This window comes from Microbacterium sp. 10L49 (assembly GCF_056395125.1).
Genome location: NZ_JBFTIW010000001.1, coordinates 617,507 through 732,051 on the forward strand (window position 1 = coordinate 617,507; position 114,545 = coordinate 732,051).

Annotated in this window: 100 protein-coding genes, 5 tRNA genes, 1 other RNA gene and 1 pseudogene (2 of these 107 running past the window's edge); 49 read left to right on the top strand and 58 right to left on the bottom strand. The window is 69.9% G+C overall.

Annotation, left to right across the window (positions count from 1 at the left end):
• On the top strand, positions 1-32 hold the end of the coding sequence (locus tag AC1DCT_RS02985; protein ID WP_441977826.1) for a hypothetical protein. It extends 364 nt beyond the left edge of the window; only the last 32 of its 396 coding nucleotides appear in the window; its start codon lies off the left edge, out of view; the stop codon is at positions 30-32.
• Between the two features lie 49 nt (positions 33-81).
• Here AC1DCT_RS02985 and AC1DCT_RS02990 read toward each other — a convergent pair whose 3' ends face one another.
• The 4 genes from AC1DCT_RS02990 to AC1DCT_RS03005 are packed head-to-tail and all read right to left on the bottom strand — an operon-like array spanning position 82 to position 5,600.
• Complete coding sequence (locus AC1DCT_RS02990; protein WP_441977827.1) at positions 82-1,005, bottom strand: diacylglycerol/lipid kinase family protein; 924 nt, start codon at positions 1,003-1,005, stop codon at positions 82-84.
• Positions 1,006-1,053: 48 nt separating this feature from the next.
• Positions 1,054-4,035 (bottom strand): bifunctional [glutamine synthetase] adenylyltransferase/[glutamine synthetase]-adenylyl-L-tyrosine phosphorylase, encoded by a 2,982-nt coding sequence (locus AC1DCT_RS02995; RefSeq protein ID WP_477427388.1) that lies wholly within the window; start codon positions 4,033-4,035, stop codon positions 1,054-1,056.
• Between the two features lie 12 nt (positions 4,036-4,047).
• Complete coding sequence (gene glnA / locus AC1DCT_RS03000; protein ID WP_440731905.1) at positions 4,048-5,385, bottom strand: type I glutamate--ammonia ligase; 1,338 nt, start codon at positions 5,383-5,385, stop codon at positions 4,048-4,050.
• Positions 5,386-5,390: 5 nt separating this feature from the next.
• Complete coding sequence (locus AC1DCT_RS03005; RefSeq protein WP_440731906.1) at positions 5,391-5,600, bottom strand: SPOR domain-containing protein; 210 nt, start codon at positions 5,598-5,600, stop codon at positions 5,391-5,393.
• Positions 5,601-5,665: 65 nt separating this feature from the next.
• Between AC1DCT_RS03005 and ppgK the strand changes: the two genes are divergently transcribed.
• Positions 5,666-6,412, top strand: coding sequence for a polyphosphate--glucose phosphotransferase (gene ppgK, locus AC1DCT_RS03010; protein WP_441977829.1), 747 nt, complete (start codon positions 5,666-5,668; stop codon positions 6,410-6,412).
• A 63-nt stretch (positions 6,413-6,475) separates the two neighbouring features.
• Here ppgK and rnpB read toward each other — a convergent pair.
• Both rnpB and AC1DCT_RS03020 read right to left on the bottom strand, forming a co-directional pair.
• Positions 6,476-6,849: RNase P RNA component class A (gene rnpB, locus AC1DCT_RS03015), an RNA gene on the bottom strand.
• A 12-nt stretch (positions 6,850-6,861) separates the two neighbouring features.
• On the bottom strand, positions 6,862-8,589 hold the full coding sequence (locus AC1DCT_RS03020; protein WP_477427390.1) for a bifunctional 3'-5' exonuclease/DNA polymerase: 1,728 nt from the start codon (positions 8,587-8,589) through the stop codon (positions 6,862-6,864).
• 143 nt (positions 8,590-8,732) lie between these two features.
• Here AC1DCT_RS03020 and AC1DCT_RS03025 point away from each other — a divergent pair, with 143 nt between their 5' ends.
• Positions 8,733-9,572: an aldo/keto reductase gene (locus AC1DCT_RS03025; RefSeq protein ID WP_477427392.1), complete on the top strand. Its 840-nt coding sequence runs from the start codon at positions 8,733-8,735 to the stop codon at positions 9,570-9,572.
• 34 nt (positions 9,573-9,606) lie between these two features.
• Here the strand turns inward: AC1DCT_RS03025 and AC1DCT_RS03030 are convergent, their stop codons facing one another.
• Together AC1DCT_RS03030 and AC1DCT_RS03035 are read right to left on the bottom strand one after the other, a co-directional pair.
• Positions 9,607-10,359 carry a zinc ribbon domain-containing protein gene (locus AC1DCT_RS03030; RefSeq protein ID WP_477427394.1) on the bottom strand — a complete coding sequence of 251 codons (753 nt, stop codon included), beginning with the start codon at positions 10,357-10,359 and terminating at the stop codon, positions 9,607-9,609.
• A gap of 49 nt (positions 10,360-10,408) precedes the next feature.
• The gene (locus AC1DCT_RS03035; protein WP_477427396.1) at positions 10,409-10,813 is read right to left on the bottom strand and encodes a YchJ family protein; all 405 of its coding nucleotides are present in this window, start codon (positions 10,811-10,813) and stop codon (positions 10,409-10,411) included.
• A 70-nt stretch (positions 10,814-10,883) separates the two neighbouring features.
• On the opposite strand from AC1DCT_RS03035, the gene AC1DCT_RS03040 reads away from it, so the two are divergent.
• Complete coding sequence (locus AC1DCT_RS03040) at positions 10,884-13,100, top strand: heavy metal translocating P-type ATPase (RefSeq protein ID WP_477427398.1); 2,217 nt, start codon at positions 10,884-10,886, stop codon at positions 13,098-13,100.
• Between the two features lie 27 nt (positions 13,101-13,127).
• Here AC1DCT_RS03040 and AC1DCT_RS03045 read toward each other — a convergent pair whose 3' ends face one another.
• A complete protein-coding gene (locus tag AC1DCT_RS03045; RefSeq protein ID WP_477427400.1) occupies positions 13,128-14,258 on the bottom strand; it encodes an aminotransferase class V-fold PLP-dependent enzyme in 1,131 nt (376 codons plus the stop codon).
• A 42-nt stretch (positions 14,259-14,300) separates the two neighbouring features.
• Here AC1DCT_RS03045 and AC1DCT_RS03050 point away from each other — a divergent pair.
• The 7 genes from AC1DCT_RS03050 (at position 14,301) to AC1DCT_RS03080 (ending at position 22,670) form a co-directional block, all read left to right on the top strand.
• Positions 14,301-14,373 (top strand) — tRNA-Val (locus AC1DCT_RS03050).
• 659 nt (positions 14,374-15,032) lie between these two features.
• On the top strand, positions 15,033-17,756 hold the full coding sequence (aceE, locus tag AC1DCT_RS03055; RefSeq protein ID WP_440731917.1) for a pyruvate dehydrogenase (acetyl-transferring), homodimeric type: 2,724 nt from the start codon (positions 15,033-15,035) through the stop codon (positions 17,754-17,756).
• A 13-nt stretch (positions 17,757-17,769) separates the two neighbouring features.
• Positions 17,770-18,996, top strand: coding sequence for a PucR family transcriptional regulator (locus AC1DCT_RS03060; RefSeq protein ID WP_477427402.1), 1,227 nt, complete (start codon positions 17,770-17,772; stop codon positions 18,994-18,996).
• Between the two features lie 109 nt (positions 18,997-19,105).
• Positions 19,106-20,041: an ACP S-malonyltransferase gene (locus tag AC1DCT_RS03065; protein ID WP_477427404.1), complete on the top strand. Its 936-nt coding sequence runs from the start codon at positions 19,106-19,108 to the stop codon at positions 20,039-20,041.
• Positions 20,038-21,036: a beta-ketoacyl-ACP synthase III gene (locus AC1DCT_RS03070; protein ID WP_477427406.1), complete on the top strand. Its 999-nt coding sequence runs from the start codon at positions 20,038-20,040 to the stop codon at positions 21,034-21,036. Before AC1DCT_RS03065 ends, AC1DCT_RS03070 begins: the two co-directional genes overlap by 4 nt.
• Before the next feature lie 62 nt (positions 21,037-21,098).
• Positions 21,099-21,347 (top strand): acyl carrier protein, encoded by a 249-nt coding sequence (locus AC1DCT_RS03075; RefSeq protein ID WP_045270633.1) that lies wholly within the window; start codon positions 21,099-21,101, stop codon positions 21,345-21,347.
• Between the two features lie 81 nt (positions 21,348-21,428).
• Entirely contained in the window at positions 21,429-22,670 is a 1,242-nt protein-coding gene (locus AC1DCT_RS03080; RefSeq protein WP_441977837.1) for a beta-ketoacyl-[acyl-carrier-protein] synthase family protein, read from the top strand.
• A 286-nt stretch (positions 22,671-22,956) separates the two neighbouring features.
• Here the strand turns inward: AC1DCT_RS03080 and AC1DCT_RS03085 are convergent, their stop codons facing one another.
• Positions 22,957-23,457: a DUF3145 domain-containing protein gene (locus tag AC1DCT_RS03085; RefSeq protein ID WP_477427408.1), complete on the bottom strand. Its 501-nt coding sequence runs from the start codon at positions 23,455-23,457 to the stop codon at positions 22,957-22,959.
• Positions 23,458-23,637: 180 nt separating this feature from the next.
• On the bottom strand, positions 23,638-24,411 hold the full coding sequence (locus AC1DCT_RS03090; RefSeq protein ID WP_440731923.1) for a hypothetical protein: 774 nt from the start codon (positions 24,409-24,411) through the stop codon (positions 23,638-23,640).
• Between the two features lie 174 nt (positions 24,412-24,585).
• Here AC1DCT_RS03090 and AC1DCT_RS03095 point away from each other — a divergent pair, with 174 nt between their 5' ends.
• Together AC1DCT_RS03095 and AC1DCT_RS03100 are read left to right on the top strand one after the other, a co-directional pair.
• A complete protein-coding gene (locus AC1DCT_RS03095; RefSeq protein ID WP_477427410.1) occupies positions 24,586-26,586 on the top strand; it encodes a DUF262 domain-containing protein in 2,001 nt (666 codons plus the stop codon).
• Positions 26,586-27,863 (top strand): alpha/beta fold hydrolase, encoded by a 1,278-nt coding sequence (locus AC1DCT_RS03100; RefSeq protein WP_441977839.1) that lies wholly within the window; start codon positions 26,586-26,588, stop codon positions 27,861-27,863. Before AC1DCT_RS03095 ends, AC1DCT_RS03100 begins: the two co-directional genes overlap by 1 nt.
• A gap of 51 nt (positions 27,864-27,914) precedes the next feature.
• On the opposite strand, the gene AC1DCT_RS03105 is transcribed toward AC1DCT_RS03100, so the two are convergent.
• Entirely contained in the window at positions 27,915-28,439 is a 525-nt protein-coding gene (locus AC1DCT_RS03105; RefSeq protein WP_477427412.1) for an SRPBCC domain-containing protein, read from the bottom strand.
• On the bottom strand, positions 28,436-28,753 hold the full coding sequence (locus AC1DCT_RS03110; protein ID WP_441977841.1) for an ArsR/SmtB family transcription factor: 318 nt from the start codon (positions 28,751-28,753) through the stop codon (positions 28,436-28,438). Before AC1DCT_RS03110 ends, AC1DCT_RS03105 begins: the two co-directional genes overlap by 4 nt.
• A gap of 147 nt (positions 28,754-28,900) precedes the next feature.
• Here AC1DCT_RS03110 and AC1DCT_RS03115 point away from each other — a divergent pair, with 147 nt between their 5' ends.
• Positions 28,901-29,107, top strand: coding sequence for a CsbD family protein (locus AC1DCT_RS03115; protein WP_440731928.1), 207 nt, complete (start codon positions 28,901-28,903; stop codon positions 29,105-29,107).
• 84 nt (positions 29,108-29,191) lie between these two features.
• Here AC1DCT_RS03115 and AC1DCT_RS03120 read toward each other — a convergent pair whose 3' ends face one another.
• From AC1DCT_RS03120 to AC1DCT_RS03140, 5 genes are all read right to left on the bottom strand, one after another.
• Entirely contained in the window at positions 29,192-30,997 is a 1,806-nt protein-coding gene (locus AC1DCT_RS03120) for an alpha/beta fold hydrolase (RefSeq protein ID WP_477229005.1), read from the bottom strand.
• Positions 30,994-31,593 carry a TetR/AcrR family transcriptional regulator gene (locus AC1DCT_RS03125; RefSeq protein ID WP_477427414.1) on the bottom strand — a complete coding sequence of 200 codons (600 nt, stop codon included), beginning with the start codon at positions 31,591-31,593 and terminating at the stop codon, positions 30,994-30,996. Before AC1DCT_RS03125 ends, AC1DCT_RS03120 begins: the two co-directional genes overlap by 4 nt.
• An 85-nt stretch (positions 31,594-31,678) precedes the next feature.
• Positions 31,679-31,752 (bottom strand) — tRNA-Ile (locus AC1DCT_RS03130).
• A gap of 47 nt (positions 31,753-31,799) precedes the next feature.
• On the bottom strand, positions 31,800-32,330 hold the full coding sequence (locus tag AC1DCT_RS03135) for a gamma carbonic anhydrase family protein (protein ID WP_477427416.1): 531 nt from the start codon (positions 32,328-32,330) through the stop codon (positions 31,800-31,802).
• 40 nt (positions 32,331-32,370) lie between these two features.
• Positions 32,371-34,494: an acyltransferase family protein gene (locus AC1DCT_RS03140; RefSeq protein ID WP_477427418.1), complete on the bottom strand. Its 2,124-nt coding sequence runs from the start codon at positions 34,492-34,494 to the stop codon at positions 32,371-32,373.
• A gap of 204 nt (positions 34,495-34,698) precedes the next feature.
• Here AC1DCT_RS03140 and AC1DCT_RS03145 point away from each other — a divergent pair, with 204 nt between their 5' ends.
• On the top strand, positions 34,699-35,184 hold the full coding sequence (locus tag AC1DCT_RS03145) for a Dps family protein (RefSeq protein WP_440731933.1): 486 nt from the start codon (positions 34,699-34,701) through the stop codon (positions 35,182-35,184).
• A gap of 36 nt (positions 35,185-35,220) precedes the next feature.
• Here the strand turns inward: AC1DCT_RS03145 and AC1DCT_RS03150 are convergent, their stop codons facing one another.
• From AC1DCT_RS03150 to AC1DCT_RS03180, 7 genes are all read right to left on the bottom strand, one after another.
• A complete protein-coding gene (locus AC1DCT_RS03150; protein ID WP_477427420.1) occupies positions 35,221-35,892 on the bottom strand; it encodes a response regulator in 672 nt (223 codons plus the stop codon).
• Between the two features lie 76 nt (positions 35,893-35,968).
• Entirely contained in the window at positions 35,969-37,333 is a 1,365-nt protein-coding gene (locus AC1DCT_RS03155) for a sensor histidine kinase (protein ID WP_477427422.1), read from the bottom strand.
• A gap of 109 nt (positions 37,334-37,442) precedes the next feature.
• Complete coding sequence (locus AC1DCT_RS03160; protein WP_477427424.1) at positions 37,443-38,951, bottom strand: amidohydrolase; 1,509 nt, start codon at positions 38,949-38,951, stop codon at positions 37,443-37,445.
• Positions 38,948-39,598 (bottom strand): FMN-binding negative transcriptional regulator, encoded by a 651-nt coding sequence (locus tag AC1DCT_RS03165; RefSeq protein ID WP_477427426.1) that lies wholly within the window; start codon positions 39,596-39,598, stop codon positions 38,948-38,950. Before AC1DCT_RS03165 ends, AC1DCT_RS03160 begins: the two co-directional genes overlap by 4 nt.
• A 52-nt stretch (positions 39,599-39,650) precedes the next feature.
• Positions 39,651-40,649 carry an Fpg/Nei family DNA glycosylase gene (locus AC1DCT_RS03170; protein ID WP_477427427.1) on the bottom strand — a complete coding sequence of 333 codons (999 nt, stop codon included), beginning with the start codon at positions 40,647-40,649 and terminating at the stop codon, positions 39,651-39,653.
• Positions 40,649-41,134, bottom strand: a complete 486-nt coding sequence (locus AC1DCT_RS03175) for a ribose-5-phosphate isomerase (RefSeq protein ID WP_477427429.1) — start codon at positions 41,132-41,134, stop codon at positions 40,649-40,651. The genes AC1DCT_RS03170 and AC1DCT_RS03175 overlap by 1 nt, the downstream gene beginning before the upstream one ends.
• 62 nt (positions 41,135-41,196) lie before the next feature.
• Positions 41,197-42,372 carry a ferrochelatase gene (locus AC1DCT_RS03180; protein WP_477427430.1) on the bottom strand — a complete coding sequence of 392 codons (1,176 nt, stop codon included), beginning with the start codon at positions 42,370-42,372 and terminating at the stop codon, positions 41,197-41,199.
• Positions 42,373-42,567: 195 nt separating this feature from the next.
• Between AC1DCT_RS03180 and pepN (AC1DCT_RS03185) the strand changes: the two genes are divergently transcribed.
• The 5 genes from pepN (AC1DCT_RS03185) to AC1DCT_RS03205 all read left to right on the top strand — a co-directional run bounded on the left by pepN (AC1DCT_RS03185) (position 42,568) and on the right by AC1DCT_RS03205 (position 49,233).
• Positions 42,568-45,174, top strand: coding sequence for an aminopeptidase N (gene pepN, locus AC1DCT_RS03185; protein WP_477427432.1), 2,607 nt, complete (start codon positions 42,568-42,570; stop codon positions 45,172-45,174).
• A gap of 138 nt (positions 45,175-45,312) precedes the next feature.
• Positions 45,313-46,533, top strand: a complete 1,221-nt coding sequence (locus AC1DCT_RS03190; RefSeq protein ID WP_441978255.1) for a mechanosensitive ion channel family protein — start codon at positions 45,313-45,315, stop codon at positions 46,531-46,533.
• Positions 46,530-46,967 carry a globin gene (locus AC1DCT_RS03195; protein ID WP_441978254.1) on the top strand — a complete coding sequence of 146 codons (438 nt, stop codon included), beginning with the start codon at positions 46,530-46,532 and terminating at the stop codon, positions 46,965-46,967. The genes AC1DCT_RS03190 and AC1DCT_RS03195 overlap by 4 nt, the downstream gene beginning before the upstream one ends.
• A gap of 40 nt (positions 46,968-47,007) precedes the next feature.
• On the top strand, positions 47,008-48,678 hold the full coding sequence (locus AC1DCT_RS03200) for an FAD-binding dehydrogenase (protein ID WP_477427434.1): 1,671 nt from the start codon (positions 47,008-47,010) through the stop codon (positions 48,676-48,678).
• Positions 48,679-48,729: 51 nt separating this feature from the next.
• Positions 48,730-49,233 (top strand): OsmC family protein, encoded by a 504-nt coding sequence (locus AC1DCT_RS03205; RefSeq protein ID WP_477427436.1) that lies wholly within the window; start codon positions 48,730-48,732, stop codon positions 49,231-49,233.
• 46 nt (positions 49,234-49,279) lie between these two features.
• Here the strand turns inward: AC1DCT_RS03205 and AC1DCT_RS03210 are convergent, their stop codons facing one another.
• Complete coding sequence (locus AC1DCT_RS03210) at positions 49,280-49,945, bottom strand: DUF8185 domain-containing protein (RefSeq protein WP_441978249.1); 666 nt, start codon at positions 49,943-49,945, stop codon at positions 49,280-49,282.
• A 64-nt stretch (positions 49,946-50,009) separates the two neighbouring features.
• On the opposite strand from AC1DCT_RS03210, the gene AC1DCT_RS03215 reads away from it, so the two are divergent.
• Positions 50,010-50,894 (top strand): acyl-CoA thioesterase, encoded by an 885-nt coding sequence (locus tag AC1DCT_RS03215; protein ID WP_477427438.1) that lies wholly within the window; start codon positions 50,010-50,012, stop codon positions 50,892-50,894.
• Between the two features lie 45 nt (positions 50,895-50,939).
• On the opposite strand, the gene AC1DCT_RS03220 is transcribed toward AC1DCT_RS03215, so the two are convergent.
• The 5 genes from AC1DCT_RS03220 to AC1DCT_RS03240 all read right to left on the bottom strand — a co-directional run bounded on the left by AC1DCT_RS03220 (position 50,940) and on the right by AC1DCT_RS03240 (position 55,127).
• The gene (locus AC1DCT_RS03220) at positions 50,940-51,440 is read right to left on the bottom strand and encodes an acyl-CoA thioesterase (protein ID WP_441978271.1); all 501 of its coding nucleotides are present in this window, start codon (positions 51,438-51,440) and stop codon (positions 50,940-50,942) included.
• A gap of 37 nt (positions 51,441-51,477) precedes the next feature.
• Positions 51,478-53,157, bottom strand: coding sequence for an energy-dependent translational throttle protein EttA (gene ettA / locus AC1DCT_RS03225; protein ID WP_440731948.1), 1,680 nt, complete (start codon positions 53,155-53,157; stop codon positions 51,478-51,480).
• Positions 53,158-53,281: 124 nt separating this feature from the next.
• Positions 53,282-53,761 (bottom strand): DUF6993 domain-containing protein, encoded by a 480-nt coding sequence (locus AC1DCT_RS03230; RefSeq protein ID WP_441978247.1) that lies wholly within the window; start codon positions 53,759-53,761, stop codon positions 53,282-53,284.
• Positions 53,762-53,859: 98 nt separating this feature from the next.
• A complete protein-coding gene (locus tag AC1DCT_RS03235; protein ID WP_441978246.1) occupies positions 53,860-54,348 on the bottom strand; it encodes a single-stranded DNA-binding protein in 489 nt (162 codons plus the stop codon).
• Positions 54,349-54,500: 152 nt separating this feature from the next.
• On the bottom strand, positions 54,501-55,127 hold the full coding sequence (locus tag AC1DCT_RS03240) for a LysE family translocator (protein ID WP_440731951.1): 627 nt from the start codon (positions 55,125-55,127) through the stop codon (positions 54,501-54,503).
• A 95-nt stretch (positions 55,128-55,222) separates the two neighbouring features.
• Between AC1DCT_RS03240 and AC1DCT_RS03245 the strand changes: the two genes are divergently transcribed.
• Positions 55,223-55,486: a hypothetical protein gene (locus AC1DCT_RS03245; protein WP_477427441.1), complete on the top strand. Its 264-nt coding sequence runs from the start codon at positions 55,223-55,225 to the stop codon at positions 55,484-55,486.
• Positions 55,487-55,631: 145 nt separating this feature from the next.
• Positions 55,632-56,327, top strand: coding sequence for a phosphatase PAP2 family protein (locus tag AC1DCT_RS03250; protein WP_441978244.1), 696 nt, complete (start codon positions 55,632-55,634; stop codon positions 56,325-56,327).
• A gap of 14 nt (positions 56,328-56,341) precedes the next feature.
• Here the strand turns inward: AC1DCT_RS03250 and AC1DCT_RS03255 are convergent.
• Positions 56,342-56,414: transfer RNA gene (locus AC1DCT_RS03255), tRNA-Arg, on the bottom strand.
• A 45-nt stretch (positions 56,415-56,459) separates the two neighbouring features.
• Between AC1DCT_RS03255 and orn the strand changes: the two genes are divergently transcribed.
• The 6 genes and pseudogenes from orn (at position 56,460) to AC1DCT_RS03285 (ending at position 58,926) form a co-directional block, all read left to right on the top strand.
• Entirely contained in the window at positions 56,460-57,086 is a 627-nt protein-coding gene (gene orn / locus AC1DCT_RS03260; RefSeq protein WP_440731955.1) for an oligoribonuclease, read from the top strand.
• Between the two features lie 36 nt (positions 57,087-57,122).
• Positions 57,123-57,198 (top strand) — tRNA-His (locus AC1DCT_RS03265).
• A 92-nt stretch (positions 57,199-57,290) separates the two neighbouring features.
• Positions 57,291-57,692 (top strand): annotated as a pseudogene (locus tag AC1DCT_RS03270) (GNAT family N-acetyltransferase); the annotation flags it as partial.
• A 111-nt stretch (positions 57,693-57,803) separates the two neighbouring features.
• Entirely contained in the window at positions 57,804-58,151 is a 348-nt protein-coding gene (locus tag AC1DCT_RS03275; protein WP_477427749.1) for a metallopeptidase family protein, read from the top strand.
• The gene (gene clpS / locus AC1DCT_RS03280) at positions 58,148-58,444 is read left to right on the top strand and encodes an ATP-dependent Clp protease adapter ClpS (protein ID WP_441978243.1); all 297 of its coding nucleotides are present in this window, start codon (positions 58,148-58,150) and stop codon (positions 58,442-58,444) included. Before AC1DCT_RS03275 ends, clpS begins: the two co-directional genes overlap by 4 nt.
• 5 nt (positions 58,445-58,449) lie before the next feature.
• The gene (locus tag AC1DCT_RS03285) at positions 58,450-58,926 is read left to right on the top strand and encodes a DUF2017 family protein (RefSeq protein ID WP_477427444.1); all 477 of its coding nucleotides are present in this window, start codon (positions 58,450-58,452) and stop codon (positions 58,924-58,926) included.
• A 4-nt stretch (positions 58,927-58,930) separates the two neighbouring features.
• Here AC1DCT_RS03285 and AC1DCT_RS03290 read toward each other — a convergent pair whose 3' ends face one another.
• The 3 genes from AC1DCT_RS03290 to dinB all read right to left on the bottom strand — a co-directional run bounded on the left by AC1DCT_RS03290 (position 58,931) and on the right by dinB (position 61,161).
• The gene (locus AC1DCT_RS03290; protein WP_477427446.1) at positions 58,931-59,512 is read right to left on the bottom strand and encodes a nucleoside/nucleotide kinase family protein; all 582 of its coding nucleotides are present in this window, start codon (positions 59,510-59,512) and stop codon (positions 58,931-58,933) included.
• Positions 59,496-59,828, bottom strand: a complete 333-nt coding sequence (locus tag AC1DCT_RS03295; protein ID WP_440731959.1) for a hypothetical protein — start codon at positions 59,826-59,828, stop codon at positions 59,496-59,498. The genes AC1DCT_RS03290 and AC1DCT_RS03295 overlap by 17 nt, the downstream gene beginning before the upstream one ends.
• Positions 59,829-59,907: 79 nt before the next feature.
• Positions 59,908-61,161, bottom strand: coding sequence for a DNA polymerase IV (gene dinB / locus AC1DCT_RS03300; RefSeq protein ID WP_440731960.1), 1,254 nt, complete (start codon positions 61,159-61,161; stop codon positions 59,908-59,910).
• Between the two features lie 126 nt (positions 61,162-61,287).
• Here dinB and AC1DCT_RS03305 point away from each other — a divergent pair, with 126 nt between their 5' ends.
• Both AC1DCT_RS03305 and AC1DCT_RS03310 read left to right on the top strand, forming a co-directional pair.
• Positions 61,288-61,662 carry an SPW repeat protein gene (locus tag AC1DCT_RS03305; protein ID WP_440731961.1) on the top strand — a complete coding sequence of 125 codons (375 nt, stop codon included), beginning with the start codon at positions 61,288-61,290 and terminating at the stop codon, positions 61,660-61,662.
• A 67-nt stretch (positions 61,663-61,729) separates the two neighbouring features.
• The gene (locus AC1DCT_RS03310) at positions 61,730-62,350 is read left to right on the top strand and encodes a TetR/AcrR family transcriptional regulator (protein WP_477228988.1); all 621 of its coding nucleotides are present in this window, start codon (positions 61,730-61,732) and stop codon (positions 62,348-62,350) included.
• A gap of 36 nt (positions 62,351-62,386) precedes the next feature.
• Here the strand turns inward: AC1DCT_RS03310 and gatB are convergent, their stop codons facing one another.
• From gatB to AC1DCT_RS03335, 5 genes are all read right to left on the bottom strand, one after another.
• The gene (gatB, locus tag AC1DCT_RS03315; protein WP_477427448.1) at positions 62,387-63,901 is read right to left on the bottom strand and encodes an Asp-tRNA(Asn)/Glu-tRNA(Gln) amidotransferase subunit GatB; all 1,515 of its coding nucleotides are present in this window, start codon (positions 63,899-63,901) and stop codon (positions 62,387-62,389) included.
• Entirely contained in the window at positions 63,901-65,436 is a 1,536-nt protein-coding gene (gene gatA / locus AC1DCT_RS03320) for an Asp-tRNA(Asn)/Glu-tRNA(Gln) amidotransferase subunit GatA (RefSeq protein WP_441978241.1), read from the bottom strand. Before gatA ends, gatB begins: the two co-directional genes overlap by 1 nt.
• Entirely contained in the window at positions 65,433-65,732 is a 300-nt protein-coding gene (gene gatC, locus AC1DCT_RS03325) for an Asp-tRNA(Asn)/Glu-tRNA(Gln) amidotransferase subunit GatC (protein WP_477427450.1), read from the bottom strand. The genes gatA and gatC overlap by 4 nt, the downstream gene beginning before the upstream one ends.
• A gap of 66 nt (positions 65,733-65,798) precedes the next feature.
• Positions 65,799-66,587, bottom strand: a complete 789-nt coding sequence (locus tag AC1DCT_RS03330; protein ID WP_477427452.1) for a cache domain-containing protein — start codon at positions 66,585-66,587, stop codon at positions 65,799-65,801.
• Positions 66,588-66,616: 29 nt separating this feature from the next.
• The gene (locus AC1DCT_RS03335; protein ID WP_440731967.1) at positions 66,617-67,393 is read right to left on the bottom strand and encodes a FadR/GntR family transcriptional regulator; all 777 of its coding nucleotides are present in this window, start codon (positions 67,391-67,393) and stop codon (positions 66,617-66,619) included.
• 120 nt (positions 67,394-67,513) lie between these two features.
• Between AC1DCT_RS03335 and AC1DCT_RS03340 the strand changes: the two genes are divergently transcribed.
• The 6 genes from AC1DCT_RS03340 to AC1DCT_RS03365 all read left to right on the top strand — a co-directional run bounded on the left by AC1DCT_RS03340 (position 67,514) and on the right by AC1DCT_RS03365 (position 74,183).
• Positions 67,514-68,596, top strand: coding sequence for an ABC transporter ATP-binding protein (locus tag AC1DCT_RS03340; RefSeq protein ID WP_440731968.1), 1,083 nt, complete (start codon positions 67,514-67,516; stop codon positions 68,594-68,596).
• 46 nt (positions 68,597-68,642) lie between these two features.
• Complete coding sequence (locus AC1DCT_RS03345) at positions 68,643-69,818, top strand: ABC transporter substrate-binding protein (RefSeq protein ID WP_441978238.1); 1,176 nt, start codon at positions 68,643-68,645, stop codon at positions 69,816-69,818.
• Positions 69,819-69,880: 62 nt separating this feature from the next.
• Positions 69,881-70,807 carry an ABC transporter permease gene (locus AC1DCT_RS03350; RefSeq protein WP_440731970.1) on the top strand — a complete coding sequence of 309 codons (927 nt, stop codon included), beginning with the start codon at positions 69,881-69,883 and terminating at the stop codon, positions 70,805-70,807.
• Between the two features lie 8 nt (positions 70,808-70,815).
• Entirely contained in the window at positions 70,816-71,616 is an 801-nt protein-coding gene (locus tag AC1DCT_RS03355) for an ABC transporter permease (protein WP_477228983.1), read from the top strand.
• A gap of 75 nt (positions 71,617-71,691) precedes the next feature.
• The gene (locus AC1DCT_RS03360; RefSeq protein ID WP_477427454.1) at positions 71,692-73,392 is read left to right on the top strand and encodes a long-chain-fatty-acid--CoA ligase; all 1,701 of its coding nucleotides are present in this window, start codon (positions 71,692-71,694) and stop codon (positions 73,390-73,392) included.
• Positions 73,389-74,183 (top strand): glycosyltransferase family 2 protein, encoded by a 795-nt coding sequence (locus tag AC1DCT_RS03365; RefSeq protein WP_477228981.1) that lies wholly within the window; start codon positions 73,389-73,391, stop codon positions 74,181-74,183. Before AC1DCT_RS03360 ends, AC1DCT_RS03365 begins: the two co-directional genes overlap by 4 nt.
• Here AC1DCT_RS03365 and AC1DCT_RS03370 read toward each other — a convergent pair.
• Positions 74,162-75,055, bottom strand: a complete 894-nt coding sequence (locus AC1DCT_RS03370) for an alpha/beta fold hydrolase (RefSeq protein ID WP_441978234.1) — start codon at positions 75,053-75,055, stop codon at positions 74,162-74,164. The genes AC1DCT_RS03365 and AC1DCT_RS03370 overlap by 22 nt on opposite strands.
• A gap of 91 nt (positions 75,056-75,146) precedes the next feature.
• Here AC1DCT_RS03370 and AC1DCT_RS03375 point away from each other — a divergent pair, with 91 nt between their 5' ends.
• Positions 75,147-77,075, top strand: a complete 1,929-nt coding sequence (locus tag AC1DCT_RS03375; protein ID WP_441978233.1) for a DEAD/DEAH box helicase — start codon at positions 75,147-75,149, stop codon at positions 77,073-77,075.
• A 212-nt stretch (positions 77,076-77,287) separates the two neighbouring features.
• On the opposite strand, the gene AC1DCT_RS03380 is transcribed toward AC1DCT_RS03375, so the two are convergent.
• The 6 genes from AC1DCT_RS03380 to AC1DCT_RS03405 all read right to left on the bottom strand — a co-directional run bounded on the left by AC1DCT_RS03380 (position 77,288) and on the right by AC1DCT_RS03405 (position 85,565).
• Positions 77,288-78,037: an ABC transporter permease gene (locus AC1DCT_RS03380; RefSeq protein WP_477228979.1), complete on the bottom strand. Its 750-nt coding sequence runs from the start codon at positions 78,035-78,037 to the stop codon at positions 77,288-77,290.
• 43 nt (positions 78,038-78,080) lie between these two features.
• Positions 78,081-79,409 (bottom strand): HNH endonuclease signature motif containing protein, encoded by a 1,329-nt coding sequence (locus tag AC1DCT_RS03385; RefSeq protein WP_477427456.1) that lies wholly within the window; start codon positions 79,407-79,409, stop codon positions 78,081-78,083.
• 81 nt (positions 79,410-79,490) lie between these two features.
• Positions 79,491-81,806: an NAD-dependent DNA ligase LigA gene (gene ligA, locus AC1DCT_RS03390; RefSeq protein WP_477427458.1), complete on the bottom strand. Its 2,316-nt coding sequence runs from the start codon at positions 81,804-81,806 to the stop codon at positions 79,491-79,493.
• Positions 81,807-81,858: 52 nt separating this feature from the next.
• On the bottom strand, positions 81,859-83,130 hold the full coding sequence (locus tag AC1DCT_RS03395; protein ID WP_477427460.1) for an ATP-binding protein: 1,272 nt from the start codon (positions 83,128-83,130) through the stop codon (positions 81,859-81,861).
• A 105-nt stretch (positions 83,131-83,235) separates the two neighbouring features.
• Positions 83,236-84,333: a tRNA 2-thiouridine(34) synthase MnmA gene (mnmA, locus tag AC1DCT_RS03400; RefSeq protein WP_477427462.1), complete on the bottom strand. Its 1,098-nt coding sequence runs from the start codon at positions 84,331-84,333 to the stop codon at positions 83,236-83,238.
• Positions 84,334-84,392: 59 nt separating this feature from the next.
• Positions 84,393-85,565, bottom strand: a complete 1,173-nt coding sequence (locus AC1DCT_RS03405; RefSeq protein WP_477427464.1) for a cysteine desulfurase family protein — start codon at positions 85,563-85,565, stop codon at positions 84,393-84,395.
• A gap of 99 nt (positions 85,566-85,664) precedes the next feature.
• Here AC1DCT_RS03405 and glgX point away from each other — a divergent pair, with 99 nt between their 5' ends.
• The 5 genes from glgX to AC1DCT_RS03430 all read left to right on the top strand — a co-directional run bounded on the left by glgX (position 85,665) and on the right by AC1DCT_RS03430 (position 93,802).
• Entirely contained in the window at positions 85,665-87,764 is a 2,100-nt protein-coding gene (gene glgX, locus AC1DCT_RS03410) for a glycogen debranching protein GlgX (protein WP_477427466.1), read from the top strand.
• Positions 87,765-87,873: 109 nt separating this feature from the next.
• Positions 87,874-89,892, top strand: a complete 2,019-nt coding sequence (locus tag AC1DCT_RS03415; RefSeq protein ID WP_477427751.1) for an alpha-1,4-glucan--maltose-1-phosphate maltosyltransferase — start codon at positions 87,874-87,876, stop codon at positions 89,890-89,892.
• Positions 89,889-92,087: a 1,4-alpha-glucan branching protein GlgB gene (glgB, locus tag AC1DCT_RS03420; RefSeq protein WP_477427468.1), complete on the top strand. Its 2,199-nt coding sequence runs from the start codon at positions 89,889-89,891 to the stop codon at positions 92,085-92,087. The genes AC1DCT_RS03415 and glgB overlap by 4 nt, the downstream gene beginning before the upstream one ends.
• 54 nt (positions 92,088-92,141) lie before the next feature.
• Positions 92,142-92,702 (top strand): RNA polymerase sigma factor, encoded by a 561-nt coding sequence (locus AC1DCT_RS03425; protein WP_441976140.1) that lies wholly within the window; start codon positions 92,142-92,144, stop codon positions 92,700-92,702.
• Positions 92,699-93,802 carry a DUF4349 domain-containing protein gene (locus AC1DCT_RS03430; RefSeq protein ID WP_477427469.1) on the top strand — a complete coding sequence of 368 codons (1,104 nt, stop codon included), beginning with the start codon at positions 92,699-92,701 and terminating at the stop codon, positions 93,800-93,802. Before AC1DCT_RS03425 ends, AC1DCT_RS03430 begins: the two co-directional genes overlap by 4 nt.
• A gap of 74 nt (positions 93,803-93,876) precedes the next feature.
• On the opposite strand, the gene ppnP is transcribed toward AC1DCT_RS03430, so the two are convergent.
• Positions 93,877-94,194 (bottom strand): pyrimidine/purine nucleoside phosphorylase, encoded by a 318-nt coding sequence (gene ppnP / locus AC1DCT_RS03435; RefSeq protein ID WP_477230576.1) that lies wholly within the window; start codon positions 94,192-94,194, stop codon positions 93,877-93,879.
• Between the two features lie 160 nt (positions 94,195-94,354).
• Between ppnP and AC1DCT_RS03440 the strand changes: the two genes are divergently transcribed.
• From AC1DCT_RS03440 to AC1DCT_RS03450, 3 genes are all read left to right on the top strand, one after another.
• Complete coding sequence (locus tag AC1DCT_RS03440; RefSeq protein ID WP_477427471.1) at positions 94,355-95,530, top strand: PucR family transcriptional regulator; 1,176 nt, start codon at positions 94,355-94,357, stop codon at positions 95,528-95,530.
• Positions 95,531-95,656: 126 nt separating this feature from the next.
• Complete coding sequence (locus AC1DCT_RS03445; protein WP_477230578.1) at positions 95,657-97,033, top strand: MFS transporter; 1,377 nt, start codon at positions 95,657-95,659, stop codon at positions 97,031-97,033.
• A 180-nt stretch (positions 97,034-97,213) separates the two neighbouring features.
• Positions 97,214-98,563: an acyltransferase family protein gene (locus AC1DCT_RS03450; protein ID WP_477427473.1), complete on the top strand. Its 1,350-nt coding sequence runs from the start codon at positions 97,214-97,216 to the stop codon at positions 98,561-98,563.
• On the opposite strand, the gene proS is transcribed toward AC1DCT_RS03450, so the two are convergent.
• Positions 98,557-99,975, bottom strand: coding sequence for a proline--tRNA ligase (gene proS / locus AC1DCT_RS03455; RefSeq protein WP_477427475.1), 1,419 nt, complete (start codon positions 99,973-99,975; stop codon positions 98,557-98,559). The genes AC1DCT_RS03450 and proS overlap by 7 nt on opposite strands.
• A gap of 79 nt (positions 99,976-100,054) precedes the next feature.
• Positions 100,055-100,127 (bottom strand) — tRNA-Glu (locus AC1DCT_RS03460).
• Between the two features lie 129 nt (positions 100,128-100,256).
• On the opposite strand from AC1DCT_RS03460, the gene AC1DCT_RS03465 reads away from it, so the two are divergent.
• Positions 100,257-100,895, top strand: a complete 639-nt coding sequence (locus tag AC1DCT_RS03465) for an MBL fold metallo-hydrolase (RefSeq protein ID WP_477427476.1) — start codon at positions 100,257-100,259, stop codon at positions 100,893-100,895.
• A 6-nt stretch (positions 100,896-100,901) separates the two neighbouring features.
• On the opposite strand, the gene AC1DCT_RS03470 is transcribed toward AC1DCT_RS03465, so the two are convergent.
• Complete coding sequence (locus AC1DCT_RS03470) at positions 100,902-102,056, bottom strand: cation:proton antiporter (RefSeq protein ID WP_440731987.1); 1,155 nt, start codon at positions 102,054-102,056, stop codon at positions 100,902-100,904.
• 76 nt (positions 102,057-102,132) lie between these two features.
• Complete coding sequence (gene pepN / locus AC1DCT_RS03475) at positions 102,133-104,628, bottom strand: aminopeptidase N (protein WP_477427478.1); 2,496 nt, start codon at positions 104,626-104,628, stop codon at positions 102,133-102,135.
• A gap of 64 nt (positions 104,629-104,692) precedes the next feature.
• On the opposite strand from pepN (AC1DCT_RS03475), the gene AC1DCT_RS03480 reads away from it, so the two are divergent.
• Together AC1DCT_RS03480 and AC1DCT_RS03485 are read left to right on the top strand one after the other, a co-directional pair.
• Positions 104,693-105,205, top strand: a complete 513-nt coding sequence (locus AC1DCT_RS03480; protein WP_477427480.1) for a YbaK/EbsC family protein — start codon at positions 104,693-104,695, stop codon at positions 105,203-105,205.
• A 71-nt stretch (positions 105,206-105,276) separates the two neighbouring features.
• Positions 105,277-106,434 carry an acyltransferase family protein gene (locus AC1DCT_RS03485; protein ID WP_477427481.1) on the top strand — a complete coding sequence of 386 codons (1,158 nt, stop codon included), beginning with the start codon at positions 105,277-105,279 and terminating at the stop codon, positions 106,432-106,434.
• A gap of 16 nt (positions 106,435-106,450) precedes the next feature.
• Here the strand turns inward: AC1DCT_RS03485 and AC1DCT_RS03490 are convergent, their stop codons facing one another.
• From AC1DCT_RS03490 to AC1DCT_RS03515, 6 genes are all read right to left on the bottom strand, one after another.
• Complete coding sequence (locus tag AC1DCT_RS03490) at positions 106,451-108,856, bottom strand: HAD-IC family P-type ATPase (RefSeq protein ID WP_477427483.1); 2,406 nt, start codon at positions 108,854-108,856, stop codon at positions 106,451-106,453.
• Complete coding sequence (locus AC1DCT_RS03495) at positions 108,853-110,148, bottom strand: MFS transporter (protein ID WP_477427485.1); 1,296 nt, start codon at positions 110,146-110,148, stop codon at positions 108,853-108,855. Before AC1DCT_RS03495 ends, AC1DCT_RS03490 begins: the two co-directional genes overlap by 4 nt.
• Positions 110,145-110,732 (bottom strand): winged helix-turn-helix domain-containing protein, encoded by a 588-nt coding sequence (locus AC1DCT_RS03500; RefSeq protein WP_477427487.1) that lies wholly within the window; start codon positions 110,730-110,732, stop codon positions 110,145-110,147. The genes AC1DCT_RS03495 and AC1DCT_RS03500 overlap by 4 nt, the downstream gene beginning before the upstream one ends.
• A gap of 160 nt (positions 110,733-110,892) precedes the next feature.
• Positions 110,893-111,597, bottom strand: coding sequence for an ABC transporter ATP-binding protein (locus AC1DCT_RS03505; RefSeq protein ID WP_440731994.1), 705 nt, complete (start codon positions 111,595-111,597; stop codon positions 110,893-110,895).
• Complete coding sequence (locus tag AC1DCT_RS03510) at positions 111,594-112,487, bottom strand: ABC transporter ATP-binding protein (protein WP_477427489.1); 894 nt, start codon at positions 112,485-112,487, stop codon at positions 111,594-111,596. Before AC1DCT_RS03510 ends, AC1DCT_RS03505 begins: the two co-directional genes overlap by 4 nt.
• 76 nt (positions 112,488-112,563) lie before the next feature.
• Positions 112,564-114,545, bottom strand: the 3' portion of a protein-coding gene (locus AC1DCT_RS03515) for an FtsX-like permease family protein (protein ID WP_477427490.1). The gene runs 673 nt beyond the window's last position; only the last 1,982 of its 2,655 coding nucleotides appear in the window; the start codon falls outside the window, past its right edge — the gene reads right to left on this strand; the stop codon is at positions 112,564-112,566.

Below are 114,545 nucleotides of genomic sequence, written 5' to 3' on the forward strand. Positions count from 1 at the left end.
CCGCCTCGAACACCTACTTCCGCGGCGCCTGAGGTCTCGTGCGCTCGGCCCGGGCCGAGAGACCCCGGCACCTTATCCGGTTCAGGCGCGGACCAGCAGCACTCCGGGACGGATGCCCGCGGTGAAGGAGCGCACCTGGCCGCGCTCCTCGCCGTCGATCTGGAAGGGCTGCGAGCGCGCCAGCTCTACTCTGATGCGCTGCGCCGAAGCATGCCGCACCACGTCGGTGCTGGTCGTCTCGCCACCGAGAAGCCTGCGCAGACCGTTGTCCCAGACGACGGTGCGCACCGTCTCGAACCAGTCCGCCACGCCCTCCGCGCTGACGAGAAGGAGATCCAGCCGCCCGTCGTCCGGTACGGCGTCCGGAAGCAGGGTGATCCCGCCTTGGATCATGCCGCAGTTGCCGATCATGAGGGTGTGGATCCGCGCCCGGTCCGCGTGCTCCCCGTCCAGGGCGAGCTCGACGGAGACGAGCTCGGTCCCGGCGGCCGCGGCGCCCAGCGCCTTCACATAGGCGAGCCAGCCGGCCTTCGCCTTGAGCTCCTCGTCGGTCTCCTCGAGCATGCGCGCATCGAGCCCGAGGCCGGCCATCACGACGAACACGTGCTCTCCCGGAGCGTCACCCTCGCTCACCTCGATGGTGCCCACGTCGATGCGGCGCGGCTCTGCGGTGAGCGCGTGGGCGACCGCGGCCGCGACCCCGTCCAGCGGCACGCCCAGATTCCTGGCGAGCAGGTTGCCGGTGCCGTGCGGCAGGATCCCGAGAGCGGCATCGGTGCCGGCGAGCACCTCGGCCACTGCGCGGACCGTGCCGTCACCACCCGCCGCGAAGACGAGCTCGCAGCCGGCATCGACCGCCTCCTGCGCCATCGCCCGTCCCGGGTCCTCCTCGGTCGTCAGGAAGAACCGGATGTCGGCATCGGAGATGTGCGCAGCGACCGCGGCGCGCACCTCATCCTCCGATTCGAGCTTCACCGGATTGCGGACCACGCCGATCATCGTCATGAGACCATCCTCGCCGCATCGCCGGCCGAACGCCGCGCACAGCGCCCGTCAGCCGTAGAACAGCGTCTCGAAAGCCTTCCTGGCGCGCCGCGTCACGCGCAGGTATTCCTCCTCGACGGCGGCCGCCGAGCGGTCGGGGTAGCCGAGGATCCGGCCGACGCCGTCGAGCTCGCGCGGATCGGCCGGCAGCACGTCCTTCGTCTGCCCGGTGAGCAGCGTCATCGCCGAGCGCAGCCGGCTGGAGAGCCGCCACGCCTCACGCAGCCGCTGCCCCGCCGCGGCCGGCACGAAACCGTTCTCGACGGCGACGTCGAGTGCCGCCAGCGTCGAGGTCGTGCGCAATGCCGGCACGGCATGCGCATGCTGCAGCTGCACGATCTGGATCAGCCACTCCACGTCGCTGAGAGTGCCGGGGCCGAGCTTGAGGTGCCGGCGCGGGTCCACGCCCTGCGGCAGGCGCTCGCCCTCGACGCGTGCCTTGATCCGCTTGATCTCCCGCAGCGACGTGAGATCCAGCGCCTCCGGATAGCGCACGCCGTCGGCGAGCTCCAGGAAGCGCTCGATGAGCTTGTGGCTGCCCGCGACGCCACGGGCGCGCAGCAGCGCCTGAGCCTCCCAGGACAGCGACCAGCGGCGGTAGTACGCGGCGTACGCGTCGAGGGTACGCACGAGAGGGCCGTTGCGCCCCTCTGGGCGCAGATCCGCGTCGAGCTCGAGCGGAAGCCGATGGTCGGTCAGGTGCTCCCGCAGCCCTGCGACGATCCGCGCGGCGAGCTGCTGCGCACGCTGCGCGTCGACACCGTTCGCGTCGTACACGAAGAGCACATCCGCGTCGGATCCGAATCCGAGCTCCGCGCCGCCGAAGCGCCCCATTCCGATGACGGAGAAGTCCAAGACGTCGTCTTCGTCGGGCACGACATCGCGGCGCACGGCTCGCAGCGCGGCCTGGATCGCGGCATCGGTGATCGTCGTGAGCGCCAACGCGACCTCGTCGATGCTCAGCACGTCCAGCACCGCGCCCATCGCGGTGCGCAACAACTCCCGGCGTCGCAGCGCCCGTACCGAGCGCATCGCATCCATGATCGTGTCGTGCCGGGTCTGGATCGCCCTGGCCTCCTCATCGAGCGCCTGCCACGGCCGCGGTCGCAGCTGCTCGGTGCTCTCCAGCCACGCCACCGACTCCGGGATCCACTCCATCAGCTCACCGATGTACCGCGAGGTCGAGAGCACGCGGGTGAGCCGCTCCGCGGCGCCCGACGAGTCGCGCAGCATGCGCAGGAACCAGGGCGTGTCGCCGAGCCGCTCGCTGATGCGCCGGAACGCGACCAAGCCGTAGTCGGGATCCGTGCCGTCCGCGAACCAGCGCACCATCACCGGCATCAGGTGCCGCTGGATCGTGGCCTTCCGGCTGAGTCCGGTGGTCAAGGCGCCGATGTGGCGGAGCGCACCGGCAGGGTCGCGGAAGCCGATCGCGGCGAGGCGGTCGTGCGCCTGGTCCGTGGAGAGCGTGCGCTCCTCCTCCGGCAACGATGCGACCGCGCTCAGCAGCGGACGATAGAACAGCCGGGTGTGCAGGTCCCGCACCTCACGGCGCACGTCCTCCCACACCCTCCTGATGCCGTCCGCAGTCTCGGCGAGGCCGGTGGCGCGGCCCAGCACGCGCAGCGCCTCCTCCTCGCGCGGCACGAGATGGGTGCGCTGCATCTCGCGCAGTTGCAGCCGGTGCTCGATCAGTCGCAGCACCCGGTAGTCCTGCGCGAACAGGCCGGCCTCGGCTCGGCCGATGTAGCCACCCGCGACGAGCGCGTCGAGCGACTCCAGCGTGCCCCTCGTGCGGATCTGCGGATCCGTGAGGCCGTGCACGAGCTGCAGCAGCTGCACGGTGAACTCGATGTCGCGCAGTCCTCCCGGTCCGAGTTTGAGCTGGTACGGCACGTCCTCGGCAGCGATGTGCTCGGTGACGCGCTCGCGCATGCGCTGCACGCTGCCGACGAAGTCCTCGCGTGCTGCACTCGACCACACCTTGGGCTGCACAGCCTCGATGTATGCCGTGCCCAGGGCGTCATCGCCGGCGATCGCCCGCGCCTTCAGCAGCGCCTGGAACTCCCAGCTCTTCGCCCAGCGGTCGTAGTAGGCGACGTGTGAGCCCAGGGAGCGCACGAGCGCGCCCTGCTTGCCCTCGGGGCGCAGCGCCGCGTCGACCTCCCAGAGCGGCGGCTCGGACTCGATCCCGGCGATGACCTGCATGGTCTCCCGCGCCAGCCGTGTGGCGATGTCGATCGCCCTGGGCTCGGTCAGCCGCTCCTCATCCGCGGTGCCCGCGACGAAGATGACGTCCACGTCGCTGACGTAGTTCAGCTCGCGCGCCCCGGTCTTGCCCATGCCGATGATCGCCAGCCGGGTCAGAGCGACGTCCCGCCGGACGTCGGCGGAACCGGCCGCGATCGCGGTGCGCGCGATCGCGAGCGCCGCCTCCAGCGCAGCGGACGCCGCATCCGCGAGCGCCGCCGAGACGTCCGCCACCGCGGCGACCGGATCCGATGCGGTCAGATCCCACGCCGCGATCCCTGCAACCGCACGCCGGTACGCGATGCGCAGCCGGATCCGGGCCGCCGCGTCTCCGGTCGCCGCGAACCCGTCCGCCGCATCCACTGAGGACAGCAGCAGGTCGCGCAGCCGATCGGCGCTCGGCAGCGCCGAGCGGTCCTCACGCAGCAGCGCCAGCTCCTCCGGACGGCGTTCGAAGAACCGGCCGAGCCCCGGCGAGGCGCCGAACACCGCCCAGGCACGGGCGCGCGGCGCCGTGTCCGACAGTACGGCGGCCACCCCGGTCGGATCCCGGCGGGCGACGCGGATGAGCCCGGCCAGCGCCTCGTCGGGGTCGGCGCTGCGCAGCGGCTCGATCAGCGTCGACGGCGTGAGCCCGGTGATCTCGCCCAGTTCACGCAGCCCGGTGGACGCGGCGGACAGGCCGACGAAGCCCAGCCGGGCGAGCGCGGACAGCGAGAGCGAGTCGTCGAAACGGGGCACTGCGACCCCTGCTCAGAGCAGTTCGAGGTTGCTCTTGAGCTCGAACGGCGTGACCTGACCGCGGTACGCCTCCCACTCCTTGCGCTTGTTCAGCAGCACATAGTTGAAGACCTGCTCGCCGAGCGTTTCGGCGACGAGTTCCGACTCCTCCATGAGTTCGAGTGCGTGGTCCAGGCTCGCAGGCAGCGCCGCGTAGCCGAGCGCACGCCGTTCCGCGTCGCTCAGAGACCAGACGTTGTCCTCGGCCTCGGGCGGCAGCTCGTAGCCCTCCTCGATGCCCTTGAGCCCGGCCGCGAGCATGAGGGCGTACGCCAGATACGGGTTGGCCGCAGAGTCCAGGGCGCGGTACTCGATCCGCGTGGACTGGCCCTTGTTGGGCTTGTACATCGGCACCCGGATCAGCGCGGAGCGGTTCGCGTGGCCCCATGTCACGAAGCTGGGCGCCTCGTCGCCGCCCCAGAGCCGCTTGTACGAGTTCACGAACTGGTTCGTCACCGCCGCGATCTCGTTCGCGTGCCGCAGGAGCCCCGCGATGAACTGGCGCCCCGTACGGGAGAGCTGGTACTTCGCCCCCTCCTCGTAGAACGCGTTCAAGTCACCCTCGAACAGCGACAGGTGCGTGTGCATGCCGCTGCCGGGGTGGTTGTTCAGGGGCTTCGGCATGAACGTCGCGTACACGCCCTGCTCGATCGCCACCTCCTTCACCACGGTGCGGAAGGTCATGATGTTGTCGGCGGTGGTGAGCGCGTCCGCGTAGCGCAGGTCGATCTCGTTCTGGCCGGGACCGCCCTCATGGTGGCTGTACTCCACGGAGATGCCGAGGTCCTCCAGCATCCGCACAGCGCTGCGCCGGAAGTCGTGCGCCGTGCCGCCGGGCACGTTGTCGAAGTAACCCGCCGAGTCCGCCGGGACGGGGCCCTCGGGTCCGAACTGCGACGACTTCAGCAGGTAGAACTCGATCTCGGGGTGCGTGTAGAACGTGAAGCCCGCGTCGGCGGCCTTGGCGAGGGTGCGCTTGAGCACGTGCCGCGGGTCGGCGACGGCCGGACGACCGTCCGGCGTGGTCAGGTCGCAGAACATCCGCGCCGTGGGGTCGATCTCCCCGCGCCAGGGCAGGATCTGGAAGGTCGTCGGATCCGGCTGCGCGAGCAGATCCGACTCGAAGGTGCGGGTCAGGCCCTCGATCGCGGAGCCGTCGAATCCGATGCCCTCGGCGAAGGCGCCCTCGACCTCGGCCGGGGCGATCGCCACCGACTTCAGGGTGCCGATCACGTCGGTGAACCAGAGCCGGATGAACTTGACGCCGCGCTCCTCGATGGTGCGCAGCACGAAGTCCCGCTGCTTGTCCATTCCGCTCATCGAGTACCGTCCGTGCCCTTGCCCCAGTTGTCCTCGGCCGCGTCCTCATCGGCCCAGGCCTTGGCACGCTCCTGGAGCACCTCGGGGGCGCGACTGGCCTCCTCGGCCGTGTCGAACGGGCCGATCCGGTCGATAGACGGCGATTCCAGACCGTATTCGACCTCACCGGTGCTGCTGTTGAACCAGTACTTGTTCTCGCCGGACATCGCTGCTCCTCCTGGGCTTTGTCACGATCCTACTGGCGTGCCCGCCTCTCGCTAGGCTGTTGCGCATGGCAAAAGCGATCGGCGTCGACATCGGCGGCACGGGTATCAAGGCAGGAATCGTCGACCTCGAGCACGGGACCATGGCGTCCGACCGCGTACGTGTGCCCACCCCCGAGGGCGCCTCGCCCCAGGATGTGCTGACGGCCGTCCAAACCGTGCTGCGGACCCTCGAGGTGCACGAGTCGACCCTTCCACTCGGCGTCGCCTTCCCCGCGATCGTCAAGCGCGGAAGGACGCTCTCCGCCGCCAACGTCTCGAAGAAGTGGATCGACTTCGACGCCGAGCGCTTCTTCCGGGACGGCCTGGGTCGCAACATCGTCTTCGTGAACGACGCGGACGCTGCCGGTGTCGCCGAGGCGCGCCACGGCGCGGCACGCGACGTCATCGGGCTCACCCTGATGACCACGCTCGGCACCGGCATCGGCTCCGCCTTCCTGTACGACGGCGTCCTGATCCCCAACTCCGAACTCGGGCACCTCAACTTCCGCGAGTTCGAATCCGTGGAGAAGTGGGCGGCCACCTCCGCCCGCGAACGCGAGGGGCTCAGCTGGGCGGCATGGGCCGAGCGCCTGCAGGCCTTCTACTCGCACATCGAGTTCCTCTTCAGCCCCGACCTGTTCGTCGTCGGCGGGGGCGTGTCCAAGAACGCAGGCGATTTCCTCCCGCTTCTCGAACTCAAGACACCGATCGTCCCGGCCATCCACCGCAACAACTCCGGCATCATCGGCGCGGCCTCGCTCGCGGGCGACTGACGCCCCCTGCACGCCGAAAGGCCCGGATCCGCTGAGCTGCGGATCCGGGCCTTCTTCGTGAGAGGAACGGGCCGGCCTGTACGCCGGGTTCTGTGCCGGGGCCCCTCTCGGGGCATCCCTTCGACGGTCATCTCTCTCGGCGACGCGTTGCCGCGCCGCTCCAGCGGCCTACCCGGGGACTCGGCGAGCCGCGTCATCATCCCCTGTCTGGCCTTGCTCCGGGCGAGGTTTACCTGGCGGGCCGTGTCGCCACGGCCCCCGGTGGTCTCTTACACCACCCTTTCACCCTTACCTCGGTCCTTGCGGGCCGCGGCGGTCTTCTCTCTGTGGCACTGTCTCGCGGATTGCTCCGGGTGGGTGTTACCCACCGCCCTGCCCTGTGGAGCCCGGACGTTCCTCGGTGCGGTCTCCCGCCACGCGACCGTCCAGCCGACCCGTTCGCATCCAGTCTACGAGTCCTTGCCCGCGTCCTCGGCGATGCGCAGGTCGAGGGGGATGTCGATCTCGAACCCGGGGAACAGCCGGCGCGTCGCCGCGTCCGCCGCGTCTTGCACCACACGCGCGGCCTCGTCGGCCTGCGCGACAGGCGCGTGCACGATCACCTCGTCGTGCAGGAAGAACGCCAGATGCGCGCGCCGTGAGAACACCGGTCCAGAACCGGACGCAGGCTCGGCAGCCTCGGGCAGCGCGGTCAGGCGGTGCCGGATCTCGGCCAACCAGAGCAGCGACCATTCGGCCGCGGTGCCCTGCACCACGAAGTTGCGGGTGAACCGGCCGCGATCCCTGGCCCTGCTGCGGGCCAGCCGCTCGTCGGCGCCGTCCGCATCGGGGTCGCTCGCCCGCGACTGCGTCGCGGTCCAGAGCACATCCGGCCGTGGCGAACTGCGGCCGAGCAGCGTCGAGACGACGCCCCCGTCCTCCCCCGTCTTCGCCGCGCCGTCCACGAGCGCCATCGCCCGGGGGAAGACGCTGCGCAGCCGCGGACCGAGCTGGCCGCTCGGTCCCGTGGTCGCGCCGTACATGGCCCCGAGGACCGCGTACTTCGCCTCCTGACGCGTCTGAACCGCACCCGAGCGCACGACGCCCTCGTACAGGTCGGCGCCACGCGCAGCCGCAGCCATCGCCCGGTCCTTCGACATCGCCGCGAGCACCCGCGGCTCCAGCTGCGCCACGTCCGCGCACACCAGCGTCCAGCCGGCATCGGCGCGCACCGCCGGGCGCAGGCTCCGCGGGATCTGCAATGCTCCCCCGCCGCTGGACGCCCAGCGCCCGGTGACCACGCCGCCGGTGAGGTAGACGGGCCGGAAGCGCTCCTCGCGCACCCACTCCGCGAGCCACGCCCAGCCGTTGGCGGAGTAGAGCCGAGCCAGCTTCTTGTACGTCAGGAGCGGTTCGACGACGGGGTGCTCGACCTCGCCGAGTTCCCAGCGCGAGGTCGAGTCGATCAGGATCCCGGCCCGCCGCAGCGCCTTCAGCAGACGCGGCGGGCTGTCGGGGTTGACCGTGGCGTCCTCCAGGGTCTCACCGATCACGGCCGCGAGCTCGGCCATCCGAGCGGGCCGCGCACCGGGCACCGGCCGCGGGCCGAGCGCCTCGGCGAGCAATTGCTCGTGCACGGCGGTGCTCCACGGCAGGCCGGCGGCCGTCATCTCCTCGGCGACGAGAGCCCCGGTCGACTCGGCGGCGCACAGCAGAGCGAGGCGACCGTCCGGGGCACGCCCCAGAGCGGCACGCTGGCGCGCATACTCGGCGAGGAGTTCATCGATCTCCACGTACGGGTCGCCGGAGGCCAGTGACGCGACCTCATGCAGATCGAACAGCGCGGGCGTCTCGATCGTCGTCGCCAGCGGATCCGACCGGATCCAGCGCGACGAAGCCGGGACCGGATCCGCCAGACTCGCCGTGTCGCGCAGGATCGCATGGCAGAGCAGCAGGTCGTGCGCGCGGCGGATCCTGATCCCGGCGGCGAGCAGCGGCGGGTACACCTCGCGGAGATGACGCACCACCCACCGCGGATGGGCCCGCCCCTCCAGAGCGGCGACCTCGGTGGTCAGCGCGGATGCCGCGATCTCATTCCTGCACCGCTCTGCGCCGTCCTCGTCGAACAGCACCAGAGTCCAGCTGGTTCGTGCGGACCGCCCCAGCACGACCTCGTGCGGAGCAGCCGATTCGATCATGTCTTCGAATCTACGCCCTCTGGGAGCCAGGCACGGCATCCGCGATTCAGTACACCGGATCCTCGGGTGTGTCGGTGTGTATCGCCGCGCGCGCACCCGAACCCGGCGGCGGTTAGCGTGGAGTCACCGGAGAGGAGTCCCCCATGTCCGATGCGTCCCCCTTCATCGCCCACAACGGCTTCGCCCTGCCTGCCCAGGGCCTCGGCACCTACGGTTTCCGCGGAGAGGCCGGTGCGGATGCGGTCCGCAGCGGCATCGAGAACGGCTATCGGCTGATCGACTCCGCCTTCAACTACGAGAACGAAGGTGCGGTCGGCTGGGGCATCTCCGGGGCAGCCGTCGACCGGGCCGAACTCATCGTCACCTCGAAACTCGCCGGGCGCCACCACGCGCGCGCCAAGGCGCTCGACGCGATCGAGGAGAGCCGGTTCCGCCTCGGCGTCGATGCGATCGACCTGTTCCTCATCCACTGGCCGCTGCCGCGCGTGGACGCGTACATCGAGGCCTGGCAGGCGCTCATCGAGGCGCGCGACCGGGGCCTGGTACGCCAGATCGGCGTGTCGAACTTCCTGCCGGAGCATCTGGAACGCATCGAGGACGCGACCGGGGTGCGCCCCGTGGTCAACCAGATCGAGCTGCACCCGCGCTTCCCGCAGGAGGAGGCCCTGGCGTACCACCGCGCTCACGGCATCCTCACCGAGGCGTGGAGCCCGCTCGGCAGGGCCGGCGAGGTGCTCGAGGATCCGGCGGTCACCGCCGTCGCCGCAGCGCACGGCCTGACGCCGGCGCAGGCCGTGCTGGCCTGGCACGCCGGACGCGGCGTGGTGGCGATCCCGAAGGCCGCCTCGGCCGAGCATCAGACCCTGAACCTCGCCGCGGCCCAGGTGCGGCTGAGCGTCGAGGAGATCGCCGCGATCACGGCTCTCGGCGCACCCGACGGGCGCCTCTGGGACGCGGATCCGGCCACGCACGAGGAATTCTGAGCGCGCTCCACCGCCGGGGTCGGCGCCGCCCGGCTCACTCCGCGGGGGCGGAGCTCTTCAGGCCCGACTCCTCGGTGCGGATCAGGATGCACCCGCACTCGGGGCATGAGACCACGTCGTCGTCCGCAGCCTGGCGGATGGCGTTCAGGTCCGTACCGGAGAGCACCATGCGGCACCCCTCGCAGGTGGCGCGGCGCAACAGCGCCGCGCCCGCGGTGCGTCCGGCGCGGCGCTGGTACTCGGCCATGAGCGACGGGGAGACCGAGTCGACGAGCGCGACGCGGTCTCGAGCGAGCTGCTCGCCCTCGGTCGTCGCTGCGGCGATGAGGGCCTTGGCCTCCGCGGTCAGCCGCGTGCCCTCGGCCACGGTCTGGTCGATGAGCGCCTGCTGGGCGGAGACGGCCGCCTCGGCATCCTCCAACCGGCCCATGAGCTCGAGCTCGGCGTCTTCCAGGTCGCTGATCCGGCGTGCGAGGCTCGCGATCTCCTGCTCGAGGGCGACCGCGTCCTTGGGGTTCTGCGTGGCAGCGAGCCGGCCGGCATCGCGGTCGCGGCGCTGTGCCGCGAGGGCGACATCCGACTCGAGGCGCTTCAGCTCGGTCTGCACGTCATCGCGCGTTCCGGCCAGTTCGGTCAGCTCGCGCAGCTGTCCCTGCCGCTGCGCGGAGAGCTCGTTGATCCGCTCCCCCTGCACCGGATGCGTGCGCGCGTAGTCGGCCTGCGCGATACGGCGGTCGATGTCGGCGATGTCGAGGAGCACGATCTGGTGCGCGGGGTTGGCTTTCACGCGTCCAAATCTACGCCAGGCGGGAATCCGGCCGCACGCGCATCCCGCGTCAGGACACGTCGCCGTCGACGTAGAGCCATTGGCCGTCCTCGCGCACGAAGCGACTGCGCTCATGCAGCACGCCACGACCCGTCGCGTCCCGGTGGATCGCTTCGAACTCCACGATGCCCTCCGTGTCGAAGGGCCCTCCAGCGTGCTTCGCGAGGATGTCGAGGCGGAGCCAGCGCAGATGCGCGTCGAGGTCCAGCTGCGCCGGCCGGGTCGTCGGATGCCAGGAGCGCAGCAGGTACGCGGCATCGCCGACCACGAACGCCGTGTAGCGGGAGCGCATGAGACGCTCCGCGGTGGGCGCAGGTCGCCCCGCGAGGATCGGACCGCAGCAGGTCTCGAAGAGGTCGCCGCTGCCGCAGGGGCAGCGCTGCACCGCCCTTCCGGCCATCGATCCATCGCTCATCCCGTCCAGCCTATTCGTTGACGTCGATACCCTTCGGAATACCCCTGGGGGGTATATGGTTGGTCCGATCATGGCCGAACGAACGCAGAACGGCAGCCCCCACGCCGACGGCATCGCAACGCACGGTCATGGAACGGCGCACGAGACGCCGACCCCGACGGATCACACGCAGATGCACGACTCCCCTACAGATCACGGCGACATCGATCAGGCGGAACTGCACCCCCACTCGGATCACAATGGCCACTCGGATCACGACGCCCCCTCGGGCCATGCCGGCCACTCGGGCCACGCCGGGCACGGCGATCACGTCGCGCGATTCCGGCGCCTGTTCTGGATCATGCTCGTCCTGGCAGTCCCCGTCGTCGCCTTCTCCCCCATGTTCGCCATGCTCGTCGGGTACCACGTTCCCGACACCCTCGTCGTGCGAGCGATCCCGCCGGTGATCGGCACCGTGCTGTACGCGTGGGGCGGACAGCCGTTCCTGTCCGGCGCGATCTCCGAGCTGCGCGCACGGCGTCCGGGGATGATGCTGCTGATCGCGCTCGCGATCACCGTCGCCTTCCTCGCCTCCTGGGGTGCGACTCTCGGAGTCCTCGACCATGAACTCGACTTCTGGTGGGAACTCGCCCTCCTCGTCGTGATCATGCTGCTCGGGCACTGGATCGAGATGCGTTCCCTGGCCCGGACGACGTCCGCACTCGACTCACTGGCCGCACTCCTGCCCGATGAGGCGGAGCGCCTCGTCGGCGACGACGTGGAGCTCGTGTCACCGGCGGAGCTCCGGGTCGGCGATGTCGTCCTGATCCGCCCTGGCGGACGCGTGCCTGCGGATGCGGTGGTGGCGGAGGGATCCGCCACCGTCGACGAGTCCATGATCACGGGCGAGTCGCGCGCGGTGCCGCGCACCGCGGGCGACCAGGTCGTCGCCGGCACGATCGCGACGGACTCGGCCTTGCGCGCCCGCGTGACGGCGGTGGGTGCCGACACCGCCCTCGCGGGCATCGGACGGCTCGTGGCCGAAGCGCAGTCGTCCTCGTCCCGGGCGCAGCGCCTCGCCGACCGCGCCGCGGGCTGGCTGTTCTGGTTCGCCCTCATCGCCGGCATCGTGACCGCCGTGGTGTGGACCGCGATCGGCCTCCACGACGCCGCCGTCGTGCGGGTCATCACCGTGCTCGTGATCGCCTGCCCGCACGCACTCGGCCTGGCGATCCCGCTGGTCGTCTCGATCGCGACGGAGCGGGCCGCGCACGGCGGGATCCTGGTGAAGGACCGGATGGCCCTCGAGCGGATGCGCCAGGTCGATGCCGTGCTGTTCGACAAGACCGGCACGCTGACGGAGGGTGCTCCGGCTGTGATCGGGATCGCCGTCGCGGCGGGCTTCACCGAGGACGAGGTGCTCGGCGCCGCCGCCTCTGCAGAGTCCGACTCCGAGCACCCGCTCGCCACGGCGATCCGCACGGCCGCTGAGAACCGCGGTCTGGCCCGAGGCGCCGTGTCGGGATTCCGCTCCGAGCCGGCGCTCGGTGTCCGGGCCGTCCTCGACGGCCGCAGCGTCGAGGTGGGCGGACCGGGGCTGCTCGCGCAGACCGGCGCGGCGGAGATGCCCGAGGCGTCGGCGTGGCGTGCCGAGGGTGCGATCATCCTGCACGTGCTCGTGGACGGACGGATCGCCGGAGCTCTCAAGCTGGCCGATGCGATCCGGGCGGAGTCCCGCGATGCGGTGCGGGCACTCCAGCAGCGCGGCGTCGACGTCGTCATGATCACCGGCGACGCCGAGGCGGTCGCCGCGTCCGTGGCGGCGGAACTCGGCATCCGGCGGTTCTTCGCCGGCGTGCGCCCCGAGGACAAGTCGACGCGGGTCGCCGAGCTGCAGGCCGAGGGACGGGTGGTCGCCATGGTGGGCGACGGTGTCAACGACGCCCCCGCACTGGCCACGGCGGACGTGGGCATCGCGATCGGCGCCGGCACCGACGTGGCCATCGGATCCGCCGGGGTCGTGCTGGCCAGTTCGGATCCGCGCTCGGTGGTCGCGACGATCGAGCTGTCGCGGGCCGCCTACCGCAAGATGCGGCAGAACCTGTGGTGGGCGGCCGGGTACAACCTCGCCGCCGTGCCTCTCGCCGCGGGCGTGCTCGCCCCCATCGGCTTCCTGCTGCCGATGTCGGTCGGTGCGATCCTGATGTCGGTCTCCACCGTGGTCGTCGCCCTCAACGCGCAGCTGCTGCGCCGGCTCGACCTGCGGCCCGAGAGCGTCGCCGCCTCACCGGAGCACGGCTCGCACTGAATGTCCGGCGGCCCGGCCGGATCGGACTCAGAGTCCGATCCGGTCCAGAGCGCCTGCCAGACGATCGACCGTGCCGTCCACATCCGCGAGCTTGTCGAGACCGAACAGCCCGATCCGGAACGTCGAGAACGATTCCGGCTCTCCGCAGTGCAGCGGCACACCGGCCGCGATCTGCAGCCCCTGCTCGCGGAACAGCGCTCCGGTGCGCAGTCCCGGCTCCGTGGTGTGCACCACGGCGACGCTCGGCGAGGCGAATCCATCCGCGGCCACCGAGGGCAGACCACGCTCGGCCAGCAGGGCGCGCACCCGGCTGCCGAGGTCCCACTGAGCGGCACGCAGCGCCTCGAAGCCCCGCTCGCGGGTCTCGGTCATGAGTGCGGCGTTGTGCGCGAGCGTGTCGGTCGGCATGGTGGCGTGGTACGGCGCGCGGCCCGCCACATACTCCTCGGAGATCCACAACCATTTCGCCAGGTCCATGGCGAAGCTCGACGACATGCGCGACGTCACAGCCTCGCGACCCGCGTCGCTGAGCATCACATAACCGGCGCCGGGTGATCCGCTCCACCCCTTCTGCGGAGCGCTCAGCAGCACGTCCACGCCGAGGGCTGCCATGTCCACCCAGAGCGCACCCGACGCGATCGAGTCCAGGACGAGCAGCCCGCCGACCTCGTGCACCGCGTCGGCGAGAGCGCGCACGTAGTCATCGGGCAGCAGGATCCCCGCTGCCGTCTCGACGTGCGGTGCGAAGACGACCTCGCTGCGCTGGGCGCGGATCGCGGCGACCACCTCGTCGATCGGTGCGGGGGCCCAGGCAGCCTGCGCGCCATCGGAATCCGGGCGCGCCGCGCACACCACCGTGTTGTGCGCGACGTCGCCGGCATCGAGGATCTGCGACCAGCGGTAGGAGAACAGTCCGTTGCGCACGATGAGGCAGCGGCGCCCGGTGGCGAGCTGGCGAGCGACGCCCTCCATCGCGTAGGTCCCGCCACCCGGGACGATCGCCGTCGTCGTCGCACCATAGGCGGCCCGAAGATCGGACTGCACGCTCTGCATCACGCGGACGAATCGCGCGGACATGTGGTTCAGGGAGCGGTCCGTGAAGACCACCGAGTACTCCAGCAAGCCGTCGGGATCGACATCGTCGTGCGGAAGGTTCATGCGCTCAGCCTGGCACACCGCTCCCGCTAGGCTGGAGGGAACGCGCCTATAGCTCAGTTGGTAGAGCACGTCCTTTACACGGATGTGGTCGGGAGTTCGAGTCTCTCTGGGCGCACCGCGAGGCGCCCATCGATCAGACGAGCCTCTTGCCCTCCGTCTTCGGCGCCCACAGCCAGGTGACCAGCGCGCCGAGTGCGAGCACCCCGGCGAGCCAGTACATCGACACGGACACTCCCCACTTCTCCAGGCTGATCGGCAACAGGAATGTCCCGATCGCCGAGCCGATGCGGCTGGTCGCGTTGAGCAGGCCGACGCCGCTCCCCCCGCAGATGCGTCGGGAAGAGCTCGGGCGGGTACACCTGGGTGATGTTCGACGCCGCGGACATCACGAACGAATAGACCACGAACGGGATGAGCATCAGCCACGGCGACGCCTCCGCGAGGAGCCCGAGCAGAGCCAGCATCACGGTCATGATGACGAACGTCCAGAACGTGAAGGCCTTGCGCGGGAATCGCACGATCGTTTCCGCATGGGTGCGGATCGCGTTCAGCAGCTTGGCGGACTCGTGCGCGACGCCGCGCAGAACCTGACTGCGGTACTCCGCCCCGAGCACTCCGCACCGACGACGGTGGACGCAGACCTTCGATAGCCGGCCTGACCGCTGGGAGGGCTAGGCTGAGATCCGCGCGTCTTTTGTGCGGAGTCGACAAGCCTCCCCGGCGCCGCATCCCGATTTCGTTGGCATGACCTGCCAGACAGACGAAAGGCCTCCTGTGACTGTTCACGACCAGGATCCGTACTCCCAGGGCCCGCTCGACAGCGATCCCGAAGAGACCAGCGAATGGCAGCAATCGCTCGACGAACTCGTCGACGCGAAGGGCCACGGCCGCGGCCGCGAGATCATGCTCAGCCTGCTGAAGCGCTCGAAGGACCTGCATTTGGGCGTGCCGATGGTCCCGACCACGGACTACATCAACACCATCGCCCCGGAGAACGAGGCCGCCTTCCCCGGCGACGAGGACCTCGAGCGCCGATACCGGCACTGGATCCGCTGGAACGCCGCGATCACCGTGCACCGCGCGCAGCGGCCCGGCATCGGCGTCGGCGGTCACATCTCCACCTACGCCTCGGCCGCCTCGCTGTACGAAGTCGGCCACAACCACTTCTTCCGCGGGCGCGATGACGCTGCCGGCGGGGACCAGATCTTCTACCAGGGCCACGCCTCCCCCGGCATGTACGCCCGCGGCTTCCTCGAGGGCCGGATCACCGAGCAGCAGCTCGACGCGTTCCGCCAGGAGAAGTCCGGCGCCCCGAACGGCCTTCCCTCATATCCGCACCCGCGGATGATGCCGGAGTTCTGGCAGTTCCCGACCGTGTCGATGGGCCTCGGACCGATCAACGCGATCTACCAGGCGATGACGAACAAGTACCTCGCCAACCGCGGCATCAAGCAGAACGACTCCCATGTGTGGGCGTTCCTCGGCGACGGCGAGATGGACGAGGTCGAGTCGCGGGGCCAGCTCCAGGTGGCCGCGAACGAGGGTCTGGACAACCTCACCTTCGTGATCAACTGCAACCTGCAGCGCCTCGACGGTCCGGTCCGCGGCAACGGCAAGATCATCCAGGAGCTGGAGAGCTTCTTCCGCGGGGCCGGCTGGAACGTCATCAAGGTCGTCTGGGGCCGGGAGTGGGACGACCTGCTCGCCCGCGACACCGACGGCGCCCTGCTGAACCTGATGAACGTCACGCCCGACGGCGACTACCAGACCTTCAAGGCGGAGAGCGGCGCCTACGTGCGCGAGAACTTCTTCGGCCGCGACGAGCGCGCGCTCGCCCTGGTCAAGGACTACTCCGACGACGACATCTGGCACCTGCGCCGCGGCGGCCACGACTACCGCAAGGTGTACGCCGCCTACAAGGCAGCGATGGAGCACAAGGGCCAGCCGACCGTCATCCTCGCCAAGACCGTCAAGGGCTACGGCCTGGGTCCGCACTTCGAGGGCCGCAACGCGACCCACCAGATGAAGAAGATGACGCTGGACGACCTCAAGCTGTTCCGCGACACCATGCACATCCCGATCTCGGACGCGCAGCTCGAGGCCGACCCGTACCGTCCGCCGTACTACCACCCGGGACAGAACGACGAGACGATCCAGTACATGCTGGAACGCCGTCGCGACCTGGGTGGCTTCCTCCCCGAGCGCCGCAGCACTCACGTCGGCCTGAACCTCCCCGAGGACAAGGACTACGCGCTGCCGAAGAAGGGATCCGGCAACCAGGAGGTCGCCACGACCATGGCCTTCGTGCGCATGGTCAAGGACCTCATGCGGGTCAAGGGCTTCGGCGAGCGGATCGTCCCGATCATCCCCGACGAGGCGCGCACGTTCGGCATGGACGCGTACTTCCCCACGGCGAAGATCTACAACCCGAACGGCCAGAACTACACTGCGGTCGACCGGGAGCTGCTGCTCGCGTACAAGGAGAGCCCGCAGGGGCAGATCATGCACGTGGGCATCAACGAGGCCGGCGCGGCTGCGGCGTTCACCGCCACCTCGACGGCGTACTCCACGCATGGCGAGCCGCTCATCCCGATCTACATCTTCTACTCGATGTTCGGCTACCAGCGCACCGGCGACGCGTTCTGGGCGGCCGGCGACCAGATGGGCCGCGGCTTCATCATCGGCGCCACGGCCGGTCGCACCACGCTGACCGGCGAGGGCACGCAGCACGCGGACGGCCAGTCCCCGCTGCTCGCCTCGACCAACCCCGCCACGCTCGTCTACGACGCGGCGTACGGCTACGAGGTCTCGCACATCGTGCAGGCCGGCATCGAGCAGATGTACGGCGGCACCCACCCGAACCCGGACGTCATGTACTACCTGACGGTGTACAACGAGCCGATGCGGATGCCGGCAGAACCTGCGGACGTGGACGCGGAGGGGATCCGGAAGGGTCTGCACCGCATCTCCGTCGGATCCGGCGAGGGGCAGCGCGTGCAGTTGCTCGCCTCGGGCGTCGGTGTGCCGTGGGCGATCGAGGCACAGGAGCTGCTGCTCGCCGATTGGGGCGTGTCCGCGGACGTGTGGTCGGTCACCTCGTGGACCGAGCTGCGCCGCGACGGCCTGGCCGTCGACGAGCACAACTTCCTGCACCCGGACCAGGAGCCGCAGACGGCGTACCTCACCGAGAAGCTGAAGGACGCCCAGGGTCCGTTCATCGCGACGAGCGACTACATGCACGCGGTGCAGGACCAGATCCGCCAGTGGGTCCCCGGTGCGTACTACACGCTGGGCGCCGACGGCTTCGGCTTCGCCGACACGCGTGCCGCCGCTCGCCGCTTCTTCAAGATCGACGGCCCGTCCATGGTCGTCCGCGCTCTGCAGGCGCTCGCGGACGAGGGGCGGATCGACCGCTCCGTCGTGGGACAGGCGATCGCGAAGTACGACCTGTACAACGTGAACGCCGGCACCAGCGGCAACGCCGGTGGCGACAGCTGATGCCAGCGGCACGATGAGCAGACCTCCCGAGATGACCAAGGAGGAGACGCTGGCGTGGCTGCGCCGCATCTCCGGGGATCTCGCCACGGCGACCCTGCAGCGTCTCGAGGACTCGCTGCCCTGGTACGCCGAGATGCCACCGGCCCGACGCTCCGCCGTCGGGCTGGTGGCCCAGGCGGGCATCACCTCGTTCATCCAGTGGTACGACGACCCCACGTCGACCCCCTGGATCGCCGCGGACATCTTCGCCGCCGCACCGCGTGAGCTGCTGCGCAGCGTGAGCCTGCAGCAGACGCTGCAGCTCATCCGCGTCACCGTCGAGGTGACAGAGGAGCGCGTGGCAGGCAACGGCCAGCACCTGCGCGACGCCATCCTGCTGTACTCGCGCGACGTGGCCTTCGCGGCCGCCGATGTGTACGCGCGCGCCGCCGAGGCCCGAGGGCTGTGGGACGCGCGCCTGGAGGCGCTCGTCGTGGACTCGATCCTCACGGGCGAGGCCGATGAGGAGCTGCCGAGCCGCATCGCCGCCCTCGGCTGGCACGGCCACGGCGAGGTCTGCGTGATCGTGGGCACCACGCCGCCGCAGTTCGACGTCGACCAGGTGCGCCGCACCGCCCGCAAGCTGGCCGTCGACGTGCTGATCGGCGTGCAGGGATCCCGACTCGTGCTGGTGGTCGGGCGCGCCAAGCCCGCTGCCACGGACGATGGTACGGACGGCGCCGAGCCCGCCGAGTTCTCCTTCGCGGAGATCGCGCGCACCTTCGAGCCGTCCTTCGGCCCCGGACACGTCGTGGTCGGCCCTGCCGTCGCCGCACTCGTCGACGCCGGCCAGAGCGCCCGGGCCGCCCTGGCCGGGTTCGCCGTGGCGCGCGCCTGGCGCGGCGCACCGCGGCCTGTCGATGCCGACGAACTGCTGCCGGAACGCGCGATCGCCGGCGACCCGCTGGCCAAGCAGACGCTGATCGAGCGCGTGTTCCGTCCGCTGCACGATCACTCCACGGATCTGGTCACGACGCTGTGGAGCTACCTCGACAACGGTCGGTCGCTCGAGGCGACCGCGCGGGAGCTGTTCGTGCACCCGAACACCGTGCGCTACCGCCTGAAGCGCATCAGCGAGGTGATCGGCTGGGACGCCACCGGTCCGCGCGAGGCCTTCATCCTGCAGACGGCGCTCGTGCTCGGCACGATCGGCACCGCCGATCCGGTCCGCCGCGGACTTCGTCCTCGTCGCCCGCGTTGATCCTTCGACGGCACGATGGCGAACGCGTTGTACATCTCGGATAACCGATCTGCGGATTCTTGTGAGGGTTGAGCCACCGAAACCGACGGATCGTTGGCAGACTGGGAACGTGATCGTCTTCGCATGCCCTGGACAGGGCTCCCAGACCCCCGGCTTCCTCTCCCCCTGGCTCGAGCTCGACGGCGTCGCCGACGACCTCGCCGCGTACTCGGAGGCCGCCGAGGTCGACCTGATCCAGCACGGCACAGTCTCCGACGCCGACACGATCCGCGACACCCGGATCGCGCAGCCCCTGATCGTCGCCGCCTCGCTGGTGGCGGCGAAGGCCCTGCGGGAGCGCGCGGGCCGTGGTCCGGACGGGATCGCCGGCCACTCGGTCGGCGAGTTCGCCGCCGTGTCGGACGCCGGCGTGATCCCCGCGGAGACCGCGATGCGCCTGGTCGGCATCCGCGGCCGCGCGATGGCCGACGCCGCCGGCAGGACCCCGACCGGGATGAGCGCCGTCCTGGGCGGCGACGAGGAGGCCGTGCTCGCACTGCTGTCCGATCTCGACCTCACCCCTGCCAACTACAACGGCGGCGGTCAGATCGTCGCCGCAGGCGCCCTGCCGGCCCTGGCGGCGCTGGCCGAGGCCCCCGTGCGCGGATCCCGCGTGATCGCGCTGCAGGTCGCCGGCGCGTTCCACACGCACTACATGGCCTCCGCCGTCGACACTCTGCGCGAGGCCGTCGCCGGCGTCGACGCCTCCGACCCGACGGTGACGCTCTGGACGAACAAGGACGGATCCGTCCTCGCCGACGGCGTCACGGCGCTGGAGAACCTCGTCACCCAGGTCTCCTCCCCCGTACGGTGGGACCTGTGCATGGCTTCGTTCGCCGAGCGCGGCATCACCGGCCTCATCGAGCTGACCCCGGCGGGCGCCCTCACCGGTCTTGCCAAGCGCGGGCTGCGCGGCGTTCCCGCCGTCGCTGTGAAGACCCCGGACGACCTCGACGCGGCGGTGGCGCTGCTGAACGGCGCTGACAACAACGGAGAAGCAGCATGACCACGCTTAAGCAGGCCACCGGCCCCGCGTACACCCGCATCTACTCCGTGGGCGCCGCCCGCGGAGAGAACGCCGTTCCGAACGAAGACCTCATCGGCCCGATCGATTCGAGCGATGAGTGGATCCGTCAGCGCACAGGCATCATCACACGTGCCCGTGCGGTGCCGACCACCGACGCGATCGATCTGTCGACGACGGCCGGGATCGAGGCGATCGAGAAGTCCGGCGTGGCGCCGTCCGACATCGACCTTGTGATCGTGGCCACGATCAGCAACCCGAAGCAGACCCCCTCCGTCTCGGCGATCGTCGCCGACCGGGTCGGCGCGAACCCCGCCGCCGCCTACGACCTCAACGCCGCGTGCGCCGGCTACGCCTATGCCGTCGCCCAGGCCGATGCCCTGATCCGCGCCGGCGCCGCGCGGTACGCGCTCGTCATCGGCGCGGAGAAGCTCTCGGATGTCGTGGACCCGACGGACCGGAGCATCTCGTTCCTGCTCGGCGATGGAGCGGGCGCCGTCGTGGTCGGCCCCAGTGACTTCCCCGGGATCTCCGGCACGGTCTGGGGTTCGGACGGTTCGAAGGCCGATGCGGTCGGCATGAACCACACCCTCACCGAGTTCCGCGACGGGCAGGCGCCCTGGCCGACCCTGCGCCAGGAGGGCCCGACGGTGTTCCGCTGGGCCGTCTGGGAGATGGCCAAGGTCGCCAAGCAGGCGCTCGAACAGGCCGGCGTCGAGGCATCGGATCTGGCCGCCTTCATCCCACACCAGGCCAACATGCGCATCGTCGACGAGTTCGCCAAGCAGCTGAAGCTGCCCGAGACGACCGTGATCGCGCGCGACATCGAGACCACCGGCAACACCTCTGCCGCGTCGATCCCGCTCGCCACGCACCGCCTGCTGCAGGAGCACCCCGAACTCAGCGGCGGACTCGCCCTGCAGATCGGTTTCGGCGCCGGCCTGGTGTTCGGCGCGCAGGTCGTCGTGCTCCCCTGACCGGGCGCCGCCGACTCCTAGACTGTTCACCGGTTCCCAACCATCCAAAGAAAGAGGAAATCATGGCCTTCAGCAACGACGAGGTCCTCGCTGGCCTTGCAGAGCTCATCACCGACGAGACCGGCATCGACGCCTCGGAGGTCGCTCTGGAGAAGTCCTTCACCGACGACCTGGACATCGACTCGATCTCCATGATGACGATCGTCGTCAACGCCGAGGAGAAGTTCGGCGTCACCATCCCCGACGACGAGGTCAAGAACCTCAAGACCGTCGGTGACGCCGTGAGCTTCATCGTCGCCGGCCAGGAGTGACACCCGCGGATGCCACCCCCGCGCTTCTGCGGGGCGTGGCATCCTCCTCTTCCCCACCCTGATCCCCAGAAGGAACCACGCATGACCAAGCGCATCGTCGTCACCGGCATAGGTGCCACGTCCGCCCTGGGCGGCACCGCCCCGGAGAACTGGGCGAATCTGCTCGCCGGCGTCTCCGGCACGCACACCCTCACCCACGACTGGATCGAGACGTACCAGATCCCGGTGACGTTCGCTGCGGAGGCATCCGTCCGCCCGGAGGAGGTCCTTCCCCGGCACGAGGCCAAGCGCCTGGATCCTTCGGTGCAGTTCGGCATGATCGCCGCCCGCGAGGCCTGGGCCGACGCGGGAGCCCCCGACATCGCCCCGGAGCGCCTCGGCATCGACTGGGCCACCGGCATCGGCGGCCTGTGGACCCTGCTGGATGCCTGGGACACGCTGCGTGAGAAGGGCCCGCGCCGGGTCATGCCCCTCACCGTGCCGATGCTCATGCCCAACGCGGGCGCGGGCAACCTGTCGCTGCATTTCGGTGCGAAGGCCTTCGCGCGCACCGTCGTGAGCGCATGCGCCTCCAGCACCGAGTCGATCGCGAACGCCTACCAGCATCTGCAGGACGACCTCGCCGACGTCATCATCGCCGGTGGCGCGGAGTCCGCGATCCACCCGATCACCATGGCCTCGTTCGCGTCTGCGCAGGCCCTGTCGCGTCGCAACGACGACCCCGAGCACGCCTCGCGCCCCGGCGCGATCGACCGTGACGGCTTCGTCATGGGCGAGGGCGGCGCAGCCCTGGTCATGGAGACCGAGGAGCACGCCAAGGCCCGCGGCGCGAAGATCTACGCCTACGTGGTGGGCGGAGGCGTCTCTGCGGACTCGTACCACATCACCGGCAACGACCCCGAGGGCCATGGCGCGGCCCGCGCCGTGGAGCAGGCGCTGGCACAGGCCGGCGCGACCCCCGACGAGGTCACGCACATCAACGCGCACGCCACGTCGACCCCGGTCGGCGACCCGAACGAGTACGGCGCCCTGAAGCGCGTCTTCGGCGACCGGATCGACGAGATCCCGGTGTCGGCGACCAAGGCGTCCACCGGGCATCTGCTCGGCGGCACGGGCGCGCTCGAGGCGGTCTTCACGATCCTCGCGCTGCGCGACCGTGTGGCTCCGCCGACGATCAACATGACCGAGCCGGATCCGGCGGTGCCGTTCAAGCTCTCCGGTGAGGCGCAGCCGCTCGGCGACGGCCCGCAGCTCGCGATCAGCAACTCGTTCGGCTTCGGCGGGCACAACGCGGTCGTCGCGTTCCGCTCCTACGACGGCTGATCCGCACGGACGAGAATCGCCCCGGTCGCTTCCTCATCGAAGCGGTCGGGGCGATTCTCATTCTTTTCGGTTGTGCTGTTCTGTTATCTCTCCGGCCCAGGACCGGGGATACGCTTTCTCGGGTTCCGGGTCCTTGCTCTCCGACCCCCGATAATCGCGCCTCCTCCGATCCCCGCCCCTTCGTGTGATCCGGTGCCCTCGATCCCTCGGACCCCGGAGACCGGATCACACGAGTCCTTTTCCGACCCGCCAGCGCCGCGGTCAACCCACCCGCCAGCGCAGCGGCCTATCCCACCTTGTGGAGCCAGACCACGCGGGCGTCGTCGCTCGCATGCCGGAACGGCTCGAGCTCCTCGTCCCATGCGGATCCGAGTGCGACGTCGAGTTCGCGCTGCAGCTCGATCGGGCTGCCGGCGGCGATCTCGATGGCGTAGCGGATCCGGTCCTCGCCGACGACGATGTTGCCTGCCGCGTCGGTCTGCGCATAGTGCACACCCAGGTCGGGCGTATGCAGCCACCGGCCTCCGTCACTGCGCGGGGTCGGATCCTCCGTCACCTCGAACCGGAGGTGCTCCCAGCCGCGGATCGCGGTCGCGAGAGCGGCGCCCGTGCCCACGGGACCGTCCCAGTAGAACTCGGCCCGGCGGGCGCCATCGAGGACGGGCTGCTCGGTCCACTCGAAGTTGACGGCGCGCCCGATAGCGCGTCCGACCGCCCATTCCAGGTGCGGGCAGAGCGCGCGCGGTGCGGAGTGGATGTACACCACTCCGCGTGCTTGTGCTGCCATGGTCTCTCCGTTTCATCAGGTGCGTCTTCCCCTACGACCTGATCCGCGAAGCACGGCGTTATGCGGTTATGGGCCCATTCTCACTGATCATCGGCGAAATCACAACTGTGTAACTCATTGCGAAAAGGAAACGGTCCCCGGCGCCGAAGCGCCGAGGACCGTCTATAGGACGAGGGAGGCTCAGGCCTCGCTCATCGCGATCTTCTCCTTCTGACCCTTCGCGGCGTAGTACGCGGCGCGGGCCGCGTCACGGCGGGCCTGCTCCTCGTAGCCGGCGTCGAGGGTCGCCTGGTCGACAGGGTAGTTCTCCACCTCGTCCGTGCCGTGGTACTTCTCGATGTAGGCGTCCAGCTCGGGGCCGGAGGTCCACGACGTGATGAGGCAGTAGCGCGGCTCGGTGCCGTTGTGGGTGGCGGCGTGCCAGAGGCGCTGCGTGTCGACGATCAGCTGCGCGCCGGCCGGAAGGGCGATGCGGTACTCGACGCTCGGGTCGGTGCGGTTCTCGCGCAGGACGAAGTAACTGTCCTTGTCGTCGGTGAGGTTGAAGAAGCCGCGCACGACCCAGCCGGTGCCGTCCGGGTTGAGGCGGTTGTTGTCGTCCTGGTGCAGGTTGTAGAGGCACTCGCCGTAGGGCGTGGGCTGCAGCTCGATGACACGGCAGCGACCGACGTTCGCACCCGGCTCCTGCGCACGGCGCGTCAGGTTCGGGGCCTTCGAGGTCTGCGCGTCGATCCAGACGCCGTCCTTGTCGGTGCGCGGGGGCACGTGGTTCCAGAAGCCGTTGCACTCGATCTCGCCCTTGGCGGAGGCGAGCGGAGCGAAACGGGTGTCACCCGAGGACTTCCAGTCGTTGTACTCGATGTCGAGCCACTCCTTGGGGTCGAGCTCCTGGTTGTAGCTGTCGAGGACGACGAAGCCCTTGTCCTCGAGGGCGGCGGACTTGATGTATGCCATGAGCGAGTCATGTCCTTTCATAAAGGGGCCAGCACGTTTTAACAGGCCCTTCTTAGGACAGCCTAACAGCGCGCCTTCGACGCACCCGGAGGGCCGGCCGTGAATATCCAGGCGCCTCCGGTCGCTGAATAGACTGGTCCCGGCAGCACGCGATCCGAGGAGAAGCCCAGCAGCATGAGCACGGCCACGAACGTCGAAGCAACCGCAGTCTCAACGATCGAGTGGCTCTCCTCCCCCGCGACCACGATCGTCGTGCCGGTCTACCAGCGCCAGTACCGCTGGGACATCGGCGGCTGCGAGAAGCTCCTGTCCGACATCCGCGCCGTGGCGGACGAGGACGACGCGCATCGGCACTTCATCGGCTCGATCCTCTCCGCCGAGGACCATGCCCACCCGGACGCCGACCTGATCCTGATCGACGGTCAGCAGCGCATCACGACGCTCATGCTGCTCATCGCGGCCCTGCACCACGCGGTGCGCGAGATCGATCAGGAGCTCGCCGACGAGCTGGCGCGGGTGCTGGTGCGACCCGACGACGCGCACCGCACCAAGCTCCGCCCGCATGAGGCCTGGGCCGGCCTGTTCGAGTCCGTCGTGCTGGACCGGCGCGGCCCCGACCAGCCGGAGTCGCGCTTCGACGACAACTACGCGTTCTTCCGGTCCCAGGTGCACGCCGACGAGGCGCCGCGGATCTGGCGAGGGCTGCAGAAGCTCGAGCACGTCTCGATCACCCTCGGCGAGGCCGCCAACGCGCAGCAGATCTTCGAGAGCCTCAACTCCACCGGAGAGCCGCTGCGCGATCACGAGCTGATCCACAACTACATCCTCATGGGACTCTCGCACGCGCAGCAGCAGCAGGTCGAGGAGGACTTCTGGCTGCCGATCGAGCGCAACACGGGCGAGGCGATCGGCGCATTCTGGCGCCACTTCCTGATCATGACCACCGGCCGCGAGGTGTCCGTCGATGGCGAGCACGGCGTCTACAGCGCGTTCCGGCATGAGTTCCCGCACATGGGCATGGAGGACCTGCCGGCGCAGGCGAGCGTGTGGCGGGAGTTCTCGGACATCTACCGGATCCTGCTGAATCCCTCGCAGGAGCAGGATCCAGAGATCCGGCGGCAGCTGGTCTACGTCAACACCTTCGGGCGCTCCACGTATCCGCTCGTGCTCAGCGCCTATCGCGACCACCAGCTCGGCCTGATCTCCAAGGACGAACTGGTGCAGACGCTGGAGCGGATGCAGTCGATGCTGCTGCGCCGCGCGGTCGTCGGCATCCCGAACGACCGTCTCATCGCCCGACTCTGCCGTGCCAGGGCACAGGGACCGGAGGAGCTGCTGCGCGCCTTCGCCCGGATCACGCCGTCGGACGAGCGGATCCGGGTGGCGCTGAAGTTCACCGACCTCCCTCACGCACTGTACGTGCTGGGCCGGATCGAAGGCGTCGCCGACCCCGGTGGCTTCGACGTCGAGCACATCGTGCCGACCGCGCCGCACGACTCCTGGTCCGGCGACGGCGTGCGTGCATGGAGCGAGTACTCCGAGGACGAGCAGAACAGCCACCGCGCCCTCGCCGGGACGCTGGGCAACCTGACCCTGCTGGAGGAGCCTCTCGCCGAACGCGTCTACGGCGCGTCGTTCCCGGACAAGCGCGATGCCTACCGCCGCAGCAGGGTCGATGAGAACACCGCCCTCGCCGGTCTCGACGCGTGGGGCACCGCGGCGATCGCGGAGCGGACGGCCGCGCTCACCGACGCGTTCGTGCAGGTGTGGCGCCGACCTGCCGTCGTGGACATCGACGACGACGGACTCACCCCGATCCTCGACGCCGTGCGACGGCGCGGCTGGCCGACCGGATGGGAGCGGGAGTTCGACTACGTCGAGTATCGCGGTGAGCGCTGGGAGGTTCCGGACGTGAAGTACCTGTTCAACCGCGTCTTCCGGCGCGGCTGGACGGACACGCGCGACGCTCTCGACGCGTTCAACAACCGCAACGGCGGGCCGATCTACGACGAGAAGGCGTGGAACGGGACCTGGGACGAGCTGGACGAGGGCCACTTCCTCTACATGGGGTGGGACGCGAAGTACATGATGAGCGCGGTGCAGGGCCTCTTGGAGGAGTCGGGCCTGGCCGCGGAAGTGTTCGTGAAGTACTCCTACATCGGGAATGTGATGTGATGACGATCTCTGCCGCCGCTCCTTTCGAGAGCACTGTGATCCGCCGCCGGATGATGGACCTCGCCGTCGAGGAGCACACCCTCACCGTGCCGCTCGTGTGGTCGGATCCCTCCGACAGCCGCACGATCGACGTATTCGCCTCCGTCGTCGCACGCGAGGGCGGAGAGGATCTTCCCTATCTGGTCTTCCTCCAGGGTGGCCCCGGTTCCGAGGCGCCCCGCGCGCTTCATGCGCCGGCGGCGCCGTCGTGGCTGGATCAGGCCCTTCAGCACCACCGCGTGGTCATGATCGATCAGCGCGGCACCGGTCGGTCCACCCCGGTCGGCGACGGCATCCTGTCCCTCGGGTCGGAGACGGTGGCGGAGTACCTCACCCATCTGCGCGCGGATGCGATCGTGCGGGACTGCGAGGCGATCCGTTCGCATCTGGGAGTTGACCGCTGGAACGTCCTCGGGCAGTCGTTCGGCGGATTCACGACTCTCGCGTACCTCTCCACCGATGCCTCGTCGATCGATCGCGCGTACCTGACCGGCGGCCTCAGCACGGTGACACGCAGTCCAGACGAGGTGTACGCGCTCTGTTACGAAAAGATGCGCGATGCGTCGGAGCGGTACTACCGGCGCTTCCCCGAACACCGCGAACGCATGCGCCGCCTGGTGGATCTCGCATCGGCCGGCGAGATCGTGCTGCCGAGCGGCGAGGTCGTCTCGCCGTCCCGGTTGCGCTCGGTGGGATCCGCCCTGGGCACCAACGACGGTTGGCAGACGCTCTGGCAGCTTCTCGAACTGGATCCGTCGAGCAACGCGTTCCGCTACGACCTCGCGAGCGCGATGCCGTTCGGCGGTCGCAACCCGCTGTACTTCGTCTTCCACGAGTCCAGCTATGCGAACGGCCATGTCACGGACTGGTCGGCCGAGCGCGTCGAGCCCGACGACTTCGTCCAGGATGTCACGCTGTTCACCGGCGAGCACATCCGTCGCGACTGGACGGAGACGGTCCCGGCTTTCCAGCCGTGGCGTGAGGTCGCACTGATCCTGGCCGACCACGAATGGCCCGCGATCTACGATCCTGCGGCGTTGGCCGCATCCGGTGTGAAGGGCGCCGCCTCCGTCTACGTGAATGACCCGTACGTTCCGATCGAGTACTCGCTCGAGACCGCGGCGCTGCTTCCGGATCTGCGTCTGTGGGTCACGAGCGAGCACGAGCACAACGGGTTGCGCGCCGGGCGCGTGTTCGAGCACCTCGTCGACCTCGCCCACGACCGCCGGGTGCGCTGACCCCCGCCGACCTGACCCCGACGCTGACGCACGGGAGCGGTGCGCGCGGCGTCAGCCGACGCGCACCGCCTCGTAGCCGGGCAGCAGTGCCTGCCAGCGCTCCTTCCAGGCCGGCGCCGGCTGGGACGAGGACCACCCGGTCGGATGCGCTGTCGCACCTGACTCCAGCGCACGCCGGAGGTCTTCGAGATGCACCTGCCATCCCGCGGCGTGGAAGTGGAGCACTCCGACGCCCAATCCGCGTTCCTCAACGACCAGCCGGGATCTCTCCCCCTCAGCGGACAGCCAGGCCTCGATCACCGTCTCCTCGTCCGTGCCCGGTTCCTGGGTGAGGACAAGGTGATGCGGAGCCTCGCAGACGTCGATCCGCATGGATCCGGTCCAGGTGCTCGTGAAGGTGGCGCGCAGCATGCCACCCGGACGGAAGTCGCCCGCCAACTGGGCGATCCAGCGCGCCGCGCGCTCCGGATCCGTGCACGCCTGCCACAGGTCGTCCACGTCGGTGTCGTAGACGTCCTCCACGCGGATCGCGCCCGTGGCGTCGTCGAGCTCCCACATCGTGCCGGTCATGATCATGTCCTGTCCTTCTTCCCTCGGGCGATCTCGGTATGCAAGGCGTCGAGTCGCTGCGTCCACAGATCGCGGTACCGTTCGAGCCACTCGTCGAGGTCGGCGAGCGCTTCCGGCCGCAGCCGGTAGATGCGCCGCTGTGCATCCTGTCGCACGTCGACCAGACCCGCTTCGCGCAGCACCCGCAGGTGGCGGGACACTCCCGGCCGCGCGATCGGCAGCGCATCGGCCAGCTCCCCCGCGGTCGCATCGTGAACCCGCAGGATGTCCAGCACGACGCGCCGGTTCGGGTCGGCGAGGGCCTGCAGTACGGCGTCCATGGCCCTGAACGTACCGCATCGGGTACGTACCCACAAGGTTACATTCGGGCGGAACATAGCGGCGTCGCGTGCGCTCGTCAACCCCGTGGTGTTCGATCCGCCGTCCTGTGAACGTGAGATCCACGACACACGAGAGGAGGGGCGCACATGAGCGCTGCAGACCACGTGAAGAACGCGGCGGAGAAGATGTCCGGCAAGGTCAAAGAGGGGGCCGGCAAGGTCACCGACAACGAGGAACTCGAGAACGAGGGCCGGATGGATCAGGCCAAGGCCGACCTCAAGGAGGCGGGCGAGCACCTGAAGGACGACGCGAAGAACGCCGGCGAGCACATCAAGGACGCGATGGACCGCTGATACGAACAGACGCGCCGCCCCGCCGGACATCTCCCCGATGCCCGGCGGGGCGAACGCGACATCACGCTGACTCGTCTGCGTGCGTCACACCCGGGCGCCGTCGAACGATCCCGTCAGCACATCGACAAGAGCATGCCCGTGCGTCAGCTGCGGGTGGTGTCCGGCACCGGGCACCGAGATCAGCTCGACGTTCGGACGCGACCTGAGCATCTCCTCCACTCCGGGATCGAGCGGATCCTTGCTTCCCGTGATGATGCGGATCGGGCCGTCGAATCGCCCGAGCACCTCTCGGAGCTCGGACCGCCACCGGGCCGAACTCGCCAGGGCGAGCTGCGCAGCGACCCTCGCAGCCCCGCTGCGCTTGAGATCGCCGACGGTGGACTCGAGAGCGGCTGCGCTCGCGTCCGACCCGGTGAGCCGGAACGACAGCCGCACCGGGTCGATGCGGCGCAGGTAGGCGCGTACGAACGGCCGCAGGCTCGCTGAGACTCCGGCCCGGGGCTGGAGGAAGAACGGCGCGACCAGAGTGAGCGACGTGACCCGGCCCGGGAGCCGATCGGCCGCGAGCACCGCCGCGGCCGAACCGAGCGAATGGCCGATGATCTCGACGGGCTCCTCGCCCAGCAGGCCCGGCAGCCACCGATCCCAGTCCCGCACTCCGGTGCCACCGCTGAGACCGAGGCCCGGGAGGTCCAGGGCGCGCGCATCGACGGCCTCGGCGACCTCGGTCCAGGTGTCGGCGTTGACGGGCAGCCCCGGGAGGATCAGCCGGGTGGCGTCGCGCCGGCCGAGCTCGAACGTCTTCAGCCCGCCGACGTCCACGAACCTCCGGTCGTCGGCCCCGGCACGGCCGAAGCGATGCGCCGCCAGATGGTCGGCCCAGCGATCGAGGGAGACCAGAACGTCCGGCGTGCGGATCCCGTTCCGCTGTGCCAGCTCGATCGCGGATGCCGTCGGATAGCGGTCATCCGACAGGAAGCCGAGCGTCTCGGGATCCGCCTTGGTGATGCGCGACGGAAGCCGCTTGATGACACCGACGGGCACGCGCAGCCACGGAACCTTCGCGCCGAGGTGCCGGCCGACGTGCGTGAGCAGCTCCGCCAGCGGCGGGGTGTCGTCGTCGAGGATCCAGTACGCCTTGCCGACGGCGGTCGGATCGCTCGCCGCGGCCGCCATGAACGCCGCCAGGTAGTCGACCGTGAGAACGGGCAGGAACGTGCCCCTGCCCGCGGGCAGCGCGGTCGCCGTCCCGTCCCAGATCTGCTCGATCGTGGTGGCCAGCCCGATGTGCTGATCGGACTCCCCCGTCGCGCTGTCGCCGATCACGCTCGCCGGATTGACGATCGTCCACGGGATCCCGTGCTCGTTGGCCTCGGCCTGGAAGATGGCGTCGGATTCCACCTTGGATGCCTCGTAGCCGCCGAGCTCCTTGTAGACCGCGGCACGATGTGCGTCCGACCACGGGACCGTGGCAGGATCCTGTCCCCCGACCCGGTAGCCGGAGATGTGGACGACGCGCTGCAGCTCGGGAAGCCCCTCGGCGAACTCGATCAGCTTCTCGACGATGCCGACGTTCGCGCCGCGCGCCTCCTGGGCGGGCATACCGAACCGGTAGGAGCCTGCGCAGTTGTGGATCTCGGTGACGGACGGGAACGCCGCGGCACCGCCGGAGACGATCTCCGGCGCATCGAAGTCGACGATCGTCGTGCTGATGCTGCGCGTCAGACCGTGCTCGCTCAGCCATCGTTCGACGCGTGCTGCAGATGCGGCACTCCGCACCGCCGCGGTGACGTTCGCACCGGACTCCGCGAGGGTCAGCACGAGGTGCCGGCCGATCAACCCCGAGGCCCCGAAGACCAGCGCGTGACGGGGCGCCTCCTGCGCGGTCATCGCGTGATCCCCTCAGTCTGGATGCGCTGCTCGATGAGCGTCGCCACGACGTCGGCGGCCGCGATCAGGGGTTGGACGCTCCGCATGGCACGGGAGACGATCACCGCTCCCTCGATCGTGGAGACGACGACCGTCGCGAGGGTACGGGCCTCTTCGGCGCCGATGCCTCCGGCTTCGAGGAGCGCGGCCGTCGGCGTGATCCAGGACGTGAAGGCCGTCGCGCACGCCTGTCGGATCCGCTCGCTCTCCGCACCCATCTCGAGAGTGACCACCGAGACCGGGCAACCCAGCCGGAAGTCGCTTTCGCTGACGATGTCCGCCAATGCCTCGATCACGACGCGGGCCGTCGCAGCCGCGCCGTCCGCCGACTCGGCAGCCTCCGCGATCAAGGTCTCGAACTGTGTCGTGGCGAGCTCGACCGCGGCGACGCCCAGGCCTTCCTTCCCGTCGGGGAAGTGGAAGTAGATCGATCCCTTGGGTGCCGCGGCGTGGTCTGTCACCGCGTTCAGGCCCGTGCCGCTGTAGCCGCTGGTCTGGATGAGTTCGAGCATGGACTCTGTGAGCCGTGCCTTCGTGAGGTCTCCCTTTGATGCCATGGACATAAGAATAGACCGGTCTACATATTTTGCAAGTCGACGAGAAGGCATCGCGAGATCGCGTCGCGTGCGGGGATCGGAAGTGTGGGGCGGGCGGGACTTGAACCCGCGATCGTTGGGTTATGAGCCCACTGCCTTCACCAGCTTGGCCACCGCCCCGGAACTTCGAGACTACCGGGCCAGGGCGACCCTCCGGTGCACGCAGCTCAGAGCGGACTCGCCTGCCGGTGCAGTGCCGAGTGCCCGCGGTAGACCCGGGCGTTCTGGCGCAGCCCTTCCCTCTCCTCGGCAGAGAGTTCGCGGCGGACCTTGGCCGGCACTCCCGCGACGAGCGATCCGTCCGGCACTTCCATGCCGCTCAGCACCAGCGCGCCGCCGGCGATGAGACATTCGGATCCGATCACGGCCCCGTTCAGCACGACGGCTCCCATGCCGATCAGCGATCCGTCCCCGATCGTGCAGCCGTGCACGACCGCGTTGTGCCCTATCGAGACATCGTCGCCGATGATGACGCCATAACCGGGGTCGACGTGCACCGAGACGCTGTCCTGCGCGTTGCTGCCGGCGCCGATCCGGATCTCCGCCGAATCCGCGCGCAGCACGGCGTTGTACCAGACGCTGGAGCCCTCGCCGATCGTCACCGCCCCGATCACTTTCGCGCCCGCGGCGAGGAACGCCGTGGAATCGATGACGGGGATTCGGCCGGGCAGGGACAGGACGGTGGCATCGTCGCTCATACTGCGACCCTATCCGCCCCGTCCCCGCGCGCGTCCCCGATCAACCGATCCCCATCGCGCTCTTCAGCGCCGCCGTGTACTGCGGAGCGAGGGAGTTCGCGAACGTCACCGTGATGTGGTCCTGGTCGCGGTAGATGTTGGCTCCGCCGACCACCGCACGGCAGTTCTCGTCGTCGCAGAAGACCTTCGTGAAGTCGAGCAGCGTGATGTCCTTCTGACCGTCCGCGGCCGCACGCAACGGGTCCTTCTCGGTCAGCAGGTCGGTGCGCGGGCCGTCGCAGGCGCTCTGTGCGCGGGTGCGCAGGCACTTGTTCGGGTCGGTCTCCCACACGGGGTTGTCGACGACGGTGATCACGGGCGTCCCCTTGGACGTCTGCGTGGCCCAGGCCTCTCGGTATCCGGCTACCGCCGCATCGTAGGAGGAGTCATGCTCCCCCGCTGCGTACGGCGTCGTGGAGAGCGCGGCGGTGAAGATCGCATCGAAGTGCCGCTTCTCGAGCTGCTTCGCCACCGCGGCGCGATACTGCGTGCACGCGTCGCCGAACGCCCCGCCGGTGGACAGCGGCGTGGTGTTCCACGGACAGGCGCCCTTGAAGTACGTGGTGAGGTGCCATCCTTCCTTCTCCGCGATCCCCTGGAACGTGGTGAGCAGCTGGTACGCGTGGCTGTCGCCGATCAGTGCGACCTGCTTGGCGTTCGGATCCTTCGAGCCGAACTCGCACGAGACCGGCCGAGCATCATTGAGCTGCACGAAGCACTGGGACGCCTCCGGGCGGTCCACTCCCGCGAAGCCTGGGGCGGGAAGGATCTCGTCGGTCTTCTTCCCTGCGCAGGATTCATCGAGGACCGCGGCGGCGCCGAAGCACGCCGGGGGGTTCGCACGGAGTTCGGCGATGGCCTGCACGCCCTGCTGGTAGGTGCCCGCGTTCGCAGCCCAGCCCGCGCCCGCGGCGCCCGCGACGATCACCATCGCAGCGAGTGAAGCCCACAGCGACAGCCGGGGCTTGCGCGAAGTGAGCGGCTTCCAGGTGCGGGCCGGATCCTCGACGAACTTCTTGGTGAGCCAGGCCAGCACGAAGCAGATGCCGACCAGCGCGACGCGGTGGTAGATCGTGAGGCCCCAGAACGGCACGGACGGCGCGATGATGATGAGCGGCCAGTGCCACAGGTACAGGCTGTACGAGATGTCGCCGGTGAAGCGCATCGGCCGGATCGCCAGGATGCGGGTCGGGTACCACCAGCGCTCGGTGTTGGAGGCGGCGATGATCGCCGCTGCCGCAAGTGTGGGGATCGCGGCCATGTAGCCGGGGAACGGCGTCTGCGCATCGAAGCGGTAGATCACGACGAGCAGCACGATGATGCCGCCCCAGCCCAGGATGAAGCTGCCGATCGCGTTGCTCACGCGCAGGCGGGGCACCAGGGCGAGCACCGCACCCACACCGAACTGCCACATCCGACCGAAGGTGACGAAGTAGGCGGGCGCCGGATTCGTCGCCGTGAACCAGACGCAGAACGCGAACGAGGCCACGGACACGATGCCGATCGCGATCGCCGCCGCGCGCAGCCGCGACCCGCGGAAATACTTGACCGCGATCCATGCCGCGAGCAGCATGATCAGCGGCCAGAGCACGTAGAACTGCTCCTCGAGCGACAGCGACCAGTAGTGCTGCACCATCGTCGGATCCCCGGCGTGCGCGAGGTAGTCGGCCGAGTTCAGCGCGAGGAACCAGTTCTCCACATAGAAGGTGGACGCCACGATCTCCTGCAGCTCCGCGGGGAGCTGGGACAGCGGCGACAGCACGGGGATCGCCGCGACGATCGCGCAGAACAGCAGCACGAGCAGCGACGCAGGAAGCAGACGTCGAGCACGGCGAGCCCAGAACTGACCGAGGTTCACCCTCCCCGTGGCGTTCAGCTCGCGCGCAAGGTGCGCGGTGATCAGGAACCCGGAGATCACGAAGAAGATGTCGACGCCGACGTAGCCGCCGCTCAGCCGTCCCGGCCAGAAGTGGTACAGCACGACGGCCAGCACCGCGATCGCGCGCAGACCCTGCACATGAGGGATGAAGTTCGATCCGACCTTCTGCGCGGCGGAGGTGCCCCGCGTTTCGGATGTACGGAGTCGGCGCAGGGCCGCACGGGAGGAGGTACCAGCTGTTGCCACCTGACGAAGGTATCCCGGATCGCTGAGTCCTCCCGTCGTCCACGCGGTGCGCTCGTGGATCCCAGGGAAGGCCAGCCTTGCCGAAATAGCATGTGACCTGCGAGTTAGCGTTGCCTCAGCTTGCTTGCGGAACAAACTGAGCCGAGTAGCGTTGCTCTCAAGACATCAGCACGCACGGATCCGAATGATCACCGAGGAGTCATCATGAGCAACGCCGAGACCATCACCCAGGCCACCGTCGACCCGACCGTCGCGGCCGGCGCCGCCCAGTTCCTGACCCCGGTCGTGCTGGGCCTCCAGGCGCTCACCGTGAACGGCAAGCAGGCGCACTGGCACGTGCGCGGCGCGAACTTCGTCGGCGTGCACGAGCTGCTCGACGTGATCGTCGACCACGCAGGAGACTTCGCCGACACCGCCGCGGAGCGCATCGTCGCTCTGGGCCTGCCGATCGACGCCCGCGTCACGGTCGTCGCCGAGAAGGCCGGCGCGACGCAGGTCCCCGCCGGATTCACCCGTTCGGACGACCTCGTGCGCGCCGTGATCGCCGACATCGACGCGATCCTCGTCAACGTGAAGGCCGCTGTCGAGGGCCTCGACGAGATCGACCTCACCAGCCAGGACGTGGCGATCGAGATCCAGCGCGGCCTCGAGAAGGACCGCTGGTTCCTCGTCTCGCACATCGCCGCCTGACCCACGGCGCACAGCTCGGAAGGACCTCCGCCCCGCTCAGGGACGGGGGTCCTTCTGCAAGTAGGCGAGCACGGCCAGCACGCGACGATGGTCGGTGCCGGAATCCTCGAGGCCGAGCTTGGCGAAGATGGCGGACACGTTCTTCTCCACCGCGCCCACCCCGATGCTCATGCCGGCTGCGATCGACGCGTTGCTGCGCCCCTCCGCCATCGCCTCGAGGACTTCGCGCTCCCGAGGGGTGAGACGACCGACCGGATCGGGTCCGGTACGCATCAGCTGCTGCACGACCCGAGGATCCAGCACCGTCCCGCCCTGGCTGACCTGCCGGACGGCTCCGGAGAGCTCTTCGAGTGAGGTGACCCTGTCCTTGAGGAGATAGCCGACTCCCCCGTCGCCGGCCCCGAGCAGTTCCCTCGCATAGACGCCTTCGACGTACTGGCTGAGCACGAGGATGCCCACCTCGGGGAGAGCCGCCCGCAGCGCCAGAGCTGCGCGGATCCCTTCGTCCCGGAACGACGGAGGCATCCGCACGTCCAGCACGGCCACCGTCGCGGCCGCAGCACGGGTGCGCGCCACCACGTCCTCGGCGTCGGCATACGCGCCGACGGTCTCGAATCCGGCCTCGGCGAGCAGACGCACGAGACCTTCGCGCAGCAGGATCGAGTCCTCGAAGAGGATCACCCGCAGCGGAGTCTGCTGATCGGTCACGCCCTTCAGACTAGGGCGCGGCAGGCCAGAGCGCGGGCGCTCATCGCGCCGTCGGTGCGGCCCGCGGCGGCGCAGCTCACGCGGAGACGGGCACCGTCACCGTCACGATGGTCGGGCCGCCGGCCGGGCTGTCGATGTGCATCGCGCCGCTCAGGCCCTGCACCCGCCGGGCAAGGCCTTCGAGTCCGCCTCCAGGGCGCGGGGCGGCACCGCCGTGACCGTCGTCCAGCACGGTGACGCGGACCACGGGTCCTTCCCGGACCGCGGTCACCGATGCGCTGTCCGCTCCCCCGTGCTTCACGGCGTTGGTCAGCAGCTCCGCGACCACGAAGTACAGGTTGCGCGCGGCCTCGGGGCTCAGTGCCGCCGTGATGGAAGGGGCGACCTCGACCCGAACCGGAAGCGCACTGGCGGCCGCGAGCCCGGCGATCGCCTCGGCGATCCCCCGGTCCTGCAGCAGCGGCGGCGCGACACCGCCGGCCAGCGCCCTCAGCTCGTCCAGCGCGGCCTGGGCGTGCCCGCGAGACTCCTGTGCGAGCGCCGCCACCGCCGCGGCATCGCCGTCCGCCGCGCGCCGCTCGAGCGCGGCGAGATCCATCTGCAGGCGCACCAGACGCTGCTGCGGGCCGTCGTGCAGGTCCCGCTCGAGCCGGCGCAGCCCGGCGTCCTCGGCCTGCACGGCCGCACCGCGGGAGGCATCCAGACCCTGGACCTGCGCCACCAGGTCGTCGGACTCCCATCGCCCGGTCAATGCGGCGGCGACCGTGCCGTGCAGGCGTGCGAGGCCGCTGAGCACGAGCGGCAGCGTTCCCAGGAAGACCAGCCCGACGACCAGGTACAGCATCGAGGCCCACCGATGCGGATCCGGAGACGGGTCGAACCCGCCGAAGATGTGCTGCACCGCCCAGGGGACCCAGACGCTCTCGGCGTTGCCGTCGGGGATGAACGACGACCAGAACCAGTACGTCGGGCCGCCGAGCGCCATCGAGACCCAGATCGTGGCGATGGCGAACGTGACGATCGCCACGATCGGGCGCACGAGCAGGCTCGACAGCAGCGCCATCCAGTAGTGCGCGTTCCGCAGCGGTTGCGTCAGACGGGCCCAGGACCCGGTGCCCTTCGTGCCGCGGCGCCAGTCGGGCGCGGCGATGGCGGGGTGGTCGGTCATCCGCAGCAGCGCCCGCTCCGCCTCGGCGAAGCCGCGGGCGACGTAGAGAGACCCGACCAGCACCGGCACTCCGATCACCAGCACGAGGGAGCCGATGCCGACGCCGAAGACGGTCCAGGTCACTCCCATCGCCAGGATCGCGAGCGGTACCGACAGCAGCACGAGGAAGAGCGCGTTGCCGGGCGCCGCAGCCCATGCCCGCCCATATCCGCGCCGGGGCGCGGCCGGCGGCGCCGGGAGGCGCGAGTCGAGGGAGCGGGTCGCGGTTGTCATCGGGAGATCTCCTGGTCCATGCCTCTGGTGCGCTGATTCGCACCGGCTTCCACGATGCCCGTCCTGATCTCGGCAGACCAGGGTGCGCGCTGCCGGATCCGAGCGGGGGTTATCCCCCGTACGTCACCCGCCCGCCGACGAGCGTCGCCGCGACCGGCATCGTACGGAGGGCCTGCGCGTCGGCGGCCGCCGGATCGGCGCCGAGCAGCACCAGATCGGCGACAGCACCGGGACGGATGCCGGCGCCGCCTCCGGTGCCGCCGCGGGCGCTCCCAGCGAGGGCGGTCTCGAGGTCGACCCGCTCCTCCGGATGCCACGGTGCGCGGTCGTCGTCGGTGCGGAAGACGGCCGCCGAGATCGCGTGCCACGGATCCAGGGCAGCCACCGGAGCATCGGATCCGAAGCGCAGCGTCGCCCCCGCCCGGTGCAGCGAGGCGAGCGGATAGCCGATCGCAGTCTGCTCTGCCCAGAGCGCATCGGCCGCATCGCGGTCGTCGAGGGCATGCTGCGGCTGCACACTCGCCGCGATGCCGAGGCGGCCGAACCGGGTGAGATCGCCATGGCGCACGAGCTGCGCGTGCTCGATCGTGCCCTGGGCGCCGGTGGCGGCGAACGCGTCGAGAGCTGCGGTGACCGCGAGGTCGCCGATCGCGTGCAGGGCGATCTCCAGCCCGGTCCCGGTGGCGCGCAGCAACAGCTCCTGCAGCTCGGCGGGCGGCACGGTGAGCACGCCGTGGTTGTGCGGATCGTCGGCATAGCCGTGGCTGCAGGCGGCGGTGCGCGTGCCCAGCGAGCCGTCGGAGATGATCTTCAGCGGCCCTGCGTGCACGAGTCCGAGCGGGTCCTGATCCATCGGCTGACCCGTGTGCAGTCCCTCGGCGATCGCACGGTCGAGGTCATGCGGATAGACGGCGAACTCGACGCGATGCGTGTCGAAGCCGTGCGCGAGGCGTCGTGCCCAGGCCTCGGCGTTCCACGCCATGTCGAAGTCCACCAGCCCGACGACGCCGCGGCCCGCGGCTCGTCGGGCGGCGGCGGCGACGGCCTCGTCGGCGACCACCGGATCCGCGGCGTTCAACCGGCGCGAGATCTCGAAGGCGTCCTCCTCGCGCAGCATCCCGTCCGCGGCGATGGGGAAGCCCTCCCGGCGGAAAGCGGCGGAGTTCAGCCACACGCTGTGCACGTCGGCGTTGATGAGATAGGTCGGGATCTCGCCGGTGTGCTCGTCGAGCAGGGCCAGCGTCGGCCGGTCCGACCAGCGCACGTCGCGGAAGCCGGATCCGACGCGGCGGCCGTCGCCGAGCACGGGCGCGAGCGACATGAGCGCGGCGGCCTCGACCGCGTTCGCGGTACCGGCGAGGTCCTCGCGCTGGGCGGCGAGTGCCCACTGCACGGTGTGCACGTGGTGATCCCACAGGCCCGGAACGATCCACGCCGCGTCGCCGTCGAGCACCTGACCGCGCAGCCGCAGCGCACCGGTGGGGGCGATGTCGACGATCCGGCCGTCTTCGAGCAGCACGTCCACCGGGCCGTCCACGGCCAGCAGCCGGCGGTCCGCGGTGGCGATGCGCACGGCGCGGATCGCGTCGATGTGCGCTCCGACGTCCGATGCCGTCATCGGGTGCCCGCCCGCGCGGCGAGCCGGGCGTCGTGTGCGCGCTGCATCTCCGCGGCCAGCATCGGATTCGCGTACGCCCCGTCACCCTGCAGCTCGAGGATCACGTTCTCGATCACGTCGTCGGGCTTGTTCTGGCTGAGCTTGCGCTTGGCGGTGACGCGCGTCGGGGTGAGCCGGAAGCCGACCGTGCCCGCCTCGAGCCGGCGCACGAACGCCTCGTCGTTGGGCGGGGACCAGATGCCGCGGGGGTCGGCGAGTCGGCCCTCGAAGTGGTCCACGAGATGACCGAGCACACGGAGGTTCTCCTCGGTGTCGAGCAGCTCCGGCACGCCGGACAGGTGCACCGCGACGTAGTTCCACGTCGGCACGGCGGCCGAGTCGCCGTACCAACCGGGCGAGATGTATCCGTGCGGCCCCTGGAAGATCACCATCAGCTCCTGGGATCCGAGCCCCAGCACGATGTCGTCCGGGCGGCCGACGTGCGCGACGATCGTGAGGTCGTCGCGGCCGGAATCGAGCAGCACCGCATAGTGCGACGCGGTCATGCCGTTCTCGTCGCGGCCCACCAGCGTCGCCCACGGGTTGGCGGCGATGATCCGCCGCAGTTCGGCGACGTCCGTCATGGCGAAACTCGGGTTCTGGCGCATGGTTTCAGCCTACGGTCGCTCGCCCGTCCAGAACCTCAGCGACCGGGATCCGTCATGCCTGGCAGCGCGGGCACCAGTACAGCTTGCGGGCGCCGATCTCCTCGAGCACGATGTCCGTGCCGCACACACGGCACGGCAGTCCCGTGCGGTGATAGACCCAGTGCCGGTCGTCGCGGTGCGCCATCGCGGCCCGGTACTGGTCGGCCGTGAGGTCGTCCATGGTCATCATCTGCCCGGTCTCGACGCCGATCGCGAGCAGACGGACCCAGTCCCGCCAGAGCGCGCGCACGGTGTCCTCGGGCACATCGCGGCCCGGCGTGTGCGGGTTCAGCCGAGCCCGGAACAGCAGCTCGGCGCGATACACGTTGCCGATCCCGCTGACCACGGCCTGGTCCATCAGCAGGAGCGCGATCGGCACCGCCCTGCGCCGGACGGCGGCGACGAAGCGTTCCTCCCCCTCATCCACGTCCCCCACCAGCGGATCCGGTCCGAGCTTCGCGACCGTGGCGAGCATCTCGTCGGGCGTCTGCAGCACGCAGGCGGTCGGCCCGCGGAGATCGGCGCAGGTCGCGTCCGTCATCAAGCGCAGGCGCACCTGTCCGACCACGGGCGGCGGCCATTCCGCTCCCTCATCGGCGAGCCCCTTGGTGGCCTCGGACATGCGCACGTGCACGCGCGTCTTGCGCGGGGCGCCGATGGAGGCCAGCGAGTTCTCACCGGCATCGTCCAGGATCGGGGCCTCGAGGTCAGTGCCGCGCTGGTTCGTCTGACCCATCCGCCCATTCGCCGACGCGATCGTCGGATCCACGAGGATCTCGCCGGAGAAGTCCCAGGCGCCGTAGAGCCCCAGGTGCACGCGCAGCCACAGATCCCCCTCGGTCTCGAGGAACATCTGCTTGCCGACCGCCTGCACGCTCTCCACCGCACGAGCGTCGAGGAGAGCAGCACCCTCCGCGAAGCGCCCCTGCGGGCTCGACGCGAAGACCGGCTTGCCCACGAAGTTGCGGGCGAACTGCCGCGCGATCCGATGGACGGAATGGCCCTCGGGCATCAGGCGCGCGGGTCCGGGAGCAGCGATCCGTCGCGCTCGAAGTCGGCGATCTGCGCGATCCGGCGCACGTGCCGCTCCTCGTTCGAGAACGGCGTGGCGATGAAGCGGTCGATGAAGCCGGCGACCTCGTCGAAGGTGTGCTGGCGGGCGCCGATCGCGATCACGTTGGCGTCGTTGTGCTCTCGCGCGAGCTCGGCGGTCGCGATGCTCCACACCAGGGCCGCGCGGATGCCCTCGACCTTGTTCGCCGCGATCTGCTCGCCGTTGCCGGAGCCGCCGAAGACGACACCGAGCGCCTCGACTCCCGCGCGCTGGTCGCGGATCGTCGCCTGTGCCGCGCGGATGCAGAACGCCGGGTAGTCGTCCACGGCGTCGTACTCGACGGGGCCATGGTCCACGACCTCATGACCCGCCTCCACGAGGTGGTGCTGCAGCTGCGTGGAGAACTCGAGACCGGCGTGATCGGTGGCGATGTGGATGCGCATGCCTCAATCCTACGGAGCGCCGCGACCGCCGCGGGGCGCCGTGACGCGGCCCCGCGGAACCGTCAGGGAGCGATGCCGGCCGCAGCCGGCTTGAACCCCGCGCGGATGTTCTCGCAGCACCCCGAACGGCACACGTCGAACGCGGGACCGAGCGCGGTGACGTGCGCGCGATCCGCCGCCGGGCGCCCCTCCAGGCGCTCCTGGATGAGGTCGACGATGCCGGCGACGAAGGTGTCGGAGACCCCCGGGGTCGGCGTGCGGACGAAAGCGAGGCCCGCCTCGGCGGCCGCGTCCTTCGCCTCGGTGTCGAGATCCCAGAGCACCTCCATGTGGTCGCTCACGAAGCCGAGCGGGACCACGGCGACCGCGGTGCGACCGCGAGCGGGCAGCTCCTCGATCACGTCGCAGATGTCGGGCTCGAGCCACGGCTGCGAGGCGGGGCCGGAGCGCGACTGGTACACGAGCTCCCACGGCACGTCGGCGGCCGCGGGCAGCAGCTCGGCCACGCGGCTCATGACCCAGGCTGCGACCGCCTCGTGCTGGGCGGCGTACGCGCCGTCGGGGCCCCAGTCGACGTCGCGCGGGCCGGAACGCAGCGCATCGTCGGTCGGCACGCTGTGGGTGGTGAACAGGACCTGGATCGCCGAGGCGTCGACGCCGTCGGCCGTGAAGCCGACGATCGCGTTGCGCACGCCCTCCACGAAGGACGCGACGAATCCGGGGTGGTCGTAGAACGGGCGGATCTTGTCGATCGTCACCGTCTCACCGAGCTCCGTCTCCTCCAGCACGCGGGCGAAGTCCTCGCGGTACTGACGGCAGCTGGAGAAGGAGCTGTACGCGCTCGTGGCGAACGCGAGCAGCGTGGTGTCCCCGCTGTCGGCGGCCATGGTCACCGCGTCGGACAGGTACGGAGCCCAGTTGCGGTTGCCCCAGTACACCGGGAGGTCGATCCCGCGGCGGGTGAGCTCGGTCTCGAGCGCGGCCTTGAGCGCGCGGTTCTGCGCGTTGATCGGGCTCACGCCACCGAAGTGCCGGTAGTGATGCGCCACCTCTTCGAGCCGCTCATCCGGGATGCCGCGGCCTCGAGTGACGTTGCGCAGGAACGGGATCACGTCGTCCTGCCCCTCCGGGCCGCCGAATCCTGCGAGCAGGATGCCGTCATAGGCGACGGGCGTCTCCACGAACTCCGGCCCGCTCGCGGCGGGCGCGGAGGCGAAGGGAACGGTTGCTGCGGTCACGTTTCGAGCACTCACCCTTCCATCTTCCCCTGAGTTTCCTTTGCCACGGCCGTGCGCCGACTCGATGCCCTCCTGGAGGCGGCGGCACCCGCGAAAAACCGCAACACGCGCTCTGGCGTAGGCTGGGACGGTTGCCGCCGGCGCCAGCAGCGCGAATCTTGCGGCCGAACCCCTCACCCCCTGGGAGTCTGAGCAGTGCCTGGAGAGAACCTCACCCGCATCGAGGCGCAGGAGCGCCGCGCGATCGTCGACACCGAGTCGTACGAGATCGCGCTCGACCTGACCAAGGGCGCGGAGGTGTTCGGATCCCGCAGCGTCGTGCGCTTCACCGCCACCGAGGGGTCCTCGACCTTCATCGACCTCATCGCGCGCGAGGTGCGCGAGATCACCTTGAACGGCGAGCTGATCGACCCGACGACGGCCTACGCCGACTCGCGCATCGCGCTGGACGGCCTGGCGGGCTCGAACGTGCTCGTCGTCGACGCCGACTGCGAATACACCAACACCGGTGAGGGCCTGCACCGCTTCGTCGATCCTGTCGACGGCGAGGTCTACCTCTACTCGCAGTTCGAGGTGCCCGACTCCCGCCGCGTCTTCGCCGTGTTCGAGCAGCCCGACCTGAAGGCGACGTTCCAGTTCACCATCACCGCGCCCGCTGCGTGGAAGGTCGTCTCGAACTCCCCCACCCCCGAACCGATCCACCACGACGCGTCGAACGGATCCGGGTCCGACCAGAACGGCGCGGTCGCGACGTGGGGCTTCGAGCCCACCCCGCGGATCTCCTCGTACATCACGGCGATCATCGCGGGCCCGTACGAGGAGACCTTCTCCGAGCTGACCAGCGCCTCCGGCCGCGTGATCCCCCTCGGCGTCTACGGGCGCAAGAGCCTGTGGGAGCACCTCGACGCGGACTACATCTTCGACAAGACCCGCGAGGGCTTCGCCTACTACGAGGAGAAGTTCGGCGTCCCGTATCCGTTCGCGAAGTACGACCAGCTCTTCGTGCCGGAGTTCAACGCCGGCGCCATGGAGAACGCGGGCGCGGTGACCTTCACCGAGACCTACGTGTTCCGGAGCAAGGTGACCGACGCCGTCAAGGAGCGCCGCGTCGTCACGATCCTGCATGAACTCGCGCACATGTGGTTCGGCGACCTCGTCACCATGAAGTGGTGGAACGACCTCTGGCTGAACGAGTCGTTCGCCGAGTGGGCGTCGACCATCGCGACCGCCGAGGCCACCGAGTGGACCGAGGCGTGGACGACGTTCAACGCCATGGAGAAGACCTGGGCCTACCGTCAGGACCAGCTCCCCTCCACGCACCCGGTCGTCGCCGAGATCAACGACCTCGACGACGTGCAGGTGAACTTCGACGGCATCACGTACGCGAAGGGCGGATCCGTCCTCAAGCAGCTCGCCGCGTGGGTGGGCATCGAGGCGTTCTTCGCCGGCGTCTCCGAGTACTTCAAGAAGCACTCCTGGCAGAACACCGAGCTCAGCGACCTGCTCGTCGAGCTGGAGCGCACCAGCGGCCGCGACCTCACCGTCTGGTCGAAGAAGTGGCTGGAGACCGCGGGAGTGAACACGCTCGCGCCCGTCATCGCCGAGGCCGGGGACGGCACCATCTCGCGCTTCGCCGTGACGCAGACGGCTCCCGCCGACTACCCGACGATCCGCCCGCACCGCCTGGGCATCGGCTTCTACAACCTCGACGCGACGGGCGCTCTCGTGCGCACCCACCACGTCGAGGTGGACGTCGACGGTGACCGCACGGAGCTTCCCGAACTGCAGGGCCTGAAGCGCCCGGATCTGGTGCTGCTGAACGACGAAGACCTCGCCTACGCGAAGATCCGTCTCGACGAGCGCTCCCTCGCGACCGCCGTCGCACACCTCGCCGACATCAGCGACCCTCTCGCCCGCTCGCTCGTGTGGGGTGCCGCCTGGGACCAGACCCGCGACGCCGAGAGCGCCGCGAGCGACTACATCGACCTCGTGCTGGGCAACATCGGCCGCGAGACCGAGTCGACCACGGTGCGCACCACGCTCAGCCAGCTGCAGACCGCCGCCGCGCTGTACGTCACCCCGGAGCACCGTGAGGCCGCCCGCACCCGGGTCGCCGACGGCCTGTGGGCGCTCGCGCAGAGCGCGGAAGCCGCCTCCGACAGCCAGCTGCAGTTCGTGACGGCGTTCGCGAACTCGCTCACCACGCCCGAGCACGCCGACGTCGTGCGCCGCCTGCGCGACGGCGCACTCACCCTCGACGGCCTCACGATCGACACCGACCTGTCGTGGCAGCTGCTCGTCGGCCTCGCCACGGTCGGCGCCGTCGACGGGGCCGCGATCGATGCCGCGCTCGAGGGCGACAACACCGCCAAGGGCGCGGAGTTCGCCGCGCAGGCCCGCGCCGCGCTGCCCACGCCCGAGGACAAGCAGGCCGCGTGGTCCTCGCTCGTCGAGCACGACGACCTGTCCAACACGATCGTCCGCTCCGCCGCCCTCGGCTTCACCCACCCGGCCGGTGTCGCACTGCTCGAGCCGTTCGTCGCGCAGTACTTCGACGCCCTACTCCCGATCTGGGAAGGCCGCACGTTCCAGGTCGCGAACTACCTGATCGTGGGACTGTACCCGAAGGCGCTCGCGAACACCGCCCTGCGCGACGCGACCCGCGTCTGGCTCTCCGCCCACCATGACGCCGCGCCCGCGCTGCGCCGCCTCGTGTTCGAAAACCTCGCGGACGTGGAGCGGGCGCTCGCCGCTCAGGCGCGCGATGAGGAGACCTTCGAATCGGCGGCCGCGCAGAGCTGACGCACGACCCGGAAGGGCCGGAGGAGACTGCTCTCCTCCGGCCCCTTAGTCGCGTCCCGAGCGGACAACACCGGCTCACGGCGCAGCGCCGCCGACGCTCAGAGCCCGCCAAGGGGCGCAGCCATAGGATCGTGAACGATGAATATCGTCTCCTTCGAGGATCAGGCCGCCAAGATCGCAGACCTGTGGACCCAGACGCTCGACGTCCTCGGCAAGATCGGCATGAAGGCGCTCTGGAGCGTCGTCACGATCGTCGTCTGCGTCCTCATCGCCTATGCGCTCCGCTTCGTGATCCGCCGCGTCGTCCGCCGGATCGTCGCCGGCGCCAAGTCCAAGGCCGAGGTCACCGACACAAGGGCGCTGGAGCGCTCCCCGCTCGCGGACATGCGGCTCGTACAGCGCACCAGGACCCTCGGCACCATCCTGCAGAACATCGTCAACGTGATCCTCGTGGTGGTCGCTGTCGTCCTGATCGTGAACATCATCGAGCCCACGCTGCTCGGGTCTCTGACGCTGCTCACCGCCGCCGTCGGCGCAGGCCTCGGTTTCGGTGCCCAGAACATCGTCAAAGATGTGCTGAACGGCATGTTCCTCGTCGCCGAGGACCAGGTCGGCATCGGAGATGTGGTCGACCTGGGCCTCGCGTCGGGTGTCGTCGAATACGTCAGCGTGCGGATCACCCAGGTGCGTGACGCGAACGGCACGCTCTGGTACGTCCGCAATGGCGAGATCACCCGGATCGGCAACATGTCGCAGGGATGGGCGCGCGCGATCATCGACCTCGGGGTGCCGGCGGATGCGGACGTCCCCGCGGTCGAGGACGCTCTGCTCGCCGCCGCCCAGGGGCTCGCGAAGGATCCGAAGTGGCGCACCCGCATCGTCGAGAAGCCCGAGATCTGGGGACTGGAGTCGATCGAGGGCGATGCTCTCGTGATCCGGGTCGTCATGAAGACCCGCACGAATGCGATGGACGACGTCGCCCGCGAGCTGCGGATGCGGCTGCGCGACGCCATGCTCGGCATGGAGCTGACCGTCCCCAGCATGGCCACGGTGCAGCTCGCCGGCCCCGAGGGTGCCCGCCGGGTGCACGGCGCGAACCCGCCGCGCACCCGCCCGAACCCGGTCGCGACGGCGCCCACGGTGCCGGAACGCGGATTCTGGCGCAAGAAGAAGACCGAGGGCGAGAAGCCCGCCACGGCCACGCCCCCACCGCGCACCAAACCGGCGCCGACCGCACCTGCGCCGACGAAGACCGAGAAGCCGAAGACGCCGCCTTCCGCCCCGCAGAGCCTGCCGCTCCCTCCGCTCCCCGATCCGCAGAGCCCGCAGGATCCGCAAACCCCCGGAGACGAACGATGAGTGAACCGGTGTCCTTCTACAACGAGGTCGGCGGCCACGCGACGTTCCAGCGCCTCGTCGAGGTGTTCTACCGCGAGGTCGCGCTCGACCCGGTCCTGAAGCCGATGTACCCGGAAGAGGATCTCGGCCCTGCGGCGGATCGCCTGCGCATGTTCCTGGAGCAGTATTGGGGCGGCCCCACGACCTACGGTGAGCAGCGTGGGCACCCGAGGCTGCGCATGCGTCACATGCCGTTCCACGTCGACCCGGACGCCCGCGACCGCTGGCTGCGCTGCATGCGCGCCGCCGTGGACGACGCCCGCCTCTCGCCGATCCACGAGGCGACGCTGTGGGACTATCTCGAGCGCGCCGCGCATGCGATGGTGAATACATTCGAGCCGAGCCGCACGACCACGACGGGCGCCCCGACCCCTGACGGGCGCCCCGTCCTCTAGCGGCGCCCACCGCACGTACACCGAGTTCGACGGAGATCTCATGACCGCGACCACGACCACTCACTCCACCGACGTCCTCGTCATCGGCTGGGGGCTGTCCGGCCTCGTCGCCGCCGCGGAGGCCACCGCCGCAGGCAGACGCGTGATCGTGGTGGATCAGGAGCCGCGGACGAACCTGGGCGGACAGGCGTGGTGGTCCTTCGGCGGGCTGTTCCTCGTCGACTCCCCCGAACAGCGCCGCATGGGCATCACGGACTCCTACGAGCTCGCCCGACAGGACTGGTTCGGCAACGCGGGCTTCGACCGCGACGAGGACGCCTGGCCGCGGCGCTGGGCAGAGGCGTATCTCCAGTTCGCGAGCGGCGAGAAGCGCGCATGGCTCCGGGAGCGCGGCGTGGGCTTCTTCCCGGTCGTGGGCTGGGCCGAGCGCGGAGGCTACGGCGCTCTCGGACCCGGCAACTCGGTCCCCCGCTTCCACATCACCTGGGGCACGGGCCCCGGCATCGTGGCGCCCTTCCAGGCCGCGCTCGAGCAGGCGGAGCGGACCGGGAGCCTGGTCGTGCTCCCACGGCACCGGGTCACCGCCCTCACCGCCCGCGACGGCGTCGTCACGGGCGCACAGGGCGAGATCCTCGCATCGTCCGCCGCCGCCCGCGGCGTGCAGAGCGATCGTGAGTCGATCGGTGCCTTCGAGATCACCGCGAGCGCGACGATCGTGACCTCGGGCGGCATCGGCGGCAACCACGACCTCGTGCGCGCCGCATGGCCCGAACGGCTGGGCGCACCGCCGACCGACATGCTCACCGGCGTGCCCGCCTATGTGGACGGATCCATGCAGGCCGTATCGGCGGCGGCCGGGGCACGGCTCATCAACGGCGATCGGATGTGGCACTACGTCGAGGGCATCCGCAACTGGGATCCGGTCTGGCCCGGTCACGGCATCCGGATCCTCCCCGGCCCGTCATCGCTGTGGCTGGACGCCACCGGCAGGCGCCTGCCCGTGCCGCTGTACCCCGGGTTCGACACACTCGGGACCCTGGCACACCTGCGCACCACCGGGCACGACCACTCCTGGTTCGTGACGACACGGCAGATCGTGGAGAAGGAGTTCGCTCTCTCCGGCAGCGAGCAGAACCCCGACCTCACCGGCAAGGACATACCGCTGCTCGTGCGCTCCCGGCTCGCCAAGGGCCCCACGGACCCGGTGCAGGCGTTCCTCGAGCGGGGCGAGGACTTCATCGTCGAGGACGACCTCGGCCGGCTGATCGCACGCATGCAGGAACTCCCGGGCGGAGACGCCCTGGACCCGGCGCGGGTTCGCGAGGAGGTCGTCGCGCGGGATCGCGAGATCGACAACGACTTCACCAAGGACGCGCAGATCGCGATGCTGCGTTCGGCCCGCGCCTACCGCGGCGATCGGCTGATCCGCACGGCCGCCCCGCATCGTCTGCAGGATCCGTCCGCCGGTCCGCTGATCGCCGTGCGGCTGCGCGTGATCACCCGCAAGTCGCTCGGCGGCATCGAGACAGACCTGGACGGGCGCGCTCTCGGCGGCGACGGTGCAGCCGTGCCGGGGCTCTACGCCGCGGGCGAGGCGAGCGGCTTCGGCGGCGGCGGTGTGCACGGCTATCGGGCGCTGGAGGGAACGTTCCTCGGCGGCTGCCTGTTCTCGGGACGCCAGGCCGGACGCGCGGCGGCGCAGGCGGTCTGAGCACCCGTCGAGCGCCTGGACCTCGCGCGGCGGGAGTGCCATGATCGCGGCATGGACGCGGAAGAGCTGCGAGCACGCCAGGCTCCGCTCAAGGAGCGCTACCGGCAGGATCCGGAACTGGCGAGGGTGATCTCCGGTGCGACCGGCGACTATCGCGACCCCGGCATCACCGCGACGATCGACGGATGGTCGGGGCCGGTCCGCGCTGGACAGCACCCCGCGACCGGGGGCGACGGATCCGATGCGTGCTCGGCAGACCTCCTCATGCAGGCGCTGCTGGGCTGTGTCGGCGTGACGTTCCGCGCCGTCACCACGGCGATGGGCGTGACCGTGCAGAACGTCAAACTCGCGGCGGAGTGCCGCTGGGACGCACGCGGCACGCTCGGTCTGGACCGTGAGGTGCCGGTCGGCGTCGGCGACATCGCCGTCACGATCACGATCGACAGCGACGCCGACGAAGGACGCCTGGAACGTATCGCCGCGTCGACCGAGCGGTACTGCGTGGTCGGTCAGAGCCTCGCATCCCCTCCGACGATCACGGTCGTCCGGCGCTGACCGCCGCGGCGTGAACCCGGACGCGCCGCCCGACTCGTGCTGCGCCTCAGCCGGCGGCGCCGGTCGAGCGCACCGGCGTCAGCCCCACCGCGGCGGGCCCGCGGCTGAGCACGTGACCGCGCGCGAACGCGAGGCGCGTCCAGCGGCCGGAGGTGGTGATCGGCACCTGCTCGGCACCGGAGATGAAGCCGAAGGCATGCGCGGCGAACGCGACGCCGCGGGGCAGCCCGAGGAGGTCCTCGTCGGGCTCGCCCCAGATGGCGGCACGCAGCGCGCGGACCGCGTCCTCCCCTGCGCCGACCGGTGATCCGTGCGCGACGGCGGAGATGCCCCACTGCGCACGCTGCGCGATGACGTCGGCGCCGAGCGTCCCCGCCGTCGCCCAGCCGCTCCGGGGCGGTGCGACGCCGGCCCAGGAGGGGCTGCGGCCCGTGTCGGGAAGCGCGAGGGCGCGTGGATCCTGGGTGGTGGTGAGCTCGTCGATCACGATGTCGCACCGCAACTCGGGGTCGGCCCGGACGATCCGCATCGCGAGGATCGTCGGCGTCGCGTCGAACAGGGTCTGCGGCACGAGTGCCGCCGCCGTCATCGCGAGCACCCCTCCGTCGGCCTGTAGCCGGACCCCTTCATCGCCGGCGCGCGCGGCCCGGGAGACGAAGGTGAGCGCATCACGCGCAGTGTCGGCATCGGCGAGGATCAGCGGCGTGGGCACGCCCTCTAAACTAGCAACCGGCCGCGACCGGTCCCCCGGTGTGTCGCGGCGCGGAGAGGATCCCATGACGCCCGACGAGCACGCCCGCCGATCTGTCGAGATGCTGCTGGGGATCCTCGATCTCGACTCCTCGGACGCCCGCACCACCGAGGACATCTTCACCGGCGTCTCGCACCCGATGCCCACGGGGCGGATCTACGGCGGGCAAGTGCTCGGCCAGTCCCTCATCGCGGCGGAGCGGACGATGCCGGATGGCCGCGCCCCGCACTCCATGCACGGCTATTTCCTGCGCGCCGGGGACGCCTCCCAAGGCCTCACTTTCGCCGTGGACCGGATCCACGACGGCCGTTCCTTCTCGACGCGGCGGGCGCAGGCCTATCAGAACGGGGTGCCGATCTTCTCGATGATCGCATCGTTCCAGGACGAGAACCCGGGCATCGAGCACGCAGCGCCGATGCCCGACGGCATCCCGGATCCCGAAGACCTCGTCCCCGACGAGGAGCTGTCCGACGGGATCCATCCCCTGTCCAAGCGCATGCTCACCGATCGGCCGGTGGACATGCGTCATGTGGAGGGCCCGCTGTTCGGTGCGGCGGGCGCCGAGAAGTCCGCGCACCAGGCGGTGTGGATGCGCATGCGCGCGCCGTTCCCGGACGATCCTGCCCTGCACCGCGCGGCGCTGGCGTACCTCAGCGACATGTCGATCCAGGAATCGATCCTGCGCGCCCACGGGCTCAGCTGGAATGTGCCTGGCCTGAAGGTCGCGAGCCTGGACCACGCCATGTGGTGGCACCGCCCGGGGCGCGTCGACGACTGGCTGCTGTACGTGCAGGAGTCGCCGAACGCCCGCGGAGGCCGGGGCCTCGCCACAGGGCGGATCTACGATCGCGGTGGCGCATTGGTGGCCAGCGTCGCCCAGGAGATCACGATCCGGGTGCCGGAGGCCTGATCAGCCGGGCCCGTCGACGACGGCCCGGCCAGTCCGCGACCGCACTCAGCGGTGCGCGTAGACGATCGACGGTCCGGAGAACGGCGACCATGCCTCGCGCATCTCCGGGCCGATCCGAGTGGGACGACCGGTCGCTGCGTCCACGAGCACGATGATCGCCGTCGAGCGCGCGTACAGCACCCGCTCCTCGAACGCCGCGTCGTTGTACACCTCGTAGCAGACCTCGATGCTGGATCCGCCGAGCTTTCCGAACCACATCTGCACCTCGAGGGGATGACGCTGGTACGGCACGGGCGCAAGATACTCGATCTCCTGCCGGGCGACGAGCGTGATCACACCGGCGTCGAGCCCCGAGCTCAGTACGGCCGTGCTCGGGCCGTGCTCGCCCTCCCCCGGGCGCCAGAAAGCCCGCACCCGAGCTTCCTCGAGCAGCTTCAGCATCGAGGTGTTGTTGACGTGGTTGAAGGCGTCCAGGTCGCCCCAGCGCAGGTGGATCGGGATGTGCAGACGCTCCCCCGCCGCGGCCCCCTCGGGAGCCGCGGTCAGGGGAGCTTCCGCAGCGGTCCCTGAGGCCGTCGAAGGGTCAGTCACGCGTAAGCCTGCGGTGCGTGGAGCGGTGCGGGTTGGCCGCGTCGGCGCCGAGCCGCTCGATCTTGTTCGCCTCGTAGGACTCGAAGTTGCCCTCGAACCAGTACCACTGGTCGGGGTTCTCGTCGGTGCCCTCGTAGGCGAGGATGTGCGTCGCGATCCGGTCGAGGAACCACCGGTCGTGCGTGATCACCACGGCGCAGCCGGGGAACTCCAGCAGGGCGTTCTCCAGCGAGCCGAGGGTCTCGACGTCGAGATCGTTGGTCGGCTCGTCGAGCAGCAGGAGGTTGCCGCCCTCCTTGAGCGTGAGGGCGAGGTTCAGCCGGTTGCGCTCGCCACCGGAGAGCACGCCCGCCTTCTTCTGCTGGTCCGGGCCCTTGAAGCCGAACTTGGAGACATAGGCGCGCGACGGGATCTCGATCTTGCCGACCATCATGATGTCGAGGCCGTCGGAGACGACCTCCCACAGGGTCTTGTCGGGATCGATGTTCGCGCGGGACTGATCGACGTAGCTGATCTTCACCGTCTCGCCGACCTTGAGATCGCCGCCGTCCAGCGGCTCCAGGCCCACGATCGTCTTGAACAGCGTGGTCTTGCCGACGCCGTTCGGGCCGATCACGCCGACGATGCCGTTCGGCGGCAGGCTGAAGCTCAGACCGTCGATGAGCGAGCGATCGCCGAAGCCCTTCTGCAGCTTCTTCGCCTCGATCACGACGTTGCCCAGGCGGGGACCCGCTGGGATCTGGATCTCCTCGAAATCGAGCTTCCTGGTCCGCTCGGCCTCCGTGGCCATCTCCTCGTACCGGGCCAGGCGTGCCTTCGACTTGGTCTGGCGGCCCTTGGCGCTCGACCGCACCCACTCCAGCTCGTCCTTGAGGCGCTTGGCGAGCTTGGCATCCTTCTTGCCCTGGATGTCGAGACGCTCCGCCTTCTTCTCCAGGTAGGTCGAGTAGTTGCCCTCGTAGCCGATCAGGCGGCCCCGGTCGACCTCCGCGATCCACTCGGCCATGTTGTCGAGGAAGTACCGGTCGTGGGTGATCGCGATCACGGCTCCCTTGTAGGCCTGCAGGTGCTTCTCCAGCCACAGCACGCTCTCCGCGTCGAGGTGGTTGGTGGGCTCGTCGAGCAGCAGCAGATCCGGCTTCTGCAGCAGCAGCTTCGCGAGCGCGACGCGGCGCTTCTCGCCGCCGGAGAGCTTGGTGACCGGCTCATCGGCCGGCGGGGTGCGCAGCGCATCCATGGCCTGCTCGAGCTGGGAGTCGAGGTCCCAGCCGTCCGCCGCGTCGATCTCCTCCTGCAGCACGCCCATCTCGGCGAGCAGAGTGTCGAAGTCGGCGTCGGGGTCCGCCATCTGCGCGGAGATCTCGTTGAAACGGTCGAGCTTGGCCTTGATCGCAACCCCCTCCTGGATGTTCTCCAGGACGGTCTTCGACTCGTCGAGCTCGGGCTCCTGCATCAGGATGCCGACGCTGAAGCCGGGGCTCAGTTTGGCCTCGCCGTTGGAGGGCGTGTCGAGCCCGGCCATGATCTTCAGGATGGTGGACTTTCCGGCGCCGTTGGGGCCGACCATGCCGATCTTCGCCCCGGGCAGGAACGCCATCGTGACGTCATCGAGGATGAGCTTGTCGCCGACCGCCTTGCGGGCGCGGACCATGGAGTAGATGTATTCGGCCACGAGGGCACTCCTTCTGTCGTGGTGACGACGATTGCGAAAGGCTGCGGGTCGCTCCCCGGGCCGTGCACCGCGGGATCGACACTCCAGCCTACCCGGGGCGGGTGCCCTTCCTCCCCGAGGAGATCTACGGTGCGACGGGCACGGTCCTGCCGATCAGGCAGCGACCGCCGTCCACCTGCGGCAGCACCGCAGTGACCGGATCCCCCGTGGACGGCCCGACCTGTCCGACCAGGCACCGATCCTTCCCCCACCGCACCGAGAACTGGATGCTCTCCGCCGGGTTGCCCACGGTCGACTCGTCCGCTGTGACCTCCATGTCGGCTCGGGCGAACCCCGCGGCGCCGAGCGCGTCGATGTACGCCGAGCCCGAGGCGCGGCGCTCCCCGGCCCAGACCTGCGCGACGACGGCGGCGAACACCGGAAGGTTGTCCTCGGCGGAACCGTCCGGGTGCAGCGCAGGCGGGGTGGAGGGCGACGCGGTCGTGCCGCTCGGGGTCGCGGTCGGCGTCGAGACAGGCGATGAGGACGGGACGGGGGAACCGTCCGAGCAGCCGCTCAGGATGAGCGTCGCGGCCATGGCCAAGAGCGCGAGGGGGCGGGTCACGGGAGTTCGAACGACCACAGCCCGGGATCCACGCACGCTCAGAGTCTATGCGGCGCGCGTCGTCGACGATCCTGCCCGCCCGCCCCCGCTCGGTCCGATCAGTACGGCGTCTCCTGGCTTCCTGCACTCCCCCACGCGTCGGACGCCGTCGACTCCTGCGCGCCGGCACCGACGACCGCCAACGCCGATCCGTCGCGATCAGCCGCACCGTCCTCGCTGGCGGGCGTCGTCTGATGCGACATCCGGTGATAGACGCTGCGGCCGCGTCGCAGATCCGGTCCGATGCAATCGGCCTCGATCTCCACGCTGATCCGCTTGCCGTCCTTGCCCTCCCACTCACGCAGCTTCAGGCGCCCGACGACCACGACCGCGTCACCCTTGGTGAGCGAGGCCTCCGCGTTCTCCGCCAGGGCCCGGTACGCCCTGACCTCGAACCAGTTCGTCCCGGCGTCGATCCAACCGCCGGCGCCGTCCGGGCGGCGGTGGTTGGTGGCCATCCGGAAGGTCAGGGTGGGGATGCCGGTCGCGGTGGCCCCTCGTTCCGGGTCCGTCGCGACGTTTCCCAGCACCGTGATGGTGTCGGCCATGATGTTCTCCTCTGCTCTCGCGGAACCCGTTCGGGCCCCGATCCTGCAGGAAAGCGTGGCGCGCCGATCGTCCCTGTGGAGGCGGCTTCGCGCATCCGGTGAGCAACTGGTCGACGTGGCGTCCTGTGGAGGAGGATCGAGCGCGGTTCGGGTCAGTGCACGAACAGGAGCAGCGTCGCCACCGCGATGAACAACGCTCCGAAGACGATGTTGAGCGTGCGCTGGCCCCGCGCACTGGAGGTGAGCCGGCGGAAGCTCTGCGCCGTCGCGGCGAAGACGAACCACATCACGACCACGTCGATCACCACGGTCGTCCCGATGAGGATCAGATACTGCGGCCACGGATCGCGGTCGAGCCGGATGAACTGCGGCACGAACGCGAGGAAGAACACGATGGCCTTGGGGTTGAGCAGGTTCACCCAGAACCCACGGCGGAGCATGGGCCACCGCCCCTCGGGCGGTCGCAGTTGCTCGGGATCCGCGGCAGCCTCGGGAACGCGGGCGAGGATGAGCCGGATGCCCAGGTACACGAGGTACGCCGCGCCGAGGTAGCGGATCGTCTCGAACAGCCACGGCACGCGCGCGACCAGAAGGCCCACGCCCGCGGCGACGATCGCCACGTGCACCACCAGCGCGAGCTGCTGCCCGATGATCCCCCAGATCGAGCGCCGCCATCCCTCGTTGAGCGAGTTGGTCATGGTGTTGATCGCGCCCGCGCCCGGCGTGAGGCTGATCACCACGCACGCCACCACCAGCGAGAGCCACACAGTCACGGTCACCAGCACAGTGTAGGGACTGTGCGCGCGGCCCGGATCCCGGCCCTTTGCGCGAATGTCGGAGGCCGTCCTTATGTTCGAAAACAGAAGGAGGAACCATGACCACGAACATCACGCCGGTACCGACCATCCGCTGGGCGACGCCTGTTCTCACCCGCTCCGTGGAGACGCTGCAGCCCGCCGGAGAGCGTCTCTGGCGCGTACTGAACGGCCGCGGGGCGATCCGCGGACACCTGCGGATCATGCCGCACGACCTCGGCCTGCGCTACCGCGCCGAGCGCCTGCACCTCCCGTCGGGCACGTTCCGCGTCGTCGGAGACTTCTGGAGCGCCGACGACGCCGTCGCCGCGCTGCGCTTCTGACCTCCGCCACCCGGCGGGAGCGGTGCCTCGCTCGTTTCTTGGCCAATCCTTAGGCCAGGCATCGGAACATGGATCCGGCGCACGCGAACGCGGATGCCGCCTCCGGTGTCGTCATCGCGAGGGACGCGACGAGAGAGATCCCACCATGACCGAGCTTCGACGCTCCCGTACCCGCCCGCTCACCGGTATCGAGCGCGCAGCGCGGCGGCCGCTGGTCGCGCTGATCGTCGCCGTGGTAGGCGCGGTGGCGGTCGTGGCACTCGGCTTCGCGATGAAGGCGACTCAGGCGGATCAGGGCCTGGTCGCGGCCTTGAACACGACGCACACCGGTGCGTGGGGCGCCTTCTCGAGCTTCGTGTACAAGGCGATCGAACCGCTGCCCGCCGTGGCGATCACGCTGGTGATCGCCGGAATCGTCTGGGCGGTGTCGCGCTCGCTGCGCATCGCGATCCTGTTCGGGCTCACCGTCGCGTTCACCTGGCTGCCCGTCGCGGCCGTCAAGATCCTCGTCGATCGCCCGCGGCCGGATGCGTCGCTCCTGGCTCACCCGTTCTCGCCTCTGCAGACCGACGGATCGTTCCCGAGCGGCCACACCGCCTACATCGTCGCCCTGGCGATCGCCTTCTGGTTCCTGCTCCGTGACACCCGGTACGCGTGGCTGCCGATCGTCCTGGGCATCATCGCGACGGTCGTGATCGGCCTCGCCGTGGTCAGCGACGGCCTGCACTTCCCCACCGACGTGCTCGGCTCGATCGCGTGGGCGCTGACCACGGCCGCTGCGGTGCGCTGGCTCATCGTCGACGTGATCGCGTCAAGAGTGCACCGCCGCGCCGTCCGCTGAGCACCGGGAAGAAGTGCCCCCGGCAGGATTCGAACCTGCGACCGACGGATTAGAAGGCCGTTGCTCTATCCACTGAGCTACGGAGGCGCCCGTCAAGGCTAGCGCGTCGGCGGCGCTCAGTAGGATGGCCGCATGGTTTCTTCGTCCGAGAACGATCGTCTGGTCTGGATCGACTGCGAGATGACGGGGCTCGATCTCGCCATCGATGAACTCGTGGAGATCGCGGTCGTGATCACCGACTTCGAGCTGCGCCTGGTGGATCCGGGGTTCCAGGTGGTCATCCGCGCGAGCGACGCCGCCCTGGCGCAGATGAACGACTTCGTGACGAACATGCATCGCACCTCCGGCCTGTACGAGGAGATCCCTGGCGGCGTCTCCCTCGCCGAGGCGCAGGCACAGACACTCGCCTACATCCGGCGGTTCGTGCCGCAGGAGCGCAAGGCTCCGCTGGCCGGGAACACGATCGGCACCGATCGCATGTTCCTCGCGAAGTACATGCCCGACGTCGACCAGTACCTGCATTACCGCAACGTCGACGTGTCGAGCATCAAGGAACTGTCGCGCCGCTGGTACCCGCGGGTCTTCTTCCACGCCCCGGCGAAGGACGGCGGGCACCGCGCCCTCGCCGACATCCTGGAGTCCATCCGGGAGCTGGAGTACTACCGCCGAGCGGTGTTCATCGACCAGCCCGGACCGACCACCGAAGAGGTGCAGGCGACATCCGATGCCGTCGTGTCAGAGTTTGCCTCAAACCTGTAATACACTGGTCAGGTTGCCCGCTCAGGCAGGCACATGGTGGGTATAGCTCAGCTGGTAGAGCGCTGGCTTGTGGTGCCGGATGTCGCGGGTTCGAGTCCCGTTACTCACCCCATCGAAGAGGCCCGGATCCTTATGGATCCGGGCCTCTTCCGTTTCCATGGACCCCCGCGTCTTCGGCAGCTGCGTCACGGCTAGCATCGAACCATGGCCTCCTTCGTGCGCACCGCGACAGATGCGGACCTCGCAGAACTCGCCCGGATCGAGGACGAGGCCGACACCGTGTTCACCGCCCTGTTCGGCGCCGCGCTGGGCGGCGTCGCACCTTCTGGTGCAGCCCGCGCGTCCGAACCGGGTTTCGTCCTCGTCGTCACGGAACAGGAGGGCGGCGCGCCCGTGGGCTTCGTGCACGTGCTCGCAGAAGACGACCACGCGCACCTCGAGCAGCTCTCCGTGCTTCCGGCGCACGCGCGCCGCGGCCACGGACGCGAACTGGTCGAGGCTGCTCTCGACGAGGCCGCCGACCGCGGCTACCGCACCGTCACGCTGCGCACCTTCGCCGACGTGCCGTGGAACGCGCCGTTCTACGCGTCGCTCGGCTTCACGGAGACCGTCTCTCCTGACCAGCCGTTCTACCGCGCTCTGCTCGACACGGAACAGCGGATCGGCCTGAACGACCTCGGACGCCGTGTGCACATGACGATCGACCTCGCCGGTGGCATGGAGATGGATTCGGAGGCGTTCGAGGAGCTCGTCGCGGATGAGCTCGACCGCCTGCCCGACGAGATGGTCGAGGGCCTGGAGAACCTGGTCTTCGTCGTCGAGGATCGTCCGGAGGACGGCTCGCTCGACCTGCTCGGAATATACGACGGCCTGGCTGTCACCGAGCGTGGGAACTACGGCATGGGCGAGCTCCCCGACCGCATCGTCGTGTACCGCGAACCCCATCTGGCCCAGTGCGGCGACGAGCAGGAGCTGCGCCACGAGGTGCACACGACGCTGGTGCACGAGATCGCGCACTATTACGGGATCGACGATGCTCAGCTGCACGAGATGGGGTGGGCATGAGCGCGCCTCTCCTCACTCCCGCCGTCGATGAGCAACTCGACCTGCAGGCTGCACCTGCCGTGCCGTGGGAGCTCGTCGTCTGGGACGATCCGGTCAATCTCATGAGCTACGTGGTGCGGGTGTTCCGCACCTACTTCGGATATCCGAAGGACTACGCGACCCGCCTCATGCTCGCGGTGCACAACGAGGGACACGCCGTGGTCGCCGTCGGTCCGCGCGAGACCATGGAGGTGCACGCGCAGGCCATGCACGACTACGGGCTGTGGGCGACCGTGCGCCGGTCGGGAGAGTGAGCGGGATGACCGGATCCGGGATCCACCTGCCGATGCAGTCGATCGAGGCGCAGCATCTCGCTGAACTCGTCGAGCAGTTCCTCGAGCTGCTTCGCGACACCGAGATCGGCGAGGACGCGGCCTTGAACCGACTGACACCTGTCGTGTACCCGGAAGACGCGGACGCGTCGGCCGAGTTCGCCGATGCGACCAGTGCTGATCTGCTGGACCGCCGCGCCGCCGACGCACGCGTGGTGCAGGCAGGGCTGGTCGCACTCGGAGAAGGACCCGACGCGCCGCAGCAAGAGCTGTCGCTGGCCGGTTCCGAAGTCGACCCCTGGCTGCGCACGCTCGCGTCCCTGCGTCTCGTCATCGCCTCGCGGCTCGGCATCGAGGCCGACCCCTCCCCCGACCCGGACGATCCCCGGCGCGGGGTGTACGAATGGCTGGGCTACCGGCTCGACCTGCTGGTGGACGCCGCGGACGAGCTCGACGGCGTCTGACCGGCTACGGAATCGAGACCACCAGCGTGGCGTACCCGATCGGGTCGTCTCGGCGGATGTGCGCGACCTCCTGCTTCGCCCAGCGTTCCCAGTGCGGGCGGAACAGCTCGCCATCCCGATCCAATGCCCGGCGCTTGCGGCTCGCCTCGGGAGATTCGACCCACACCCGTACGTCAGCGATCCGCGCGGCTCGCGGAGTGAGGGATCCGCAGCCCTCCATGATCACTCCGCGCGAGGGGTCGACCGCATAACTCTCCGCATACTCTCCGGCCTCCCAGTCGTAGCGCTGCCACGTGCCGACGAGATCACGTCCGTGCGGACGCAGGATCTGCTCGTAAGCCCGCTCGGCGCCGGCGTCCATTCCGTCCCAGCCGGGATAGATCGAGTCCAGGGCGATCAGCTGCGGAGCGGTACGCAGCGGCCAGTGCTCGGCCAGGAGGCGCGCGAGAGTGGACTTGCCTGCTCCGCTGCGCCCATCCACGAGCACCACTGGGTTGGAGGCCTGCACGGCACGGACGGCGTCGGCGATGCGGGCGACCGCGACGCTCAGCGCGCGTGCGACCGGATCGTCACTTCTTGAGGGCACGGACGATGCGGGAGATCGCGCGTCCCGCAACCCAGACGAAGGGCACGGCGACGGCCAGTAGCGAGACCAGGTTCGGCTCGAATCGCAGCCCCTCCTCGCGGCGCACGTACACGCCGAGCGGGATCGCGATCCCGCCACCACCGCCGCCCTCGCCCTCGGCGCTGCCTTCAGCGCCGCCGGAGCCTCCGCCGAAGCCGGAGAAGGTGAGCGCGACCGGGGTGAACTGGGCGCCGTCCACCTCCTGGGGCTCGCCGTAGGCGCTCTTGACGCCGAAGGACGCGGAGTTCTTGCCAAGCTCGAGTGCGATGTGCGGCATGCGTCCACGCTAGCCCACGCCGGCGGCCTCGACCACCGGTCGCGTCCGCGTCGCGCTTGCGCACCGGCGCCTCGCCGGATCAGTCCAGACCGTGCGCGCGCGGATGCGGCGCAGACCCCCGTCCCGCACGCGCACCCAGGTGCCGCGCGCGGGTGACCATGCCGGATCCGAACTTCGCTTGCGCGCTGTCCAGCGCGTCCTCGATACGCCGCCACTCGGCATCGTCGTCCCACAGTCCGAGTGCACCGCCGGCGTCCGTGAGGCGCTCCGCTCGCACGCCGACCAGTCGCACCGGATCGCGCCTGTCGATCGCCTCGAACAGCGTGCGCGCGACCTCGCCGATGCGCTGACCCACGGACGTCGGCTCGGGAAGAGTCTGGGAGCGGCTCACCGTGGTGAAGTCGGAGAAGCGGATCTTGATCGCCACCGTGCCGGCCTCCCAGCCGGCTCGGCGCAGCCTCGCGGCGACCCGGTCTGCCAGCCGCAGCAGCTCGGAGCGCAGCGCCTCGCGATCGGAGACGTCGATGTCGAACGTCTCCTCATGCCCGACGCTCTTCTCCACGCGGTTCGTCTCGATGCTCCGCGGGTCCCGACCCTCGGCCAGTTCGCGCAGGCGCTGCGCGAGTGCGGGGCCGACCACCCGCTCGAGCGCCGACGCCGGAGTGGCGCGGATATCGCGGATGAGTCGGATGCCGCGCGACTCCAGTGATTCCGCCGTCTTCGGTCCGACGCCCCACATCGCGCGCACCGGTTTGGTGGCGAGGAAGTCGAGGGTGTCGGCGGCGGCGACGACGAGCAGGCCGTCGGGCTTGGCCATGGTCGAAGCCATCTTTGCGACGTGCTTGGTGGCGGCGACCCCCACGCTGCAGCTGATGCCGACTTCGTCCTGCACACGCTCGCGGATCATCGCGCCGATCCGCCCCGGGCTCCCCCAGAGGCGCCGCACACCGCGCACGTCGAGGAAGGCCTCGTCGATCGAGAGCGGTTCCACGAGCGGCGTGACCTGCTCGAAGATCGTCATGACCTGCTTCGACGCGTCACGGTACCTGGTGAAGTCCGGCGGCACGATCCGCGCAGCGGGGCAGAGCCGGATCGCCTGCGAGACCGGCATCGCCGAGCGCACGCCGTAGCGGCGCGCCTCGTAGGACGCGCTGGACACCACGGAGCGCCCGTCCGGGGATCCGATGATCAGCGGCAGCCCGCGCAGGGTGGGGTCGTGCAGCACCTCGACCGCCGCGTAGAACGCGTCCATGTCGACATGCAGGATCCCGGTGCCGGTGTCGTCGGCGTCGGGCGCGGAGACGATGCGCCCCGATCCGTCACCTCGTCCCATGGATCCATTCTCGCGGAGACCGCCGACATCGGATCCGCCCTCTTTGACCGGGCGGTCAATCAACGCGGTAGAATCGTGAGCGACCCCCTTTTCGGGAGCCATCTGACTGCAAGGAGGATGAGTTCGATGAAGAAGTGGACACGCTGGCAGGACTGGGTGGCGGTCGCCGCCGGTCTGGTCGCCGCTGTCGCGGGCATCTGGATGACACCCGCCATGGGCATGTCGATGACCATGATGCTCGTTCTGGGTGCGTTGATGATCGCTGCCGGGGTATGGAGCCTCGCAGCGCCCGGTCTCGTGTCGATGGAGTGGATCCTCGCCGCGATCGGAGCGCTGCTCTTCATCTCCCCATGGATCGGCTCCTACGCCGGAGATACAGGTCCCGCCTGGACCTCGTGGATCTGCGGAGCCGTCTGCGCGGTCGCGGGGCTCTGGGCGCTCGTGCCCGCCGAGAAGGCGCACCGTGCTTCGCACGGCGGCCCCACGGCGGCTCACGCGTGACCTGCGCGGCCGCACAGGGTGCGGGACGCTGGGAGGCCCCCGTCCCGCACCGTTCTGAGGAAGCATCATGACCGAGAGTCCCGATGCCGGCGACGCGCGCACCAGGATCCTCGACGCCGCCGAGACGCTTTTCGCGCGCCACGGCTTCGACGGCACATCCACCGCCCGGATCGCGCACGCCGCCGCGGTGCCCAAGGGCCTGCTCTTCTACTATTTCCCGACCAAGCCCGACATCCTCGCGGCGCTCATCGGTGAGCGACTGCGCACCACCGCCCTCGATGCGGCGCCGCTCGCGGTGCGGGGCGACCCCGTGCAGACGCTCATGAACGTGGGCGAGCGCGTTCTGCGCGACCGGGAGGCGTCGGATGTGCTGCGCGAGATCCTCTGGCACGAGTCCCACGTGCGCCCCGAGGTCGCCACTGCGCTCTCCCGCTACCGCCGAGCGCTGCACGATACGGTCGAGCGCGCGCTGGCCGCCTGCCTCCCCGCCGGTACGGATCACGGCGCGGTACGGGCCGCCGCCGACGCCTGGTCGGCGACGATCACAGCCAGGCCCCTCGAGGCCGGTGCCGAAGAGAGCCCCGATGAGCAGCGCCGCAGGCTGCACGAACCGGCCAGCCTGCGGGCGATCGCCCGCATCCTCGGCGCCGGTCTTCAGGCGGCGACGCTCAAGGGCGCCGCACTCTGAGTGCGGCGCCCTTGAGCCTGTACTGAGCCGTCGTCGCTATTGCGCGGCGCGCTCCAGGATGAGCTCGCGGACGCGTGCGGCGTCGGCCTGACCCTTCATTGCCTTCATGACGGCGCCGATGACGGCACCGGCGGCCTGGACCTTGCCGTCCTTGATCTTCGCCATCACGTCGGGCTGCGCGGCGAGGGCCTCGTCGATCGCGGCGATGAGTGCGCCGTCATCGGAGACCACGGCGAGCCCGCGCGCGTCGACGACCTGCTGCGGGGTGCCTTCGCCGGCGATGACGCCCTCGAGCACCTGTCGGGCCAGCTTGTCGGTCAGCGTGCCCGCGTCGACGAGCTGCTGCAGGGCGGCGACCGACGCCGGGTCGATCAGCGTTGCGGCGTCCACCTCGCGCTCGTTGGCGATGCGGCTGATCTCACCGGTCCACCACTTGCGCGCGGTGTCGGCGGTCGTGCCGGCGGCGATGGTCGCCTCGACCTCATCGAGCAGCCCGGCGTTCACGACGCCCTGGAACTCGATGTCGGCGAAGCCCCAGTCGGCCTTGAGCCGGCGGCGGCGTGCGACGGGCTGCTCGGGCAGCGCGGCGCGCAGCTCCTCCACCAGCTCGCGGGCCGGCTGCACGGGCAGCAGGTCGGGCTCCGGGAAGTACCGGTAGTCGTCGGCGTCGGACTTCGGGCGTCCGGGCGACGTGGTGCCGGTGTCCTCGTGCCAGTGCCGGGTCTCCTGCGTGATCGTGCCGCCGTCGGCGAGGATCGCCGCCTGGCGCTGGATCTCGTAGCGCACCGCGCGCTCCACCGAGCGCATCGAGTTGACGTTCTTCGTCTCGGTGCGGGTGCCGAGCTTCTCCTGGCCGCGGGGGCGCAGCGACACGTTCGCGTCGCAGCGCAGGTTGCCGCGTTCGAGCCGCGCCTCGGAGATGCCGAGGCCGCGCACGATGTCGCGGATCGTGGCCACGTACGCCTTGGCGATCTCGGGAGCGCGGTGCTCGGCGCCGAAGATCGGCTTGGTGACGATCTCGACGAGCGGAACGCCGGCGCGGTTGTAATCCACGAGGGAGTACTCCGCACCCTGGATGCGACCGGTCGCGCCGCCCATGTGGGTGAGCTTGCCGGCGTCCTCCTCCATGTGCGCGCGCTCGATCGGGATCGTCACGAGCGTCCCGTCTTCGAGCTCGACCTCGACCGATCCCTCGAACGCGATCGGCTCGTCGTACTGCGAGATCTGGTAGTTCTTGCCGAGGTCCGGGTAGAAGTAGTTCTTGCGCGCGAACCGGCAGGACTCGGCGATCGAGCAGCCGAGCGCGAGGCCCAGACTGATCGAGGAGCGCACAGCCGTCTCGTTCACGACCGGGAGCGATCCCGGGAGGCCCAGATCCACCGGTGCGATGAGCGTGTTCGGCCCGGCGTCGTGGTTGCGCTCGTTCGCCGGGTTGGGCGCGTCGGAGAACATCTTGGTCTCGGTGTTGAGCTCGACGTGCACCTCGAAGCCGAGCACCGGCTCGAACAGTTCGAGCGCCTTGTCGAAGTCCATGAGCTTCACGGCGGCCATCAGCGGGTTCCTCCCTGCGGTCCCTGAGCTTGTCGAAGGGTCGGTGCGCGGTCGAGCAGCGGCCCGCCCCACGCGTCGACGAGCAGCGACTCCAGCGCGGCGCCGACCCGGTACAGGCGTGCGTCCTCGCGGGCGGGGGCGAGGAACTGGATGCCGACGGGCAGCCCGTCCTCCTCGGCCAGGCCCGACGGGATCGAGATGCCCGGGACGCCGGCGAGGTTCGCCGGGATCGTGGTGAGGTCGTTGAGGTACATCTGCAGCGGATCGCCGATCTTCTCGCCGAGCTTGAACGCCGTGGTGGGCGCGGAGGGCGTGGCGATGATGTCGACCTGCGCGAACGCCGCGTCGAAATCCTGCTGGATGAGGGTGCGCACCTTCTGCGCGCTGCCGTAGTACGCGTCGTAGTACCCGGCCGACAGCGCATAGGTGCCGAGGATGATGCGACGCTTGACCTCCGGGCCGAAGCCGACCTCGCGAGTGAGCGACATGACGTCCTCGACCGTGCCGCCGCCCTCGGGCGTGACACGCAGGCCGAAGCGGACCGAGTCGAACTTGGCCAGGTTGCTCGAGGCCTCGGCGGGGAGAATCAGGTAGTACGCGGCGACGCCGTACTCGAAGTGCGGGGCGGAGATCTCCACGATCTCCGCGCCCTGGGCCTCCATCAGCTTCAGTGCGGCGTGGAAGGATCCCGCGACGCCGGACTGAAAGCCGGAGTCGGGCAGCTCCTTCACGACGCCGACCTTCAAGCCCTTGAGTACCTGTCCGGTCGCGCCCTCGCGCGCGGCCGCGGCGAACGACGGCCAGGCGTCGGGGAGCGACGTGGAGTCCTTCGGGTCGTGACCGCCGATCACGTCGTGCAGCAGGCCCGCATCGAGAACGGTTCGAGCCACAGGACCGACCTGGTCCAGGCTCGAGGCGAGGGCGATCGCGCCGTAACGGCTGACGCCGCCGTAGGTCGGCTTGATGCCGACCGTTCCGGTGACGTGCGCGGGCTGGCGGATCGAGCCCCCGGTGTCGGACCCGAGCGCGATCGGCGCCTCGAACGCGGCCACGGCGGCAGCCGAGCCACCGCCCGAGCCGCCCGGGATCCGGTCGAGGTCCCACGGGTTGTGCGTGGCCCCGTAGGCGGAGAACTCCGTGGAGGAGCCCATCGCGAACTCGTCCATGTTGGTCTTCCCGATGCCGATGAGCCCGGCCGCCCGCGCACGGGCGACGACCGTCGCATCGAACGGCGACCGGTATCCCTCGAGGATCCGGGATCCGCTCGTGGACGGCTGGTCGGTCGTGACGAGCACGTCCTTGATGGCGAGCGGCACTCCGGCGAGTTCGCCCAGGTCCTCCCCCGCGGCGCGGCGGCGGTCGACGTCGGCCGCCGCGTCCAGCGCGTGCTCGTTGACGTGCAGGAAGGCGTGCACATCGCCGTCGACGGCAGCGATGCGGTCGAGGTGGGCCTGCGTCGCCTCGACGCTCGACACCTCTCCGGCGGCGAGCTTGGCACCGAGCTCGGCGGCGGTCCAGCGGATGATCTCGCTCACTGCTGCTCCCCCAGGATCGCGGTGACCCGGAAGCGGTCCCCGTCGGCGTCGGGCGCATTCTGCAGCGCCTGCGCGGTGGTGAGGGTCTGGCCCACGACGTCCTCGCGGAAGACGTTGTGCATCGCGATCGGGTGGCTCGTGGGCTCGACGTCGGGCGTCGCCACCTCCGACACCTTCGCGATGTTGTCGACGATGGCGTCCAGCTGACCGGTCAGCTGCGTCACCTCGTCGTCGGAGAGCTGGATGCGCGCGAGCACGCCGAGATGGCGTACGAGATCAGGGGTGATTTCAGACACCAGGACAGTCTAGCCAGCGGGCGTCGCCCGCCCCGCCGCGGCGGCGGGCCCCTGACGCACCCTGCCTCAGTCCTGCAGCACGAGGAAGAGTGCGGTGTCCCCGCACCGCACGACCCGCGTTCCCTCGCCGCCACCCGCCGACAGGGCGCTCTCGCGCAGGGCGGTGAGCGCACTCTGCACGTCCTGCCCCCGCAGCAGGGTCCCGGTCACACGGTGCGAGTCGCTCGAGGCGACCACCCGGCCCGATCCGTTCACGACCGTGCCGGTGCCGGCCGCCTCCCGCAGGATCGGCAGGATCACGCGCTCCAGCCGCGACACGTGCACGTCGATGCCGACCACACCGACCATCCGCCCGTCGTGCATGACGGGGGTCGTCACCGTGACCGTGTAGTCGTCGGTGCACAGGTAGTCGACGTAGGGGCCGGTGACGTGGCGCTCGCCGGTGCGCTCCGGCACCCGCCACCACTCCAGCTGGCGGTAGTCGCGGAACTGATCCGACTCCGGGTCGTTCACCGCCTCCAGACGTCGCACGCCGCCGCGATCGCCGCGATCGAGGCCGTGGATCTCGCGCAGCCACCATGCCAGATGCCAGGGCGCATCGGCGAGGAGCCCTGGGGTCGCGACGAAACCGGCCCCGGTGACGAGTCCTCCCGGCGCCTCCAGAGCCGGTCGTGCCAGGGCATCCATGAAGGGATCCAGCGCCGCGACGGCGGGGGCAGTGCCCTGCACCGCGAAACCGTGGAACTCGTCCTGAACGGCGGTGCGCCATCCTTCCACGAGCGCGAACAGGGGCGCGAACGTGCCTTCGATGCGCTCGGCGATGCGTGCGTCATACTCGGCGACAGTGCCGGTCATCTCGCGCTCCTTCTTCGTGTGTTCCGGTGTCACGCCCGCGCGGGCGTGGTGGTCTCTGCCGCGGCTTCCAGCCGAGACTTCTCGTCCAGCAGCCATTCGACGCCACTGGCGATGCGACGCACCGCGATCGCCCTGGCCCCCTCGGTGTCGGCGGCGCCGATGGCATCGAGTTCAGCACGTCGGGCGGCGCGGCTGCGGATCCGATTGTCCTCCTCGCGCAGGCCCAACCAGATCAGCGAACCGATCTCGGCCTGCAGACGGAGCTCTTCACGCACGAGTCTCGGCGATTGACTGAGGGCCGCGACCTCGAGCTGGAACCGGGCGACGGCGCGGCGCGCGGCGCCCATCGTGGAGAGGTCCTCGTGCTCCTCGAGCTCGCGCAGTCCCTGCACGTCGTCGTCACCGGCACGGTCGGCGGCGAGTTCCGCGGCCATGCCCGCGATCGCGGCATAGTGCGTGGACGCGTCCCGCAGCTCGACGCGACTGATCGCCCTGATGCGCTCATCGGTGAAGCGACGCGCGGTGTCCGGGTCGAAGGTGACGAAGCTCCCGCCGTCGCGACCGCGCCTGGTCTCGATCAAGCCGGCATCGCGCAGCGCTTCCAGTGCCTCACGGGCGGTGACGACGGCGACGCCGAGCCGGCGCCCCAGCTGCGACTCGCTCGGCAGCCGCTCTCCGTCGTGCAGCACGCCTGACGTGATCGCGTCCTGCAGGCGGCGCTCCACGATCTCGGCCCGACCGATGTCCGACAGCGGCGCGAAGACGGCCGACCGCGCGGGGTCCACACCTGCCGACACCTGTGCCACGCCGCTCTCCTTCCAGGCTCCTGACACGACGGTAACACGGGTGTTGACAAAATCCTCTGTTCCCATATGATTCCATTCATCTACTAACAGAGGATTAGTCCTCGCATCGAAGGAGATGTGATGGCGGACAAGCCCGTCGCGATCAGACTCACCGGACTCACCCGTTCATTCGGATCCGTCACTGCCGTCGACGGCGTGGATCTGGAGATCGCCGAAGGAGAGTTCTTCTCCATGCTCGGACCGTCCGGATCCGGCAAGACCACCGTGCTGCGCCTCATCGCCGGTTTCGAGCAGCCCACGGAGGGAACCGTGGAGTTGTTCGGGGAGGACGTGACGGCCAAGGCGCCGTTCGACCGGGACGTGAACACGGTGTTTCAGGACTACGCGCTGTTCCCGCACATGACCGTGCTCGACAACGTCGCCTATGGCCTGCGGGTGCGCGGCATGCGCACCAAGGAACGTCGCGAGCGCGCGCGAAAAGCGCTCGCCAGCGTGCGCCTCGAGCACGTCGCGGATCGCAAGCCCAGCCAGCTCTCCGGCGGACAACGGCAGCGCGTCGCGCTCGCCCGCGCCACGGTCGTCGAGCCGAAGGTGCTGCTGCTGGACGAGCCGCTGGGCGCGCTGGATCTGAAGCTGCGCGAGCAGATGCAGGTCGAGCTGAAGCAGATCCAGCGCGATCTCGGCATCACGTTCATCTTCGTCACCCATGACCAGGAGGAGGCGCTGACGCTGTCGGACCGCATCGCGGTCTTCAGCGCGGGGCGGATCGAGCAGCTGGGCACGCCGTTCGAGCTCTACGAGAAGCCCGTCTCGCGATTCGTCGCCGACTTCGTGGGCACCTCGAATCTGTTCGACGACGTGACGAGCGAGCTCGTGCTCGGCCGCACCGGTCACCATTCGCTGCGCCCCGAGAAGCTCGCGGTCTCCCCTGCCCCTTCTGTCGAGCCCGGCTACCGCTCCGCTCCGGGCGTCCTCGCGGAGGCCATCTATCTCGGCTCCGGCGTGCGCCTCGTGGTCGACCTCGATCAGGGCCCCCGGGTCACGGTCCTGGAGCAGAACGTCGGCGGGCGCGCGCACGGCGCCCACGGCGACCGGGTCTTCGTCTCCTGGCGCGACGTGGATCTCGTCGCTCTCGACAACGCCCCGGCCGCGGAGCAGAACGAGACTCCCTCCCGCACCATCCGCACGGCCGGCGCCCGCTGACCGGCATCTCTCGCACCCCGCACGCAGAAGAACGAAGGAGTATCCCATGCGAAAGAACACGCTCAAAGCCCTCGTGGCCATCGGCCTCTCCACGGCCGTCATCGCCGCCCTGTCCGGCTGCGGCACGGCTGGGTCCGGTGGCGGTGCCGCCGCCGGGCCGGTCGACAAGCTCGGCAAGACCGAAGGCGCGGTCAAGATCCTGGCGTGGCCGGGCTACGTGGAGGACGGCTCGAACGATCCGAACGTCGACTGGGTCTCCGATTTCACCAAGGCCACCGGCTGCAAGGTCGAGGCGAAGACCTTCGGTACGTCCGACGAGGCGCTGAACCTCATGAAGACCGGCGACTACGACGTGGTGTCCGCATCCGGTGATGCCTCGCTGCGTCTCATCGCCTCGGGCGACGTGGCAGAGGTCAACACGAAGCTGCTGAAGAACTACGACGGCATCTTCCCGTTCCTCAAGGATCGCGCCTGGAACACCGTCGACGGAAAGCACTACGGCGTCCCGCACGGCTACGGCGCCAACCTGCTGCTGTACAACACCGACACGTTCCCGACCGCACCCACCTCCTGGGATGTCGTCTTCGACAAGGCCTCGGAGCACAAGGGCAAGATCACCGCCTACGACTCCCCGATCTACATCGCCGACGCCGCGGTCTACCTCATGGCGCACAAGCCCGAGCTCAAGATCACGAACCCCTACGCGCTGGACCAGAAGCAGTTCGATGCGGCGGTCTCCCTGCTCAAGGAGCAGCGGCCGAACATCAGCGAGTACTGGGGCGACTACCTCAAGGAGGTCCAGTCGTTCCAGTCCGGCGACAGCGTCGCCGGCACCACCTGGCAGGTGATCCAGAACACGCTCGAGGGCGAGGGCGCCAAGACCGCCGTCGTGCTGCCCGAGGAGGGCGCGACCGGCTGGAGCGATACCTGGATGATCTCCTCCAAGGCGAAGAACCCGAACTGCGCGTACGCCTGGCTGGACTACATCTCCAGCCCGAAGGCGAACGCGGCGGCCACCGCCTACTTCGGCGAGGCCCCCTCGAGCGACAAGGCCTGCGACTTCCGCGACGACTGCGCGTCGTATCACGCGGGCGACGCGGACTACGCCAAGAAGATCTGGTACTGGACCACCCCCATCGCGAAGTGCCTGGACGGCCGCACCGACGTGAAGTGCATCGACTACGCCGGCTGGACCACAGCCTGGCAGCAGATCCGGAACTGATCGGATCCGGTCGCCCGGGGCATTGCGCTCCGGGCGACCGGGCCGGGATTCGAAAGGCCGTCATGAGCACCATCGCACCGGCGAAGACACCGCCGCGCACACCGATCCCGTTCCCGCGCCGCACTGCGGCGCGACGTGGATCCGTCTACCTCTCCGCGCATCCGCGCGCTCGGCTCGCCCTCCTGCTGTCCGCCCCGCTGTTCTGGCTGGGAGCGGTGTACGTCGTCGCATTGGCGCTGCTGCTGGTCACCGCGTTCTGGACCACCGACACGTACACGGGGCAGATCCGCACCGAGTTCACCCTCGACAACGTGGTGACGGTCGTCACCGACGCGTTCTACCAGGGCATCACGCTGCGCACAGTGGGGATCGCCCTCGCCGTCACCGCGATCGACGTGGCCCTCGCGCTGCCGATCGCCTACTTCATGGCGATGGTCGCCTCCCCGGCCTTGCAGCGCACCCTCGTGGTGCTGGTGCTGACCCCGCTGTGGGCGTCATATCTCGTGAAGGCGTTCGCCTGGCGCTCCGTGCTCTCCAGCGACGGCATCCTGGACTGGCTGCTGCGACCGCTCGGCGGGCATACGCCCGGATACGGCATCGCCGCGACGATCATCACGCTGTCGTACCTGTGGTTGCCGTACGTGATCCTCCCGATCTACGCCGGACTGGAGCGGGTGCCGAGCTCTCTGCTCGAGGCCTCCGGCGACCTGGGCGGACGGAGCTGGGCGACCCTGCGTCTGGTCGTGTGGCCGATGGCGCTGCCCGCGATCATCGCCGGCACCATCTTCAGCTTCTCGCTGTCGCTGGGCGACTACATCACGATCGGCATCGTCGGCGGGGGCGCCCAGATGCTCGGCACGCTCGTCTACCAGGACATCGGCGCGGCGAACAACCTGCCGCTCGCGAGCGCGATCGCACTCATCCCGATCGTCATCATCTTCGGCTACCTGTTCCTCGTGCGCCGCACCGGCGCCCTGGACAACCTGTAGGAGTCACCGTGCGCATCTCCCTCGGAACCAGGGTCGCTCTCGGCATCATCACCGCCGTGATCCTCGCGGTCGTGTACGTGCCGCTGGTGGTCGTGCTGATCAACTCGTTCTCGACGTCGTCCTCGCTCACCTGGCCGCCACCCGGCCTCACGCTGGAGTGGTGGGGCCGGGCGTTCCGCAGCGACGGCGCGCTCGAAGCCGTCGGCACCAGCGCGCTCGTCGCGCTGATCTCCTCGGCCCTCGCGCTCGTCCTCGGTACGATGCTGTCGTTCGCGCTGCAGCGGTTCTCGTTCTTCGGCCGCACGACGGTGAACCTCCTCGTGATCCTGCCGATCGCACTGCCGGGCATCATCACCGGCATCGCGCTGAACAACCTGTTCCGCACGATCCTCGGGGTGCCGCTGTCGATCTGGACCGTGATCATCGCGCACACCACGTTCTGCATCGTCACCGTGTTCAACAACGCCGTGGCCAGACTGCGGCGCATGGGCACCTCGTTCGAGGAGGCCTCGGCCGATCTCGGCGCCGGAATCTGGACGACGTTCCGCCTGGTCACCTTCCCGCAGCTGCGCTCCGCCCTGCTCACCGGCGGCCTGCTCGCCTTCGCGCTATCGTTCGACGAGATCGTGGTGACCACGTTCACCGCCGGATCCGGGGTGCGCACCCTGCCGATGTTCATCATCGACAACGTCGCCCGCCCCAACCAGGCTCCAATCGTGTCCGTGATCGCGGTGGTGCTGATCGTCGTCTCGATCGTGCCGATCGCCCTGGCACAGAAACTCTCCGGCAGCGAGCAGCAACGCCGGTGAGACGTCCCGGGCGGCGCGGAGGGGGTTGCGCCGCCCGGGATCGTGCATCCTCCAGGGGCGGCATAGGCTGAGCGCGTGACGACGTTCGTTCCTCCGCGCCCATGGACCGCCAGCTACGCCGAGGGGGTGCCGGAGGACCTCGCGGAGGTATCCGGATCCCTCGTCGACATCGTGGAGGCATCCGCGCGCGACTACCCGAATGCACCCGCGCTGCAGTTCTTCGGCCGCACCACCTCCTATCGCGACCTGCAGTCCTCCATCGAGCGCGCGGCGTCGGGCCTGAAGGCGCTCGGCGTCAAGGCCGGAGATCCGGTCGCGATCGTGCTGCCGAACTGCCCGCAGCACATCGTCGCGTTTTATGCGGTGCTGCGCCTGGGCGCCGTCGTCGTCGAGCACAACCCGCTGTACACGCCCCGCGAGCTGCGCAAGCAGTTCGAGGACCATGGCGCGAAGCACGCGATCGTCTGGAACAAGGTCGTCGCGTCCGTCCAGGAGTTCCCCTCGGACCTCGCCATGACGAACCTCATCTCGGTCGATGTGACGCGCGCGATGCCTGCCCTCACCCGCTTCGCACTGCGGCTGCCGATCGCCAAGGCTCGCGAGTCTCGCGACGCCCTCACATCCAAGGTTCGCGGCACGGGGACGTGGGAGTCGGTGGTCGGGTACGCCCCGCTCCCCACCACGCATGCGCGCCCTGCGACCGACGACCTCGCCATCATCCAGTACACGTCGGGTACCACCGGGACGCCGAAGGGCGCCTCCCTGACGCACCGCAACCTGCTCGCCAACGCCGCACAGGCGCAGGCCTGGGTGCCGTCGATCACGCGCGGCGACGGCTGCGTCGTCTACGCGGTCCTGCCGATGTTCCACGCCTACGGGCTGACGCTGTGCCTCACGTTCGCGATGTCGATGGGCGCGCGGCTGGTCCTGTTCCCGAAGTTCGATCCGGATCTGGTGCTCGACGTGGTGAAGAAGCACCCGGCGACGTTCCTTCCGCTCGTGCCGCCCATTGCGGACCGCCTGTTGAAAGCGGCCACCGAGAAAGGCGTGTCGCTCGCGGGCATCGAGGTCGCGATCTCGGGTGCGATGGCGCTGCCGCACGAGCTCGTCGTGCCGTTCGAACAGGCCACGGACGGCTACCTCGTCGAGGGCTACGGCCTCAGCGAGTGCTCCCCCGTGCTGATGGCGAACCCCGTCGCGGACAACCGCGTGCCCGGCACCGTGGGGCTTCCCCTGCCCGGCACCGAGTGCCGCGTGGTCGATCCCGATCAGCCGTCGAACGATGTCGAGCCGGGGCAGCCCGGGGAGCTGATCGTCCGCGGGCCGCAGGTGTTCTCCGGCTACTACGGAAAGCCGGAGGAGACCGAGGCCGTGTTCGTCGATAGCTGGTTCCGCACCGGCGACATCGTCACGATCGACGAGGGCGGGTTCGTGCGCATCGTCGATCGGATCAAGGAGCTCATCATCACCGGCGGCTTCAACGTCGCCCCCACCGAGGTGGAGGGCGCGCTGCGCCAGCACCCCGATGTCGTGGATGCCGCGGTGGTGGGACTTCCCAACGAGCACTCCGGCGAGGAGGTCGTCGCGGCGATCGTCGTGGATCCGGGCACGGACGTCGACGTGGAGGCGGTCCGCGAGTTCGCCCGCGGGATCCTCACGCCGTACAAGGTGCCGCGCCGCATCTTCGTGGTCGACGAACTGCCGAAGTCACTGATCGGCAAGGTGCTGCGGCGCCAGGTCAAGGAGCGGCTGATCGCGCTGAGCACCGGCGTGTGAGCGTGCCGGACGCCGCGCTTCCGGGGGAGGATACGCGCACGACGATCAGTGTGGTGATCCCCTGCCGTGATGACGCGCCCTTCCTCGCACGCTGTCTCCGCGCTCTGACCGCGCAGACACGGCCCGCGGACGAGATCATCGTGGTCGACAACGGCAGCTCCGACGATTCGGGCCGCATCGCCGCCGCCGCCGGCGCCACGGTCATCTCCGAGCCCGTCATCGGGATCCCGCGTGCCGCGGCGGCCGGCTACGACGCGGCTCGCCACGAGGTGATCGCCCGGCTGGACGCGGACTCGGTGCCGGGCCAGGACTGGCTGGCCCGCATCGAACGGGGCATGGCGAGCCACGACGTCGACTTCATCACCGGCACGGCGCACTTCTACGGCGGCAACCCGGCCATCCGCTGGATCGGCCGCCACCTCTACATCGGCGCCATGTACGTCGTGCTCACCCCGCTTCTCGGGCATGCACCGCTGTTCGGCTCCAATATGGCGATGCGTGCGACGGCCTGGCACGAGCTGTCCGCAGGATTCCACCGCTCGGAAGACCGGATCCACGACGACCTCGACCTCTCGCTGCACATCCGGCCCGGCATGAGAGTGCTGCACGACACGGACCTTGTGGTGCTGGTCTCCGCGCGCCCCTTCGAGAACTGGCGCTCCCTGCGTCGGCGCCTGGACCGGGTGCTGCCGACCATGCGCCTGCATTGGCCACAAGAGGCGCCCTGGCATCGCCTTCCCGCCCGGCGCCGGGCGCGGAAGGCCGACGTTCACTCCTCGATACGGGAGTAGAGCGAGAGCAGGTCGGCGCACAGCTGGTGCGGCGTGGTCTCGCACGGGCTGTGCCCGGTGTCGTAGACGTGAAGCTCGGCGCCGATATCGCTCGCATAACGCTCATGCGCCGCGACCGGCCACAGGTCGTGGGTGCCGGTGGCCACGAGCTTCGGCATCGGCAGGGCGCGGACCGCGGCGCGCAGGTCGAGTGCCCGCATCATCAGCCCCACCATGTCGTCCACGCTGCTGCGCCGGGTGAAGGCGAACCGGGAGCGCACGAAGGCGAGCCGGCCGGGACGAACCCGGTTCAGATTCCACCGCACCCCCCAGATCAGCAGCGCCGCCCCGGTCCGAGGGCCGGCCAGCCCCGCGATCGGCCCCAGCACCTTCATGCTGCGGAAGACGTTCCCGGTGGCCGGCGGCGTGGTCAGCAGCGCCAGGGATCGCACCAATTCGGGGTGACGCACCGCGACGCGCTGCGCGAGCATGCCGCCGAAGGAATAGCCCAGCAGGTGCGCAGGTCCGCCGTCTCGGAGGAAGGCCACCAGGTCGCGGTCGAACAGCTCGTCGGTGTAGGGCTCCCCCGCCGGCGGGCCCGCCGCAGCGGACCCGTATTGTCCCGCCAGATCGAAGGACTCCACCCGGTAGCCCGCGGCGGCGAGATCGGGGAGCATGAGGGCGAAGTCCTCCTTCGAGCCCGTGGCACCGGGCACCAATACGATGCGCCCGCGCGCCGGCTCACCGAAGGCGACCGCGGCCAGCGAACCGCTCGGCGCAGCGAAGGATGAGACTACGGCGCCCGGGGGCGGCACTGACCAGTCGATGTCCTCCAGGCGGGCGTCGCGCTCGATCGCCTCGGCACGGTCGGCGGGGGCAGCGGACGCGGTCATGATCCGACGGTATCGCCCCATTCGTGGTTCCGATGGAGCCGGCATCGCACGACGCCAGGCGCTGCCCAGGCGCAGGGACTATCGTTGGCGGGTGACTGCTGACGATATCGCCGCTACCGAGCCCGCCCCCGAGACGCCGTCCGAGGCTCCTGAGACTCCCGGCTTCGAGGAGCTGGGGGTCACCGGACCCGTCCTCGCCGCCGTCAAGGCGCTCGGCTACGAGACGCCGTCGGCCATCCAGCGCGAGACGATTCCGCTGCTGCTCGGCGGCCGCGACGTGCTGGGCACGGCGCAGACGGGAACGGGCAAGACCGCAGCGTTCGCTCTGCCGATCCTGGAGAACCTGGACCTGCAGCAGAAGAAGCCTCAGGCGCTGGTGCTCGCCCCGACCCGCGAGCTCGCTCTGCAGGTTGCCGAGGCGTTCGAGTCCTATGCCGCGAAGATCCCCGGCGTGCACCTGCTGCCTGTTTACGGCGGTCAGGGCTATGGCGTGCAGCTGTCGGCGCTGCGCCGAGGCGTGCACATCGTCGTGGGTACGCCAGGACGCATCATGGACCACCTCGCCAAGGGCACCCTCGACCTGTCGGAGCTGAAGAACCTGGTGCTCGATGAGGCCGACGAGATGCTGAAGATGGGCTTCGCCGAGGATGTCGAGCAGATCCTCGCGCAGACACCCGACACCAAGCAGGTGGCACTGTTCTCGGCGACCATGCCCGCCACGATCCGCCGCCTCGCGCAGCAGTACCTGCACGATCCGGCGGAGATCTCGGTCAAGGGCAAGACCACGACCAACGCGAACATCACGCAGCGCTATCTCGTCGTGTCGTATGCGCAGAAAGTCGACGCGCTCACCCGGATCCTCGAGGTGGAGAACTTCGAGGGCATGATCGTCTTCGTCCGCACCAAGAACGAGACCGAGACGCTCGCCGAGAAGCTCCGCGCACGCGGATACTCCGCCGCCGCGATCAACGGCGACATCCCGCAGCCTCAGCGCGAGCGCACCGTCGGCCAGCTCAAGGACGGCAAGCTCGACATCCTCGTCGCCACCGACGTCGCCGCCCGAGGTCTCGACGTCGAGCGGATCAGCCACGTCGTGAACTTCGACATCCCGACCGACACCGAGTCCTACGTGCACCGCATCGGCCGCACGGGTCGCGCGGGCCGCTCCGGCGACGCGATCAGCTTCATCACGCCGCGCGAGCGCTACCTGCTCAAGCACATCGAGCGCGCCACACGCCAGCAGCCCACGCAGATGCAGCTGCCCACGACGGAGGACGTGAACAGCACGCGTCTCGCGCGCTTCGACGACGCGATCACCGCGGCGCTCGAGGAGACGAGCCGCATCGAGGGCTTCCGCGACATCATCGCCCATTACGTGCGCAACCACGACGTGCCGGAGGCCGATGTGGCCGCGGCGCTCGCGGTCGTCGCGCAGGGCGCGACCCCGCTGCTGCTGGACCCGGCGACCGACGCGCTGTCGGCCGCTGTGGCTGCCGACAACCGTCCGCAGCGCGAGCGCACGGAGCGCACGGGTGGACGCGACTCCCGGGAACGTGACGATCGCGGCGCCCGTCCGGAACGGCGAAGCCGTGGCGACTACACGCCGTACCGGATCGAGGTCGGCCGCCGTCACCGTGTCGAGCCCCGACAGATCGTCGGCGCCCTCGCGAACGAGGGCGGCCTCGGCCGCGACGACTTCGGCGCGATCACGATCCGTCCGGACTTCTCCATCGTCGAGCTCCCGTCCACCCTGGACTCCTCAGTGCTGGACCGCCTGCGCGACACTCGCATCTCGGGCCGGCTCATCGAGATCCAGCGCGATTCGGGCCGCCCGAACCGGGGCCCGCGCCGTGACGACCGTGGCCGGGACGACCGTGCCTACGGCGACCGTCCACGCCGTTCATACGAGAGCGGTTCCGGGGACCGTGGCTATGGGGACCGTGCGCGCCGCGACGACGCCCCGCAGGATGGCGGCCGCACGGACGACCGGCCGCCGCGCAAGCCGCGCCACAAGGACTGAGTCCCACTCGTATGCCCGGCCCTCGCGCCGGGCATACGGCTTTCTGCCGTGCGCACGGAGACGCGCCGCGTGCGCGAGTGCACGGTCTGTTGCCGACTGCACGAGAAGTCGACGCGTAGAACTCGTGCATTCGACGCGATCCCGTGCACTCGACGAAATCCGGTGTGAGCGGCACGAGCGCGGGCACTCAGCAGGATCCACCGGACTCGTCGTCAGGCCGCGACCACTGGCTTGGTGCGCACCGGGCCCAGCCAGGTCGCGACGAGGACAGCAGTGACGGATCCGGCCGCCATGATGGCCGCCAGCACGATGATCTGGAACCGACCGGCCTCGAGGGGCGAGAGACCGCCGAAGATCGCGCCGACGAATGCGCCCGGGAGCACGACGAGACCGGTCGTCTTGGTCTGATCGACCGAGGGGATCAGGGCCTCGCGCACGGCGCCGCGCGCGAGGTCCAGCGTCGAGCGCCGCGGCGTGGCTCCCAGAGCGAGCCACCCCTCGACCTCTTCCCAGTGGTCGAGGACCGTCCTCCGGAACAACCTGCCCGTGAGCGTGGCGATGTTCATCGTGTTCCCGATGATGATCGCGCCGATCGCCAGCGCGTACCGAGGGGTGGGGGCCAGCGCGCCGGATCCGAAGACCGCTGCCGCTGCCACGGCGATGCCCGCCGCGATCGAGGTCGACATCACGAGCGCCCCGTGCCCGCTCCACCCGATTCGGTGCGTCGCAACGGAGACCGCCACGCCGAACATCACAAGGAGCGCGACCGCGATCAGCGCGGGCTGCGTGATGATACCGCCGAGGATCAGGCTGATGATCGCCAGCTGCACGACACCGCGTGCGATCGCCGCGGCGGGCGCCCACGATCCTCGCACCCGGAACAGCAGGAGGGCGGCGGTCGCCACGGCGACGAGGATGCCGACGCCGATCAGGGTCGGGATCAGATCGACGGAAGCGCTCACGACCGCGAGCCTATCCCCCGCCGCATACGACGGACGTGGGGCATCAGAAGGGCGGTGGGTCGTTCGTTCGGAAACCGGTCGGGGTGATGACTTGGACGGTGTGGTTCTCGCGGTTCCGGTAGATCATCCGGGTGCGATGTCGTCGGACGTGGTCGGCGGGGCACAGTGGTCGCAGGTTGCTCGTGTTGGTGGGTCCGCCTCGGGTCCACGGGTGTTCGTGGTCGAGGTCGGCGTCGAGGGCGAGTCGATCGCAGCCGTCCCTCGCGCAGGTCCCGTGCTGCAGGACCAGCCAGTCCCGCTGCGCCTTCGTGGGCCGATACGTGCGCCGATCCATGTCCAAGACGATGCCGTGGACGGGGTCGGTGATCACCCGCCGGAACCCGGTCGCGTCCAGGAACGCCTGCCGGGCGGTGGCCGGGTCGATCGGACCGTGCCCGACCAGCTGCGCCTCCGTGCCCGAGGCGACCGGGTTGCCCAGGAACGCTGTCGACGGCACTGCCGTCACGGTCTCACCGGTGACGAGTCCGATCGGGACGGTCACGAACACCGTCGTCTTCACCGCCTTGTCGGTGCCGACGCCGAGCAGCCAGTCGCAGAGCAGGTCGGCGCGGGCCTGATCCCTGGTGCGGCCCTCCCGGCGGTCCTTCTGGAGGTGTTTCGCGGTCGAGGTGAGCCGTCGCTTGATCGCCGTGGCTTTCACCGTCGGAATCAACGCCGTCAACCAGGACATACCGTCACCGGCGTCTTCCACGACCACCCGCCGATCCACCAACCCCCGTGCATGCTTACGCTCAGACGGGGTGGGGTCGAGCCGGTCGGTGAGGATCGTCACCCGCCGTCGGAACGTGCTGATCGGCAGGTGCAACGCCCACCTCGACGCGGTCTCATCGATCAACGCGATCGCATCCGCCGCGTACTGCCGGGCAGTCGCATCCGCCCCGACCGGAGCCTGCAACCGCAACACCGCCCCGACGGCGGCCTCCACGAACCGAAGGGACACGAACCCGTCCCGAGCGTGCTCCCACAACAACGGCAGATGCTCAGCCGCCGTCGACGCCGTGCATTCCAGGTTCCGGGCCTCGTTCTCCGAGATCTGCAACCGCACCGCCACATCGAAGAACACCGACCGCCGCGCATGCCCCGTATCCTCCGGATCATCCCCGACCGTATAGATCTCCGGATGCCGGCGCGCCAGCTCCACGACCTCCACGATGCGCTCCGCACGCCGCACCGCCCGCTGGTTCAGCGCGACGTCATCCTCCTGCAACCCATCCAGGATCCGCGCCGCGACGAACGCCTCATCCACCACCATCACCGGAAGAGCATCGGCAACAACCGGCTCCTCGAACAGTGCTTCGGTGGCGGGCTCCATCCCCCAACTCTAGTACTTATGTTCTAGTCATGGAAGAGCCCGCACCGCGGAAATCCGCGGAATTCTGTCGCGAACGCACTGTCAACCGAGCGCGTCCGGGCCCTCCGTCACGAGCAGGTGGAACTGCGCCGCGTCGAGGATCCGCAATCCGAGCTCCTCCGCCTTGGCGAGCTTGGACCCGGCACCGGGACCCGCGGCGACGAAGTCGGTCTTCTTCGAGACGCTCGACGCGGCCTTGCCACCGGCCTTGATGATCGCCTCCTGTGCGCCTTCACGGGTGTAGCCGTCGAGGGATCCGGTCGCGACGACCGTGAGTCCGTCGAGCACGCCGCCCTCCGCGGTCGCGGCGCCAGGGCCGGGGTGCCCGGGGGTCGCCCACTGCACGCCGGCGTCGGCCCAGCGCCGCACGATGTCCTGGTGCCAGTCGACGGTGAACCAGTCCAGGAGTGAGTCCGCGATGATTCCGCCGACCCCCTCGACGGCCGCGAGCTCCTCGCGAGAGGCGGCGCGGATGGCATCCAGGGATCCGAACCACTGCGCCAGCGCGCGGGCGGCGACGGGGCCCACGTGGCGGATGTTCAGAGCCACCAGCAGGCGCCACAGATCCTTCGTCTTCGCCTTCTCGAGCTCCGCGAGCAGCTTGACGGCCTGGGAGGACGGCTGGACGGCGTTGACGCCCTCCTTCTTCTCGGCCGCCGTCGGATTTCGCCGGAACGGGGCGCGGGTCTTCACGATCCCGTCCTCGTCCTCCTTCGGCAATCCGGTCTCCGCATCGCGGACGACGACCTCGATCGGCACGAGCTGGTCGAGCGTGAGCGTGAACAAGCCTGCCTCGGTCTCGAGCGGCGGCACCGCCGGGTGGCTCGGCTGCGTGAGCGCGGCGGCGGTGACCTCGCCGAGCGCCTCGACGTCGAGGGCGCCGCGGGATCCGATGTGCTCGACCCGACCGCGCACCTGCGCAGGGCAGGAACGGGTGTTCGGGCAGCGCAGGTCGATGTCCCCTTCCTTCGCGGGCGCGAGGATCGAGCCGCACTCCGGGCAGCGCTCGGGCATCACGAACTCCCGCTCGGTGCCGTCGCGACGCTCGACCACGGGGCCGAGGACCTCGGGGATCACATCGCCGGCCTTGCGCAGCACGACGGTGTCGCCGATGAGCACGCCCTTGGCCTTCACCACGTCCTTGTTGTGCAGGGTGGCCTGACGTACCACGCTGCCGGCGACGTGGGCCGGCGCCATGACGGCGAACGGCGTGGCGCGCCCGGTGCGGCCGACCGACACCACGATGTCGAGCAGAGTGGTCTGCACCTCCTCCGGCGGGTACTTGTAGGCGATCGCCCACCGCGGAGCGCGGCTCGTGGCACCGAGCTCATCGTGCAGGTCCAGCTCGTCGACCTTCACGACGATGCCGTCCAGCTCGTGCTCGATGTCGTGCCGGTGCTCACCGAAGTACGCGACGAACTCGGCGACCTCATCGATCGTGGCGCACACCTTCGTGTGGGGGCTCGTGGGCAGGCCCCAGCTCGCGACGAGCTCGTAGATCTCGCTCTGCGCGGCGACAGGCGGGTTCGGCCAGGCGCCGATCCCGTGCACGTACAGGGCGAGCGAGTCGACACGGAGCAGCCCCGCCTCGAGCTCCATGCCGTCCTTCTTGTCCAGCTGCTGCCGCAGGCCCCCGCTCGCGGCGTTGCGCGGGTTCGCGAACGACGGGAATCGCCGCGCTGCCGCCGTGCGGGCCTTCTCCTCGTCGAACGGCTTCTTGACGCCGCCGCGCGCCTCCCACCGTTCCAGGGCCTCGGCGTAGGCGCGGTCGCGGAACGCGGCCTGCGCGGCGTTCAGCCGCTCGAACGCGGCGACCGGAATGAACACCTCGCCGCGCACCTCGACGATCGCGGGATGCCCGGATCCGCTCAGCCGCTCGGGGATCCCGGCGACGCGCAGCGCGTTCTCGGTCACGATCTCCCCGACCCGCCCGTCGCCGCGGGTCGCGGCGGAGGTGAGCACGCCGTGCTCATAACGCAGGTTGATCGCGAGGCCGTCGATCTTGAGTTCGGTGAGCCAGGCGACGTCTCGACCCGCCGCGGCGCGGGTCTTGGCCGCCCATTCGCGCAGCTCCTCGAGCGAGAACACGTTGTCGAGACTGAGCATGCGCTCCGCGTGCTCGATGGTCTGCAGCCCCGTCGCCTCGGCCGCTCCCACCATCTGGGTGGGCGAGTCCTGTCCCTGCAGCTCGGGGTGCAGGCGCTCGATCTCCTCGAGCCGGTGCATCCAGCCGTCGTAGGTGGCGTCATCGACGAGCGACGTGTCGCGCCCGTAGTACGCGTCCTTCGCCTCCAGGATGCGCGTCGTCAGCTCTTCGGCCTCGACACGGGCGGCTTCCAGCGAGATGTTCTCCGGCACCCCTGAAGTCTACGAGCGGGCGGGGACATCCGCGGGCGGCCGCACCGGATCCTCAGAGCCGGGCGATGGCCTCGATGTCCGCCCGGAATTCGGCGATCTCGTCCGCGGAGACGGTCGCCCTCGTGCTGCCGAGAGCCCGCGCGTAATCGTCGGTGTCGAGCGCGGATGCCTGCGCACCATCGCTCAGCGCCCGGGCCAGCGCCTCCTGGGACGCACGCCGCGCGGCGTACTCGATGTCCGCGGGCGTGAGCCCGTCGCTGGCTGCGACCAGCCGGTCCAGATCGACGTCGCCGGCCGACTCCACGGGGATGTACCGCGCCCAGATCGCGCGGCGCGCGTCGGCGTCGGGCAGGCCGATCGGGATCACGTAGTCGAAGCGCCCATGCCGGAGGAACGCCGCGTCGAGCGCGCGCACGAAGTTCGTCGCGCAGATGAGGATCCGCCCCTCCCTGTCGCGGAAGTCGGCGACGAGCTTGAGCAGCTCGTTCGTCACGCCCTGCGTCGGCGACGGCGGCGTACCGCCACGACGGGAGGCGATCTCCTCGACCTCGTCGATGAAGACGACGGCGTGTTCGAGCTCGTCGATGGTCTCGAACGAGGCGCGCAGGCCGCCGGCGAGACCTGCGCCGCCATCGGCCAGTCGCGACGGGAACAGCTCCACGAACGGCCAGTCCAGTCGCGAGGCCACCGCTCGGGCGAACGTGGTCTTGCCGGTTCCCGGAGGGCCGAACAGCATGACGGCACGCGGAGGCACGACTCCGAACCTCTCGGCGAGGTCGGGGCGGGCCAAGGGAGTCACGAGACGCTCCTCGAGCAGAGTCTTCTCGTGCGTCATCCCGGCGACGCGATCCCACAGGTGCGGCGGGAGGATGCGTCCGCCGACTTCCTTGAGGGCGTCGATCTCGCGTCGCTGGATGGGCATCGCGCGCTCGAGGTAGCGCACCGAATGGTGCACATGGAAGCCGTTCTCGGTGAACGCCCCGAGCCCGTCAGCCTCGGGGATGAGCACCGAGAGCTTCGCCAGGCCCAGCGGAGCCATCTTCCGCTCCAGCGCGTGCAGCAGTGACGAGCTCACCTCGGGTCCTGCGTCGTCGAGCGTCCCGAAGAACACGATCCAGCCCTGCGCGTGCGCGCCGCGGCCGACCGCCGCACCCACGAGCTGCTCGCCCTGGACCGCGACGACCGCGTGATCCTGTTGGCAGGAGGCGATCACCTCGGCGAGCGAGTAGATCGGCCACTCGTTCTCGCGGGTGACCTGCCCCCACAGTCGGACGATCTGATCCAGATCGTCCCCATGGAAATCGCGGATGTACGTCCTCGTCATGGCGGCTCCTCCGTCGGACTGTGCACCCATCATCACAGAGTCGCGCGGGCGTCGACCATGAGATGACGTCGGCGACAACCGCGGTCGTGGGCGGCGACAGCGGACTCAGACGCCGACCGGAACCGCCGACACCGTGCGATCGATCGTGAACTGGCCGAGCACCCGGGTTCCGACGTACAGCACGGCGCTCTGACCGGGCGCGACGCCGTCGAGCGGCTCGTCGGGCACGACACGGACCGCGTCCTCCGCAACGAAGGCGCGCGCGGGAACCGGATCCGCGTGGGCTCGGATCTGCACCTCGCAGACGAACTCCTCCGCGGCGGGTGCCGCTCCCGCCCACGAGCGCCGCTCCCCCGAGATCTCGGCGATCGCGAGCGCCTCCTTCGGGCCGACCACGACGGTGTTCGACACGGGACGCACCTCGAGCACGAACCGCGGCTTGCCATCGGGGGCGGGTACGCCGAGGCGCAGTCCGCGGCGCTGGCCGACGGTGAACGCATGCGCGCCGTCGTGCGTGCCGACCACGTTGCCGCCCCGATCCAGGATCTCGCCCTGCTCGGCGCCGACCTTCTCCGCGAGCCAGCCGCGGGTGTCGCCGTCGGGGATGAAGCAGATGTCGTGACTGTCGGGCTTCTGGGCCACGCTCAGTCCGCGCTCCGCAGCCTCCGCGCGCACGAGCGCCTTGGACGGCGTGGATCCGAGCGGGAAGTACGTGTGCGCGAGCTGCTCGGCGTTCAGCACGCCGAGGACATAGGACTGGTCCTTGGCCGCATCCGAGGCGCGGTGCAGCTCGAGGCCGCCCTCGCCGTCGACGAGCGTGGCGTAGTGCCCGGTGCACACGGCATCGAACCCGAGTTCCATCGCACGCTCCAGCAGGGCGGCGAACTTGATCTTCTCGTTGCAGCGCAGACACGGATTGGGCGTGCGACCCGCGCGGTACTCCGCGACGAAATCGTCGATCACGTCCTCGCGGAAGCGCTCGGAGAAGTCCCAGACGTAGAACGGGATGCCGAGCAGGTCTGCGGCCCGACGGGCATCCATCGCGTCCTCGATCGTGCAGCAGCCGCGGCTGCCCGTGCGCAGAGTGCCGCCCGCCCGCGAGAGCGCGAGATGCACGCCGACGACATCGTGGCCCGCCTCCACGGCGCGCGCGGCCGCCACCGCGGAGTCCACTCCCCCGCTCATCGCCGCCAGAACACGCATGGATCCAGTGTACGAGCGGACGGCTGGGCGGGCTCTTCGAGAGGTTCGGTCGCGCGGCGTCACCGGGCGGCGCCGGAGGCCCGCTCGTACGCATCGCCGATCGCGGCGAGCACGGCGTCCACGTCGGCATCGGACGAGGTCCGCCCGAGCGTGAACCGGATCACGCTGCGCGCCCCGACTTCGCTCCGGCCGAGCGCCTGCACGACGTGCGAGGGCTCCGCGATCCCGGCCTGGCAGGCCGATCCGGCCGATGCCGACACCCCTGCCACATCCAGCAGGAACAGCAGGCTCTCGCTCGGCGCACCGGGGAACAGCAGGTGCGCGTTGCCCGGCAGCCGCCCCGCCGGATCAGGATCCCCGAGCAGCTCGGCGGAAGGCACCCGCTCCCGGATCCCGGCGACGAGGCGATCGCGCAACGCACTCAGTCGCACGGCCTCCGCGGCCCGCTCGGCGACGGCGATCTCGGCGGCGAGCGCGAACGCGGCGGCGCCGGCGACGTCCTGCGTGCCGGAGCGCAGTCCGCGCTGCTGCCCCCCGCCGTGCTGAAGGGGGGCGAGGCGGGCCGTACGGGCGACGACGAGCGCCCCCGCGCCTGTGGGCGCGCCGATCTTGTGGCCGGCGACGCTAAGCGCCACGAGCCCCGCGCCCGCCGGCGCGTCTCCCCGGAGAGCGGCGAACGACAGCGGCAGGTGCCCGAACGCCGCGACCGCGTCCAGATGCAAGGGAACGCTGGCCGAGCCGGCGGATGCGGCGAGCGCGGCGGCGTCGTTGACGGTGCCGACCTCGTTGTTCGCGACCAGCGCGGTGGCCAAGGCCACGCCGTCCGTGGCGAGCCCTGCGGCGAAGGCGTCGACGGGGATCCGCCCCACCCCGTCCAGAGCGACCGGCACCACGCGGGCCCCCTCGGCGGCGAGCGCGGCGACGGTGTCGAGCGTCGCGTGATGTTCTCCGTCCGGGAGCAGGATCGACTCCCGCCCCGAGAACCGGGAGCGCCACAGGCCCTGCACGGCGAGATTCACCGATTCCGTGCCTCCCGAGGTCAGGACGACCTCGATCGGATCGCACCCCAGCGCGGCCGCGAGACGCTCTCGCGACTCCTCCAGGATCCGGCGCGCCCGCTGCCCGGCACCGTGCGTGGAGGAGGCGTTCCCGGTTTGACGGGCGACGCGCAGCCACTCCTCGGCGGCCTCAGGCCGCAGGTCGGTGGTGGCCGCATGATCCAGGTAATGCACCCCACCACTCTCGCACCTCGCCCTGGGACGGGACTCGGTGGCATGGATCGCGGAACGCGGTGGCATCCCGACCCGCTGGTGCCGCGTATCCTGTCCCTCATGTGTCCGCATGCAATAGAGGACGAGACGCCGGCACCCGACGGCGGAAGCTGCTCCCTGTGCAGCCCGTCCCTGGACGACCTCGGCGTCCGCCTTCACGACGGGACCGCCACGTTGCGCGTCTGGTCGCAGAACGCGTCCGCGATCGAGCTCGTGATCTTCGATGAGACCGATCTCGACTGGGAGACCGCTCAGCTCGCGCTGGAGCGCCGGCCCGGAGGCGTCTGGGAGATCACCACCGAACTCCTGCAACCGGGAACCCGCTACGCCCTGCGCGTGGACGGAGCACACAGCCCCGGCAACACGTTCAACCCCGAGACGCTGCTGCTCGACCCCTACGGCCGAGGCCTCGCCCAGGGCGACGGCTACGAGGAATGGCGCTCGGTCGTCATCGCCGACGGATTCGACTGGGGCGACGTCACCAAGCCGCAGACCCCCCTCGACCGCACCGTGATCTACGAGGGCCACGTCAAGGGACTCACCAAGCGCCACCCCGGCGTTCCGCCCGCCCTGCACGGCACCTACGCCGGTGTCGCGAACCCCGCGATGATCGAGTACTACCGCGAGCTCGGAATCACCGCGGTCGAGTTGCTCCCGGTGCAGGCGTTCGCCTCGGAGCCGCGGCTGCTGGATCGCGGCCTGACGAACTACTGGGGCTACAACACCCTGAACTTCTTCACCCCGCACACGGCCTACGCGACCGAGGAGGCGCGCAAGGGCGGCCCGGAAGCCGTCTTGCGCGAGTTCAAGGGCATGGTGAAGCTGCTGCACGAGGCCGGCATCGAGGTGATCCTCGACGTCGTGTACAACCACACGAACGAGGAGGGCATCGGCGGCCCGCGCACGAGCCTGCGCGGCATCGACAACGCCCTCTACTACCGCCAGCAGCCGGACGGCAGCTACATCGACACCACGGGGTGCGGCAACACCCTGAACACCGCGACGCCCGCGGCGGCCCGCCTGGTGCTGGACTCCCTGCGCTACTGGACGACCGAGATGCAGGTCGACGGGTTCCGCTTCGATCTGGCCACCGCGCTGGGACGGGACGAGGGCAACGCCTACACCCCGGAGCATCCGCTGCTGCAGGCGATCAGGACGGATCCCGTCCTCGCCGGTGCGAAGATCATCGCCGAGCCCTGGGACGTGGGCCTCGGCGGCTGGCAGACCGGCAACTTCCCCACCGGATGGAGCGAGTGGAACGACCGCTACCGGGATCGCGTCCGCAACTTCTGGCTCAGCGACATCGACTACGCCCGTCGCGCCTCGGCGCCGACCGGCATCGGCGGATTCGCGAACCGCCTCGCCGGATCCGCGAACACGTTCAGTGACGAGCGCGGCCCGCTCGCCAGCATCAACTTCGTCACCTCGCACGACGGCTTCACCCTGCACGACCTGGTCTCCTACGACGTCAAGCACAACGAGGCCAACGGCGAGAACAATCACGACGGCGCCGACATGAACCGCGCCTTCAACCACGGCGCGGAGGGACCCACCGACGACCCGGCCATCCTCGCCGCGCGGCGCAAAGCCATGCGCAACCTGCTGGGCACCCTGATGCTCTCCGCCGGGGTGCCGATGCTCACCGCCGGAGACGAGTTCGGGCGCACCCAGCGCGGCAACAACAACGCCTACTGCCAGGACTCGGCGCTCAGCTGGCTGAACTGGGAGCACGAGCCGTGGCAGCAGGATCTTCTCGCGCACGCGTCGCTCCTGACCCGGCTGCGGAACGAGAATCCGGCTCTGCGCCCGCTGCTCTACGCCCGTCTCGGCGAGCACATTCCCAACGCATCCGTCATGGACTGGTTCGATCAGGACGGCGAGACGATGGAGGTCGAGCAATGGAACGACCCCCGCAACCGCACGCTGCAGTACGTGGCCGCCTCCACACCCGACAAGGAGGCGTTCAACCGCATCCTGCTGATCGTGCACGGCACGGAGGCGCCGATCGATGTGCGCCTGCCCGTCCTCGAGGACGTGACGCGCTACGTCTCCCTGTGGTCGAGCGCGGATGAGCGTCCCTCGGCGGTCGAGACCGTGCACCGTCCGGGCGATGTGATCGCGCTCCCGGGCACGTCGATGCGACTGTTCCGCGCGGAGTGACACGCCCGTTACCTCTTCCGGCCTCGGAGCGCGGTAGGTTCGGGGTGTGTCCGAACGATCTGCCGCACAGTCCTCATCCGATGCTCTCCGCAGCACCGCGCAGATCCCGGTGCGCGCCCTGCCCGACAACGATGCGGCGGACGCGCAGACCACGCGCATCCCGCTCGCGGATCCCTCCCCCGCGGCCCCTGAGGGCTTCCATCCCAAGGCGTTCGCCGGCGAAGTGATCCCCTTCCGGGTCGTGGCCTTCCGCGAGGGCCACGACATCATCGGGGTGCATCTGCGGCTGCGCACCCCGAACCACCAGGAGAGCCTGCATCGGCTCACTCCGCGAGGCGACGGCACCGACCGCTGGCAGGTCGACGTCGCGCTCGACGAGACGAACGCGTGGACGTTCCGCTTCGAGGCGTTCGCCGACGAGTTCGCCACCTGGGCGCACGCCGCGGAGCTGAAGATCGCCGCGGGGGTGGACGTCGAGGTGATGCGCGCGCTCGGGGCGCAGCTGCTGACGCGTGCGGCGAAGGACAAGTCCCGTCCGAAGCCCGAGCGCAAGCGCCTCGCCGCCGTCGCGGAGGGGCTGCGCTCCCCCGACGAGACCGCCGAGGACGCCCTCGCCGTCGCGACCGACCCGGAGCTCGCCGCCCTCTTCGCCGAGCGTCCGCTCACCGCGCTCGACTCGGCGACGCCCTGGCAGACACTCCTCGTCGAGCGCACGATCGCCGGGGCCGCAGCCTGGTACGAGTTCTTCCCGCGTTCCGAGGGCGCCGCACGCAGGGCCGACGGCACGATCGCGAGCGGCACGTTCGTCACCGCCGCCGAGCGTCTTCCCGCGGTCGCCGCGATGGGCTTCGACGTTCTGTACCTGCCCCCGATCCACCCGATCGGGCGCCTCAACCGCAAGGGGCCGAACAACTCGCTCACCGCCGGGCCCGCGGACCCGGGCTCACCCTGGGCCGTCGGCGCCGCAGAGGGCGGACACGACGCCGTGCACCCCGATCTCGGCACTCTCGCCGATTTCCGCGCGTTCGTCGAGAAGGCGGAAGCACTGGGCCTCGAGGTCGCCCTCGACCTCGCGCTGCAGGCGGCCCCCGACCACCCCTGGGTGAAGGCGCACCCGGAGTGGTTCACGGAGTTGCCCGACGGCACCATCGCCTACGCGGAGAATCCCCCGAAGAAGTACCAGGACATCTACCCGCTGAACTTCGACCGGGATCCGGTGGGCCTGTACACGGAGGTGCTGCGCATCGTCGAGCACTGGATCGCGCAGGGCGTGAAGATCTTCCGCGTGGACAACCCGCACACCAAGCCGCTGCGGTTCTGGGAGTGGCTGATCCGCACCGTGAACACGAAGCATCCCGATGTGGTGTTCCTCGCCGAGGCGTTCACCCGCCCCGCGCCCATGCGAGGTCTCGCCGCCGTCGGATTCCAGCAGAGCTACAGCTACTTCACCTGGCGCAACACCAAGGCGGAGCTGGAGGAGTTCCTGCTCTCGGTCTCGCACGAGACGGCGGACTATATGCGTCCGAACCTGTTCGTGAACACCCCTGACATCCTCACCGAGTACCTCCAGTTCGGCGGGCGCGCGGCATACAAGATCCGTGCCGCGATCGCCGCGACCGGCGCTCCGCTCTACGGCGTGTACGCCGGATACGAGCTGTACGAGAACGTGGCCCGGCCCGGCTCCGAGGAGAACATCGACAACGAGAAGTACGAGTACAAACTGCGCGACTGGGCGAAGGCCGAGGCGGAGGAGCGTTCGCTCGCCCCTTACCTCACCCGGCTCAACGAGATCCGTCGCGCGCACCCTGCGCTGCGTCAGTTGCGCAATCTGCAGCTGCACTGGAGCGACGATGACGCGGTCCTGGTGTTCTCCAAGCGCCTGGACGCGCCGTTCACCGGCACGGGCTCCAGCGACACGATCGTCGTCGTCGCGAATGTCGATCCGCACTCCGTGCGGCAGACCACCGTGCATCTCGACACTCTCGCTTGGGGTGTCGAGCCCGGAACGGCGTACGAGGTCGAGGACCTCGTCACCGGATCCGTCTGGACCTGGACGGATCACAATTTCGTGCGCCTGGACGCCTTCACGGAGCCGGTGCACATCCTCCATGTGAAGGGGCAGCCATGATCACCACTGCGATCGATGAGGCTGTGCTCGAGGCGGTGGCCTCGGGCTCGCACCACGACCCGCACTCCGTGCTCGGAGCGCATCCGCAACCCGAGTCGGGCGGAAGACGCATCACGATCGTGCGCGCACTGCGACCTCTTGCCAAGGGCGTCTCGGTGCTGCTCGACGGCGGCGTCGAGGTTCCCCTCACGCATCTCGCGGAGGGGATCTGGGAGGGCGAGGTGACCGGCCCCACCGGCGCCTACAGGATCAAGGCGACCTACGGCGATGGTCCCGACTGGATCTCCGCCGACCCCTACCGGCACGCCCCCGCCATCGGCGAACTCGATCTGCACCTCATCCGCGAGGGTCGCCACGAACGCCTCTGGGAGGCGCTCGGTGCGCACCCCCGCTTCATCGACGGCGACCAGGGCACCGCATTCGCCGTGTGGGCACCGCACGCGAAGGCGGTGCGGATCGTCGGCGACCACAACAAGTGGGACGGACGCCTCGACGCGATGCGCTCGATGGGCTCCAGCGGCGTCTGGGAGCTGTTCCTTCCCGGCATCGTCGTCGGCGCGCACTACAAGTACGAGATCCTCACCCCGCACGGCGACTGGATCCTCAAGGCGGATCCGATGGCGCAGCTGGCCGAGACACCGCCCGCCACGGCCTCGATCGTCACCCGCTCCGAGTACTCCTGGGGCGACGGCGCCTGGATGACCCGCCGAGCCGCGACGCACGCCGTCGCACAGCCGATGAGCGTCTACGAACTGCACCTCGGTTCCTGGCGTCCGGGTCTCGGATACCGCGACATCGCCGACGAGCTCATCGAGCACGTCACCGCGACCGGATTCACCCACGTGGAGTTCATGCCCGTGGCCGAGCATCCGTTCACCGGCTCCTGGGGCTACCAGGTGACGGGCTACTACGCCGCGACGCACCGCTACGGCGAGCCGGACGATCTGAAGTACCTCATCGACCGGCTGCACCAGGCGGGCATCGGCGTGATCATCGACTGGGTCCCCGGCCACTTCCCCAAGGACGCCTTCGCGCTCGCCCGCTTCGACGGCGAGCCCGTCTACGAGCACCCGGACCCGCGGCGCGGCGAGCACCGGGACTGGGGCACGCTCATCTTCGACTACGGCCGCAACGAGGTGCGCAACTTCCTCGTGGCGAACGCGCTGTTCTGGCTGGACGAGTTCCATGCCGACGGGCTGCGCGTGGACGCGGTCGCCTCGATGCTGTACCTGGACTACTCCCGCAACGACGGCGAGTGGGAGCCCAACGTGCACGGCGGGCGGGAGAACCTGGAGGCGATCCGGTTCCTGCAGGAGGTCAACGCGACCGCGTACCGCAAGCATCCCGGGATCGTGATGGTCGCCGAGGAATCGACGAGCTTCCCCGGCGTGACCGCGCCCACCGACCACAACGGCCTCGGCTTCGGGTTCAAGTGGAACATGGGCTGGATGAACGACTCGCTCGTGTACATCGAGCGCGACCCGCTGTACCGCTCGCACCATCAGGGTGAGATGACGTTCTCGTTCGTGTATGCGTTCGGGGAGAACTACATCCTGCCGATCAGTCACGATGAGGTCGTGCACGGCAAGGGCAGCCTGCTCTCGAAGATGCCGGGCGACCATGCCGCCAAGCTCGCGAACGTGCGCGCGTATCTCGGCTACATGTGGGGGCACCCGGGCAAGAACCTGCTGTTCATGGGCCAGGAGTTCGGCCAGCTCTCCGAGTGGTCCGTGGACCGGGGCCTCGACTGGTGGCTGCTCGATCAGCCGTCCCATCGTCAGCTGCAGGAGTTCGTGGGCGCGCTGAACAGCACGTACCGGCAGAACGCGCCGCTGTGGGAGCGTGATCACGACAGCAGCTCGTTCACCCGGATCGGCGCGCCGGACTGGGATCCGAACATCGTCGCGTTCGTACGCCGCGACGCGCACGGCGGGCATCTGGCGGTGATCAGCAACTTCGCGGGCTCCACTCGGCACGGTGTGCGGCTCGATCTGCCGCTGGCGGGAGGTTGGACCGAGGTCCTGAACACCGACGCCGCCGAGTTCGGCGGGCACGGCCAGGGCAATCTCGGGCTCGTGTACGCGACGGATGTCGAGAACGGCTCGCCGCAGGCGACGCTGACCATCCCCGCCCTGTCCACGATCTGGCTGCGGCATCAGAAGGATCCGCATGTGCCGATCGTGAGCAAGGGCTGAGACGATTCCGCCGGTGTCGACACTGATCAGTGAGAGACACCGAACGGAGCCGGCATGGCACACGACGCACACGACAGAACGCTCGTCGCACGTGCGGCGGCGGGGAGCGAGACCGCCTTCCGCACGCTGTACCGCGCGTACGTCCGCCCCGTCTACTGGATCGCCTACGGCATCCTCGGCGACGCCGGCGATGCCGAGGACGTGACCCAGGAGGCGTTCGTCGTCGCCTGGCGCAAGTTGCCGGGCCTCGAGCTGGCCGGCGAATCGCTGCTGCCGTGGCTGGCGACGATCTGCCGGTTCCAGGCGGCCAACCGGCTGCGCCGGCGTCAGCGGGATGCCGCGCACACCGCCGCGGGCGTGGACGAGCAGGTCCCCGCGCTGATCGACGTCGAGCAGCAGGTCATCGCCGCAGAGTTCGCCGACCGCATCGCCGCTGAGCTGGGCGGCATGAGCGTGCTGGACCGGGAGATCTTCCGGCTCTGCGCGACCGAGGGCTGGGACTACCGCGCCGCAGCCGCCGAGCTCGGCGTCGGGCATGGCGTCGTCCGCAACCGTCTCTCCCGCGTGCGCACCCGCCTGCGCGGCGCTGTGACCGAAACGGAGCCCGCATCATGACCATCACCCCGACCGAGCTGCCTCCGCTGTCCGACGAGAGCGTGGACCGCATCGAGGAGGCCGTCTTCGCGCGGATCGCCGAGGAGCGCGACGCCGGGAAGGCACGCTCCGCCGCGGCGCGTCACCGCACTCGCCGCCGTGGATGGCTGACCGCGGGCGGCATCGCCGCCGCGTTCCTGGTCGGCGTTCTGGTGACCCCCGCGATCCGGAACGCCACCGGATCCCTCTCCTCGGGATCATCCGGTTCCGCCGCGTCCGCGCCGTATGACGCGTCGTCGGGGGCGAAGCCGCTGACCGGAGCCGCCAAGGATCTGGCGCAGACCTCGGAGGGCGCCACGTCCGGCGTGGCGGGTGGCTCCGCCCCCGCGGCAAACGCACCGCGCGACGTCATCCGCACCGGATCCGCCACTGTCCAGGTCGACGACGTGCGCAAGGCGGCCGATGCGCTGGCCGCTCTCGCGAAGAAGCACGGCGGCTTCGTGGAGAGCCAGCAGATCGGCTCCGCGCAGGCACCTGTGCCGACCGATGGCGGGATCGCTCCGCCAGCCACAGGAGACGGCTGGGTGACTCTGCGCGTGCCGGCCGCGGACCTCGATGCGGTGATGGACGCACTGCGGACGCAGGGCACGGTGCTGGCGACCTCGGTGGGCACGAACGACGTGACCACCGCGACCACCGACTTGCGCGCCCAGATCGATTCGCTGACCGCTTCCGTCACGCGCCTGACCCAGCTGATGTCGCAGGCGACCTCGGTGGCGGACCTGCTCACCGCCGAGACCGCGCTCACCGACCGTCAGACCCAGCTGCAGTCGGCCCAGCAGCAGCTGAAGGATCTCGAGTCGCAGGTGGCGATGTCCTCCGTACAGGTGACGCTGGTGCGCGAGGCTCCCGCGGCGGCCGACCCCGCCGGTTTCGGCGATGGTCTCGCAGCCGGCTGGAAGGGTCTCATCATCTCCCTGAACGCCCTCGTGATCGCGCTCGGCTTCCTCCTGCCGTGGCTCGCCGTCGCGGTGGTGGTGACGCTGATCGTCTGGGCCGGAGTGCGGATGCGCCGGATCCGCCGCCGCGTCACCGGCACGGATCCGGCGGCCGAGGACTGAGCCCGGGTCGGAGACATGGATCGGGCCCGGCACTCGACCGGGCCCGATGCCCATTGCAGCGGGGAGGTCGTGACTCAGGCGTCGGCACCGATCCAGCCGAGGAACTCGCCGGTGTAGGGGCAGAGGTAGGCAACAGTGTCGGTCACTCGGACGGTGAAGTCGGTGCCGCCGGGAACCTCGAAGAGCTCGCCCTCGTGGTAGGTCTTCCACTCTCCCTGCCCGGCAGGCTGCCGTACATCCCAGCTGCCACGGACCAGGTGCATCCACTCGGTGACCGGGGCGTCGAACGTCCACTCTCCGGGCTCCATCACGCCCACCGTGAAGTTGCCCTGCTCGTTCTGGAACTCCAGGCTGCGAACCTGGCCGTCGAAGTATTCGTTCTGACCGATCATGCGATGACTCCTCGTGTCTGCGGATGTGGAATGCTCGGCAGGCGAGCACGACACGGCCAGACTAGGAAGCGGATTCCTCGCATCGCCATGTCCCTTGCGTATATTTCAAGGGCGCGCGCATCGCCCTGATGTCGAATCAGGCGCGCTATATTCTGACGCGATGACCGCACCACTTCCCACCGATTCCCCGAGCCCCTCCGAGGCACCGGTCCGCACTCCGGAACAGCAGGCGCTCGCGCTGCAGATCGAGCTCACCGCGATCCTGGCGCGAGGGCGCGGTGTCGAGCGGCTGTTGCGCGGATGGCGCCGGCAGACGGGCGAAGCTGCCGCGGTGTTCGACCGTCTGGGCACCCCGCTCGCCCGCGACGACGGCTTCACAGACGAGGACCTCGAGTCGACGCGGGAAACCCTGCAGGCTGGACCGCCCAGGCTCGGCCAGACGATCACGCACGACCTGGGCGATCCGCAGAATTCCCGCAGGATCGAGATCACACCCTTCGCCGGCAACGACATCGTGCGGGGATTCCTCGCCAGGGTGCTGTCGGACCAGGCCGTCGCCGGTCTCGCTGCGCCCGCCTTGCGCGCGCTCCTCGCGCTCGAGTACGAGCGGCACTGGCTCATGGACGAGCCGGCACGCCGCCGTCGCGAGCAGAACCTCGCCCGACTGCTAACGCTGACCGAGAAGGCGGCGGCGACCGCACTGCTGCGCGGGCTCGCCATCGAGGCATCCGCGCTGCGCGCGCTGCGCATCGAAGCGCGCGACGATACCCACGCCGAAGTGCTCGTCGATGATCTCGCCGCGATGTTCTCCGCACCGCTGGTCGGGCACCGCGGACGGGTCGTCGAGGCCATGCTGCCTGCCGACCCGCTGCCCGCGCTCGCCGACTACGGGCTGCGAGCGCCCCTCGGGGTGGGTACGCCCCAGCCTCCGCACCAGGCCGCCCTCTCGATGCGCCAGGCGGCCCTGGCCCTCGAGACGAGTCGCCGGGTCGGAGCCCCGATCGAGTATCGGGATGGCGCGGCGCACAGCTTCCTGCTGAGCGTCGCGTCGCCCGAGTACCTCACAGCGTTCGCCGACGCCGTGCTCGGCCCCATCGAGCACACGTCGGGCGGCGATGCACTGCTCAGTACCCTGCACGTCTGGCTGGTCGAACACCGATCCATCGAGGCCGCAGCCGAGCGCCTCGGGGTGCATCGGCATACCGTGCGCAATCGGATTCAACGTGCCGCGCAGCTGACCGGGCACGACCTGGACAGCATCGACACGCAGACCGAGTTCTGGCTCGCATTCAAGGCCCGCGGCCATGAACCACCACTCGATCCGCGGGCGCCATGATGTACATCTAGAGGATCCACTGTTGTACATGATGGCCATTCGAGTGCAGAGTTCGGCCTGAGATCATGACCAGTGACGCCGGAGCTCTCCCGAATGTCCGGCCCTGATCCTCGACGAGGAGTATCAATGACCCTCTCCCCCGCCACCGACCGCACGCAGGACGCCTCCGTCCTGCGGCGAGTCTTGATCGCGAGCGGGCTCGGCACGCTGCTCGAGTACTTCGACTACGCCAGCTACAGCTATCTGGCGACGACCATCGCCGTCGCCTTCTTCCCGGCAGAGGACCGCACCGTCGCCCTGCTGAGCACCTTCGCTGTGTTCGCGCTATCGTTCCTGGTCCGACCGTTCGGCGCGTTCGTGTGGGGCAGTCTGGGCGATCGGATCGGACGCAAGACGATCCTCGCGACCACGATTCTGATCATGTCCGGATCCACCTTCCTCATCGGCTTCATCCCCGGGTACGCCGTCATCGGCGTCGCGGCTCCTCTGCTTCTGCTGCTCCTGCGCATGTCGCAGAGCTTCTCCGCTTCCGGCGAATACGCGGGCGCGGGCACCTTCATCGCGGAGTACGCTCCGGCGCGCCGGCGTGGCCTGCTCACCAGCGTCGTGCCGATGGCGGCAGCGGCGGGATTCCTCATCGCCTCGCTGATGGCCACCGTTTTCTACGCGACGATGTCGCCCGAGTTCATGCAGAGCTGGGGTTGGCGCATCCCGTTCTTCGTCGCCGGCCCGCTCGGAATCCTGGGTTTGTGGCTGCGGACCCGCGTGGAGGACACTCCGCAGTTCCGCCGGGTGCAGGAGCTTGAAGCCGAGGAGCGTCGCGCGGCGGTCGAACACCACGCGACGCAGAGTCGCGCTCGCCGCTGGCGCGAGGTGCGACGGAGTCTGCCGGCGATGATCCGCATGCTCCTGGTGATGTCCCTGAACGCCGGGGCGTACTACCTGCTGCTCAGCTACATCCCCACCTTCCTGATCGAGCAGGCGCACATGAGTGAGGCGAGCTCGACGCTCGTCGTCACCATCGCCCTGGTCGTCTACCTCGCGCTGATCCCCCTGGCCGCAATCTTCTCCGACCGCATCGGACGCAAGCGCACGCTGATCTTCTCCAGCGTCGCGTTCATCGTTCTCGCCTATCCGATCATGACGCTGTTCTCCTTCGGCGGCGTGGTGCTGGCCACCTGCGTGCTCATCTTCTCGCTGATCTTCTTCGCCATGAACGACGCAGTGTTCCCGTCGTTCTTCACGGAGATGTTCGGTACCCGCTCCCGCTACCTCGGCTTCGCGCTGCCGTTCAATGTCGGAGCGATGCTGTTCGGCGGTGTGGCCCCGTTCATCGGCACCTGGCTGATCGCAGTGACCGGCAATCCGTCTTCGCCGGCGTTCTTCCTCATCCTCGTCGGTGTGCTATCGCTGATCGGCCTGCTCCTCAGCGCCGAGACGGTGCGCACGCCGCTCATGGACCGGCAGGCGGACGTCGGCACCGCACCGATCCCGACTCTCTGACCGGCACTCCGATCTACCCACCCTGCGGACCGGCCTCGACCGTGCGAGGCCGGTCCGCAAGCTTCCGCGAGGACGTTCAGAACCCGTAGTCCATGCCCATCGCCGCACGGACCTCATCGCGCGGCTCGCCGCCTCGTCCGATGCCGGACTCGGCATGCGTCCGCGACTAGGGCCGTCGCCATGAGCAGCGCTGCCGTGCGTCCCGCCCGCGTCGCCCCCGAGGGACGCGATCTCACCTTGGATCTGACCCGTGTCGCGTGCGTCGTCCTCGTGGTGTTCGTGCACATCCTGTTCACGGGCGTCGGCCGGCGACCCGACGGCTCCTTGCTCATCGAGCGGACGGTGGAGGGCCAGACCTGGTTCGACGCGGCGAGCTGGATCCTGAACATCATGCCGCTGTTCTTCGTCGTCGGCGGCTACGCGGCGCGGGCCGGCTGGCGCTCCGCCCGGAGCCGCGGTGGGGACGCAGCCGGCTTCGTGCGGCTGCGTCTGGTCCGCCTCGTGCGCCCGGCGATCCCCGTGTTCCTCTTCTTCACGGCTGCACTCGCGGCGACACGGCTGCTGGGGATCGGCCCCGCCCTGGTCGACACGATCGCCATCGGCGTCGGCTCGCCGCTGTGGTTCCTCGCCGCGTATCTGCTGGTGCAGGCTCTGGCCCCATGGATGATCGGGCTGCATGCCCGTTTCGGCATGCGTGTTCCTCTGGTGCTGCTGGTCGGTGCCGTCGCGACCGACGCGCTGCGTTTCCTCGTGGCGGGCGACTTCCTCGGCCTCGGCCACGTGCCGCCGACGGGCTATGGCGTCGGCAGTGAACTGTTCGGCATTCCCAATGTGGCGTTCGTGTGGCTGTTCGCGCAGCAGATCGGCTTCCTGCTGTTCGACGGCTGGTTCACCCGCCGCACGTCCCGGCAGCTGCTCGGCCTCATCGTGCTCGGCTATCTCGGCATCTGGGGGCTGGTGTCGCTCGGCGGATACTCCTGGAACATGCTCAGCAATCAATGGCCGCCGACGACTCCACTCGCGATCCTCGCCGTGGTCCAGGCGGCGGCGCTGACGCTGCTGCACCGTCCGCTGGCTGCGCTCATGCGCACCCGCGGCGCGCAGGGCGCGGTGCTGCTGATCGGATCGCGCCTGATGACCTTGTACCTCTGGCACCTGCCGATGATCATGGTCCTGATCGGGGTGCAGCTGCTGCTGCCGGTGCCCATGCCGACTCCGGGCAGCGCGGCATGGTGGTGGACCAGGGCGCCGTTCCTGATCGTCGTGCTGGCGGCCGTATGGTTGCTGTCGCTCTGGCTCGTGCACTTTGAGAAGGCACCGGCGATGGGCGCGGAACCCTCCCGTGGCCGGACGGCGACCGCCGTCGTCGTCTTCCTGCTGCCGATCCTCGCGATCACGGCCTACGGCTTGGACCTGCCGCTCGCCGCGTGCGCGCTGGCCGCCTCGATCGCCGCCCTGATGCAGGTCAGGGCGCTTCCGCGCGCGGGCTCGCGGGCCTCGACCCACGCCCGAGTGAGCCGCAGTCAGTAAGCGCGGGCGACGACCGCGACCAGATCCGTCTCCGACGCCTGCGGGTCGGGCAGGCGGCCGTCGCGAGTCTGCAGGCAGCGCACCGTGATGGCATCCCGGTTCAGCTCCTTCTCTCCCGCCTCGCCGAGTGCGCTCCAGTCGATGACGGCGAACCCGGTCCGGGCGGCCTCACGGGCCTCGGCGATGGTGGACACGCGTGCGGTGCGGTCACCCAGGCGGGTGCGAGCGGCGGCGAAGAGGTCGGCCTGGATTTCGTCCAGCAGTGCGGGTACGCGCTGGACGGCCTCGGTCCAGCGGGACCGCTGCTTGCCGGCACGGTCGCGGCGCACGACGGTGAGTTCTTCGGCGTCCAGATCCCGCGGCCCCACCTCGATGCGCACCGGCACGCCCTTGAGCTCCCACTCGGTCGCGCGCCGGCCGAACCCCGTCTGCGTGCGGTCGTCGAGCTTCACACGGACACCGGCGGCCGTGAGGTCGGCGACGATCGTCTGCGCCGCCGCGAGGGTGCGTGCGTCCTCCTTCACGACGAGCACGACGACCTGGTGCGGCGCGATGCGCGGCGGCAGGACGAGGCCGGACGCGTCCCCGTGCGACATGATGAGCCCGCCCATCATGCGGGTGGACGAGCCCCACGACGTGGTCCAGGCGGTCCGCGCGACGCCCTCCGCGTCGGAGAACGTGATGCCGAACGCGTTCGCGAAGTTCTGCCCCAGCTCGTGCGAGGTCGCCATCTGCAGGGCCTTGCCGTCGCCCATCATGGCCTCGCAGGTCATGGTGTTGATCGCTCCCGCGAAGCGCTCGGACGGGGTCTTGAAGCCGGGGAGCACCGGGATGGCCAGCACGTTCTCCAGGAAGTCCTTGTAGACGTCCAGGTGGATGCGGCGCGCATAGTCCGCAGCATCCTCCCGCGTGGCGTGCGCGGTGTGCCCCTCCTGCCAGAGGAACTCGGTGGTGCGCAGGAAGACCCGGGGGCGCATCTCCCAGCGGACGACGTTGGCCCACTGGTTCAGCAGCAGGGGCAGATCGCGATGCGACTGGATCCACTTCGCCATGACCTCGCCGAACAGAGTCTCGCTCGTCGGACGGACGACGACCGGCTCGGCGAGCTCCTTGCCTCCGGCGTGGGTCACCACGGCGAGCTCGGGGCTGAAGCCCTCGACGTGCTCGGCCTCGCGCTCCAGATAGGACTGCGGGATGAACAGCGGAAGATAGACGTTCTCCGCACCGGTGGCCTTGATGCGCGCGTCCATGGCGGACTGCATCCCCTCCCACATCGCGTAGGAGTACGGGCGCATGACCATCGTGCCGCGCACCGGACCGTTGTCCGCCAGTTGCGCCTTCTCCAGGACGTCCTGGTACCACTGGGGGAAATCGTTCTCGATCGACGCGAGAATGCCCTGTCGCTCAGCCACGTTTCGAGGATACCGAGGCGCACCCGATCCGGAGACGACGAAAGCCCTCGGCGAACCGAGGGCTTTCGTGTGCTGTCTGTGACCCCAGCGGGATTCGAACCCGCGTTACCGCCGTGAGAGGGCGGCGTACTAGGCCGCTATACGATGGGGCCGTCTTGGCGATCCGTTTCCGTCTCGCGACAACCGTTCAAGTATGACATGACGCTCAGCACCCGCCAAATCGAGCCCGGCTCGACGCGAACCCCGGGTGTGTCGCGGCCCCGCGGGATTACGCTCGAGGAATGCGCATCACCAAGCATGAGCACGCGGCGCTCCGCGTCGAGGACCACGGGCAGACTCTGCTCATCGATCCGGGGAGCTTCACACTCCCCCTGGACGACCTGCAGCACCTCGTGGGCATCGTGATCACCCATGAGCATGCCGACCATTGGACTCCCGACCACCTGGATCGCATCCTGCGCGACGCGGCCGGAACGCCGATCTTCGCGCCCGCCGGCGTCGTGCGCGCCGCGGAGGGATACGAGATCACCGAGGTCGCTCCCGGCGACACTGTGACCGCGGGAGACTTCACGCTGCGCTTCTTCGGCGGCGTGCACGCCGAGATCCACTCCTCGATCCCGCTCGTCGACAACGTCGGCGTGCTGGTGGACGACGAGCTGTACTACCCCGGTGACTCGTATGCCGTCCCGGAGGGTGTCACGGTTGGCACCCTCGCCGCACCTCTCGGCGCCCCCTGGCTGAAGATCGGGGATGCGATCGACTTCGTACTCGCCGTGAAGCCGCGCCGCGCATTCGGCACGCACGACATGACGCTCTCGGTGATCGGTGCGACCATGCACCGCGCACGCCTGAAATGGGCCACCGAGCAGGACGGCGGCGATTTCGTCGAGTTGAATCCCGGCGACGACCTCGAGGTCTGACCGCGGTCATCCCTCCGCGCCGGCGCGCGGGGACGCTGCGGCGTTCCGTCTCGAGACGACGGCGACCGCCGCCGAGGACGCGACAACCGCCACCAGAGCTCCGAGCAGGATCGCGGCTCCCTCTCCGGGCAGCAGTGCGCGGGTCTCGACGCCGAGCGCGACCGCGGCGACGGGGACGCCGAGCTGTCCCGCTGAGGCCACCGCCTGCGCCCAGGGCAGGCCGGTGATGCGCCCTGCGAGGTGGGCGATGACCGCCGCAGCACCCAGCACGAGACCGAGCAGGATCATCTGCGGGTGGGATCCGAGATCGCGCAGATTGATCGAGGCGCCGAGCCAGACGAAGAACAGCGGCCCGAAGAATCCCTCGGTCATGCCGAACAGCTGGCGGGCCAGTCGACGAGGCTGACCGACTGCAGACAGAACCAGCCCCAGGGTGAAGCCCGCCATCATGACCGAGACGTGCGTGAACTGAGCGATCCCGGCCAGCCCGAACAGGGCGAGCAGGCTGAAGCGCAGCTCGAGCGCGAACTGACGCGACTCCGACACCTCGTGCAGGACGCGCAGACGATGCGTGCCGACCCGGCGCAGCAGCACCACGAGCAGGACCCCGACCACGGCGATGCCCAACCCGCCGAGTGCGACGAGCGGCACCCTCTCGGGTTGCAGCACGAGAGGGAGCGCGACGATGCACGCGACATCGGCGATCGCGATCTGGGCGATCAGCTGCGCGGCGGAATCGGCCGAGATGTCCAGGGACTGCAGCATGGGCAGCACCAGCGCCGCGGACGAGGATGCGATGAGCACGGCGTAGACGGCGCCGTGCGACGTCGCGAACAGCAAGGCGGTCCCGACGCCCAGCGCCACGGCGACCGCGGCCACGATCGCGGCACCGCCCGCTCCGCGCCCCACCGCCGCGCGCACGACGGTATCCCGGACGGGGATGTGCGAGCCGATCACCAGCATGATGAGACCGAATCCGAGCTGGGCCAGCAGCGTGAACGTCGGCTCCGCGGCGTCCACCCAGCCGAACCCGGTCGATCCGATCAGGAGTCCTGCGGCGAGCTCTCCGGCGATCACCGGGATCCGCCAGGCGCGCCTCGTGGAGAGCAGGGGACCGGCGAGTCCCACCAGCACCAGCAGCGCGAGCGTCGCGAACGTCATGCGCACACTTTAGATCCGCCGGTCCGAGCGCTCCGGCATCCGGAGGCCGCGACTTGCCGCCCTGACGCCGCGACGCTCAGCCCGCGAGGACACCCTGCGCCTCGCGCACCCGGATCGCGCGCTGCTGATGGTCGCGCTGCTCGAGCACGAGCCGTCGGAGGGCGGCAGGGGCCTCAGGGTGCGTGTCGAGCCAGCCGTCCACGAGCTCGGTGGTCTCCGTCTCGGGGTAGAGCCCGATCACGAGGCGCCGGGCGATCTCGATGGAGCGCTCGCTCCAGGCCTCCTCGATGCGCGAGAAGTACTCCACATCGAAGACCTCGACGAGATCGCGGCGCCCGCCTGCCCCGAAACCGCGGATGGTGGCGTCGAGGTGATCGTTCGTGAGCGTCAGGTCGCCCCAGGCCGCCCGCCAGTCGGCGGCGCGCACCGCAGCGCTCGGCGTCGACGCCGCCGCGGCGAGTGCCGCCGTGCGTCCACTCGCGGTGTGGTCGCGCAGCTGCTCCTCGGTGATCTCCTCCGCCCCGGCGTGGCCGGTGGCCACGAGTGCGGTCAGCAGCACCCAGCGCAGATCGGCGTCCATGGGGAGTCCCTGGGGCCCCGCTCCGATCAGCAGGGTGGAGACGTCGAGACGTCTGCTGTCGTCGAACGCCGCTGCCGCGGCGAACGCGCGCGCCCAGGTCAGCTGGGCGTCGCTGCCGGCCGCAGCACCGCCGAGTGCCGCCCAGGTCGCATCCAGCCAGGCGCGCCGCGCATCCGCCCGTTCGGACTCGGGCAGATAGTGCCCGATCGCGGACGGGGCGTTCAGCACCACCCCGCCGAGCAGCGAGCTGTCGGTCTCCCGGGGCGCGTGCGCGACGACGATCTCCAGGTACTTCGCGACGGCGAGCTCGCCGTCGCGCGTGGCGTTCCACAGCGCCGACCAGATCAGGCCGCGCGCGAGCGGGTCGTCGATCCAGGAGAGCCCGCGCTCGACGGCGGACAGCGAGCGCTCGTCCAGCCGCGCCTTCGCATATGTGAGGTCGCCGTCGTTGAGCAGGACCAGGTCGGCATCGGGAAGGGCGACGGGAGTCCGCTCCTCGGCGAGGTCGACCGGGATCCGCTCGCGCAGCACCAGCGTGTCGCCCTGCAGGTCGTACAGGCCGATCTGCAGCCGGTGCGGTCGCGGGTCGGTCTGCACGACCACGGCGTCACCGTCCGCATCGCGCTCGATGCTCACCGTGCTCATGCCGGTGGTCTGCAGCCATGCCTGCGCCCAGGCCCGCATGTCGCGGCCGGACGCCAGCTCGAGCTCCACCAGCAGGTCTTCGAGCGTGGTGTTGCCGTACGCGTGCCTCGCGAAGTAGCGGCGGGCGCCTTCGAAGAACGCCTCCTCGCCGACGAACGCGACGAGCTGCTTGAGCACGGCGGCGCCCTTCGCGTAAGTGATCCCGTCGAAGTTCAGCTTCGCGGCCTCGAGGTCCGGGATGTCGGCGACGATCGGATGCGTGCTGGGCAGCTGGTCCTGCGTGTACGCCCAGGCCTTGCGCCGGTTCGCGAAGGCCACCCAGGCGTCGGTGTACTCGGTCGCGGCGACCGACGCGTGCGAGCCCATGTAGTCCGCGAACGACTCCTTGAGCCACAGGTCGTCCCACCACTGCATCGTGACGAGATCGCCGAACCACATGTGCGCCATCTCGTGCAGGATAGTGTTCGCCCGCGCCTGCCGCTGGGCCCGGGTCGCGGCGCCCCGGTACAGGTACGACTCGGTGAAGGTGACCAGGCCCGGGTTCTCCATGGCGCCGATGTTGTACTCGGGCACGAAGATCTGGTCGTACTTGCCCCACGGATACGGGAAGTCGAACGCCTCGGCGAAGAAGTCCAGGCCCTGCCGCGTGACCTCGAGGATCTCGTCGGCGGCGAGGTGCTCGGCCATCGACGCCCGGCCGAGCACCGACAGCGGTACGACGACGTCGTCACGGCGCCACTCCGACGACACGCGCGCATAGGGACCCGCCGCGATGCAGGTCAGGTAGCTGGACAGCGGCAGCGTCGGCGCGAACTCGACCGTCTGCGCTCCGTCGCGGGTGCTGGTGGCGACGGGCGACTGGTTCGACAGCGTCTCCCAGCCCTCCGGCGCGGTCACCACGACCGTGATCGCCGCCTTCATGTCGGGCTGCTCGAAACACGCCATGAACCGCCGGGCGTCGGCCGGCTCGTCGTGCGTGTACAGGTAGACACCGGCGTCGACCGGATCGACGAACCGGTGCAGCCCCTCCCCCGAACGGCTGTATGCGCCGGTCGCGCGGATGACGACGGTGTTGTGCGCTACCAGACCGCGGAGACGAATCCGCGCGCCGTCCCATTCCACATCGCGGGACTGCCCGTTCACCACGACCTCGTGCACGGCCTCGCCGAGGAAGTCCGCCCAGGTTTCGGCGGTCGTCGCATCGAATTCGAGCGTCGTCGTCACGGGGAACCCCGTGTTCGCCGCGTCGAGCGCGCCGGTGACGTCGAGCTCGAGCCGGATGCGGTGCAGGTCGACCGCCGCGGATCGCGCGGCGGTCTCGGTGCGGGTGAGGTTGGCGGTGCTCATGCTTCCATCGTTCCATGCCCCGAGCCGGTGCCTCCTCGCGCGGACGCTGTGCCAGCATGGTCGCATGACAGAGCAGCCTGGTCGTACGACAGAGCAGACCGCCGCCCTCCCCGAGCGGAGCAGGATCGTGCAGGAGCACGTGCGCGCCGCGGGCCTCGCTGCGCAGGTGCGGGAGCTGCCCGATTCCGCACGTACTGCCGTCGAGGCCGCCGCGGCACTGGGCTGCGAGGTCGGGGCGATCGGTTCCAGCCTGCTCTTCCTCGCCGACGGCGAGCCCCTGCTCGTGATGACCAGCGGCCGGCACCGCGTCGATCTCGGCCTGCTCACTGAGGCCGTGGATGCGAAGTCGGTGGCGATGGCGCCCGCGGCGACCGTGCGGGAGGTGACGGGGCAGGCCATCGGAGGCGTCGCGCCGGTCGGCCACCCCGCTCCGGTGCGCACCGTCATCGACGCCGCGCTGCGCGACTACGACATCGTCTGGACCGCCGGAGGCACCCCGCACACCGTCATGCCCCTGTCGTTTGCGGAGCTCGTCGCGCTCACGGGCGGCGAGGTCGTGGTCGTCGCGGAGGACTGAACCCGCCCCTTTTGCGGGCTCTGAGGCGCGATCCAGGAGGCGTCCAGACTCGGTCCCTACCGTGGAACGGGATGTCACGGAACGGTAACAGCAGGATCAGGTCTCTCGACGGACTCCGCGGTCTCGCCGCGGGGATCGTCCTCATCCACCATGCCTCGCTGATCGCGGAGCCATGGATCGATCCTGCCGGTTGGGCCCTGCTGACGCAGTCCCCGCTCAAGCTGCTGCTGGCCGGATCCGAGGCCGTCATGGTGTTCTTCGTGCTGTCCGGGATGGTCGTCGCCCTGCCCGCGCTGCGGACGGGCTTCTCCTGGGCGCGGTACTACCCGGCGCGCCTGGTACGACTGTACGTGCCGGTGATCGCCGCACTGGGCTCCGCCGCGCTGCTGGTCCAGCTGATCCCGCGCGATGCGTCCACGATGCCCGAGGACTCGTGGATGCAGGACGCGCAGGCGACCAGCGTGTCGGCCGGCGACGTGCTCTCGCAGATGACCCTGCTGCGATCGGACTATCCGATCGACAACGTGCTGTGGTCGCTGCGCTGGGAGCTGTTCTTCTCGCTGCTGCTGCCGCTGTACCTCTGGGTCGCGCTGCGCGTGCGCCGGTTCGCGATGCCCGCGGCCGCGCTGGCCGTCGTCCTCGTGTTCCTGGGACGCACGACGGGCAACTCCGCGCTCGCCTACCTGCCCGTGTTCCTGCTCGGCACGCTGATCGCCGTGCGTTTCGCGGATCTGCAGACCTGGGCCGACCGACCGCGAGTGCACCGGACCCTCCCCTGGCTTGCGGCGGCCGCCTCGGTCCTGCTCATCGCAAGCTGGCTGGCGCGTCCGCTCACCGGGGGCACGATCGTGGCGGACGTGCTGTGGGCGCTCGCCGGTGCCGGCGCCGCGCTGCTCGTCGTGCTCGCCATCGTGTGGCCAGGCGCACACCGGCTGCTCGAGACCCGGACGATGCAGTGGCTGGGGAAGGTGTCGTTCAGCCTGTACCTCGTGCACGCCCCGATCCTGGCGTCGCTCTGCTACCTGCTCGGCGCGGAGCAGTGGTGGCTCGCGTGCCTGGTCGGGATCCCCCTGAGTCTCGTCGCGGCCGCACTCTTCCACGCGCTCGTGGAGCGGCAGGCACAGGATCTCGCCCGGCAGGTGGGCGGCATCGGGGCGGCGCTCGCCGAGCGTGCGCACGTCAGCCGGATACGCGCGGCCCGACGAGCAGTGCTCGCCCGCGCGGAGTAGGCCCGCGCCCCCGAGGTCAGGAGCGGACGGCCGCCTCGCGCCGCTGCCGGCGGCGGGACACGGCACCGTAGATCGCGCGCAGCACGGTTCTGGCGCCGAACCGTGCGGCGATCCCTGCGGCGCCGAACGCGCACGCGATCAGCACCGCCCGTGGATCATGCAGATCGACGTCGAACACCCTGGATCCGAACGGGGTGAGGATCACGACGAGCATGCCGCCGATCATGGCGCCGACGAGCCCGATCTTCCACGGCCGGAACGGGCGAGCCACGCTGATCAGTACGAAGAACGCGACGATCACGAGGGCCAGGAACGCCGTCGACGAGGTCAGCTTGCCCTCGGCGTGCCCCGTCCCGAACACCGAGCGCGCGGTCAGATACGCACCGTAGGACGCGAGTGCGGCGCCGATCCCGCCCGGCACCGCCGCATCCAGCACGCGGCGCACGAAGCCGTCCTGCGCGCGCGCCGTGTTCGGGGCGAGGGCGAGGAAGAACGCCGGGATCCCGATCGTGAACCACGCGATGAGCGTGACGTGCCGAGGCAGGAACGGGAACGGCACCGCGGTGACGGCCACCAGCAGCGCCAGAAGGATCGAGTACAGCGTCTTGGTGAGGAACAGCGTCGCGACCCGCTCGATGTTGCCGATGACGCGGCGCCCCTCGGCGACCACGTGCGGCAGCGTGGCGAACGAGTTGTCCAGCAGCACGATGCGCGACACGGCGCGCGCGGCCGGCGAGCCGGATCCCATCGCCACGCCCACATCGGCGTCCTTGAGCGCGAGCACGTCGTTGACCCCGTCGCCGGTCATCGCCACGACGTGACCGTCGCCCTGCAGTGAATGCACCATCGCACGCTTCTGCGTGGGCGTGACCCGGCCGAACGCCGTGCGGCCCTGCACCTCCGCGTCGAACTGCGCGGACTCCGGATCCAGCGTGCGCGCGTCGACGGCATTGCGCCCGTCGGGCACGCCGGCCTCGGCGGCGATGGCGCCCACCGCGGCCGCGTTGTCGCCCGAGATGACCTTGATCGCCACGTCCTGCTCCGCGAAGTAGGCGATCGCACCCGGCGCCTCGGCGCGCAGCCGCTGGTCGAGGATCACGAGCGCGGTGGCGGTGAGTCCGTCGGGGAGACCGTCTCCCGCGGCCTCGGCGCCCGGCAAGGCGGACGCGGTGCGCGCGAGAGCGAGCACGCGCAGCCCCTCCGAGGCGAGCGCGTCGGAACGGGTGCGGGCGGCGTCGCCGACAGACAGCAAGACGTCCGGCGCGCCGAGCACCCAGCTCTCCACCGCGCCGGTCTCGGCATCCGCCGTCTGCATCGCCGCCCACTTGCGCGCCGAGGAGAACGCGATCGACGTCTGCACCGGAAGAGCCGGCACGTCGCCCACGTGCTCGAGGATCGCCGTCATGCTGGCGTTGGGCTTGCCCTCCGCGCGCCCGATCGCAGCGAGCGCCGCCTCGATGCGGGCGCCGTCGGTGCCGAGCCGTTCCACGGCCCCCACCCGCATGCCGTCCTCGGTCAGCGTCCCGGTCTTGTCCGTGCACACGACGTCCACCCGGGCGAGCTGCTCGATCGCAGGCAGGTCCTGGACCAGGCATTGCCGACGGCCGAGGCGGATCACACCCACCGCCATGGCGACGCTCGTCATCAGCACGAGGCCCTCCGGCACCATCGGCACGAGCGCGGCGACCAGCCCCCGTACCGCGCTGCGCCAGTCCTGTGCATGCCCCCAGATCTGGTTGATGATCGTGAGCACGCCCACCGGGATCAGCGCCCAGGTCACGTACTTGAGGATCTGGTCGATCCCGGCGCGCAGCTGCGAGGAGGGCTTGCGGAACTCCGAGGCCTCCTTGGCGAGCCGCGCGGCGTATGCGTGCTCGCCCACGGCCGTCGCGCGGAAGCTCGCGGATCCCGCGGCGACGAAACTGCCCGACTTGAGCTCGTATCCGGCTCCGGCGAGAACCGGCTCCGACTCCCCCGTGAGCAGTGACTCGTCCACTTCGAAGCCCGTCGCATCGAGCACTTCGCCGTCCACCGGGATCTGATCTCCCGCGGCGACGAGCACGACATCGTCGAGCACGAGGTGCTCCACATCGATCTCCGAGACACCCTCGGCCCGCTCCACGCGGGCCGGAGCCTTGCTCAGCAGCGCGAGCCGGTCCAGCGTGCGCTTCGCCCGGATCTCCTGCACCATGCCGACCACGCTGTTGACGATGATGAGCAGTCCGAACAGTCCGTCGATGAGGTAGCCGGTGCCCAGGATCAGCAGGAACATCACCAGGTAGATGCCGTTCACGCGGGTGAAGGCGTTCGCCCGGAAGATCTCCCCGAAGCTGCGGCTCGTGCGCGAGTCGATGACATTGCTCTCGCCGCGGGACATCCTCTCGGCCACCTGTGTGGCGGTCAGCGGAGCACGGGTGATCATCCGCTCACGCTAACAGCGGACGCCCTCTCCTGGCGCAGGGCAGGCAGATAGCAGGCCGCGCCGAGGATGCTGAACGCCCCGGCGACGATCGTCGCGGTCGCCGCCGACGTCGCTCCGGCGAACGCGGTCAGCACCAGCAGCCCGATGCTGTATGCGCCGCCGGAGACCATGGAGTTCAACGAGAGCACCGTGGCCCGGGTGGACCGATCCGCCTCGCGGTGCAGGAGAGCTGCGTGCATGGGGCCGGCGGCGCCGTGCGCGAGATAGGTGAGTCCGTAGCCGATGAGCAGGCCGACCATCCCCGAGGAGAGCCCCATGAGGACGACGAAGGCTCCGTTCAGGATCCGGCTCAGGATCGCCGTCCAGGCCACTCCGATCACGCTGCTCAGCCTGCTGGCGAGCAGGGATCCGACGGCGAACAAGCCCCACGCGGCGGCCGATGCCGGCCCGAACACCGCGGCGGCCGCCGCTTCTCCGCCGAGCAGGTCCTCCAGCTGCACCGGGGTGAGCGTCTCGAAGGCGATCATCGCGACCGACCAGAACACCTCGACGAGCACGAGACCCGCCAGCACCCGGGAGCGCACCGCGCGGCGCAGCCCGTCCGCGATCGTCCGCGGGGCCTGCCGCGCGGCGTGCGCCATGGCCGGGAGCACCCGCATCGTTTCAGCCCCCTCCTGAGGAGGCTCCCGGACCAGCGCGATGACGAGGACCGTGTAGGCCGCGTACAGTCCGATCGCCACGACCAGCGGCACCACGAGCGCGGACAGTCCGGCGAGCGGGTGCCACGCCACCAGGAGGCCGCCGACCAGCGCACCGCCGGCGATCGCGACGCCGAGCACGGTGGCGGCGCGTGCGAGGGGGCGCGCCACCTCGGCGTGCGGATCGTGCTCGTGCACGGCATCGACGAACCAGGCCTCCAGCGCCCCGGAGTCGAGCACGCGGAACACGCCCTGCAGAAGCAGCGACACGGCGAACAGCGCGAACGAGTCGGCGAGTAGGAAGAGCACGGCGGCCACGACCGCGAGCACTCCGGACGCGGCGAGCACCGGTCGGCGGCCGAGCGTGTCGGCGAGGGCCCCGGTGGGCAGTTCCAGCGCGAGCGCCACGAAACCCTGGATGGCGAGGATGGATCCGATCTCGGCGATCGACAGGCCGCGCTCGAGCGGCAGCAGCACCGTCACCCCGAGCGTCACGCCGACCGGGAGCCAGCGCAGTGCCGAGAGCAGGAGCAGACGCCGCTGCGCCGCGGCGATCGCGATTCCGGCCGCGGCGCCTGCGACGCCGGCAGTCACGACCCCTCCGGCGGGTCGAGGTCGATCGGCGTGGTCTGCACGACGACGTGCACCCGTCGCGACGCCCGGTCGCCCTCCCCGATGCGACGGTACTTCTCGGCCAGCGCCTCGAACTCGGTGTGGAACTCCGCGAGCTGATCCGGCGTCACCGTGAGCAGCACGTCCTCCAGCCCGAGGCGGTCGACCCACGCTGCGGGCCATGAGCCCTCAGCGTCGAGCCAGCGCTCGGCACGCGCGGCGAACTGCCGCACGTAGTCGCGGCGCAGCCAGCCCAACGCGGCCTGCGCGTCCTCGTCGTCGGCGAAGTCGGAGTTGCTCCAGGAGTGGTAGTCGGTGCTGGCTCGCCAGATCCGTCGCTTCCCGGCGCCATCGCCGGTGTCGGCGACGAGACCGACGTCCTCCAGGGCGCGGAGGTGGTAGCTCGTCGCTCCCGTGTTCGTGCTCAGCGCCGCAGCGAGCTCGGTCGCGGTCGCGGGGCCGTGCACGCGCAGCTCACCGAGGAGGCGGGAGCGCAGCGGATGGGCGAGCACACGCACCGCGCGTTCGTCGAGGCGCATGCCGACGGGGTGTTCCGGAGTGTCCATGCCCTCATGCTTGCACGCACAGAATCTGTGCACAAGTATTATGCACGGATTCCATACGCACCTCGGATCCGCGAGACTGCATCTGTGCGACGAGACTGCGTGGCAGAACTGCAGTCTCGTGACTCAGATGCAGTCTCGCTGTCAGTAACGGCCGGTGCGGTCAGCGGTGCCCCGTCTTCGCCGCGAGCGCACGGGGGCCGAGCTCGTGCAGCACGCCGTCGTGCAGATCCAGCACCCGGTCCGCGCGGGTGAGCATGGCGGCATCGTGCGTCGCCACGATCGCGGCGGTGCCGCGCTCGTGCACGAGGCCCGCGATGAGATCCATGATCTGCGCCCCGGTCTCGCTGTCCAGCTGCGCGGTGGGCTCATCCGCGATCAGCACTGCCGGATCCATCACCAGTGCGCGGGCGATCCCGACGCGCTGCTGCTGCCCGCCGGAGAGTTCGGCCGGGCGCTGCCGTGCGTGATCCGCCAGTCCCACCGCCTCCAGCGCCCGGGCGACGCGCTGCTCGCGCTCGGCCACGGGCGTGCGGCGGATCCGCAGCGGAACCTCGACGTTCTCCGCTGCGGAGAGCACCGGCAGCAGACCCGCGGTCTGGAAGATCGAGGCGATCCGCTCCCCCAGCACGTGGCTCGCGTCGCCGGCGCTGAGATCGTGCTCATCCAGCAGCACCCGTCCGCTGGTCGGCCGGTCCAGGCCGCCGAGCATCGTCAGCAGCGTGGTCTTGCCGGATCCGGAGCGCCCGGTGATCACGACGAGCTCCCCCGCCGAGACCGTCAGATCGACGTCGCGGACGGCGGTGACATCGCCGCCCGGCGCGGGGAACACCCGGGTCAGCCCTTCCGCGCGCAGCACCTCGGTCATGACTGCTCCTCCTGCGGGGGCGCCGCACTCGGCGCGACCCGCACGTGGTCGGGCTCCAGCGTCAGGCGCACACGGTCGCGCAGGTCCAGCGCACTCACGAACTCGCCGGGCAGCTGCATGCGGCCGGCGCGGTCGAGCACCGCGAACTCCTGCGCGGTGCGGACCTCGCGCCCCGCGTCGTCGGTGTGGGTGCTGCGCAGCGTCTCGGTCGAGGTCCGGCCGTCGCGGATCCGCACGGTCCGGTCGACGTGCTCGGACACTGCCGCGTCGTGCGTCACGATGAGCGTCGTGACACCGTGCTCGGTGTTGACGGCCTGCATCGCGGCGAGCACATCAGCGCTGGTGCGCTCGTCCAGCTCGCCGGTGGGTTCGTCGGCGAGCAGCACGCGTGGTTCGTTCGCGAGCGCGACGGCGATCGCGACGCGCTGCTTCTGGCCCCCACTCAGCTGTGCAGGCCGCTGGTCGGCCACTTCTGCGACGTCGAGAAGCTCCAGCAGCGCCTGCGCGCGACCGGCGCGCTCCCCCGCGGGCACGGTGCGGGCGACGCCGTGCGCCAACGCGATGTTCTCCCGCGCTGTCAGATACGGAACCAGATTGCGCCCGGACTGCTGCCAGACGAAGCCGACGCTGCGACGGCGATAGCGCAGTCGCTCCGCGCCGCGCATCGTCACCAGGTCGTGCCCGGCCACGCGGGCGCTGCCGGCGGTCGGCGCGTCGAGCCCGGCGAGGATGCCGAGCAGCGTGGACTTGCCGGATCCGGAGGCGCCGACGAGGGCGACCATCTCCCCGGCCCCCACGCGCAGGTCCAGGCCCTGCAGCGCCTGCACTTCCACGCCCTTGGCGGTGAAGATGCGCACCAGTCCCTCGCATGCGATGTCGACATCGGTCATCGCCAGCTCCCTCTCCGTGCGGTCATGATCCCTCGTCCTCGTCGCCGTGGGCGTCCTTCTCCTCGGCCGTCATCCGTCATCCCTCGTCATCCGCGACCCTGATCGCATCCGCGCTGCGCAGCCGCATCGCCGCAGCCGTCGCCAGGAGCACGGCCACCGCGGTGACCGCCGCGAAGCCGAGCACCGTCGCGGCCAGCCAGATCACGGGGAAGCTGAGCGCGGGGGCGTTCTGCCCTCCCGTGAAACCACGCAGGTCCAGCGCCCCGACCACGAGCCACGACATCGCGAGGCCGCAGACGACGCCCACGGGAAGAGCCACGACGAGCGCCGGCCCCACCTCCCAGGCCACGAGCGGCAGCTCCGCCCGCCGCGGATACCCGACGGCGCGCAGCAGCGCGAGCAGCCGGGCGCGCGCCGTGGATCCGAGCAGGAGTGTCTGCATGATGGCGAAGACGAGCAGAATCGCCACGATCGCCGTCGCGACGAACAGCGCGACGCGCAGCGCGGACGACGCCGGATCCGAGGCCGCTTGCGCGATGATCTGCTCGGCCGTCGTGGCGGTGGCTGTCGCGCCGAGCCGCGCCGTCAGCGCTTTCGCGACCGCACGCGGGTCGTGGCCGGGCGCCACGGAGGCGAACAGTCTCGTGACCAGGGGCGAGGCGACGCCGAGCCTGTCGATGTTCGCACGGTCGACGATCACCCACTTCTCCGCGCTCCCGAACGGCGTCGGCTGCGCGGTGCGCGCGACGACCTGCACCGCGTGCCCGTTCACCGTGAGCGCGTCGCCGAACTGCGCGAGCAGCTGTTCCGAGGCGACGACCGGCACGGATCCACCCGATGCCGACGCCAGCGACGCGGGCAGGGGCAGGGCGCCGTCGGAGCCCCGCTGCACTCGCGCGAAGGCATCCCGGTCGACCGCATAGACGCGCACCCGGTCGGAAGCACCGGACGAGGCGCCCTGACCGATCTCGTCGGCGTCCAGCGTCGCGACCGCCTCGACGCCGGGGATCTTCCGTGCGGCCTCGATCTGCGCGTCCTCGAAGTACGGCATCGACACGGCCACGTCCGCGCCGGTGGCGTCCCGCGCCGTGCGGCTGATGCCGTCCGAGACGGTCGCCGCGAACGACACCGAGAAGACCGCCACCGCGATGCCGATCACGGCGGCGAGCGCCGGCGCGGTGCGCAGCGCGGCATCGCGCAGAGCCCGGGCCGGGCCCAGAAGAGCGATCAGCCCGGTGCGGCGCCCGGCGGCGCGGTGCAGCCCGTCCAGCAGCAGCGGGAGCAGCCTCAGCACCGCCACCGCGCCCACCGCGCCGATCAGCACCGGCATCGCGAGCATCACCGGATCCGCCCGGACCGCCTCGCCACGGCTCAGGAGGAGGACGGCGAACGCGACGGCGAGCACCACGACGACGGCTTCTGCGAGCATGCGCCGCCACGGCCGCGCCCGCTGTCCACTCCCGTCACGGCGTTCAGCACGGCGCAGGTCCGCGATGACGGTGAGCGGCACGGTGCAGGCCGGGACGAGCACCAGCACCGCTGCCACCAGCCAGGCCAGAGCGTGCGGTCCCTGCGGCCGCAGCGCCGCCCCGACCGCCAGCCCGATTCCCGCGCCGAGCGCCCCGAGCACGAGCGCCTCCCCGCCGAGGACCGCGGACAGTTGCGACAACGACGCGCCCCGGGCGCGGGCGAGCGCGGCGGCCCGCCAGCGACGCAGTGCCAGCTGCCGTCCGGCAAGGCTCAGCACCACCGCAGCCACCGCGAGAGGACCCACGGCAGCGACCGCGACGACCGCATCGAGCGCATCAGCCCTCGCCACTCCGCGATCGAGCGCATCCGCCACCGGGGTGACGTAGACCAACCCGCGGTCATAGAACGAGCCCACCGCCCCGACGTGTATCGGGTTCGCCAGGAAAAGTCGCAGCTGCGCGCCGACCTTCGCGGCACTGCCCGAATCAATCGCCTCCTTGTGCACGGGGATCCAGGAGAAGGTCGAGGTCTCCGCACGCAGTTCGCCGAGCATCCCCGCCTCGTCCGGCGCCATGAAGCCGACGGTCT

Excerpts from the sequence above, each read along its gene's own strand:
- AC1DCT_RS02990 (WP_441977827.1), bottom strand. The coding sequence starts at position 1,005 with ATGACGATGATCGGCGTGGTCCGCAATCCGGTGAAGCTCGAATCGGAG.
- glnA (WP_440731905.1), bottom strand. The coding sequence starts at position 5,385 with ATGGACAAGCAGCGGGACTTCGTGCTGCGCACCATCGAGGAGCGCGGC.
- AC1DCT_RS03005 (WP_440731906.1), bottom strand. The coding sequence starts at position 5,600 with ATGTCCGGCGAGAACAAGTACTGGTTCAACAGCAGCACCGGTGAGGTC.
- ppgK (WP_441977829.1), top strand. The coding sequence starts at position 5,666 with ATGGCAAAAGCGATCGGCGTCGACATCGGCGGCACGGGTATCAAGGCA.
- AC1DCT_RS03020 (WP_477427390.1), bottom strand. The coding sequence starts at position 8,589 with ATGATCGAATCGGCTGCTCCGCACGAGGTCGTGCTGGGGCGGTCCGCA.
- AC1DCT_RS03025 (WP_477427392.1), top strand. The coding sequence starts at position 8,733 with ATGTCCGATGCGTCCCCCTTCATCGCCCACAACGGCTTCGCCCTGCCT.
- AC1DCT_RS03035 (WP_477427396.1), bottom strand. The coding sequence starts at position 10,813 with ATGAGCGATGGATCGATGGCCGGAAGGGCGGTGCAGCGCTGCCCCTGC.
- AC1DCT_RS03040 (WP_477427398.1), top strand. The coding sequence starts at position 10,884 with ATGGCCGAACGAACGCAGAACGGCAGCCCCCACGCCGACGGCATCGCA.
- AC1DCT_RS03045 (WP_477427400.1), bottom strand. The coding sequence starts at position 14,258 with ATGAACCTTCCGCACGACGATGTCGATCCCGACGGCTTGCTGGAGTAC.
- AC1DCT_RS03060 (WP_477427402.1), top strand. The coding sequence starts at position 17,770 with ATGAGCAGACCTCCCGAGATGACCAAGGAGGAGACGCTGGCGTGGCTG.
- AC1DCT_RS03070 (WP_477427406.1), top strand. The coding sequence starts at position 20,038 with ATGACCACGCTTAAGCAGGCCACCGGCCCCGCGTACACCCGCATCTAC.
- AC1DCT_RS03075 (WP_045270633.1), top strand. The coding sequence starts at position 21,099 with ATGGCCTTCAGCAACGACGAGGTCCTCGCTGGCCTTGCAGAGCTCATC.
- AC1DCT_RS03080 (WP_441977837.1), top strand. The coding sequence starts at position 21,429 with ATGACCAAGCGCATCGTCGTCACCGGCATAGGTGCCACGTCCGCCCTG.
- AC1DCT_RS03085 (WP_477427408.1), bottom strand. The coding sequence starts at position 23,457 with ATGGCAGCACAAGCACGCGGAGTGGTGTACATCCACTCCGCACCGCGC.
- AC1DCT_RS03090 (WP_440731923.1), bottom strand. The coding sequence starts at position 24,411 with ATGGCATACATCAAGTCCGCCGCCCTCGAGGACAAGGGCTTCGTCGTC.
- AC1DCT_RS03095 (WP_477427410.1), top strand. The coding sequence starts at position 24,586 with ATGAGCACGGCCACGAACGTCGAAGCAACCGCAGTCTCAACGATCGAG.
- AC1DCT_RS03100 (WP_441977839.1), top strand. The coding sequence starts at position 26,586 with ATGACGATCTCTGCCGCCGCTCCTTTCGAGAGCACTGTGATCCGCCGC.
- AC1DCT_RS03105 (WP_477427412.1), bottom strand. The coding sequence starts at position 28,439 with ATGATCATGACCGGCACGATGTGGGAGCTCGACGACGCCACGGGCGCG.
- AC1DCT_RS03110 (WP_441977841.1), bottom strand. The coding sequence starts at position 28,753 with ATGGACGCCGTACTGCAGGCCCTCGCCGACCCGAACCGGCGCGTCGTG.
- AC1DCT_RS03115 (WP_440731928.1), top strand. The coding sequence starts at position 28,901 with ATGAGCGCTGCAGACCACGTGAAGAACGCGGCGGAGAAGATGTCCGGC.
- AC1DCT_RS03120 (WP_477229005.1), bottom strand. The coding sequence starts at position 30,997 with ATGACCGCGCAGGAGGCGCCCCGTCACGCGCTGGTCTTCGGGGCCTCG.
- AC1DCT_RS03125 (WP_477427414.1), bottom strand. The coding sequence starts at position 31,593 with ATGGCATCAAAGGGAGACCTCACGAAGGCACGGCTCACAGAGTCCATG.
- AC1DCT_RS03135 (WP_477427416.1), bottom strand. The coding sequence starts at position 32,330 with ATGAGCGACGATGCCACCGTCCTGTCCCTGCCCGGCCGAATCCCCGTC.
- AC1DCT_RS03145 (WP_440731933.1), top strand. The coding sequence starts at position 34,699 with ATGAGCAACGCCGAGACCATCACCCAGGCCACCGTCGACCCGACCGTC.
- AC1DCT_RS03155 (WP_477427422.1), bottom strand. The coding sequence starts at position 37,333 with ATGACAACCGCGACCCGCTCCCTCGACTCGCGCCTCCCGGCGCCGCCG.
- AC1DCT_RS03160 (WP_477427424.1), bottom strand. The coding sequence starts at position 38,951 with ATGACGGCATCGGACGTCGGAGCGCACATCGACGCGATCCGCGCCGTG.
- AC1DCT_RS03165 (WP_477427426.1), bottom strand. The coding sequence starts at position 39,598 with ATGCGCCAGAACCCGAGTTTCGCCATGACGGACGTCGCCGAACTGCGG.
- AC1DCT_RS03170 (WP_477427427.1), bottom strand. The coding sequence starts at position 40,649 with ATGCCCGAGGGCCATTCCGTCCATCGGATCGCGCGGCAGTTCGCCCGC.
- AC1DCT_RS03175 (WP_477427429.1), bottom strand. The coding sequence starts at position 41,134 with ATGCGCATCCACATCGCCACCGATCACGCCGGTCTCGAGTTCTCCACG.
- AC1DCT_RS03190 (WP_441978255.1), top strand. The coding sequence starts at position 45,313 with ATGAATATCGTCTCCTTCGAGGATCAGGCCGCCAAGATCGCAGACCTG.
- AC1DCT_RS03195 (WP_441978254.1), top strand. The coding sequence starts at position 46,530 with ATGAGTGAACCGGTGTCCTTCTACAACGAGGTCGGCGGCCACGCGACG.
- AC1DCT_RS03200 (WP_477427434.1), top strand. The coding sequence starts at position 47,008 with ATGACCGCGACCACGACCACTCACTCCACCGACGTCCTCGTCATCGGC.
- AC1DCT_RS03205 (WP_477427436.1), top strand. The coding sequence starts at position 48,730 with ATGGACGCGGAAGAGCTGCGAGCACGCCAGGCTCCGCTCAAGGAGCGC.
- AC1DCT_RS03215 (WP_477427438.1), top strand. The coding sequence starts at position 50,010 with ATGACGCCCGACGAGCACGCCCGCCGATCTGTCGAGATGCTGCTGGGG.
- AC1DCT_RS03235 (WP_441978246.1), bottom strand. The coding sequence starts at position 54,348 with ATGGCCGACACCATCACGGTGCTGGGAAACGTCGCGACGGACCCGGAA.
- AC1DCT_RS03245 (WP_477427441.1), top strand. The coding sequence starts at position 55,223 with ATGACCACGAACATCACGCCGGTACCGACCATCCGCTGGGCGACGCCT.
- AC1DCT_RS03250 (WP_441978244.1), top strand. The coding sequence starts at position 55,632 with ATGACCGAGCTTCGACGCTCCCGTACCCGCCCGCTCACCGGTATCGAG.
- orn (WP_440731955.1), top strand. The coding sequence starts at position 56,460 with ATGGTTTCTTCGTCCGAGAACGATCGTCTGGTCTGGATCGACTGCGAG.
- AC1DCT_RS03275 (WP_477427749.1), top strand. The coding sequence starts at position 57,804 with ATGGAGATGGATTCGGAGGCGTTCGAGGAGCTCGTCGCGGATGAGCTC.
- clpS (WP_441978243.1), top strand. The coding sequence starts at position 58,148 with ATGAGCGCGCCTCTCCTCACTCCCGCCGTCGATGAGCAACTCGACCTG.
- AC1DCT_RS03285 (WP_477427444.1), top strand. The coding sequence starts at position 58,450 with ATGACCGGATCCGGGATCCACCTGCCGATGCAGTCGATCGAGGCGCAG.
- AC1DCT_RS03295 (WP_440731959.1), bottom strand. The coding sequence starts at position 59,828 with ATGCCGCACATCGCACTCGAGCTTGGCAAGAACTCCGCGTCCTTCGGC.
- dinB (WP_440731960.1), bottom strand. The coding sequence starts at position 61,161 with ATGGGACGAGGTGACGGATCGGGGCGCATCGTCTCCGCGCCCGACGCC.
- AC1DCT_RS03305 (WP_440731961.1), top strand. The coding sequence starts at position 61,288 with ATGAAGAAGTGGACACGCTGGCAGGACTGGGTGGCGGTCGCCGCCGGT.
- AC1DCT_RS03310 (WP_477228988.1), top strand. The coding sequence starts at position 61,730 with ATGACCGAGAGTCCCGATGCCGGCGACGCGCGCACCAGGATCCTCGAC.
- gatB (WP_477427448.1), bottom strand. The coding sequence starts at position 63,901 with ATGGCCGCCGTGAAGCTCATGGACTTCGACAAGGCGCTCGAACTGTTC.
- AC1DCT_RS03330 (WP_477427452.1), bottom strand. The coding sequence starts at position 66,587 with ATGACCGGCACTGTCGCCGAGTATGACGCACGCATCGCCGAGCGCATC.
- AC1DCT_RS03340 (WP_440731968.1), top strand. The coding sequence starts at position 67,514 with ATGGCGGACAAGCCCGTCGCGATCAGACTCACCGGACTCACCCGTTCA.
- AC1DCT_RS03345 (WP_441978238.1), top strand. The coding sequence starts at position 68,643 with ATGCGAAAGAACACGCTCAAAGCCCTCGTGGCCATCGGCCTCTCCACG.
- AC1DCT_RS03350 (WP_440731970.1), top strand. The coding sequence starts at position 69,881 with ATGAGCACCATCGCACCGGCGAAGACACCGCCGCGCACACCGATCCCG.
- AC1DCT_RS03370 (WP_441978234.1), bottom strand. The coding sequence starts at position 75,055 with ATGACCGCGTCCGCTGCCCCCGCCGACCGTGCCGAGGCGATCGAGCGC.
- AC1DCT_RS03385 (WP_477427456.1), bottom strand. The coding sequence starts at position 79,409 with ATGGAGCCCGCCACCGAAGCACTGTTCGAGGAGCCGGTTGTTGCCGAT.
- AC1DCT_RS03395 (WP_477427460.1), bottom strand. The coding sequence starts at position 83,130 with ATGACGAGGACGTACATCCGCGATTTCCATGGGGACGATCTGGATCAG.
- mnmA (WP_477427462.1), bottom strand. The coding sequence starts at position 84,333 with ATGCGTGTTCTGGCGGCGATGAGCGGGGGAGTGGACTCCGCGGTGGCG.
- glgX (WP_477427466.1), top strand. The coding sequence starts at position 85,665 with ATGTGTCCGCATGCAATAGAGGACGAGACGCCGGCACCCGACGGCGGA.
- glgB (WP_477427468.1), top strand. The coding sequence starts at position 89,889 with ATGATCACCACTGCGATCGATGAGGCTGTGCTCGAGGCGGTGGCCTCG.
- AC1DCT_RS03425 (WP_441976140.1), top strand. The coding sequence starts at position 92,142 with ATGGCACACGACGCACACGACAGAACGCTCGTCGCACGTGCGGCGGCG.
- AC1DCT_RS03430 (WP_477427469.1), top strand. The coding sequence starts at position 92,699 with ATGACCATCACCCCGACCGAGCTGCCTCCGCTGTCCGACGAGAGCGTG.
- ppnP (WP_477230576.1), bottom strand. The coding sequence starts at position 94,194 with ATGATCGGTCAGAACGAATACTTCGACGGCCAGGTTCGCAGCCTGGAG.
- AC1DCT_RS03440 (WP_477427471.1), top strand. The coding sequence starts at position 94,355 with ATGACCGCACCACTTCCCACCGATTCCCCGAGCCCCTCCGAGGCACCG.
- AC1DCT_RS03445 (WP_477230578.1), top strand. The coding sequence starts at position 95,657 with ATGACCCTCTCCCCCGCCACCGACCGCACGCAGGACGCCTCCGTCCTG.
- AC1DCT_RS03450 (WP_477427473.1), top strand. The coding sequence starts at position 97,214 with ATGAGCAGCGCTGCCGTGCGTCCCGCCCGCGTCGCCCCCGAGGGACGC.
- AC1DCT_RS03465 (WP_477427476.1), top strand. The coding sequence starts at position 100,257 with ATGCGCATCACCAAGCATGAGCACGCGGCGCTCCGCGTCGAGGACCAC.
- AC1DCT_RS03470 (WP_440731987.1), bottom strand. The coding sequence starts at position 102,056 with ATGACGTTCGCGACGCTCGCGCTGCTGGTGCTGGTGGGACTCGCCGGT.
- pepN (WP_477427478.1), bottom strand. The coding sequence starts at position 104,628 with ATGAGCACCGCCAACCTCACCCGCACCGAGACCGCCGCGCGATCCGCG.
- AC1DCT_RS03480 (WP_477427480.1), top strand. The coding sequence starts at position 104,693 with ATGACAGAGCAGCCTGGTCGTACGACAGAGCAGACCGCCGCCCTCCCC.
- AC1DCT_RS03485 (WP_477427481.1), top strand. The coding sequence starts at position 105,277 with ATGTCACGGAACGGTAACAGCAGGATCAGGTCTCTCGACGGACTCCGC.
- AC1DCT_RS03490 (WP_477427483.1), bottom strand. The coding sequence starts at position 108,856 with ATGATCACCCGTGCTCCGCTGACCGCCACACAGGTGGCCGAGAGGATG.
- AC1DCT_RS03500 (WP_477427487.1), bottom strand. The coding sequence starts at position 110,732 with ATGGACACTCCGGAACACCCCGTCGGCATGCGCCTCGACGAACGCGCG.
- AC1DCT_RS03505 (WP_440731994.1), bottom strand. The coding sequence starts at position 111,597 with ATGACCGAGGTGCTGCGCGCGGAAGGGCTGACCCGGGTGTTCCCCGCG.
- AC1DCT_RS03510 (WP_477427489.1), bottom strand. The coding sequence starts at position 112,487 with ATGACCGATGTCGACATCGCATGCGAGGGACTGGTGCGCATCTTCACC.